Origin of the sequence: Pseudomonas sp. NMS19W, from assembly GCF_051554255.1 — a bacterium.
GTDB lineage: Bacteria > Pseudomonadota > Gammaproteobacteria > Pseudomonadales > Pseudomonadaceae > Aquipseudomonas > Aquipseudomonas kribbensis.
The window spans coordinates 2127088-2242430 of sequence record NZ_CP136718.1 but is presented as its reverse complement, the minus strand read 5'-3'; the positions used below and the strand labels follow the sequence as shown (position 1 = coordinate 2242430).

The following is a 115343-nucleotide window of genomic DNA, read 5'->3' as shown; positions in this document are numbered from 1 at the left end:
GTCGCGTATGGCCGAACGGCAAGGGTATTTTGGGCCTATGGCTGAGACGGTTACAGATGCAGATTCAACAGGAAAAAGCGGATCAGATGGATTCGGTCCGCGCATGTGTCGATATTCAGACCGGTACAGAAGGTTTCCATCGCGCCGCTTTGATCTAAAGTCATGGTCGCCGCGCCAAGAACAACAAAAATACAGGAGTGAAACCATGTCCGAACTGAACCTGCACCCCAAGGCCGCCGAATCCCTTAACCGCTGGCACGATATGATCCGCACCGGCAACCTGAAGGCCCTGCCCGACCTGCTCGATCCGCAAGCCGTGTTCCGCTCGCCGATGGCCCACACGCCTTACCCCGGCGCACCGGTGGTCTCGATGATCCTCAACACCGTGTTCAACGTATTCGAAGACTTCAAATACCACCGTGAACTGGCGACAGCAGATGGCTTGAACGTGGTGCTGGAATTCAGCGCAAAGGTCGGGGCGAAAGAGCTGAAAGGCATCGACATGATCCGCTTCGATGAACAGGGGAAGATTGTTGAATTCGAGGTGATGGTGCGGCCGTTGAGCGGGTTGCAGGCGTTGGGCGAAGAGATGGGGCGGCGGTTGGGGGCGTACCTGGCCAACGCCAAAGCCTGAAATCCGAGTACAAAAAAGCCCACTGACCGTCACCGGTTCAGTGGGCTTTATGTGTCAGGCGTCTGAATTACAGAGCCATGTCACGTGCAGCGCTTTCTTTCGGAGCCTGTGGCTTTTCAGCCGAAGCAGGTGCCGCCGCAGGTGCAGCCTGGCCAATCGCCGGAGGCGTTGGCAGTTGCAGGATCTTGGCGGTGTAGGCCCACTCTTCGGCCACTTTGGCCGGATCGTTGTTCAGCTGGGTGCCGTAGCTTGGAACGATCTGGTGCAGCTTGGCTTGCCACTCAGGGGTAGCGACCTTGTCCTTGAAGACTTTCTGCAGCACGCTCAGCATGATCGGTGCAGCGGTCGATGCGCCTGGGGATGCGCCCAACAGACCGGCGATGGAGCCGTCTTTCGAAGCCACGATTTCGGTGCCCAGTTTCAGCACGCCACCAGCGGCTTCATCACGCTTGATGATCTGCACGCGCTGGCCGGCTTGCCACAGGCGCCAGTCTTCGGCTTTCGCGTTCGGGAAGTACTCCTTCAGCGCGTTCATGCGGTCTTCATCCGACAGCATCAGTTGACCAGCCAGGTACTCGACCAGCGGGTATTCCTTGATGCCGACCTTGGTCATAGGCCAGATGTTGTGGGTGGTGGTGCTGGTCAGCAGGTCCAGGTACGAGCCTTCTTTCAGGAACTTGGTGCTGAAGGTTGCGAACGGGCCAAACAGGATGACGCGCTTGCCGTCCAGGACACGGGTGTCCAGGTGTGGAACGGACATCGGAGGCGCGCCAACCGACGCTTTACCGTAGGCCTTGGCCAGGTGCTGCTCGGCGATGGCCGGGTTATCGGTCACCAGGAACGAGCCGCCTACCGGGAAGCCGGCGTATTCCTTGGCTTCTTCGATACCGGACTTCTGCAGCAGGTGCAGGGCACCGCCGCCGGCGCCGATGAACACGAACTTGGCGTCGGTTTCAGTCTTGGTGCCGTCTTTCAGGTTCTTGTAGCTGACGCGCCAGGTGCCGTCGGCGTTCTTGGTGATGTCCTGTACTTCGCTCGACAGTTTCAGATCGAAGTTAGGCTTGGTCTGCAGGTAACCGGCGAACTGACGGGTGATTTCGCCGAAGTTCATGTCGGTACCCAGCGGGCTCCAGGTGGCCGCGATTTTCTGGTTCGGGTCACGCCCTTCCATCATCAGCGGGACCCACTTCTTGATCACAGCCGGGTCTTCGGAGTACTGCATGCCGGCGAACAGCGGGCTCGCCTGCAGGGCTTCGTAGCGCTTTTTCAGGAACTTGATGTTGTCATCGCCCCACACGAAGCTCATGTGCGGAGTGGTGTTGATGAACGAGCGAGGGTTCTTCAGAACGCCTTGCTGAACCTGCCAGGCCCAGAACTGACGGGAAACCTGGAACGCTTCGTTGATCTCGACGGCTTTCGGGATCGTTACGTTGCCTTTGTCATCTTCCGGGGTGTAGTTCAGCTCGGCCAGGGCGGAGTGACCGGTACCGGCGTTGTTCCAGCCGTTGGAGCTTTCCAGGGCGACGCCGTCGAGGCGCTCGACCATTTCCATCGACCAGCTCGGTTCCAGCTCATTGATCCACACACCCAGGGTGGTGCTCATGATGCCGCCGCCGATCAGCAGGACGTCGACTTTCTTTGCTTCTGCGGCATTGGCGGACGACATCCCCATCGCCAAAGCCAGCCCCAGCAAGGCTGTGTTCACTTTTTTAAACATCTGTTGCACCTATGATAAAACGCCTTCCGCCCGCCGCTGTTGTGCGTATGCGTTCCCCTTTTTTCGCGACACTCAGGCCAGCGTCGCGGGTTCCGGCACACTTCAATTTTGACGGGTGGGCACACAAGGCCGACAGGCTGCATCGACCTCAGTTATATGTCCCTTCTGAACTGACTTTTTATCATTATTGGCTTCAGCTACTTGAGCGACAGGGGTTCGGTCGGCTCGCCAAAAAGCGCGCCAGACTGAATTAGGTCAAACCAAGTGGCGCGAAGAATATCACGTCAGGGCAAACCCGCGCGTCTGTTCGCGACTTGATGGTCTTTATCCGCCTGATAACTTATCGGCGGCCAATCGCCGAACATGACCCCCTCAGCGCCTCTGGCTGAAGCCTTTCAGCGATTTGACAGTCCTTTCCCCGCTCGCCTGCGGCCTTGCAGTTGTTACAAATGAGGTTGACGGCACCCGGCTCACAGCCTGAATCGATCCACCGACTGCGCCAGCCGCCCCGCCAGATTCGACAACTCGTCCGTCGTATTCGCCGTCTCGCCGATCACCTTGCTGTTGCCTTCCGACATGCCGGCGATCATTTCCACCTGGTGGGCGATTTCGTTACTGGCCTGGCTCTGTTCGCCAATAGTGCGGGTGATGTCGTTGACCAGTTGCGTGGTGTTCAACGTGGCGTCGAGGATTTCGCGAATGGCGCGTTCGACATCGGCGGTGACGGCCATGCCTTTATCGACCTGGGCCACGCCCGCCTCCATGCTGCTGACCGCCTCGCGGGTGCTGTTCTGGATGCGCGCGACCATCGCGGCGATTTCCTGGGTCGAGGCGCTGGTGCGGGCAGCCAGGCTGCGTACTTCATCAGCGACTACGGCAAACCCTCTGCCCTGCTCACCGGCCCGGGCCGCTTCGATGGCCGCATTGAGCGCCAGCAGATTGGTCTGGTCGGCGATGCTCTTGATCACCTGGATGATATTGAAGATGCCTTCGGACTCATGGTCCAGGGTGCGGATCACCTGTGCCGACTGCTGGGCGGAGCGGGCGATGTCGTCCATGTCGCTGACCACTTGATGAATCACCTGCCCGCCGTTTTTCGCCAGTGACTCGGCCTGACTGGCCATGTTCAGCGCCCGTTCGGCGTGGCGGGTGATTTCCTCGATGCTGGCGGTCATCTGGCTCGCGGCAGCGGCCATGGTGCCGGCAGCGGTGCTTTGTTGCTGGCTGCTGTCGGCCACCCGATGGCAACCATGGCTCAGTTGTTCGCTCATGCCGCTGACACCATGTGCATTGCGTCGCACCACGTCGATCATGTCCCGCAGGTCTCGCTGCATGGTTGCCAGTGTGCGGATCAGCGTGCTGGCTTCGTCCTTGCCGGAAGGCTCGGCGATCGGTTCGCTGAGGTTGCCATGAGCGATGCTTTCAGCGATGCGGCTGGCGGTTTTCAGCGGGCCGGTGATGCTTAGGATTACCCAGCGTCCCTGCACCAACAGCAGCAACAGACTGGCGATCAGCACGATGCCGAGGGCGATGTTGGCGTTGCGGATCGCCGTTTCGGTGCCCTGGCTGGTCTGTCGGGTGTTGGTTTCGATCAGCTCGCTCAGAGACGCCATCTGCTCTTCGAGCTGGCTGAACGCTGCGCTGAAGGTGCCGAGCTCCTGTTGCGCCGTGTCGGGATTGTCCAGCGCCAGCCCGACAATCCGCTCGCCCGCGTTGATGTAAGTGTCGAGGCTTGGTTTGATCTGCTCCAGCACAGCCCGGATCGTGGCGTCGAGAGGCAGTTTCAGGTTCTCGCCCAGCACCTCGCGAAAATGCCCGGCGTGCTCTTCAACCGAACTACGCACTTCAGCTGCCGTGCCGGTGCTTTTGCCCAGCCCCACCAGCATCGCCGAATAGACATCGGCGCGCAGGGCGTCGTGCATCATGTCGGCTTCCATGTGATTGCGCAGCGCGCTCATGCTGACGGCGTTGGCACTGACTGCCGAAGCCATGCGCTGATTACCGACATAACTGACCAGGCTCACGATCAGCGCCGTCAGCAGGCTGGTCGCAATCAGCAGCACCAAACGCAGTTTGATCGACACGGTAATTTCCTCCCTGGTCGCGCCGCACAGCGCTTTCAACGCTTCAGTTAAGCCTATTTCCGCGAACCCGCCGGGTTAGAGCGTCTCAAGGTATGTCGTCACATCCGGTAAAAAAGAATTCTGTGCGGCAGTTATCGGTTTGCAGCCCCGAGAACTTGTTCCGGCGCATGGAACTCCCGAGCCACGCCGCACCTCTCACATTATGTGGTACTTCCTTTTCGCTTTACGCTGCTGGAGGAACACCGTCATGCGTCGTTTATTACTCGTTTCGTCTCTTGTGCTCTGCCTGCCTTTTGGCTCGGCCTTCGCCCGCGTGGATGCGGGGGATGTCGCCACTTCGGCCGGTGTTTCCGCATCGCTGTATTCCACCTTCAAGGATCACAAAATGGTGATTCCGGCCCGTGACGACCTGTCCGCATTCGTCGCCAGCGGCGGAGCCATCCGTGGCGCGTATCTGGAATCGGCGCTGCAACAGGTTCGTCAGGAAAACCCGGGCTTGAACGCCAGCGATGAAGAGCTGGCCAATGCGATCCTGGTCCACTACGAAGGCCTGTCGCAATAACAGCCGCACGCTCGACGACGGTGGCTGACGGATTTGCCACCTCTGCGTTCTGCCGATGGACGGCAGCCGGGCGACCATGGGCAAAACCGTCGAACGGCCTCTATGATGGAGGCCATGACGATTGCCGCCCCGCTTCGCTCCCCCTGCCCGCCCGGCGCCTGCATCTGCGGGCGCGATCCGTTGCTGGAAATGCCCGGTGCGGATTTGCGCATTCTCTTGCTCACGCGGCAGGAGGAAAAGCGCCTGCTCGAACGCCTGGAAAACCTGCAAAGCCTGGCTGACCTCGAACGCCTGCAACAGCGGATGTTCGAGCAGTTGGGGATTCGCATGGCCATCGCCCCGGGCTTCAACGAAGTGCGGACCATGCGCGGCATCGCCATCGAAATCGACGAACTGCCGGGGATGTGTCGCAAGACTCGTCAGGCGATCCCGGCCGCCATTCGCCGCGGGCTGGAAAAACACCCCGAGATCGCCTTCGAACTGCTCAACGCCCACGACTTGCTGCGCGACGCCTGATCACCTTTTCAATCCGACCCGTTTGCGCATTTCGGCGGTAATGCTCTGGCGGGTTTTCTTCATGTCCGCCCAGGGTTCATCGCCGACATCCGCCAATCGTTCGTGGACGTTATGAATATTCCACTGATTGCCGCCCTTGATCGCCTTCACTTCATCGGCAAACAGCGGCACCGACACCGGCAGCCCGTCGCGGGTCCGCGCGGCGTAGGCACAAATGGTCGTGGCGCCCAGGCCGTTGCGCAGGTAATCGATGAAGATCCGCCCCACGCGGTTCTTCGGTCCGGACACTGCGGAAAACCGCTCCGGCAACTGTTTGGCCATGTGACTGACGATCGCATGGCTGAAATCCTTGACCTCATCCCAACCGTGCTTGCGAATCAGCGGCACCACCAGATGAATGCCCTTGCCGCCGCTGGTCTTGAGGAATGCCCGCAAACCCAGTTCATCCAGCACGCTCAGGGTCAGGGCGGTGGCTTCGACCATGCTTTTCCAGGGCAGCGCCGGATCCGGGTCGAGGTCGAGAACGAAGCGGTCGGGTTTTTCCAGATCCACCGTGGTGGCGTTCCAGGTGTGCAGCTCGACGGTGCTCATCTGCACCGCGCCGATCAGAGACTCGGCGTTGTTGATCAGCATCATCGGTTGGCCGGTCAGTTCCTTGTCCAGCGTGCGGATGCCGGGGATCGCCAGGTGTTCGGCGTTTTTTTGAAAGAACAGTTCGCCAGCGATGCCGTCCGGTGCCCGCACCAGCGCCACGGGGCGATCCTTGAGCTGCGGCAGGATCCATTCGGCGACGCTGGCGTAATACTCGGCCAGTTGCATCTTGGTGGTGCCGCTACTGGCGTCGATGACCCGGTCGGGATGAGTGATGCGCACCTTGCCGTCGGCCAGGCCGGCTTGGGACGGCGCGGTAGCTTGAGCCTTTGAGGTCTTCATGGGTTTGGCGCGCTCCTCGGTGATGTCCTTGGCCGGTTTGTCCTCGCGCAAACCATGGAATACGGCATGGCGAACCGAACCCTCGCGAGTCATTTCGGCGAACGCCACCTCGGCCAGCAAACTCGGTTTAAGCCAGTGCACACCCTTGGCCTCGAAACCACTGGGCGGGTTGGCCAACGCAGACTTTTTCGCCCGCAACGGTTTGAGCCGGGCAAGCACTGTTTTCAGGGTGGCCTCGTTGAAGCCCGTTCCGACCTTGCCGGCATAACGCAATTCACCGCTGTCGCGATCGTGCAGACCCAGCAACAAAGCACCGAAGGCACTGCGTGATCCCTTCGGATCGGTGTAACCAACGATCACGAATTCCTGGCGATGTTTGCACTTGAGCTTGATCCAGTCGCTGCTGCGCCGCGACACATAGGGCGAGCCAAGACGTTTGCCGATCAAGCCTTCCATCTGCATCTGGCAGGCGCTGTTGAGCAAGGCCTCTGGGGTTTCGTCGAACGCTTCGGAGAAGCGCAGCAACGGACTCTTGTGTGCCTTCAATATCGTGGCCAGCGCCGCGCGCCGCTCTTCCACCGGGACTTCGCGCAGGTCGACACCGTTGAGGTAAGGCAGATCGAACAGGTAATAAAGAATGTCGCTGCTGCGGCTGTCGTCGAAGGCGTTCTGCAGCGCCTGAAAGTCCGGAATGCCGTTTTCGTTGGCGACCACCATTTCACCGTCAAGCCACGCCGACTCCAGCCCCAGCGCTGCGAGTGCCTGGGCCTGCTCGGGCAGTTTGTGGGTCCAGTCATGGCCGTTACGGGTGAACAACTGCACGTCGTCATGATCGATGCGCGCCATGATCCGGTAGCCATCGAATTTGATTTCGTAGCTCCAGTCACCGGTCGGAGCACTGTCCACCAACGTGGCCAATTGCGGTTTCAACTGTGCGGGGATTCGCGCCTTGTGCGCACCGACAAGCTTGCCCGAGGCGGGTTTGCGCGCTGGCTGTTTCAGCGGTTTGACTTGCCGGGCGTCGAGCTTCGGTTTGTCGACGAGGGTGCGTTCGCTGAGCACGCTGTCCGGCTCGGCGACCAGCACGTCATAATCGCTTTGCGGCCGGGCGGCGCTGTCCTGGTGCTTGATCAGAAACCATTGTTCCTGCTTGCCCGGCATGTGGGTGCGCACCAGATTCCACACACCGCCGAGCTTCTCGCCCTGCAGCTCGAACTTGAGCTTGCCTTTGGCGTAGGCCTTCTGCGGATCCTCCAGCGGAATCCACACACCGCGATCCCAAACGATCACGTCTCCGGCACCGTAATGCCCCTCGGGGATGCGGCCTTCGAAGGTGGCGTAATTCAGCGGGTGGTCTTCGACATGCACCGCCAGGCGCTTGACCTTGGGATCCAGCGACGGCCCCTTGGGCACCGCCCAGCTCTTGAGCGCGCCGTCCAGTTCCAGGCGAAAGTCATAATGCAGGTGCGAGGCGTCATGCTTCTGAATGCAGAACTGCAGCGCGTGATCGGTGCCAGCCTTTTTGCCCCGGCGCTTGACCGCTGCCGGTTCCGAGGTCGCCGAGAAGTCGCGCATGCGGTTGTAGTCGTCGAGGTTCCTGTTCATGGCGGCTCCGGCTGCAGTCTGGTGCTGTTATGCAGAAGAGCGACGCCTGCCCGGAAAAATTCAATCGACGTAAAAAAGCCCCGGACGGATGGAAACGTCCGGGGCCCGGGTGTTGAGGTGTTTCAGGCGGTGCCTTTGGCCTGCTGCTCCAGATGCACCTGCAACTCGGGATCGATCTGCAAGGCCGCCGCCAGTTCATCCAGGTAATTGCGCTCGGCGTCCTGCTGGTCATCCACCAGCATCACGCTGGCGATATACATTTCGGCGGCCACCGCCGGATCGTTGTTCGCCGCTTGCGCGACTTCGCGGGCATCGAGGGGTTTGGCGACTTCGGCGTCCAGCCATTGCTGCAGGTTGGGGTCATCAGTGTGGCGGCCGATTTCGCTGCCGATCAGCTGTTTCTCCGACTCGTCGATCCGCCCGTCGGCCTTGGCCGCCGCGATCAGTGCGCGCAATACCGCGTGGCTGTGCTCCTCGACTTGCGGGCCGGCCAGCAGGTCCGCGGTCTGCGGTGTCTGCTGCGGTGCGGCCGACGCCTGACTGCGTTGCCAGGCCTGATAGGCCTGATAGGCCATCATGCCCAGCGAGGCGAGGGCCGCGTAGTTGGTGCCGCCGGAACGACTTTGCGTCCCACCGCCCAGCGCTCCGCCACCCAAACCGCCGCCACCGAGCAATCCGCCAAGCAGCCCGCCCAGGCCACCGAGTCCGCCGGCAGGCGCACCGCCACCGCTGGTGCCACCGCCACCGAGCAGGCCACCCAGCAAACCGCCGAGCCCGCCCAGGCCATCGCCGGCCGAGGCGCCACTTTGTTGTTGTCCCGCCGAGGCCTGGCCTCGCAGCAGTTGTTCGAGCAGATCACTGGTGTTCATGACGTCATCCTCAGGCAAAAGCGTAACGGCGTCAGGCAACGATAGACCTGCGCACGGGTTGCGCCAGCACCGTTTGGCTGACGCTGCTGCGGTGAAGCGATATCGGCGTCGAAAAATTTTCCCGGCCAGCTAAGATTCATGAAGGATGAACCTTATCCCGGCCCGACCGGTCGATAGCTGCAAACCCGACCCGGTTGGCCGCCACCCTTGTTGCTCAAGTGTGATTCCCGGCTTGCTTCACTTTCTGGAGAACGCCCCTGTGATATCGACCGTCCACATTGCCAGGCTCAAGGCCTGGGGCGCCCATGGTTTCACCGCGACCGGCGTGGTCACCGCCTTCCTCGCCACCCTCGCCCTGCTGGAAAACCAGCCGACCCATTGCCTGATGTGGCTGGGCGTCGCGCTGATCGTCGACGGCCTCGACGGAGCGCTGGCGCGCAAGGTCAACGTGCAGTCAGTGCTGCCGAGTTTCGACGGATCGATCCTCGATCTGGTGATCGATTACCTGACCTACGTGTTCATTCCGGCGCTGTTCATCTATCGCTACATTCCCCTGCCCGACTACACCCTGTTGCTGACGGTGTCGCTGATTCTGGTGTCGTCGCTGTTCTGCTTCTGCAACGTCAACATGAAGAGCAAGGACAACTACTTCGTCGGTTTCCCCGCCGCGTGGAACGTGGTCGCGCTGTGCCTGTACATCATCGCTCCGGGGCCGTGGATCACCTTCCTGACCGTGATCGGTCTGGCGCTGCTGACCATCACCCGGATGAAATTCCTGCACCCGTTCCGCGTGCGCCGGTTCATGCCGATCAATATTGCGGTGACGGCGATCTGGCTGTTGTGCAGCCTGTCGCTGGTGCTCAACCACCCGGTCATCAACCCGCTGGTGATGGGTTTGTGGTTGCTGGCATCGGCGTATTTCCTCGGCATCTGCATCTGGCGCACGGCGCTGGAGTGGTTTGATGCTTCGCACTTGAAATAGAAATCCCGTGGGAGCGAGCTGGCTCGCTCCCACATGGGTTTGCGCTCAACGCTTGGTTATGACCACCTCCAGATACTCACTCGGCACCACCATCGATTCCGGCCCCGCACGATTCAGCCCGTCGATCAGTTGCGTCAGATCCCCTTCCAGTGCCTGCCCGCTCTCTGGCGGCAGCGCCGCGAACGCCTTGTGCACCGGCCCGTACCAGTGGCGGAAGATGTCGATGAAGTGTGCCGCCGAGCGATAACGGAAATTGAAGTGGCGGCGAGTCACTTGCATCAGGAACTGGCGCTCATCGAAGTGTGAATGCAGCCAGGCTTCCGCCCCCCAGTTCGACGGCGGTTGCGCGCCGGCCGGCGGTGGCAGGTGACGGCCAAGGGTCTTGAACATCTGGCCAACGAAGCCTTCCGGTGTCCAGTTGGCCAGGCCGATCCGGCCGCCACGGCGACAGACCCGGGCCAGTTCCTGCGCAGCCTTGGCCTGATCCGGGGCGAACATCACCCCGAAGGTCGACAGCACCGCATCAAAACTGGCGTCGGCAAACGGCAGCGCTTCGGCATCGGCCACCTGAAAGGTCACATCCAGATGTTCGGCCCGCGCCCGGTCCTGGCCGCGCTCCAGCAGCGCCGCGACATAATCGGTGGACAACACCCGACAACCCCGACGCGCCGCCGCCAGCGTGGCATTGCCATTGCCGGCGGCGACGTCCAGCACTTCTTCATCGCAGCGCAAATCACAGGCTTCGGCGAGATTCTCACCGACGATCTGCAAGGTGGTGCCGATCACGGCATAGTCGCCACTGGCCCATGCGACTTTCTGGCGTTCCTTGAGGGCATTGAGATCGATGGGGGTGCTCATCAACAGGTGCTCCAAGACAGGCTGGATCGGGCTTTACTCGGCGGTGGTCGGGTCGATGACACTCATCACCCGAGACACGCTGTTGGCCGGGAATCCACCCAGCCGCGCATGCTCGCGCACCAGCTCCTCATCAGGGGCGATGTACACGCAGTAGATCTTGTCGGCGGTGACGTAACTCTGCAGCCACTGCACCTGTGGCCCGAGTTCACGCAACACCTGACAGGACGTTTGCGATACCGCCTTGAGTTCTTGCTCCGACAGGTTTCCGGCCCCTGGAATCTCGCGTTCAATCACGAATTTCGGCATGGCAACCTCACTTTCTTTTTATCAGTGACAGGGCGGATACAGCCCTGCTCTTTCACTATCGTCCCGAGACTGTGCGCCGTCCTTGCCAATCGTCTGGAGAGCCCCGTAAACCGGGACTTCGCCGATGAGTGGCGGGATTTTGTAAAGCGCTCGAAACAGATTCCGGGCAAACGAAAACGGCCCGGAGCATTCACCGCCGGGCCGTCGTCGATCAGGCTTATGCAGAAGGCGTCTTGGCCTCCTTGAGCAGTTGCTGAATCATCTGCTCCTGTGCCTCATAACGACCCTCGCCAAAGTGGGTGTAACGCACCTGCCCCTTGGCATCGATCAGGTAGTGCGCCGGCCAGTACTGGTTGTCGAAGTTGCGCCAGATCGCGTAGTTGTTGTCGATAGCCACCGGGTAGGTGATGCCGAGTTTCTTCACCTGATCCTTGACGTTGTCGATGATCCGCTCGTAACCGTATTCCGGGGTGTGCACGCCGATCACCACCAGGCCGTCCTTGCCGTACTTCTTCTCCCAATCCTTCACATACGGCAGGGTGTGCTGACAGTTGATGCAGTCGTAGGTCCAGAAGTCCACCAGCACCACTTTGCCGCGCAGGGATTCGGCGTTCAGCTCGGGTGAGTTCAGCCATTGCACCGCGCCGGCCAGCGATGGCATCGCACCTTTGCCCTGCTCGTCCGAAGTCGAATCCGCCCGCACTTTGCTGATGAAGTAGTCGATCACTTTCGGCGCGTTTTCCAACACGTTTTTCTCGACACTGGCGACGCCCTCGGACGATGTACCGGCCAGCAGGGTTCGATCGGCACCGGTGGAAATCACCACCGCCGCCGCCAGCACGGCGACACCTGCGCCACGACGGAACCAGCCCGTGAACGGGATCGACGGTTTCAATCGGTTGACCAGGCCACGACCGGCGAAAATCAGCGTCCCCAGCGACAGCGCACTGCCCGCGCCGTAGGCCAGCAGCAACAAGCTGGTCTGAGCGCTGGCGCCTTGCAGCATGGCACCGGTGAGGATCACACCGAGAATCGGGCCGGCGCACGGCGCCCACAACAGACCGGTGGCCACGCCGATCATCACCGACCCCATGGGGCCAGCCTTCTTGCGAGTGTCCGGATCCAGACGATTGCCGAGCAACACGAACGGCCGCGCCAGCCAGTCACCGATGCGTGCGGAAATCAGCGACAGCGCAAACAGCACCATCACGATCAGCGCGATGTGTCGGCCGGTGTTGTTGGCCTGGATCACCCACTCGCTGCTGACCACTGCGAGACTGGAGATCAGGGCGAAGGTCAGGGCCATGCCGCCGAGGGTCAGCAGGATCGACGAGCGCGTGCGGTCGGCGCCGGCAAACAGAAACGGCACCACCGGCAGGATGCAGGGGCTGAGGACAGTCAACAGACCGCCCAGGAACGCGATAAGGAACATGAGGTTCACCTCTTGAAGGATGGGCGGTCTGCCGATAAAAGAGGTGTCTGCCGCTCACCGGCAGACACACACGGGGACTCAGGCGTTCTGGCTGTCCAGCCATTGGCTCTGCGGGGTCCGGCTGGCACCGTTTTCGGCAACCATCTGCCCCTGCGGCGTATGGCTGGAGCCGTCTGCCGCGACCATCTGCCCTTGCGGCGTGTGGCTGGCGCCGTCGGCGGCGATCAAGGCATCGCTGCCCTGTTTCGCGACCGGGCTCAGTTGGAAGCAGGTGCTGCCGGCGCAGCTGCTCTGCTCGACGGCGCTGTTGGCGTGAGCCGCGACACCGGCAAAAGAGAAGGCAATGGCGGTCAGGAAACGCGATACGTTGTTCATGGCAATCTTCCTTTCAGTCAGTGGGTGGCGGATCAGTTCTGGTTGTCGCAGCCGTCGGCGAATTTGCTGTAGTCGAGCACGCGGGTCTGACCGGCCGAATCGAGGTAGGTCATGCGGGCGTCGACGATGCCGCAGGTCATCGATTTGTCTTCTTTCATCGAGATCACTTTCTGGATATCCAGATGGGTGCCGTAGGTGTAGGTTTGCGGGGCAACGGCTTCGGCGCGGGCCGACAGGGTGCAGATGTTCAGGGCAGCAAACAGGCAAGCGGCGATTACGGATTTGTTGGTCATGGCGTTTTCCTCAGGGCTTCAATGGGTAGATCGGTTGATTGAGCCGAGGCGCTGTGGTGTGCCTCGATGGAGCTCATTTAAAGCTCGCGAGGTATCCCGTCTGTGTCGGAAAACGGCCGGTATAAATCGCTACGTATCTCGCCCGCCGGGGGATACACAGCGATACAAAACCCTGAAAAAATCCTGATTTTGCGTCCACATGTATCCGTCGTTGCGGCAGATACACTGCAATACAAAGGCAGGCAGGCGAGCCCGCGCGGGCTCTATAGACTGCGAGACATTCCCCCACTTGATAGAGGTTTGGCTCCATGGATCATGTCGATCACATTCTCATCGTCGATGACGACCGCGAGATTCGCGAACTGGTTGGCAATTACCTGAAAAAGAACGGCCTGCGCACCACCGTGGTCGCCGATGGCCGGCAGATGCGCAGTTTTCTGGAAGCCAACACCGTCGACCTGATCGTGCTCGACATCATGATGCCCGGCGATGACGGCCTGCTGCTGTGCCGCGAATTGCGCGCCGGCAAACACAAGGCCACGCCGGTCTTGATGCTCACCGCGCGCAACGATGAGACCGACCGCATCATCGGCCTGGAAATGGGCGCCGACGACTACCTGACCAAACCCTTTGCCGCCCGTGAACTGCTGGCGCGAATCAATGCCGTGCTGCGCCGTACGCGCATGCTGCCGCCCAATCTGGTGGTCACCGAAAGCGGTCGCTTGCTGGCCTTCGGTCGCTGGCAACTCGACACCTCGGCCCGGCATCTGCTGGACACCGACGGTACCATGGTTGCCTTGAGCGGCGCCGAGTACCGTTTGCTGCGGGTGTTCCTCGATCATCCGCAACGGGTGCTGAGCCGCGATCAACTGCTCAACCTGACCCAGGGTCGCGACGCCGATCTGTTCGACCGCTCCATCGACCTGCTGGTCAGTCGTCTGCGTCAGCGTCTGCTCGACGACGCCCGCGAACCGGCCTACATCAAGACCGTGCGCAGCGAGGGTTATGTATTCTCGCTGCCGGTGGAAATCCTCGGAGCCCCGGCATGAAGGTTGCGCTGCACTGGCCGCGCACCCTCGCCTCGCGGTTGTCGCTGATTTTTCTGATCGGCCTGATCCTCGCCCAAGCCCTGTCGTTCGGCGCGCAGTATTACGAGCGCTACGAAAGCGCGAAGAACACCATGCTCGGTAACCTGGAAACCGACGTCTCGACCTCGATCGCGATCCTCGACCGCCTGCCGGCCGACGAGCGTCCGATGTGGCTCGAACGCCTGGCCCGGCCCAACTACGGTTACCTGCTCAGTGAGGGCGAACCGGGTACACCGATCGGCGCCGGCGAAGTGCCAATCGCGGTCACCTCGATCACCGACGCCATCGGCGAAGCCTATCCGCTGACCTTCACCGACATTCCGGGGCCGAAAAAGCACTTTCAGGGCCACTTGCGCCTGAGCGACGGCAGCCCGGTGACCATCGACGTGCGCCCGTCGATGGTGCCGCTGTCACCATGGCTGCCGGTGGTGCTGCTCGGGCAACTGGCGTTGATGATTGCCTGCACCTGGCTGGCGGTGCGCATCGCCATCCGTCCGCTCACCCGTCTGGCCAATGCGGTGGAAACCCTTGATCCCAACGCCCATCCGATCAATCTGGATGAACAGGGCCCGAACGAAGTGGCGTACGCCGCCCGTGCGTTCAACACCATGCAGGCGCGGATCGCCGCGTACCTCAAAGAGCGCATGCAGTTGCTGGCAGCGATTTCCCACGATCTGCAAACCCCGATCACCCGGATGAAACTGCGCGCGGAGTTCATGGACGACTCGGTGGAAAAGGACAAACTGTGGAACGACCTCGGCGAGATGGAGCACCTGGTGCGTGAAGGCGTGGCCTATGCCCGAAGCATCCACGGTTCGACCGAAGAAAGCCGGCGCACCAACCTCGATTCGTTCCTCGACAGCCTGGTGTTCGACTACCAGGACATGGGCAAAGAAGTGCAGTTGAGCGGCAGGAGTGAAGCGGTCATCGACACCCGCCCCCATGCCCTGCGCCGAGTGCTGGTCAACCTGACCGACAACGCGCTGAAGTTTGCCGGCGCTGCCGAGCTGTTGATCCAACGGGACAAGACCGGCCTGTCGATCAAGGTGATGGATCGCGGGCCGGGCATCGCCGAAGAAGAACTGGCCCAGGTGATGGAGCCGTTCTACCGCGTGGAAAACTCGCGCAACCGCAGCACCGGCGGCACCGGCCTCGGTCTGGCGATTGCCCAGCAACTGGCGATGGCGCTGGGTGGTTCGCTGAATCTGAGCAACCGTGAAGGTGGTGGATTGTGTGCTGAACTCAAGTTGCCGCTTCAGGCCTGAGACAAACAAAAAGACCCGGGGAGCCATCGTGCTCCCCGGGTCTTTTTGTTGGTGGGATCAGTTGATTCCGATCACACCGTCTTCATGCATCTGTTGCAACAACGCCAGCCCGCTGTCCATGAACGATGCAGTTCCTGGCAAACCTGCCTCCATCGCCAGACCCTCCAGTTGCTCACGACCGCTCAGCAACGGGAACTCGCCAACCCGCTGCAACAACCGCCACGCCAACGGACTCAGCTCGGAAAACTTCACACTGAAATCCGCCGCGCGCCGCACCAGCAACAACGTTGGCTGGGCCGGTGGCGTGGACAGCTGATATTCAGGGCTGAGGATCTGCACCGGCCACGCATACGCCAATGGCCAGGCCAGCGCCGAAACCAGCAATGGCCGTTCCAGCAACAGCGCGGGATCACTTGCCGGCAGCGGATCGGCATCGGACTGCTGCAACACCATCTCCACCCACTCGTAATGCGCCAGTTCCACTAGAAACGCCGGCCACTCGCCCGCACTCAACACGGCGGGCTCCGAGGCGAGGTAACCGACGAACTCCTCGGCGATCTCACCGAATTTCGGCGTCTGTGCCCGGTAGTCCCGCAGGAAGCCGCGAATCAGCAGGCGCCAACGCTCCTGGCCGATGATCCGGATCAGCACCGGAAAGGTCCCGCCCAACAGTTGCGAGACATTGTTGAACACCAGATCGCGATAGACGTTAACCCGTACCGCGTCCATCTCGGTCGGCGGCTTCTGGTTCTCGGGATCGCGCAGGTAGCGCGTCAGGGCCCGTTGTTGCTGCTCAAGATTATCCACGCTGACCTCCTTGATTCTGCAAGCGGCGAATGGTCTGCAACTCCGCTACCAGTTCGGCGAAGGCCGGGAAGTTGAAGTCGCGTTCGAGCAAGGTCGGCTGTGCGCCAAAGCGTGCGTAGGCCTCTGCCAGCAGCGACCAGACCACGGGTTTCACCGAAGCGCCGTGGGTGTCGATCTTCAGCGTGTCGGACTCGTCGAAATGCCCGGCGACATGCATCCCGACCACCCGGCCCGGCTCAATCCCGGCCAGAAACGTCTGCGGGTCGAAACCGTGGTTGATCGAGTTGACGTAGACGTTGTTGACGTCCAGCAGCAGATCGCAATCGGCCTCGCGCAGTACGGCGTTGGTGAAGCTCACCTCGTCCATGTCCTGCCGGGGAGCGGCGTAATAGGAAACGTTTTCCACTGCCAGGCGCCGGCCGAGGATGTCCTGGGCCTGACGGATCCGCGCGGCGACGTGGTGCACGGCCTCTTCGGTGAATGGCAGCGGCAGCAGGTCATAAAGGTGACCGTCATCGCTGCAATAGCTCAAGTGTTCGCTATACAGCGGCACGTTGTAATGATCGAGAAACACCCGGACTTCCCGAAGGAAGTCGACGTCCAGCGGCGCCGACCCGCCGAGCGACAACGACAAGCCATGGCAAGACAACGGATAACGCTCGGCCAGTTCGCGCAGCGCGGCACCGTGGGCACCGCCGACACCGATCCAGTTTTCCGGGGCGACTTCGAGAAAGTCGAAATCGCCGGTGCGGGCGGCTTGAAGATCTTTCATCAGGCCGCGACGCAGGCCGAGCCCGACGCTGGCCTGCAAGGTGGGGTGGGGAATCTGCATGGGCAAGACCTCTGCAATAGTGCCGCCGACAGTGGCGGCCGAGAGGCCCAGTTAAACCGGCGGGTGTATCGCTGCTGTGTGGGCGATGCGCGGGAAATGGCGGTTTTTGTATCGGCGGTGAGCCCGTACACAATGGGATACAGAGCCGCTGCCCTCTTCCTGAACGGCATGCCGACTACCAAACAGGCGACGTTCGAAGCCCGCCCCGGTTCCTGACAGGCCGAAGAGCTCAGAGCTTCCGGATGACACCTACACATGCCGACGAAAGAGCCTACCTCCGCAAGAGAATCAGCTGATTGAATTATTATTTTTGACAGATTAAAGAAACCAAAAAAAACCCGTACCAGCCGAAACTGACACGGGCTTTTCCCCACATTAACGACCGCTACTTCAGGTCGTCAAAGTGATCTCGCAGGAACTCGTAAAAGCGAAACGCTTTCAACAATCTCCATACGAGGCTCAACGTACGCAACAAAAGCTTCATACGTTTTGGCCTCCAAGGTTGGGGGCCAAACCTCCAGCGCACTTACCGGATCACGCGTGCCTTCGGAAGAACACGCCAGTACTTCCGGTGAGGCGGCCGGTTGAAATCCTCCGAACCATCATTCCGGCACGGATGCAAAACCGTGTCAGAGGGCGTAAAACCGTTAGGCCACCAGCCGAACCCTACCGCTGCACCAGGGTGTGAGCGCGAGCATGTTAACCTGTAATCGCAGGTCGTAAGTTTCGGCCCAGTGATTCTCGAATGAAAAAAGCGCATCTTTTGTAAAGCGTTATTTCTGTCAGCATTGCTCTCCGACATCAGGTACTGAAATCACTGCCGAGTGATCTCTAATACACCTACTCATGGCGGGTAAAAATTACATTGCAAGGATAGGAAAAGCTCAATAACATGCCCCCACGCCAGTGCTTCCGGTGAGACGCACTAAGCCTCAGCCGCAATCTGAGGCTTGCTAAAAAACCGCCCGCAAGGCGGTTTTTTTTCGCCCGTCGTTTGCTCCTGGCGGGCATGGGCCGGTGCTCTGACCTGGCTCAAAAAGCGAAATCGTCCTGAGTCGCATCGTCTCGCACAGGACAGGAACCGTCGGCGGAAAATTCGGGAGCCCACGCTAACGTGGGAGAACGCACCACCGCGATACAAGGCTCGAAAATCACGCAGCCCACTCCCGCCAGCACCAACTCCGGCTAGACTCAAACATTACCCAGTCGAGGGGGACGCAGGACAGCAGTGTCGCCCTGCCCGTTTCCACGACCACCGCCCGGTGGTGAATGCCTCGACCCCCATCACCACCGGACTGTGATCCTTGACAGGAGCACATGACATGGACGAGGCCAGACTCAACGAGTTCATGGGCAAACTGGTCAACGACATGGGCGGCGCGGCGATGCTGGCCAATGTCATCGTCGGCGAAGAACTTGGCTTGTATAAGGCCATGGCCGACAGCCAGCCGATCGCCCCGGAAACCCTCGCCGAAAAAACCGCCTGCAACACCCGACTGGTGCGCGAATGGCTCAGCGCCCATGCGGCGTCCGGCTACATGGAACATCTGGACGGCAAATTCCGCCTGCCGGAAGAACAGGCCATGGCCCTGGCCAAGGAAGATTCGCCGGTCTATGTCGCCGGTGGCCTCGGCGTGGTGGCGTCGTTTTTCCACGACAAGGACAAACTGGTCAAAGCCATGCGCGGCAACGGCGCCCTGCCCTGGGGCGATCACCATCCGTGCATGTTCACCGGCACCGAGCGGTTCTTCCGTCCTGGCTACAAAGGGCACCTGATCGCCGAATGGCTGCCGGCGCTGGAGGGCGTGGTGGCCAAACTCGAAGACGGCGCCAAGGTCGCCGATGTCGGCTGCGGTCATGGCGCCTCCACGGTGATCATGGCTCAGGCTTATCCCAACTCGCGTTTCGTCGGATTCGACTATCACGCGCCTTCGGTGAGTGTCGCCACCCAGCGGGCCGAAGAAGGTGGTGTCAGCAGCCGTGCGAAGTTTTTCCAGGGCACGGCGAAAAGCTTTCCCGGCGATGACTACGACCTGATCTGCTACTTCGACTGCCTGCACGACATGGGCGATCCGGTCGGCGCGGCGCGGCATGCCTACGATTGCCTGAAGGACGACGGCACGGTGCTGTTGGTCGAACCCTTTGCCAACGACACGCTGGACGACAACATCAACCCGGTCGGGCGGCTGTTCTATGCCGCGTCGACGTTCATCTGCACGCCGAACTCGCTGTCTCAGGAAGTGGGCCTGGGGCTTGGCGCGCAAGCCGGCGAGATGCGCTTGCGCAAAGTGTTCAGCGAAGCCGGGTTCAAGCGGTTCCGGCGGGCGACGCAGACGCCGTTCAACCTGATACTGGAGGCACGCAAGTAAAGGTCGATACCGGGCGCCTCCATAAGAGGCGCCCGGCAGTGCTAACCTGCAAGGCACTCACAGCCTGCGGAGCGCTGACCATGCTCGACCGCCCCCTCCACGAACATCTCGATTATCTGCAACAGGCCATGGCTGACGGCCATTTCGTGGTGCTGACCGGCGCCGGCATCAGCACGCCGTCGGGCATTCCGGACTACCGCGACACCAACGGAGTTCGCCGGGGCCGGCAGCCGATGATGTATCAGGAATTTCTGTCGGCGCCCGAGTCGCGCCGTCGCTACTGGGCCCGGGCGATGCTCGGTTGGCCACGCGTACGTCAGGCGCAACCGAATGCAGCTCACGAGGCACTGGCCAGCCTGCAAAGCCACGGCCGGATCGGCGGCCTGATCACCCAGAATGTCGATACCTTGCACGATCAGGCCGGCAGTCACGATGTCATCGAACTGCACGGCAGCCTGCATCGGGTGCTGTGTCTGGATTGCGGTTTGCGCAGCGAGCGGGATTCGATTCAGCAATTGATGGAAACGCAGAACCCGTATCTGGCAGGTGTCGATGCGGTGCAGGCGCCGGACGGCGATACCCTGCTCGACCCGGCTTTCGAGGCGCGTTTTCAGGTGCCGCATTGTCCGCATTGCGAAGGCGAGCGGATGAAACCGGACGTGGTGTTTTTTGGCGAGAACGTGGCGCAACCGACGGCGGCGCGAGCCATGGCGCTGGCAGAAAATGCTGCCGGGATGCTGGTGGTCGGGTCGTCGTTGATGGCGTATTCGGCGTTTCGCCTGTGCCGAGTGATGGCGGATCGGGGCAAGCCGCTGATTGCGATCAATCTGGGGAAGACCCGGGCGGATGAGTTGCTGGATTTGAAGATCGAGGCGTCTTGCGAACAGTTGTTGCCGCTGCTGACACAACGCCTCAATGCTCAGCCTTAAGGATGTCGAACAACGCCTGCGCCGCCGCCGACAACTCATTCCCGGAGTCAGTCAACACGCCAATCGCCCGCTCCACCACCGGCTCATGCAACGTCAGACACCGCGCCCCCAGTTCGCGCATCTGCTCGGCGCACAACGCCGGCACCGCGCTGACGCCCAGCCCGCTGGCAACCATCCGCCCCACCGTCGCCAGTTGATGGCTTTCGAATTCCACCGGCAGTTTCATGCCCCGGGCCTGCAGGTGTTCTTCCAGCATCACCCGCACCGTGGACGGGCGTTGCAGGGTGATGAACGGTTCCTGCAGCAAAGTCTGCCAGTCGATGTCGGTGCGCCGGGCCAGCGGCGAATCCTGTGGCACCACCGCGACGAAGCGGTCCTTATAAAGAGGTGTGAAGGTCAGCGACGTGTTCTGCAACGGCTCGAACGCCACGCCGAGTTCGACCTGACGATCGCGGACCATTTCCAGCACTTGCTCGTTGATCACGTCGTTGACCGTCACGTTGACGTTCGGATAACGCGCGCGGAAGGTCTTGAGGATCGGCGGCAGCAGGTTGCCGGCAAACGACGGCATTGCCGCCAGTGTCACCCGTCCTCGTTGCAGGCTGAAGCGCTGGCGCATTTCGTCTTCGGCGTTGTCCCAGTCGGCGATCAGGCGCCGGGCCAGTGGCAACAGCGATTCCCCTTCCGGGGTCAGCGCCACGTTGCGCGTGTTGCGGCTGAACAGGCGCCCGCCCAGTCCCTCTTCCAGCGCCTTGATGGTCAGGCTCAGCGCAGACTGCGACAGGTGCAGGCGCTCGCAGGCCACGGCGAAACTCAGGCTCTGGGCGACAGCGAGAAAGGCGCGGATCTGCTTGATGGTCATGGTCGCGTTGCTCCAGTTGCCAGCTTCAAGCGTTAAGCTGCAAGACAAAGGATGGGTATTTGATGAGCTTTATCAATCAATCAACCTCAAAAATCAACTTAACAAATATATCCCCCAGCGAGACACTCCAGTCATTCGGCTAGCCAGCCGCCCGACAAACAATAAAAGAGGTGCATATGGCAGGTTTCGACAAGCGCGTGTATTCCTACGAGGAAGCCATGGCGGGCCTTGAAAACGGCATGACCGTGATCGCCGGTGGCTTTGGCCTGTGCGGCATTCCGGAAAACCTGATCGCCGAGATCAAACGCAAAGGCACCCGCGACCTCACCGTCGTCTCCAACAACTGCGGCGTGGATGGCTTCGGCCTCGGCGTGCTGCTGACCGACCGCCAGATCCGCAAGGTGGTCGCCTCCTACGTCGGCGAAAACAAACTGTTCGAAGAGCAACTGCTCAAAGGCGACATCGAAGTCGTCCTGACCCCGCAAGGCACACTCGCCGAAAAAATGCGCGCAGGCGGCGCCGGCATCCCGGCCTTCTTCACCGCCACCGGCGTCGGCACTCCGGTTGCCGAAGGCAAGGAAGTGCGTGAATTCCACGGTCGCAAGTACCTGATGGAAGAATCCATCACCGGCGACTTCGCCATCGTCAAAGGCTGGAAAGCCGACCACTTCGGCAACGTCATCTACCGTCACACCGCGCAGAACTTCAACCCGCTGGCCGCCACCGCCGGCAAGATCACCGTGGTCGAAGTCGAAGAAATCGTCGAACCCGGCGAGCTGGATCCGTCGCAGATCCACACCCCCGGCATCTACGTCGACCGGGTCATTTGCGGCACGTTCGAAAAACGCATCGAACAACGCACCATCCGCAAATAATCCAGGCTGACGGAGAACAAGAACATGGCACTTACCCGCGAACAAATGGCTCAACGCGTCGCCCGCGAAATGCAGGACGGCTTCTACGTGAACCTCGGCATCGGCATCCCGACCCTGGTCGCCAACTACATCCCCGACGGCATGGAAGTCATGCTGCAATCGGAAAACGGCCTGCTCGGCATGGGCCCTTTCCCGACTGAAGACACCATCGACGCCGACATGATCAACGCCGGCAAACAGACCGTGACGGCGCGCATCGGCGCTTCGATCTTCAACTCTGCCGAGTCCTTCGCGATGATCCGTGGCGGTCACGTCGATTTGACCGTGCTCGGGGCCTTCGAAGTGGACGTGCAAGGCAACATCGCCTCGTGGATGATCCCCGGCAAACTGGTCAAGGGCATGGGCGGCGCGATGGACCTGGTGGCTGGCGCCGACAACATCATCGTCATCATGACCCACGCGTCCAAGGACGGTGAGTCCAAACTGCTGAGCCAGTGCAGCCTGCCGCTGACCGGCGCCGGTTGCATCAAGCGCGTGCTGACGGACCTGGCGTATCTGGAAATCGAAAATGGCGCTTTTGTCCTCAAGGAACGCGCACCTGGCGTCAGCGTCGAGGAAATCGTCGCCAAAACCGCTGGTAAACTGATCGTCCCGGATCACGTGCCGGAAATGCAGTTCGCTGCCGAGTGAGGAATTCGAAAATGCAAGACGTCGTCATTGTTGCCGCCACGCGTACCGCGATCGGCAGTTTCCAGGGATCGCTGGCCACCGTTTCCGCCGTGGATCTGGGCGCAGCGGTCATCCGCCAGTTGCTTGAGCAGACCGGTCTCGACGGTGCCCAGGTCGATGAAGTGATCATGGGCCAGGTGCTGACCGCCGGCGCCGGCCAGAACCCGGCGCGCCAGTCGGCGATCAAGGCCGGCCTGCCCCACGCCGTACCCGCCATGACCCTGAACAAGGTCTGCGGCTCGGGCCTCAAGGCCCTGCACCTTGGCGCCCAGGCGATCCGTTGCGGCGACGCTGACGTGATCATCGCCGGCGGCCAGGAAAACATGAGCCTGGCCAACTACGTCATGCCGGGCGCGCGCACCGGTCTGCGCATGGGTCACGCGCAAATCGTCGACACCATGATCAGCGATGGCCTGTGGGACGCGTTCAACGATTACCACATGGGTATCACCGCCGAGAATCTGGTCGAGAAGTACGAGATCAGCCGCGAGCAGCAGGACGCCTTCGCTGCCGCGTCGCAACAGAAAGCAGCCGCTGCCATCGAGGCCGGGCGTTTTGTCGATGAAATCACCCCGATCCTGATCCCGCAGCGCAAAGGCGATCCGGTAGCGTTCAAGGTCGACGAACAGCCACGGGGCGACACCACCGCCGAATCCCTGGCCAAACTACGTCCGGCCTTCAAGAAGGACGGCAGCGTCACCGCCGGCAACGCTTCGTCGCTGAACGACGGCGCCGCCGCGGTGATTCTGATGAGCGCCGAAAAAGCCAAGGCCCTGGGCCTGCCGGTACTGGCGAAAATCGCCGCTTACGCTAACGCGGGCGTCGACCCGGCGATCATGGGCATCGGCCCGGTGTCGGCCACCCGCCGCTGCCTCGACAAGGCTGGCTGGAACATCGGCCAACTGGATCTGATCGAAGCCAACGAAGCCTTCGCCGCGCAATCCCTGGCAGTGGCCAAGGATCTGCAATGGGATCTGGACAAGGTCAACGTCAACGGCGGCGCCATCGCCCTCGGTCACCCGATCGGTGCATCGGGCTGCCGTGTACTGGTGACCCTGCTGCACGAAATGATCAAGCGTGATGCGAAAAAGGGTCTGGCGACCCTGTGCATCGGCGGCGGTCAAGGCGTGGCCCTGGCACTGGAACGCGCGTAAGCGCAAAACAGGCACAACAGCGGGCGGCGGATCCACGACATCCGCCACCCGTTGGCAACAAGCCCGGTACGACTCACGTCGCACCGGGTATTTTTTTGCCTGAGCGTCAGTCGAACTTCACCAGATTCAGCACCGGCAACGGCCCGCCCGGGAACTGCACCAGTCGCGCACCCACGCTCAACTCGCCCAGGTCGATCCCGAAGAAGCCGAGCTGATCGATCAGCGCGCCGACTTCTGCCTTGGCCTGCGCATCATCCCCGGACAGGAACAACACGCGCTTGCCGCCCTCCGACGCTGGGTCCGCTTCCAGCAAACGCGCCAGCAAATGGTTGAACGCCTTGACCATCCGCGCACCCGGCACCCATTCAGCGAACACTTCGCTGGACGGCCGCCCCTGCAAATCCACCGGTTTGAACGAAGGCGCTTCAATCGAGTTGTTGGCGTCGATGACGATCCGCCCGCCGAAGTCCGGCAGCCCGGCCAGTGCGGTCGGCAGTTTCGACCAGTTCACCGCGACCAGCACGATGTCCTGGGCAGCGGCTTCTTCACGAGTAACGGCGCGGGCGGTCGGGCCGAGTTCTGCGACCAGATCAGCCAAGGTCTCCGGCCCGCGACTGTTGGCGATGACCAACGGGATGCCCTGACGCGACAAGGCTTTGGCAAACGCTGAACCGATGGCGCCAGCGCCGATGATTCCGATAGTGCTCATGGTGTTCTCCAGAAGGTTTGGTAAGACTCGAAACGAATCTTGCGCTTGCCATTCCCACTTGATTAGCCGGTAATGCCTTGAATGATCTTCAAGCATCGCTATCAGGTCGAAACCATGGAAACCCTCGCCAATCTCGAATCCTTCGTCCGCAGTGCCGAAACCGGCAGCTTCTCCGCCGCCGCACGGTTGCTGGCGCTGACCCCGGCAGCGGTCAGCCGCAACGTGGCGATTCTTGAGCGCAACCTCGACGTGCGGCTGTTTCAGCGCTCGACCCGCAAGCTGTCGCTGACCGAGGCCGGGGAAGGTTTTCTGGCGAGCATCGGAGGCAATCTCGATGCCTTGCAGGCCGCGATTGCAGCGGTGGCAACCGAGCGCGGCGAGCCGGCAGGTGTGCTCAAGATCAGCCTGCCGCCGACATTCGGTATCGATCACATGCTGCCGCTGCTGCCGGAGTTTCTGGCGCGCTATCCGCTGATTCGCCCGGAATGGCACTTCGAAAATCGTCAGGTGGATTTGATCGCCGAGGGTTACGACGTGGCGATTGGCGGCGGGTTCGAGCTGACGCCGGGCGTGGTTTCCCGGCGACTGGCATCCGCTGAAATACTGGCAGTGGCCTCACCGGCCTATCTGGCCGGACGCACCCTGCCCCGGCATCCGACAGACCTCGCCGACCACCAGGGCATCGTTATGCGCGGCCTGCGCACCGGGCGTATCCGCCAATGGCAGATGCACAACGACGCTGGCGAACAGGCCAGCGCCCTGCTGAATCCTAATATTGTGCTGAACGATCCGATGGCCATGCGCAAGGCGGCGCTGCTGGGCCTCGGCGTGACGATGCTGGTGTTGCCCGATGTCAGCGTGCAGATCGAGCACGGTGAATTGGTGCGGCTGTTGCCGGACTGGCACTGCGATGCCGGGGCGATATCGCTGTACTACCCGAGCCGCACCTTGATGCCGGCCAAGACCCGGGTGTTCATTGATTTTGTGGTGGAGGCCTTCGGCCGTTAGGCGGCCAGCTGCAGAATCAGCCAGGCATTGGCGCCGCTGATCACCACAAACAGTCCCCAAGCCAGAATCCGGGTCGGCAACCGGTTCACAAACGGCCCCATCAGCTGTTTGTCGTTGGTCATGCGAATCAGCGGATACAGCGCAAACGGCAATTGCAGGCTCAACACCACCTGACTCAGCACCAGCAACTTGCCCACCGCGCCGTCGCCCATCAGCCACACGCCGATGAACGCCGGGATCAGCGCCAGCCCTCGGGTGATCAGGCGCCGCTGCCAGCAGGGAATCCGCAGGTTCAGATAACCTTCCATGATCACTTGTCCGGCGATGGTGCCGGTGAACGTCGAGCTCTGCCCCGACGCCAGCAGCGCCACGCCGAACAGCACACTGGCCAGCGCGCCGCCCACCAGCGGATCGAGCAAGTGGTAGGCGTCCTGGATGTCCACCACGTCGGAGTGTCCGGTCTGATGGAACGCTGCCGCCGCGAGAATCAGAATCGCCGCATTGACCAGCAATGCCAGCGCCAGCGAGCCGATGGTGTCGATGCGTGCCAGGTTCACCGCGTCCTGCTTGCTCGCGAGATCCTGGCCGATCAGCCGCGTTTGTACGATCGAGGTGTGCAGGTACAAGTTGTGTGGCATCACCGTGGCGCCGAGGATGCCGATGGCCAGGTACAGCGGCGCCGCATCGCTGATGGCCGACAGTGACGGTTTGAAGCCTTGGGCGACGTCCGGCCAGTACGGTTTGATCAGCAATAACTCGACGAAGAAGCACACGCCGATGGTGCCCACCAGTACCAGCATGATCGCTTCCAGTCGGCGGAAACCACGGTTTTGCAGGGCCAGCACCAGCAACGTATCAAATGCGGTCAGGGCGATGCCGAAAGTCAGCGAACACCCCAGCAACAGGTGAAACGCCAGTGCGCAACCGAGCACTTCCGCAAGGTCGGTGGCGATGATCGAAATTTCCGCCAGCACCCATTGCAGCCGTGCCGTCGGGGTGCTGTAGCGTTCGCGGGACAGCTGCGCCAGATCACGCCCGGTGGCGATACCCAACCGCGAACACAGGCATTGCACAACCATGCCCGCCAGACTCGCCAGCAGCACCACGAACAACAGGCTGTAGCCGAAGCGCGAACCGGCCTCGATGGCGGTGGCCCAGTTGCCCGGGTCCATGTAGCCGATCGACACCAGCAAACCGGGGCCGGCAAAACGCAGCACGCGTTTGAAGAACGAGGCATTCGGATCAACCGGGACGCTGCCGGCCACTTCCGGTGGGCAGAACGGCGCGGTGGCGATTTTGGGCAAACTGAATTTCACGCACACATCCAGAAACAAGTCGAAAGACGCAGCTTAGACGTTTCAGTCCACGCGCCCAAGCGCCGATGTGCTGCGTTCAGGGTTTGGCAGTGCCGAGCAATTGCTGGCGCAGTTCGGGATTGCGCGTGCGCGGATCCAGCCAGATGTTGAAAAATGCCCGGGCGAACAACGGGTCGTCGATTTCGTGCTGCAACTGCTGGCCGACAAAGAACCGCGCGCCCTGCCCCGGCAGATACACCCCGGTAATCCGCGTGCCGGCCTGCACATCGACAAACGATTGCTGCATCTGCGTTTGCCACACCGCCAATTGCGCCGGACTGATGGAAGAACCAGCCAGGCGTTTGATCTCGTCGACACTGGCCTTCACCAAATCATCGCGGGACACATTGCGCCGGTAGATCAATTCCAGGGCGAAGGGCTGACCATCGGCCAGCGGACGCGCGGCACTCCATAGCCGGGCGTTATAAATGTCGAAGCCGAACACACTGAAATCCCCGGTGCCGATGATCTGCGCACCGGGCACCGAATCCTGCCAACTGGCCCAGGTCGGCGTCAGCAGCAGCGCCCACAAGCCGATTCCGCAGCATCCACGCAACACCTTCGGTGTTCTGCTCATCGCGGCATCGACTCCGGTAAACCCTGATAGTCAGAGCATAGTCGGCGATCAGTCCTGACACTTTGTATACATTTATTGCATGCATCTGCAGCAATCCGCCAGCGACAGTGCTAACGTGGCCCTCATTGACCCGATGGAGACACTTGCGTGCTGATCCTCAAACTGCTGCTGATTCCCGGTTTCCTGCTGCTGATTTCCCTGGCCGGCAAGCGTTGGGGGCCCAGCGTGGCCGGGTGGCTGTCGGGGTTGCCGGTGGTGGTCGGGCCGATTCTGTTCTTCCTCGCCATCGAACAAGGCCCGGCATTTGCCGCGCAGTCGGCGGTGGCGGCACTGTCGGCCATGTTTGCGATGATCGCGTTTTGCGTCACTTATGCGCAGGTGGCGCAGCGGGCGAACTGGCCGTTGGCGCTGATTGTGTCTTTGTCGGTCTGGGCGGTGCTGGCGTTGATCCTGTCGCTGATTCCGGCGTCGTTGCCCTTCTCGGTCGGCGCCGCGGCGACCGCCCTACTCGCCGCGCCGTATCTGTTTCCCAAGGTGCAACCGGTGGTCGGCGGCCCCGCGCCGAAGTCGGACAAACTGGTCTGGCGGATGATCGCCGGCGCGGCGTTGACGCTGGTGGTGACGATGCTGGCCAGCACCGTCGGCGAGCGCTGGAGCGGATTGCTCGCGGTGTTCCCGGTGCTGGGCAGCGTGATGGCGGTGTTTTCCCAGCAGACGCGGGGGCCGGCGTTTACCGCCGCGTTGTTGCGGGCGACGGCGACGGGGATGTATTCGTTTTCGGCGTTTTGTCTGGTCCTGGCACTGACCGTTCCAAACCTGGGCTTCGGCGGCTTCGCCGTGGCTGTGGCCGTTTCGGTGGCGATGCTGGGCGTCACCCGGCAGTTGCTGGCCAAACCGGCGCCTGCGCCGTCGACGAACTGAACCCGCCCGGACAAACCGCTCTGGAGTGCCGGGTATGCTCCGTGGGATGATCGCCGCCCAAGCGCGACCATCCCTCGGAGATTCGAATGTCATTGCTTAGCAAGAAAGCCGTCGTCCTGTTGTTGGCGGCGGTGGCCGGTTTCGGCGCCGTCAGTGCCCAGGCGGCCAAGGCCAAAGAGAAGGCTGTCGCCGAGAAAGTCTCGATGCTCGACGGCAAGTTCAGCTTTGTCCTGCCCAAAGGTTTTGTCGCCGATCCGTTGCCTGCCGGCCCGACCGGTGCCAAAGGCACGATGTACACCAACGACGCCACCAAGACGGTGGTCATCACCGCCGAAAACCAGATTCCCGAAGGCAACAACGTCAAGGACAACGACAGTGCGTTCCTCGATGGCACCGTCTCCGATTTCATCGACGCACAGCGCAAGGCGCTTCCGGACTTCAACAAGCTCAGCGAAAAAAGCCTGACCCGCAAAGGCAACGGCCTGGGCCTGCGTCAAGTGGACAGCACCGCGACCCAGGGCGGCGGCCAGACCCTCAACACCACGTTGATGGCCGGCTCCGGCACACGCATGGCACTCGTCCAGGTGATTTCCCGGGCCAGCGACAAGAGTGGTCACGATGCGCTGGTGAAAAACATCCTCAGCGAAAAGTGATCCTCAAGGATTGAGTCGCTGCAACCAGTCGTTCAGATCCCGAAGCTCGGCCGCGCTGATGCTGTGGCCGACGCCGGGATAGGCATGGAACGCCGGTTTGTAATCCAGCTTCTCGAGCAGATCTTTGGCCGCGGTGGCGCCACTGTAAGGCACGCGGTCATCCGCCGTGCCATGGCCGATGAAGATCTCCAGCGGCGGGTGCTGTTGCTCTGACTTCAGCTCACCCTTGAGCACCGGCAACACTCGCCCGCTCAATGCGGCAATGCCCCCGACCGCCGCCGGCTGCCGCAGCCCCACTTCATACGTCATCATCGCGCCCTGGCTGAAACCGATCAGGTACACCTTGTCCGGTCGGGCGTGATATTTCTGCGCCGCTGCAGCGATAAAGGCTCGCAGCTTCTGGCTGGCATCCTTCAGATCATCGGTCTCGCCGTTGTAGGCACCGTCACCTTTCTTGCGAAACCACTGGAAACGCCCTTCCCCCAACGCCATCGGCGCCTGCACCGACAGGTAGTTGTACTGCTTGGGCAGCTGAAATTTCATACCGATCAGATCGGCCTCGTTACTGCCATAGCCATGCAGGAAAACCACCAACGGACGCTGTTCGGCGTCCGGATGAACCTGGGCCAGGTAGTTGAGTGGCAGATCGGATTGCAGCGAGGTTTGAGCATGGACGGCGCTGGACGCCAGCAGAGTCAACAGAGCAAACACCTTCAACATAAGCCTTCCTTCACACAGTGCAGGGTTCGGGGCAGAGCCTAACACTGTGATCCGGAAGATGGGGTCATCAGTCGTTGATCAACTTGCCCGCCCGAATCGGCTCGCGCCCCGCCACTTTCGCCTGCCAGATGCCCGGCTGGGTGTAACGTCCACGGTCGATGGCGAACAGCACGCCACTGGTGCCGGCGCGCACGGTGGTCACGCGGTCCTGCAACGGATCGACCACTTCGAACAGCGCATCACCGCGCTCAACCCATTCACCGGCATTGCGCAGGAAACTCACCACGCCATGGTGTGGGGCAAACAGATATTCGGTGCCTTCGAACGGCATGCCTTCGCAGCACTCGTTCGGCGCTGTCGGCCATTCGCCGCTGATGAAGCCCTGTTCGGCGAGGAAACCCAGAATCGCTTCGCAATTGGCCTGGGCCTGATCGACGCGGGTGTCGCCCATGCTGCCCAGCTCCAGGGTGGTGGCGAGGTTGGCCGGCGGGATCGCCGCCTCCGGGAACAGCCGCGCCAGACGCAACCACGGCGTGGAGCAGGATTCATCGAACGAACTGCCGCCGGAGTCTTCACACAACAGCGCCACACCGGCCTTCAGGCGCGCGGCCAGGGATTGCCACTGCGGCCAGTGTTGCGGCAATGCGTAGATGTGAATCGCCGCATCGAAATCGCAGTGCAGGTCCAGCGTGATATCGGCCTCACAGGCATGGCGCAGCAACAGGCGATGCAGCGCTTCCAGTTGCGAAGCCGGGGCCGGCAGTTCGTCGAGTATCAGGCCCATAGTCTGACGGATCAACGCGATGTTGGCCTCGGCATCGTTACCCAACTGATCGCCGATGCGCGCGGCCACCGGGGCGCTGAGTTCGACGAAGGAACGGTTGAAATTCTTGCCGCTCGCCAGTTCGAAACGACCCATGTGACTGCCTTGCAGGTGTTGATCGAGACCGATCGGGTTGGCCACCGGCACCAGTTCAATCACGCCTTGTAACTGACCGTTGTTTTCCAGCTCGGCCAGGCGTTTTTTCAGTTCCCACGCGGTACGCATGCCCGGCAGCTCATCGGCGTGCAGGCTGGCATGGATGTAGACCTTGCGCGGGCCGGCGCCGTAACGGAAGACGCTGAGGGAACGTTCGCTGCCCAAGTGGCTCCAGGGCAGAACATGATCGATGCGTTGCATGGGGAACTCCGGAAACTCTGTCGTCGCTGCCGCAAGCAGTGACCGTGTTGGAAATGTGCTGACAGGATAAATCACAGGCGAAAAAAAGTGGCCACCGCATTAACGGGGCCACTTTTTTCTACGGCGTATTAATGGCCGTACACGTCAAAGTCGAAGTACTTGTCCTGCACTTGCTTGTACTTGCCGTTGGCGCGGATTTCGTTGATGGCAGTGTTGAATTTCTCTGCCAGCTCGGTATCGCCTTTACGCACGGCAATGCCGGCGCCACCGCCGAAGTACTTGGCGTCTTCGTAGGTCGGGCCGACGAATTCGAAGCCTTTGCCGGCGTCGGTTTTCAGGAAGCCGTCGCTCAGGTTGACCGAGTCGGCCAGCATCGCGTCGATCCGACCGGACACCATGTCCAGGTTGGCCTCCTGCTGCGAACCGTAACGCACCAGTTCGATCCCGGCCGGCACCAGCACTTCGGTGGCGTAGCGGTCGTGAGTACTGGCGCGCAGCACGCCGACTTTCTTGCCTTTGAGCTCGACCAGCGGGTCTTTCACGCCGGAGCCTGCCTTCATCACGAAGCGCGCCGGGGTGTGGTAGTACTTGATGGTGAAATCGACGTTTTTCTTGCGGTCGTCAGTGATGGTCATCGAGGACAGGATCGCGTCGATCTTCTTCACTTTCAGCGCCGGGATCAGGCCGTCGAACTCTTGCTCGACCCAGGTGCATTTGACTTTCATCTGCTCACACAGCGCATCGCCGATGTCCACATCGAAACCGGCCAGTTTGCCGTCAGGGGTTTTCATCGAGAATGGCGGGTAACCGGCTTCGATACCGATACGGATCGGCTTGGCGTCTTCGGCCACAGCGGTCAGGGACAACATCGACAGTGCCAGGGCACCGAACATAACCAGCTTTTTCATTTATTACTCCCGTGTGCGGAGGCTTTTATTGGCAGCTTTCGATTGTCAGGTTCGGCCTTGGGCTATGGAGCGCAAAGAAACCGAAGTGGCCGGCAGTCTATGGCGGCGCGCACGGGGCAAATTGTGTTTAAGCGACAAATACTTACAGAAAATCGGCGAGTGCCATCTCGTAGGAAAAGTGTGCGCCAGAGCGGTGCAAGGGTTGTAGGACAAAGCCATTAAAAGTTGCCGCCGAGGGCGGCAACGCACTGAATATCAGCAATCGCAGGCAATCGCGTGGGTCGCGGCTTGCGGTGCCGCGACACTCAACTCGAAGCCCTCATCGAGCCAGCCGGTCACCCCGCCGATCATCTCCTTGACCGGATAACCCAGCGCTGCCAGCTTCACGGCGGCCTTGTTGGCACCGTTGCAGTGCGGCCCGGCGCAGTAGACCACGAACAGCGTGGAGCTCGGGTAGTCCGCCAGCGCTTGGGCCGTTATCAGGCGCCCCGGAATATTGATCGCCCCCGGCACATGGCCGCGCTCGAAGGCCAGCGGCCCGCGCACATCCACCAGCACGAAATCGACCTCGCCGGCCTCCTGGCTGTTGAAGACGTCGGAACAATCGGTTTCGAAAGTCAGACGGTTGCTGAAGTGCATCAGGGCAATGGCCGAAGGGGCAGCAGGAATTTCGCGAACCAGGCTGGGCATGTTGTGTTGCTCCTACGTCTGTGAAGGGATGAACAGACTTTATCGAGCCGCCGCTTGCCGCTACAGTGGCGCACAAGACACTCACCGGGAAGTTTCCGCCAAATGCCTGATTCACCTGGACTGGTCGCGATTCTGGCCTACGACGGCCTCTGCACATTCGAGTTCGGCATCGCCGTGGAGATCTTCGGCCTCGCCCGGCCGGAGTTCGAATTCCCGTGGTACGCGCACTGCATCGCCGCTGTCGATCAAGGCCCGATGCGCGCCATGGGCGGGATTCAGGTGCTGGCCGATGGCGGTCTGGAGCTGTTGGCGCAGGCGCGCACCATCATCATTCCCGGCTGGCGCGACCGCAGCGCGCCGGTGCCGGAGTCATTGCTCGCAGCATTGCGTGATGCGCACTCGCGCGGCGCCCGGTTGCTGTCGATCTGCTCGGGGGTCTTTGTTTTGGCCGCCAGTGGGCTGCTCGACGGGCATGGCGCCACCACCCACTGGCGCTACACATCAGAACTGGCCGAGCGCTTCCCGGCCATTGATGTCGATCCGGACGTGCTTTACGTCGATTCCGGCCAGTTGATCACTTCGGCCGGCAGTGCAGCGGGGATCGACGCCTGCCTGCATCTGGTGGCGCGGGACTTCGGTACTCAGGTGGCCAACACGGTGGCGCGGCGGCTGGTGATGTCGCCGCAACGAACCGGCGGTCAGGCGCAATTCATTCCGACACCGGTCAGCCCGACCCCGCGCAGTGACTTGTCGCGCGTGATGCAGTGGGCCCGCGAACGCCTGCACGAACCGCTGGAGGTACGCGACCTGGCCAGCGAAGCGGCGATGAGCGAACGCACCTTCCTGCGCAAATTCACCGAGGCCAGCGGCCAGTCACCCAAGGCCTGGCTGCAACACGAGCGTCTGGCCCGGGCCCGGGAGTTGCTGGAAAGCACACCGCAGAACACCGAGCAGATCGCCCAGCGCTGCGGTTATCGCTCGGTGGAAAGCTTTCGCGTGGCGTTTCGCAGCGTGGTCGGGGTGCCACCATCGGTGTATCGCGAGCGCTTTGGTCGTGAGATCAAGGCTTGCGCAACAGATAAGTGTCCATGATCCAGCCATGCTCGGCGCGCGCCGTCTTGCGCACCCGCTCGATCTCATCGGCGACATCCTTGAGCTTGCCGCTGATGAGGATTTCATCCGGCGTGCCGAGGTAGGCCCCCCAGTAAATCTCTGTCTCCTGATCCGCCACCCGATGGTAGGAATCTTCGGCGTCGAGCATCACCACCAGACTGTCGGTATCACTCACCTGCCCCGCTGCCAGGCGTCGGCCGGTGGTGATTTCAATCGAGCGGCCGATGGTGTTCAGCGGCACTTTGTGCTGCGCCGCCAGGGCCTGAACACTGGTGATGCCGGGGATCACGTCGAATTCGAACGCGCATCGCCCCGAAGCCAGGATTGCCTGGAGGATGCGAATGGTGCTGTCGTACAACCCCGGATCGCCCCACACCAGAAAACCGCCGCACTGCCCGTCAGCCAATTCGTCATTGATCAGGCGTTCGAAGGTTTGCTGCTTGGCGCGGTTCAGATCATCGACACTGGTGCTGTAGTCCACATCGCCGCGCTCGCGCTCCGGGCTGTGGGCTTCGGCGAAACGATACGTACGATCGGTGATATAGCGTTCGCAGATTTCGCGACGCAGGTCGATCAGTTTGTCCTTGCTCTGGCCCTTGTCCATCAGGAAGAACACATCCACCTGATTCAGCGCCTTCACCGCCTGCATCGTGATGTAGTCGGGGTTGCCGGCGCCAATGCCGATGACCAGCAATCGCTTCATGTGCGGATTCCTTCAAGATCGATTCCGGGCAAGCGTAGCCGCCAGCGCCCGAAGAAACTCAACTCGACCACCGCCAACGGCTCGACATCGATGCTGTGGAAGGCCTGGCCCTGCATGACCTGCATCAGCGCCGCACGAATAATGAACGGATGAGTGACGGCCACCACATGACCCGACGTGGTTTGCAGGGCCGCCAGCCATGCGGCCATTCGCTCGCCGAGTTGCGCCACTGATTCACCGCCATGGGGCGCCACACCGGGATTTTCGAGCCAGGCTTGCAACGCGTCAGGCTCATCCCGCTGCAGGTCCTTGATCGACTGCCCCTGCCAACGCCCCCAGTCGCAATCGCGCAAGGCCTCATCAACCTGCACATCATCACCGAACCATCGAGCAGTCTGACGCGCACGCAATTCCGGGCCGCAGATCAAACGATGCGGTAACCCGAACCGAGCAGCCAGCGAGTCAGACACTACAGCGTTTTCTTCAACAGGTTCGTTCGTAGGAAAACGCGCCAGTTTTTGTGAGACGGTTCTTGCGTGACAAATCAAGGTCAAACGGGTGGCTTGCACGATGAGTCACTCGGTCAGAAGGTAAACAACCACCGGCGAAATGCCGACAGGACGGCAATTGTGCCGTAAACCGTGTGGTTCCGGGCAAGCCCGTTAAAACGCTCCGTCAAAGGAAAACGGTAATGTCTGACATCACAATGGGCAATGGACTACAAACCACAGGGAAATCCATGTAGCCCTTGCTACACGGGCATCTCGCCCCATTTTGGGGCTTCACGGACGCTGCGGAAAATTCACTAGACATGTAACGTCAGTTACATAAATACTGTTTTAAAGGATTGTGAAACGAATTCAACACACCCATCCAGCAGGAGCCCGGATGCCCCCTCTCAGAGACCTGATTACTGATCCCGGCCTGGATCTTACGCCGTCAGAGCGCAAAGTCGTCCGGGCCTTGCTTGATCAGTACCCGCGCAACGGTCTCGGCCCGATGGCGCGGCTGGCCGAGCACGCCGGCGTCAGCGATCCGACCATCGTGCGACTGGTAAAAAAACTCGGTTTTGGCTGTTACGCCGAATTCCAGGACGCCCTGCTCAGCGACATGGACCATCGCCTGCGCTCGCCACGCACGCTGTTGCAACCCCGCTCGAACCTGAACCAGGACGATGCCTGGAGCCATTATCTGGCCCACAGCCACAACCTGCTGGCGGAAACCCAGGCCCTGACCCAACCCGAAGACGTGCGGATTCTCGCGCAATGGCTGCTCGATACGCGCCACCAGGTCTACTGCTTCGGCGGGCGTTTCAGCAGCCTGATGGCCACCTACCTGCTCAATCATTTGCGTCTGCTGCGCCCCGGTTGTTTTGCGCTGGAGGACAACGCGCAACTGCCGGATCGTCTGTTCGACCTGCAACGTCAGGACGTGGTGCTGGTGTTCGACTATCGCCGCTACCAGACCCAGGCCCTGCGCGTGGCCACTGCGGCCAAGAACAACAATGCTCGCGTCGTGCTGTTCACCGACATCTACGCCTCGCCGCTGCGCGAACTGGCCGACATGATCATCAGCTCCCCGGTGGAATCGGCTTCGCCGTTCGACACCATGGTCCCGGCGCTGGCCCAGGTTGAAGCGCTGATCGCTTGCCTGACCCTGCGCAGCCCGGACCTGGCCGATCGCCTGGAAGGCATCGATGCCCTGCGCAACGACTTCGACACCCACTTGCTGGAGGATAAATAAGGATGTTCAGCCTTCCCCACCGCTCGCCGCGGGACCTGCCGTTTGTCACCGACCACACCGCGCTGTTGCTGGTGGACATGCAGCGTGCCTGGCTAGAGCCGCAGTTCGACCCGCACCTCGAAGGCCCGGACGCCGCCTACTTCCTCAATCGCACGCGCTCGCAGGTGGTGCCCAATCAGGTGCGTCTGCTCAACGCCTTCCGCGACGCACGGCAGAACGTGCTGCACACCCTGATCGAAAGCCTGACCGCCGACGGCCGCGACCGCTCGCTGGACCACAAACTGTCGGACATGCACCTGCCCAAGGGCAGCCCGCAGGCACAGGTCATCGCCGAACTGACCCCGGCTGAAAACGAAATCGTGCTGCCCAAGACCTCCTCCGGGGTCTTCAACTCGACCAACATCGACTACGTGTTGCGCAACCTTGAAACCCGTCACCTGATCATCGCCGGCATCGTCACCGACCAATGCGTGGACATGGCCGTGCGCGACGCCGCCGACCGGGGTTATCTGGTGACACTGGTGGCGGACGCCTGCGCGACCTACACCGAAGCACGCCACGATGCCTGCCTGAACGCGATCAAGGGCTACTGCTGGATCACCGATACCGACACCGTCCTCGGTCGTCTGCAGGAGATGCAGCCATGAGCGAGCGCCTGTCGCCGTTGCCGATGACCACCATCGTCACCACCGACCTGATCGGTATCACCCGTGGCCGCTCGTTTCCCAGCGATGAACTGGAACACTATCAAGCGGCCGGCTGCGGCTGGGTGCCCGCCAACAGTGCGCTGACGCCGCAGGACATCATCGCCTCGACCAACCCGTGGGGCGCTTATGGCGATCTGCGGCTGATTCCCGATCTGGCCAGCCGCGTCACGGTCGGCAACGGCCCGGACGCCGCCGCTCCGGCGCTGGACTTCATCCACGGCGACATCCGCGAAACCGACGGCCGCCCGTGGGGCGCCTGCCCGCGCACACTGCTGAGCGATGAAATCGAGCGTTATCGCGATCAGCTCGGGTTGCAGGTCAACGCCGCGTTCGAACACGAATTCAATCTGCACGCCGGGTTTGCCGAACACCTTGCCTTCTCCCTCGAGTCCCAGCGCCAGGGCGCGGAATTCGGTGGCTGGCTGCTCAGCGCGTTACGCGCCGGTGGCGTTGAGCCGGAAATGTTCCTGCCCGAATACGGCAAGCATCAATACGAAATCACTTGCCGCCCGACCCTCGGCGTGGCGGCGGCGGATCGCGCGGTAAACGTACGCGAGATTACCCGCGAAATCGCCCGGCAGATGGGCCTGGACTTGAGCTTTGCGCCGAAAACCGCCGCTGAAGCAGTGTGCAACGGTGTGCATCTGCACGTCAGCCTGCTGGATCTGGCCGGTCAGCCGATGTTGTACGACGCCGGCACCAGCAATGGCTTGTCCACGCTTGGCCAGCACTGGGCGGCGGGAGTGCTGCATTACCTGCCGGCGCTGTGTGCGTTCACCGCGCCGACGCCGGTGTCGTACGAGCGTTTGCAGCCACATCACTGGAGCGCGTCCTATGCCTGCCTGGGTCAGCAGAACCGCGAAGCGGCGCTGCGCATCTGCCCGACCGTGAGCCTGGGCAACAAACCCGTCGCGAAGCAGTACAACCTGGAGTTCCGCGCCATGGACGCCACCGCCTCGCCGCACCTGGCGATGGCTGCGCTGCTGATCGCCGGACGCCTGGGCATCGAACAGCGTCTGGCGCTGAACGCGATCACCGATGAAATCCCCGATGCACTCAACGACGAACAACGCGAGGCGCGGGGCATCGTTGCCCTGCCCGCCTCTCTGGCTCAGGCACTGGATTGCCTGCGTCGCAGCGAAGCGCTGATGGCAGCGCTGCCGGCACCGTTGCTCGACACGTATTTCGCCCTTAAAACCGAGGAACTGGCGCTGACGGAACAGCTCTCGCCCGCTGACCTGTGTGAGCACTATGCACGCCTGTACTGAATCCGCCGAGCTTGGGTTGTACACCCGACCGGTCTACAACCTGACCCGTGAAGATTCGACGCACCCGCTGATTCTGGTGTGCGAACACGCCAGCCGCTACATCCCCGATGCCCTGAACAACCTGGGCCTGGATGACACGGCTGCGCGTGAACACATTGCCTGGGACATCGGTGCGCTGGAACTGGCCGAGCAACTGTCGGAAAAGATCGGCGCCACACTGCTGAGCGCCAACTATTCGCGACTGCTGATCGACCTCAACCGGCCCCGCCACGCCCCGGACAGCATCCCGGCGCAAAGCGAGATCTACCAGGTGCCGGGCAACCGCGAGCTTGATGAAGCCACCCGCGAATACCGTCGCCAGTGTCTGTTCAAGCCGTTTCACACCCGGCTGCAACAACTGATCGACGAACGTCTGGCCGAAAGCCGGCCGGTGCGGGTGGTGGGGATTCACAGTTTCACCCCGGTTTATTACGGCCAGCCGCGTGAGCTGGAAGCCGGCGTGCTGTTCGGTCAGGCCAAGGCATACGCCCAGCGCCTGCTCGACGGTCTCGGACAGCATCCGCTGAAAGTCGCCGGCAACCAGCCGTACAGGATTGACCCGCTGGGCGACATGACCGTGCCGGTGCACGGCGATGCCCGAGGCCTGGAGTCGGTTTTGATTGAAGTGCGCAACGACCTGCTGCGTAACCCGGAAGCGGTTTCCCGCTGGGCAAATTATCTGGCTCCACTGCTTTGAACATTGCTGTAAACACTGCTGACGCTGTAAACGACGGACCGACATAACAACTAAAACGATCGATTGGCTGACAAGGAGTTGCGCTTCATGGAAATAGAAGAGTTCGGCTACAAACAGGAGTTGAAACGTAGCCTGACACTGACCGACCTGGTGGTGTACGGGATGATCTTCATGATCCCCATCGCCCCGTTCGGCGTGTATGGCTACGTCAACGCCGAGGCACCGGGGATGGTGCCTCTGGCGTACATCATCGGCATGGTGGCGATGGTTTTCACCGCGCTGAGCTACGGCAGCATGGCCCGGGCCTTTCCGATTGCCGGCTCGGTTTATTCCTACGCGCAACGGGGCCTGAATCAACACGTCGGCTTTCTCGCCGGCTGGCTGATGCTGCTGGACTACCTGCTGATTCCGCCGCTGCTTTACGTCTATGCGGCAATGGCGCTCAACCATTTGTACCCGGACATCCCGAAAGTCGGCTTCATTCTGGCATTCCTGGTCAGCGCCACCTTCGTCAACCTGCGCGGCATTACTTTCACCGCCCGCATGAACATCCTGTTCCTGCTGGCGCAGCTCGTTGTGTTGGGGATTTTCCTGTTCTACGCCTGGAATGCCCTGCACAACGGTGGCGGCAACGGCCAGTTGACCCTCGCGCCGCTGTACCACCCGGAAACCTTCAACTTCGCCCTGCTGATGCAGGCTGTGTCGATTGCGGTGCTGTCGTTCCTCGGTTTCGATGCGATCTCCACGCTTGCCGAAGAGATCAAGGGCGATCCGGGCCGCAGCGTCGGCAAAGCGGCGCTGATCACCCTGGTGGTGATGGGTGCGATTTTCGTCGTACAGACCTGGATCGCCACCGATCTGGCCGCCGGCATGGGCTTCAAGTCCGCCGACACCGCGTTCTATGAAATCGCCGAAATCGCCGCCGGCAGCTGGCTGGCGACTTTGACCGGCGTCGCCACGGCCCTGGCCTGGGGCGTGGCGGTGGCGATCACTTCACAAGCCGCGGTCTCGCGCCTGCTGTTCGGCATGGCCCGCGACGGCAAGCTGCCGAAGGTGCTGGCCAAGGTTCACCCGAAACACAACACGCCGTACCTGAGCATTTATCTGGTAGCCGTGCTGTCGCTGGTGATCTGCTACCTGTTCATCAACTCGGTGGACACCCTGACCTCGCTGGTCAACTTCGGCGCCCTGAGCGGCTTCATGCTGCTGCACCTGACCGTGATTAATTACTACTGGCGTCGGCAGAAGTCCGGCCAGGTCATCCGTCACCTGATCTGCCCGGTGATCGGCTTCGGCATCGTCGCGGCCATCATGTACAACATGGGCGTCGATGCACAAAAACTCGGCCTGATCTGGATCGCCCTGGGTCTGGTGTACCTGTTCTTCCTGAACAAGCTCGGCGCCAGTACCGCGCTGCCTGACCCGAGCAATGGCTGACAAGAAAAAGGGCGGCGTCTGACAACAAATCAGGCGACCGCCGCTTTAACGCGTGGAAACCGACAGTGATAGTCAGGTTCGGCGAATGTGCCGAACCTTTTGATACAGGAGTGCATCCATGCTGGTCTTACGTCCAGTCGAGCCAACCGACCTGCCTCAATTGCAACAACTGGCTCGCGACAGCCTGGTGGGCGTTACCTCCCTGCCGGATGACAGCGAACACCTGGGCGGGAAAATCACCGCGTCCTGCGCCTCGTTCGACAGTAATGCCTCGGCCCAAGGCCCGGAGAATTACTTCTTCGTACTGGAAGACCTGGACAGCCGTCGTCTGGTCGGCTGCTCGGAAATTCTCGCCACTGCCGGATTCAACGAACCGTTCTACAGCCTGCGTAATCGCCATTTCACCAGCGCTTCGCGGGAACTGAACATCGAACATGGCGTGCCGGCGCTGTCGCTGTGCCACGACCTCAGTGGTCACACGCTGCTGCGCGGATTTCACATCGACGCAGCGCTGGTGCGCACACCGTTTTCCGAATTGCTATCGCGGGCCCGCCTGCTGTTCATCGCCGCCCATGCCTCACGTTTTGCCGAAGCGGTGATTACCGAAATCGTCGGCTACAGCGATGAACAGGGGCACTCACCTTTCTGGGATGCACTGGGCAAACATTTCTTCGACCTGCCCTACGTCGAGGCCGAGCGCTTGTGTGGCTTACAGAGCCGCACGTTTCTCGCCGAACTGATGCCGCAGTACCCGATCTACGTGCCGATGTTGCCGCAAGCGGCGCAGGACTGCATCGGCCGAGTCCACCCCGACGGCCAGGAAGCCTTCGATATCCTGGAACGCGAAGGCTTTGAAACCAACAGCTACATCGATCTGTTCGACGCCGGCCCGACCCTGTACGCACGCACCGCCAACATTCGTTCGATCACCAGCAGTCGGATCGCCACGGTCCGGGAGGAACCACTGATTGACGCACGCGGTCGCTATCTGGTGAGTAACGATGCACTGCTGGGCTACCGGGCGGTGGTCGCCGAACTGGATTACCAGCCCGGCCAGCCCCTGGTGCTGACCCCGTCGCTGTGTGCGGCACTGAACGTCAGCCATGGCGGCACGGTCCGGGTAATAGCCCTGTGAACCGCGCCCTCACCCAACGACAGTGCCCGAGCAGGCGCGCAAAAGGAGTTGCAGCATGATTGTCCGTCCGGTCCAAGTCAGCGACCTGCCCGCGTTGATGACCCTGGTGCAACAGGCCGGGCCGGGGTTCACCACCCTGCCCGCCAACGAAGATCGCCTGGCCCACCGGGTACGCTGGGCGCAACGGGCGTTTGCCGAGCAGGTCGAGCGGGCCGATGCCGACTATCTGTTTGTGCTCGAGGACGATGAGCAGCGGGTGGTCGGGGTCAGTGCCCTGGCCGGCGCCGTCGGCCTGCGCGAACCCTGGTACAACTATCGGGTCGGGCTGACTGTCAGTTCGGCACCGGATCTGGGCATCCAGCGGCAGATTCCGACCCTGTTCCTCAACAATGAGCTGACCGGCCAGTCGGAACTGTGCTCGCTGTTCCTGCGCCACGATCAACGCCACGGCAGCAATGGGCGTCTGCTGTCGCTGGGACGCTTGCTGTTCGTCGCCGAATTCCCGCACCTGTTCGGCGAGAAGATGATCGCCGAGCTGCGCGGCAGTGCCGACGAGCAAGGCTGTTCGCCGTTCTGGGACAGCCTGGGCCGGCACTTCTTCCAGATGGACTTCAGCCACGCCGATCACTTGTCCGGGCTGGGCAACAAGGCATTCATCGCCGAACTGATGCCGCGCCAGCCGCTGTACACCTGCCTGCTCACCGAACAGGCCCAGGCCGTGATCGGCCAGGCTCACCCCAACACCGAACCGGCGCTGAAAATCCTTCAGTCCGAGGGTTTCGCCCACAAAGGCTACATCGACATCTTTGACGGTGGCCCGGTGATCGAAGCACCGATCCGCAGTATCCGTACCGTTCGCGACAGCCTGGAACTGACCCTGAGCATCGGCACGCCGGACGAACAGGCGCCGTTGTGGCTGATCCATAACCGCCGTCTGGAAAACTGCCGCATCACCGTCGCTGCGGGCCGCCGGGTCGGCAGCAGCCTGGTGATCGACCGCCTCACCGCCAAGCGCCTGCAATTGCAGCCGGGCAACTCGGTGCGGGCCGTGCCGTTGCCCAATCAACAGCAGCAGGCAGTGGCGGCCTGAGCGGCTATCGTTCCAACCAGGGGCTGCTCCCACAATCGCACTAGCAGCCCGTGGCCTCCTTTTTCGTCATCGCAGCGTAAACCTGGTCGTACTTACGAAACGGTTAAAGCCAATGGCTTGTACCGAGCGCAAAGCTGTGGGCGAACAGTCAAACAGCCCGCAAATAACCATCTCATTCGCCTTATCATCGTCCAAGTCAATTATATATAAAACACAACTACTCACACCTCAAAGTTTGCACCGCAACAACCAACTGGATAGAGTCATTCCAACTCAACACCAAACTAAAACAATATGATCACCCAACTTTTAAACAACAACCTCTCGCCACCAGAGCTATTGCAAAAAATCAGAACCTGCAACATGCGACTGGAAATCGAGAAACTCGCACAAACAATCAATAACAAAAATAATACTTCGGAAAATAATCACTACAAGACACACATACTCAACATCACCAACTTACATAACAACAACCTGACACTGCATTACAACGAAACCGGCAACATCAGCATTAAAGTCCCCGGGAGCAATACACAGTCACCTTATATATATTCTATTCCAGGCAAGACTTTTTTATTCTCCATTGACGGTAACCCGTTCAGTGTTCAGCACTTACTGATCGACGACAACGGCCTCAAGCGTATTGGCAGCACTACCATAACCGAGGACACCCCGCTGTACATCGACGGGACCAAGGAACTGTACGAGTGTGCCCCGGACATTGCCTTCGGTGCCATGACCCTGGTGGACAGACGTGCAGACATCAGCGTCTACGATCGACAGACGCTGCAAAAAGTTGCCTGGTTGCCGAATGATGAAAGCGCAGCACGCTTCCTGGTCGCTCTGGAATTGCTGGAGGTTGTTCGGGACCCGCAACGTCGAAAGGTTGCCGAAGAACTCGTTTATCACACCCACGCGGCCGTGGCCTGGAATGCCTTCAATGCTATCGCCGAGCAAGACAGACAAGCCGCACTGGCTTACGCGCCAGTGATGAGGCTGTTGCAAAACGACAAGTTGAACAGTTTCCTCGATGAACAACTGGAGTACGCACAATGAATATCGATACGTTCATTCAGCGCATGAACACTTACGACACCGAGTGCGACCACAACAAAATAGTCGAGGACCTGAAAAGCCTGGCCACGCATAGAACCTTATTAAGCGAATACTTATACCAAGGTATTCAGCAGCATGGATTCAGCGTTAAGCACATGCTCTATAACGCTTATGCCTTCGTGTTGCACTCAAACGAAAAATACACCGTCCGTTTGGGATTCTGGTCACCCGTCAACTCGAAAGAAGAAGGCGATACATTCATTTACGGCCTGAACCACACTCACGATTTTGAGATGTATTGCGTCGGTTATGCCGGAGATGGCTACACGACAATCAAGCGAGAAATTCTCGACCGCACTCCCATCGGCTGCGGAGTACGACCACAACTGGGAGAGGAAAAAGAATTAAAACTGGCGCCCGGCGAAGTGCTTCACATGAAACCACTTTATGAGATTCACCGCCAACTGCCGCCACAACAGATGTCCGCCTCGCTGAGCTTGTTAATACATGCTCCGCGGGTAGAAAACAGCGAAGAAGCCTGGTGCTTCGACGAGAACTACGTGCCGATTTACCCCGGCATTGCCATGCAGGAAATCGCATTTTACGAAAAGACGATGTCCCTGTTTAACCATGGTTAGCCATACGCCGACCACACAAGAAAGAAAGGAAAATCATATGAACATGACTCATAACAACTTCAACGACGTCCCGCTTCTGCGTGCAGACAGCAACGTCATCAACACCAACCTCAAAACGGATGATCCCTCTGTTCTCTGCTCGCAGTTGGTCATTCCGCGCTTCAACGTCGGTAACATCCACGAAATTAAAAAAATCTGGGGCGAGATCCAGAAGGCTTGATTTTTTGCCTTCACGCCACTGAGTAAACCTGGCCGCAGACGGTAAACGTCTGTGGCCTTTTGGTTTTTTCGCTGGCAAAAATCGTCATGATCCTTGACCCATTGGCGTGATAGCCTTTTCACCTTCGGCGTTGACACCTTTGCTCAAGCCTTTCCATTCCTTTGTATTGGTGGAACTCGTATGACCAGGCTTTCTCATCAAGATTTGCGCCGTAACTTCCGTCAGTTGCTGGCTTCGGACACCTGCTATCACACCGCCTCGGTGTTCGATCCGATGTCCGCCCGCATTGCCGCTGACCTGGGTTTTGAAGTAGGGATTCTCGGCGGTTCGGTCGCCTCGTTGCAGGTGCTGGGCGCCCCGGACTTTGCCCTGATCACCCTCAGCGAATTCGCCGAGCAGGCCACCCGCATCGGCCGCGTCGCCCAGTTGCCGGTAATCGCCGACGCCGACCACGGCTACGGCAACGCGCTCAACGTGATGCGCACCATCGTCGAACTGGAACGCGCCGGCGTCGCCGCGCTGACCATCGAAGACACCCTGCTGCCAGCCCAATTCGGCCGTAAATCCACCGACCTGATCACCGTTGCCGAAGGCGTCGGCAAGATCCGCGCGGCACTGGAAGCCCGGGTCGACTCGGAAATGGCGATCATCGCCCGGACCAACGCCGGCATCCTGCCGAACCAGGAAATCATCAGCCGCACCAAGCATTACCAGGCCGCAGGTGCCGACGGCATCTGCATGGTCGGCATCCAGGACTTCGATCAGCTCGAGCAGATCGCCGAACACCTGACCGTGCCGCTGATGCTGGTCACCTACGGCAACCCGGCGCTGCGCGACGACAAACGTCTGGCCGAACTGGGTGTGCGCGTGACCATCGACGGCCACGGTGCTTACTTCGCGGCGATCAAGGCCACTTACGACAGCCTGCGCGAACAGCGGCAGATCTTCACCCAGGCCTCGGACCTGAGCGCCACTGAGCTGACCCACACCTACACCCAGCCTGAGGAATACATCCTCTGGGCCAAGGAATACATGAGCGTCAAAGAGTAACTCCGCACCAAGCTACAAAGAGGCAGCGCGGCCCGACGCCATTACGAGTCCCCTCGCATGGCGCCCGCCGCGAAACCGCTAGAACCGCAGTCTTGAAGCCCGCCTCCCGCTGTAATGCCCGCGTCTGAATCACGTTCAGAATGGCGCAGCCCTCTCGCATCAGCAGATGCACTGCGCTGGTAATGCGCGTCAGATCACAATCGGAAATACCCTTGAGGTCGAGACTGGAAAACGTGTCCGCCAGATCGCGCACGACCACAAAACGGTGCATCGCACACGCGGCCATGTCGCTGAGTTCTTTTTGGGTATTGATGAAGAGCACCGGGGATTCGGCGTCGTAGGTGTCGATGGGGAGGTAACGGGGGATTACTTGTTCTGACATTGGCGTAACTCCTGTAATTAGAGCTATCACCATTCGCGGCCAAACGAAGAGGGTGGCAGCCGTACGCGGGTTGGCCGACCGGATACAGGAACCGGCACACCCGAAGGTGTCCCACGCACAGCCGCCAAAACACAACAACTCAGGCAAACATCGCTGAATATGTTGGACAACTGTACGTTCCTGTATCGACCGGCCAAGGTCGTTCGCGAAGTTTTCCGCGAGCCCGAACTATAGGTGTCGATACCGAAACGCGGCAACAGGGTACGTTGTAGGAAAGGTCTTGGAAAGTTGTGCGCCGCTCACGCTTTCCTCACTTCCTACAAAAGCCCCCTCACCCTAGCCCTCCCGAAACGTCGGACCGCCCGGAGGGAGAGGGGACCGATTGGGGGATATTGGTGAGATACACCGACGTGAAAGATTTGCGCTGAATCCATAATCGACTCGGTATTTCAGGTCGATGTATGACGCAATACGACTCGGTCGGCTCCCTCTCCCTCCGGGAGAGGGCTGGGGTGAGGGAGCGACCTATCTGACTCACCGCTCCTTCGCCAACTCCATAATCATCCGCGACAACAGATAAATCCGCGGCGCCACACTCTCCACTTCCGCGTATTCCTCCGGCGTATGAATATTGCCGCCAACAATCCCGAACCCGTCCAGCGTCGGCGTTCCCACCCCGGCCGACAAACTCGCATCCGCCGCCCCGCCGCTGCCTTCTTCGGTCAACTTGCGGCCAATCTCGCCGTAAATCCCCTGGGCCATCGCCATCAAACGATCCGACTCCGCCGTCTGCGGCATCGGCGGCAAGCCGCGTTGCAGCGAGGTCTTCACTTCGGTATCGGGGATCAGTTTGTCCTGGGACAACCGCGCCAGATCCTTCTCGATCCGGTCGAATTCTTCCGGCACCGCCGCCCGCACATCAGCCTTGGCCGTGGCCTGATCCGGAATGACGTTGGTGCGGTCGCCCGCCTTGAGCACGGTGAAGTTGATGGTGGTTTTCTTCGCTTCGTCGCCGAGCTTGCCCAGTTGCAGGATCTGGTGCGCCGCCTCCATCGCCGCGTTGCGCCCCAGTTCCGGCGCGACACCGGCGTGAGCAGCCTTGCCCTTGACCTCGACCAGCGCAGTGGCGCTGCCCTTGCGCCACACCACCAGGCCATCCGCCGGACGACCCGGTTCGAGGTTGAGCGTCACGTCGTGAAGCTTGGCGGTTTTCTTGATCAGGTCGGTGGCGACCTCCGAGCCGGTTTCTTCGCTGGCGTCGAGCAGGAAGGTGATTTGCGCGTAGTCCTTGAAGTCGAGGTTCTTCAGAATTTTCAGCGCATAGATGCCGGCAACGATCCCGCCCTTGTCGTCCATCACCCCCGGCCCATAGGCGCGGCCGTCCTTGATGTGGAACGGACGCTCGGCGGCGGAACCTTCCTTGAACACCGTGTCCATGTGCGCCATCAGCAGGATTTTGGCCTTGCCGGTGCCTTTGAGCGTGGCGAGCACGTGGTTGGTTTTTTCAGGAGTGTTGGGTACCAACTCAATAGTCGCGCCAAGCTTTTTCAGCTCGTCGATGGCGATTTCGCTGACTTGCTTGAGGCCTTTTTCATCGCCGGAACCGGAGTCGATATTGACCAGCCGCTCCAGCAGTTTCAGGGCTTCGGGCTTGTATTGTTCGGCGTCGGCCAGCACCTGTTTGTGCGGTTCGGCGAAGGCGTCAGCGGCTGCGAAAGAGAGGGTCAGGCCGAGACCGGCGGCCAGCAGGGAACGAGGGAATTTGAACGTCATGAATCAATCCTTGTTTCGTGTCGGGTACTGAACCGTACCTGACATCGCCGCAAGGCTCTATCCCGGATGCGACACCCCATCCGTTCAAACCGAACCCAACACCTCGCGCCGCGGCGGATCATCATTGCAACAGATCACCCGGTTGCGCCCGGTCGCCTTGGCTTCATACAGCGCCTGATCGGCGTCATTGAGCCAGCGTGTCGCATCGCCATGAGCCGGATCAAGTGCGGCCAGGCCGATGCTCAGACTGACTTTAAGCGCCGGATTCTGCTCGTAGACCAGAAAGGAAAAACGCTCGCGCAAGGCTTCCATCACCTGCGCCGCATTGAACAGCGGCAAGTCCGGCAGGATCACACAGAACTCGTCGCCGCCGTAGCGTCCGGCCACGTCCGCCATCCGCAGGTTCTGCTTGAGCATCTTGCTCAACTGGCGCAGGACGATATCGCCGGCCACATGGCCGTAGGTGTCGTTGATCGCCTTGAAGTGGTCGATGTCGATCAGCGCAATCGCCGCGCCTTTTTGCTGGCCTTTGCAGCGCAGGAATTCGATTTCCAGTTGATCCTTCCAGGCGCCGTGGTTGAGCAGACCGGTGAGACTGTCAGTACGGCTCAGGGCCAGCAATTCACGTTTCTGCACCCCCAGGGTGTAGGCCTGACGAAAGCAGATCCAGCCCAGCGCCAACGGGTACAGCATCAATAATGGCAGGCAGGCATACATCTGCGCCGGTGTGGTCGCCGGGATGAAGGCCGGGGCAAATACCACCAGCCCGACACCGACGCCCAGCAACTGCGCCGCCGACCCTGCCAGCAGAAAGCGCAGACCGCCGATGGCAACGTTATTCATCGCCATCATCGAAATGGTCGTGGCACTGGGCAGCGAATTGAATTGCATGGCCGCGACCCAGAGGCCGCCGAGGAAGGCATCGATCAGCAAGTTGCGGTGTTCGGCGTGGTAAGGGACTTTCGAGCGTCGTGCCCACTGATACGCCAGGTGTGGCCAGACCAGGCCGTTGAACACCATCAGCGCCCAGACCCAGGCCGGGGGATCGAGCGGATACATCGCGACGCTCACGCACAAAAGCCCCAGGACCAGCCCCAGGGTTCGCGATGTGTAAAGCCTCCTGGCCAGTGAAAGTCCCTTTCCTCCCGTTCTTCCCATAAGGGCCTCGAGTACACCGCAAAAGGATGTGCTCGGAGTCTAACAGGGCAACGTTAAATAGCCATCACCGGCCAGCGGCCGGCAGTCTCCGACCCCGCAGCCCGCCATTTCCGGCACACGGCAGGCAAATGATTGGCTATACATGAAGTAGGAAAATGGAAAAAAGACTCTAAGAAGGAGGCCCATGCAGACCTATCAAGTGTTGATCATCGGCAGCGGGTTTGGCGGCCAGTGCGCGGCGGTCAACTTGCTCAAGGCCGGCATCGACGATTTTCGCTTGCTGGAGCGGCGGGACTTTTTCGGCGGCACCTGGTGCCAGAACACCTACCCCGGCGCGGCGGTGGACGTGCCGTCGCCCCTGTATTCGCTGTCGTTCGCGCCCTACCCGTGGACGCAGATGTTCGCCGGACAGGCCGAACTGCATCGCTATACCGAACACGTCATCGAGCGTTTCGGCCTGCGCGAGCGGGTGGAACTGCAAGCCGATGTCGAGCACATCGAGTGGGATGAAAACGAAAAACGCTGGGCCGTACACACCGGCGCCAAGGGCACCTATTACGCGCAGTTCGTGATCAATGCCACCGGACCGCTGAGTCAACCGGTCGTCCCACACTTCCCCGGTCAGGATCGCTTTCAAGGCAAGACCTTTCATACAAACAATTGGGATCACAGCTACGACTATCGCGGTAAACGCGTAGCGATCGTCGGCAGCGGCGCCAGTGCCGTGCAGGTGATCCCGACGATTGCGCCGGATGTTGCGCACTTGCACGTCTTTCAGCGCACACCCCATTGGGTGCTGCCGCGCCCCGACCGAAAGTTCGGACGTTTCCAGCGCTGGCTGCTGGGGCTGAAGCCGGCCTGGAAGCTGCTGCGCTGGTTGATCTACTGGCAGTTCGAAACCCGGATCATCGCCTTCAAATATTCGAAACCGGCGATTCACATGGTGCAGAACCAGGCGCTGAAATTTCTCCAACGCCAGGTGACTGACCCCGAGTTGCGGAAAAAACTGACACCTGACTTCACCATCGGCTGCAAACGGGTATTGCTCTCCAACACCTATTATCCGGCGCTGACCCGGCCCAATGTCACCTTGCACAGCCGCGAACAAGGTATCGCCGCCCTCGACGAAACCGCCATCCTCACCACGGATGGCCAGCACATCGACGTTGATCTGATTGTCTGGTCGACCGGCTACGACGCCACCGATGGCGTGATTTCCTACCCGGTCAGCGGAAAAAACGGCGTAAAACTGCGCGATGTCTGGGCGCAATACCCACGTGCCTACCTCGGCACCAGCCTGCCGGACTTTCCCAACCTGTTTATCGTCACCGGGCCGAACACCGGCATCGGCCATACCTCGGCGCTGTTCATCATCGAATCGCAGATGAACTACATCCTCGACTGCATCCGCACCGTACAGGCCAAAGGTCTGCGCAGCATCGAAGTTCGCCCCGAAGCAGAACGTACCTACACTCAGATGATTCACCGGGAGATGGAGCGCACGGTCTGGAAAACCGGCGGCTGCCACAGTTGGTATCAAAGCAGGAGCGGTCATGTGATCGCGATGTTTCCCGGCTTCAGTTTCAGCTATCACCGCTTGACCCGGGCGCTGAAACCGGCCGACCACATTCTGTCTTGAACAAGGAAGAACCACGATGCTTTTGCTGTTTGTCGCCCTCGCAGTTTTCGTGGCCTGGAGCTGGTTGAGCTACCCGGCGGTCGGTCACTGGCTCTACGACCTGAGCGCAGCTTTGGAGGCCAGGCTGTACCGGCTGCACAAGATTGAAGTGCCGATTGCCGAAATGACGGTGTCGACCTGGCAAGGCGGGCCTTACGAAGCGTCGAGCAGCATTCTGATGCTGCACGGCTACAGCGCCGAAAAGAACCTGTGGTTGCGCTTCGCCCGGCACTTTGTCGGGCAGTACCGGGTGATCATCCCGGACCTGGCCGGCCACGGCGAAACCGGCTTCAAGGCCGGTGGCGGCTACGACATTCCGGTTCAGGCCAAACGCATGATCCAGCTGCTCGACGTCTGCGGCGTCGAGAAAGTCCACGTGATCGGCAACTCCATGGGCGGTTACATCGCCGCGTGGCTGGCGGCGACCTACCCGGATCGCATCGCTTCGGTGGCGCTGATCGACCCGGCCGGCGTCACGGCGCCCGAGGCCAGCGACATGGAGCGTCACCTGGCCCGTGGGCACAATCCGTTCCTGATCAATTCCCGGGAAGAATTCCGACACTTCTATGCGATGACCATGGCCTCGCCACCGTGGGTGCCCGGCCTGGTGCTCGATGCCATTGCCCAGCGTTACGAGCAGCAACGGGACGAACTGGAAGAGATCTTCCGGGACTTTCGCGCGAGTCCGCCGATGGAACCGAAACTTGCAGACATTAAATGCCCGGCGCTGCTGCTCTGGGGCCGCAAGGACCGGTTGATCGATGTCAGCAGTGTGCCGGTGTGGAGCAAGGGCATCACCAACCTGCGGGTGGATGTGTGGGATGGCGTCGGGCACATGCCGATGGTCGAGCAGCCGTCGAACACGGCGCGGTTGTATCGGGAGTTCCTGGGGGGAAAACTCACGCGCAGACAGGTAAACGGTCAGTCGTTGGCAGAATGAAGTTCGTAGGATTCTTCGTTTGCCCGCGTCGGCGAAGGCTGCGATCTTTTCCGACATCCTTTACGTGACCGTGCCAGGAATTTTTTTCATGACCGTGCAGCCGTTCGTCAGCCCCGACCTGATCCGCCAACGCTTCTCCAAAGCGATGTCCGACATGTACCGCGAAGAAGTGCCGCTGTACGGCGCACTGATGGAACTGGTGGAGCAGACCAACCGCGACGTGCTGGCCCGCGAGCCGCAGATCGCCAACCAGTTGCACAGCACCGGCGAAATCGAACGGCTGGACATGGAGCGCCATGGCGCAATCCGCGTCGGCACCGCCGCCGAACTGGCCACCCTCGCCCGCCTGTTTGCGGTGATGGGCATGCAACCGGTGGGTTATTACGACCTGACGCCCGCCGGGGTGCCGGTGCATTCCACGGCGTTTCGAGCAGTGCATGAAGATGCGCTGCAGGTCAGCCCGTTCCGGGTGTTCACTTCGCTGCTGCGACTGGAATTGATTGAAGATCCCGAGTTGCGGGCCTTCGCGCAATCAGTGCTGGATCAGCGTTCGATCTTTACGTCAGAGGCATTGCGCCTGATTGAACAGGCCGAAGCCGTTGGTGGGCTGACTGAGTCCGAAGCCGGGGAATTTGTCCTGCAAGCACTGGAGACTTTTCGCTGGCACCACAGCGCCACCGTCACCGCCGCGCAATACCAGACCCTTAGCGCCCAACATCGTCTGATCGCCGATGTGGTTGCGTTCAAAGGCCCGCACATCAACCACCTGACACCGCGCACCCTGGACATCGACATTGTTCAGGCACAGATGCCGCTGCATGGCATCACGCCCAAAGCGGTGATCGAGGGGCCACCGCGCCGGCAGCATCCGATCCTCCTGCGCCAGACCAGTTTCAAGGCACTGGACGAGCCGATCGCCTTCACCGACCAGACGCAAACCCGCGGCAGCCACAGCGCACGGTTTGGCGAGATCGAGCAACGCGGCGCAGCGCTGACACCCAAGGGCCGGGCGTTGTACGACCGTCTGCTGAATGCGGCGCGAGATGAGTTGGGTGACTTCCCCAACGAAGCCAACGCCTCACGCTACAACGCGCTGATGACCCACCACTTCAGCGAATTCCCTGACAGCCTCGAAGGCATGCGCGAGCAGGAATTGGCGTATTTCCGTTATTTCCTGACAGACAAAGGGCTTGTGGCGGGTCGTCCCGCTGAGGTTTCGCTGCAAGCTTTGTTGCGCGACGGCTATGTGAAAGCCGAACCGCTGGTGTACGAAGATTTCCTGCCGGTGAGTGCGGCGGGGATTTTTCAGTCGAACCTGGGGGACGCCGCGCAGACGCATTATGGCGAGCACTCCAACCGGCAGTCGTTCGAACTGTCTCTGGGCCGCCCGACCATCGATGAACTGGGCTTGTATGCAGAGACTCAACGGCGTTCGATCGAGGAATGTTTGAAGGCGCTTGCCCGATAACGCGACGAAGCGGCGCTTGGCCATACTGCGCAAGAAGTTGCGCAGTTCCCCGTAATAAAAACCCCATCACAATCGCTGCAGCCCTTGCACATCAAGGGCTGCAGCCAAGTGCGCAAGAAGTTGCGCAGTACTGCGCAACTTCTTGCGCACTTTTTGCCTGAAATACCGCTTTTTTTAACCGAAACCGCTGACGCTTCCCGGCTACCCCTTGGTTTCCGGGGCTTCTGAAAAGTTGGCACGCTCCTTGATATAGCTTTGGCACCCACCGGGCGATTTCGCCTCCCGGGCACCCTAACTTTATCCGCAAGGAGCACCTCCCATGGCAACACCAGCGTACATGTCGGTTACCGGCGAAAAACAAGGCCTGATCACTGCCGGCGCCTTCACCGCCGACTCCGTTGGCAACACCTACCAGGAAGGCCACGAAGACCAGGTTATGGTTCAGGCTTTCACCCACGACGTGATCATCCCGCGTGACCCGCAATCCGGTCAGCCAACCGGTCAGCGCGTGCACAAGCCAGTCGTGATCACCAAGGTCTACGACAAGGCTTCGCCTCTGCTGCAAGCGGCTCTGACCTCCGGCGAGCGCATGAGCGAAATCGTTATCCAGTGGTACCGCACTTCGGCTCAAGGTACCCAAGAGCACTACTACACCACCAAACTGGAAGACGCGATCATCGTCGCCATCAACAACAAAATGCACAACTGCCAGGATCCAGGCAACGCGCACTTCACCCACCTGGAAGAAGTGCAGTTCACCTACCGCAAAATCACCTGGACCCACGAAGTATCCGGTACTTCGGGTTCCGATGACTGGCGTGCTCCAGTCGTTTAATTACGGCTGATCGTTTCAAGCATCGGCCAGCTCTGCTGGTCGATGTTGTTTACGCCCCTCCAGAATTTCGCGCGCGTTGACTGCTCTTGCGGTCGACGGGCGCCGCTGTACAGCACGAGGAACAAGGGATGTTCGCGCCGGCCAATGAAACCCACTTTGCCCTGACCATCGAAGGGCTTTCCGCCGATTTCCAGGTGTTTACCCTCACCGGTCGGGAAGCCATCAGCCAGCCGTTTGCCTTCGAGGTGGAGCTGGTCAGTGAGCAGCCGTCGCTGGACCTCGAAACCCTGCTGCACAAACCGGCCTTCCTGCAGCTGTCGCCCGACGGCAGCGGCATCCACGGCCTGATCGACCGCGCCGCGCAAGGCGATTCCGGCAAGCGCCTGACGCGCTACTCCGTGACCCTGCGCCCGCAACTGGCGTATCTGGCGCACCGGATCAACCAGCGGATCTTCCAGAACCTCAGCGTGCCGAAAATCATCGGCAAGGTTCTCGAAGAACACGGCATCCAGGGCAACGCCTACGAATTCCAGACCGGATCGATCTACCCCGAGCGCGTCTACTGCGTGCAGTACGACGAATCGGACCTGCATTTCATCCAGCGCCTGTGCGAAGAAGAAGGCATTCACTACCACTTCCAGCACAGCGCCACGGCGCACAAGCTGGTGTTCGGCGATGACCAGACGGTGTTTAAAAAACTGGCGCCGGTGGCCTACCAGCAGGACTCCGGCATGGTCGCCAGCGACCCGGTAATCAAGCGCTTCGACCTGCGCCTGGAAACCCGCACCAGCCGCACCACCCGCCGCGACTACGACTTCGAAAAACCAAGGATCACCCTCGAAAGCGAAAACCGCGGCGACGCCCTGCCCGACCTCGAGGACTACGACTACCCGGGCCGTTTCGTCGACCGCGAGCGCGGCAAACACTTGGCCAAACGCGCCCTCGAACGTCACCGCAGCGACTTCCAGCTCGCCGAAGGCAAGAGCGACCAGCCGTTGCTGGTCAGCGGCCATTTCCTCGCGCTGAAAGAACACCCGAAAGCCAAGTGGAACGACCTCTGGCTGCTCACCGAAGTCCATCACGAAGGCAAGCAGCCGCAAGTGCTGGAAGAGTCTGTCACCAGCGACACCACCGCGCTGAAAGACGATTTCCACCAGGGCTACCGCAACCGCTTCCAGGCCACCCCGTGGGACGTGCCGAACCGCCCGCCCCTGCGCCACCCGAAACCACGCATTCTCGGCAGCCAGAGCGCCGTGGTCACCGGTCCCAAAGGCCAGGAAATCCACTGCGACGAATACGGCCGGGTGAAAGTCCAGTTCCACTGGGATCGCGACGGCCTGGCCGACGACAAGACCAGTTGCTGGCTGCGCGTGTCGTCAGCCTGGGCCGGCGCCCAGTACGGCGGCATCGCCATCCCGCGCATCGGCATGGAAGTGCTGGTCACCTTCCTCGAAGGCGACCCCGACCAGCCGCTGATCAGCGGCTGCCTGTACCACAAGGAAAACACCGTCCCCTACGCCCTGCCGGCGAACAAGACCCGCACCACCTTCAAGACCCTGAGCTCGATGGGTGGCGGTGGCTTCAACGAACTGCGCATCGAAGACAAGAAAGGCCAGGAACAGATCTTCCTCCACGCCCAGCGCGACTGGGACGAGAACATCGAACACGACCAGAAAATCCGCGTCGGCAACGAACGCCACGACATCGTGGAAAAGAACAGCTACACGGAACTCAAGGCCGAAGAACACCACACCGTTTACGCAGACCGCAAAGTCGAAGCCCGCGCCAACGACCACCTGACCGTGGGCGTGAACCAGCACATCAAGATCGGCACCGGGCAATTCATCGACGCCGGACAGGAAATTCACCTCAGCAGCGGCATGAAGGTGGTGCTGGAGGCTGGGGCTGAACTGACGCTGGTCGGTGGCGGCAGCTTCATCAAGATCGATGGCGGCGGCGTGACCATGAGCGGGCCGGCGATCAACATCAACTCGGGGGTGGGCCGGGAAGCGGCACGGGGGCGGCGCCATTGATGCCGGGCGTGCTGAAGCAGGCGGATGCCGACAAGGCGGGGGCTGTGCTGACGCCGGCGCAGATCAATACCCTCAAGCGTAATGCGCCGTTTTGTGAAGAGTGTGAGAAGTGTAAGGCAGGTGCCTGTGCCATCTAATCGACTGACACCCAAGGATTGGCTGGCACAACAGCCGTTGCAAAAAGACGAACGCCTGTATCTGGTCATCAGCGCCGCCAGCGATGCCGACGCGCTCAAGACCCTGTATCAGAGCGAACCGTCCGTCCAGGCCATTCCCGTCTGGGGCGGAACGCCCTACTCCACCTGGCAACCGGTGATGCCTTACGTCGCCGAACTCAAGGCCTACTCGGCTTTCCTGCCCTGGATCACCGAAACCGACGCCCTCGACTGGGGCTGGCTGGCGGTCTCCCGCTCCGAACCCAACGAAGTCTTCGAACACCTGCGCAGCCTGACCCAGGTGAAGATGCCGGACGGGACCGAGGTGTTTTTCCGGTTCTGGGATGGGCGGCATATCTATCCGATTCTTGAAGGGCTGGGTGAGACAGCCGGGGAGGTGCTGCCGGTGTTTGAGCGGTATCTGATCAATGGGCGGAGCCTGGAAGTCGGACCGAGGGTGGTGCCGAAGGTGAGGGATTGGCCGTGGTGGGAGGTGCCGAAGAAGTTGCTGGATCAGTTGGCGAAAGAAGATCAGACGACGCTGGTCGGAAACTTGATGCAATGGCTCGAAGAAGCGCGCCCGGACCTCTATACCGCGTGGCCTGAGAGCAATCTGAAATTGAAGATCACCCGTTTCGTGCGTCGGCCGGACACATCTGAAAACCGCAAAGAAAAACTGCTGGATCACCTGATTATGGAGCAAGGCTGATGATCGCGAAGGAACGCATTGCTTTCATTGACAAGCAACTTGACACCTTCAAGGACAGCTTGACGCTGTACCAGGAACAAACCAAAACCTGGTATGCGAGAGCTGCCGACAAGGCCAGTCGGGTCGCCGACCTGCCTTCCCTGCTGGGCATGGAGCGAGTGATCAAGGTCGGCAACACCAGCAAATCGGTGAGCATGACAGACGGCGACTTCACGTCGAACGTGGCCCGGTGCCCTTTGAAGGGACCGCTGCTGATCGAGAGCAAGTTTGAATCGGTTTATGACATTCCACTTGGCAATATCGAAGTTGAAATCGTTGCTGTGGAAGGTGGCGCAGTCAGCAAGGTCAAACTTGACGCCCAAGGCAAGGCAAGTTGGACAGGTGGCATTCCCGGCAAATTTTACAAAATCCGTGTTCACAACGAAGTGACGCCCGGCCAGATCGACACCCTTTTCAATTCCTACAAAGGCATCACGGCGGACCTTGAAGGCTTCCTGCGCAAAGAATGGGCCGGTTTCAAACCGCAATGGTCGAATCTGTCTGCATCCGGCATGGCGATGGCTGTTGGCAGCGGCATCCTTGAGGGCGGCTGGGAGGCTATCAAAGGGGTGTGGGATGGCATCAGTCTGGTTCTCGACATCCTTCAGGATCCGGGAAAATTTGCCAACGATTTGGGAGCGGGTACCCAGAAGCTGATTGATCTGGCTAAACAATCCCCGGACGTCATGAAAAAAGCGATGTTGCTGGCCAGCGACGAAGCTGCACTGTTCCTGATGGTACGCAGTGCCGTGATCTGGTTGGCAGGTTTGCCACCAACGAAACTGGCAGGTGAATCAGCAAAGATGACAACTGCGGCAGTCGTCGGCATCGCCATCGACATCGTGATTGGTATCGTGCTGACAATTGCTGCGGAAGGTACGGGCGTAATCTATCTCGCCGCACGCCTGAAAAAGTACGGCCAGATCATCATCAAGGCTGTCACTGGTTTTGTGGAGTCAGTATTCAAGATCATCAAGGGCTTCATGGAATACGTCGCCAAGTACACTGCCGTTGCGGCGCGTGGGGTTACGGCGAAGGTGAGAAATGGTGTTTCTGAACTGAGGTTTGATGGAAAGAGAAACGCGACCCTGGGTAGAGGAAAAGCGGGAGACGATGTATCCAGGCAGGCAAAGTCGCCCGCAGAAAAAAGTGCCGAGCCGGCCTCGGGAACGTGCACCAACGGATGCCCGGTTTCGATGGTCACCGGCGAAGAGCTGCTGACGCTGACAGATGGCCAACTTGACGGCTTGCTGCCGTTTGAATGGACGCGCCTGTACAGAACCAGCGCCGTCGAAATCGACTGTGGCCTGGGATACGGTTGGAGTCACGCCCTTGCCCACCGCATCGAAATCGTGGGCGATGAGGTCATCTGGACCGACCACGAAAACCGCTCCACACCGTTCCCGCTTCCAAGCGAGCAACGCCCGGCGATCACTAACAGCCTCTCGCGTGCAGCCATTTTCCTCGGCGATGACCCGTCCGAATTGGTACTGGCCCAAGCAGGCAAACGCCCATCGTTCTACCACTTCCGCTTCAACAGCAATGGCGCAACCCTGATCGCCATCAGCGACAGCTATGGCAATCGCCTGCACGTCACACGGGACATCCACGGGCGCATCAAACGCCTCGACAACGGCGCAGGTCGTGCCCTGCTTTTACGCTACGACCGCAAACATATTGTGGCTGTGGACTATCAGCAGTTTCTACCGGCGGACAATCTTGAGGATGCCTGGAACACCGTCCAGACGCTGGTCACCTACACCTATGACGCGCAACACCGGTTGATTGAAGCAAAGAACGCCGCCGGGGAAGCCGAGCGTTATAGCTACAACGATCAACACGTGATTCTGGAGCGGCAACTGGCCGGCGGCGCGAGCTTCTTCTGGGAGTGGGAGAACGAAGGCAAACTGGCTCGATGCATCCACCACTGGGCAAACTTCTCGCAGATGGACGCGCGCTACGCCTGGGATGATAAAGGCAGCGTGACCGTTACCAACGCCGATGGCAGCGAAGAGGTTTACACCCACGACGATCAGGCGCGATTGATCAGCAAGATCGATCCGGATGGTGCCGAGCACCTCAAGGCCTATAACGACAAAGGCCAATTGGTCGCGGAAAAAGGATCCTCTCGGTGCCGTGACCGAATATCGGTACGACGATGATGGATTGATGACCGCCGTCATCCCTCCTGAAGATGAAGCCACCACGTACGAATACAGCAACGGATTCGTCAGCGATGTTCACCGTGGCAAAGCCAGCTGGAAGTATCAACGCAACAGACAGGGTGATGTCACTCAGCAAATCGACCCGGATGGAAATTCGACGTTCTACAGTTACGACCATCAAGGACGTCTGCTGGAGATCCGTCACCCGGATGGCAGCCGCCACCAACTGGGCTGGAACAACCTCGGTCAATTGCTTGAGGAACGCCTGCCCGATGGTGGTCAACGCAAATATCGCTACGATGCGTTGGGCCGGCAAATAACTCGGCAAGAAGAATCAGGTGCCATCACCCAATATCAGTGGGATACCGCCAACCGCCTCGCACAAATTATCTTGCCGGGCGGCGCAACGCGCGCGTTCACCTATAACGCCTACGGCAATGTCACTGCCGAACGCGACGAACTCGGCCGCGTCACCCGTTACGAATACGCCGATAAACTGCACCTTGTCAGCCGTCGCATCAACCCGGATGGCAGCCAGCTGCGTTACCGCTACGACAACTCGCGCCTGTTGCTGACCGAGATCGAAAACGAGCGCGGCGAGCATTACCACCTCGACTACTTCCCGAATGGCCTGATCCAACAGGAAACCGGCTTCGACGGTCGTCGCACCGCATACGAATACGACCTCAACGGCCAATTGCTGAAGAAAACCGAATTCGGCGATGACGGCAGCGAGTTGGTGACTGAATATCAACGCGATGCTGCTGGCAGGCTTCTGGTGAAGACGCTTCCCGACGGCGAAGAAATCCATTACAGCTACGACGCCCTTGGCCGCCTGGTCAACGTCGACGACGGACACTGGCCACTCGCCTACGAATACGACCTGCAAGACCGCCTCGTCACCGAACACCAGGGCTGGGGCACCTTGCGTTACGAGTACGACAGCGTTGGCCAGCTCAAGCACTGTCGCTTGCCCGATGGCAGCAAACTCGACTACCGCCACCAACCCGGCGGTATGCTCAGCGGCATCGACCTCAACGGCTCGCGCCTGACGTCTCACCAGTTCAGCGGTGGTCGCGAACAGCAACGCCAACAAGGCTTGCTGCTCAGCCAGTATCAATATGACGAACAGGGCCGCTTGCAGGCCCACAGCGTCAGCCAACGCGACAAAAACCTCTTCCAACGTCGCTACAACTACGACGCAAACGGTAACCTCGCCGGCATCGACGACAGCCGCAAAGGCAACCGCAGCTACCACTACGACCCGCTTGATCGCTTGATCAGCGTGCGTGGCGCGACACCGGAAAGCTTCGCCCACGACCCGGCCGGCAACCTGCTCGGCCAGAACAACGAAGGCACAGCAAACCTCGCCAACGTCAAAGGCAACCGCCTGTTGATGCAGGGCGACCGCCACTACGACTACGACGCCTATGGCAACCTGATCCGCGAACGCCGTGGCACCGGACAGAAGCTCGTCACCGAATACCGCTACGACTGCCAGCATCGACTGATCGGCGCTAGCCTGCCGGGTGGCAGCACCGCGTCCTACAAATACGACGCCTTCGGTCGCCGCATCGAGAAAACCGTCGATGGCCAAACCACCGAGTTTCTGTGGCAAGGCGAACGCCTGATCGCCGAAAGCGCGGACAATCGTTACCGAAGCTATATCTATGAACCGGGCACATTCCGTCCTCTTGCCATGCTCGATGGCGAAGGGCCTCTCAAGGCGACCCCGTTCTATTACCAGCTCGATCATCTTGGTACGCCGCAGGAGCTCACTGACTACAGTGGCGAGATCATGTGGTCCGCGAAGTACCGCGCCTACGGCAACCTTGCCGCGTTGGACGTCAGCGAAATCGACAATCCGTTGCGGTTCCAGGGTCAGTATTTCGATGCGGAGACGGGCCTACACTACAACCGTCATCGCTACTACAATCCGGGGACTGGACGGTTTCTGACTCCGGATCCGATCAAGCTTGCGGGCGGGTTGAATAGCTACCAGTACGTGCCTAACCCTACGGGGTGGGTGGATCCTTTAGGTCTGACCACAACACAAGCCCAGTGCCCAGGAAAAAAGAAAGTACCCGTAAACCATAAGCCAAGCGGAGATTTGGACTGGAATGGTGTAGATAAAAAAGGGCTCAGTCGAGCAGACCATGTGAGGAGGCATGGTGCTGATGACCCTACTCGACAAGTTCCTCATGGGGTATTCAACGAGGAACCAATATCAGCGACAGAAAATGCGTGGGCGATTGCAAAACGTGACGGCATAACCCCTTACGTAGAACAACCAGGGAATGGTAATTGGATCTACGATGTCCCTTATCCAAATGCGGGATTCAAAGGTGGCATGCCAGGAGCCGCAGATGGCCACCCGGTTCTGAACTCAATTAGAATCGTGGTTAAGGCTAATACAAACAATGTAGTCACCGCGTTTCCCATGTGAGGCTTGTATGGAAAAAATTTTTTACGCCGCAGATGCATATGTAAGTACATACGCACAAGGTGCCGACCTTCTCATTATAAAATCAGCAAACGGCACCTTATATGGCGCCTCCTTTGAATTTGACATATGTACAAAGGACATCGAAAAAGTTGCCATAAAAAAGGGTGAAATCTTTAATGAAGCCGACAAAAAATTTGTAGAAGCAGAATGGATGGAGTTCACCGACGACATTGGAACCACTCCAGCCAGCTGGTTGGACATCATGGATTCAGGCCTATCCAACTTCATCTCCGGCTATCAACTTGAAAGCGAAATGACAATTCACAAATTCAAAACCTAGAAAAAACAAGCCAACCAAAGGGGGCAGATTTATTTTTCGTTTGTCTAGTCCTGAAATAGGTTTACACCGGCAAAAATGTCAAAAATGCAAAAATGGGACAGATTTATTTTTCGCTAAAGACAATAAAAAATAAATCTGTCTCCTTTTCTCCTTGTAGCTGACGCCAACTCCGTTATTCGAAACGGACGTTTACACCTGAGTTAAACGCTTACGTCGCAATCCCTGGAGGGATTGGAAGTGCAAAAGGTTTGCTCGTTGGTGTCGATAGGGCTACTGGAGAAATTACTACAATGCACCTCAAACCCATTTCATTCTTTGAAAATAAAGCTCCGAGTTTAGGTGGAAAGCACAACCGAAGTCGGTAAAAACAGACACGATCGGTGCTGACCCTCAGGTCGGATGGAAGTCTCCTTACGGATTAAAGACAGAGCAATAGACATGTTAATAAAGGACATCAGTTGGATATCCAAAGACTCGGCTGAGGCGGAAGTTGAGATCAGTGACGGAAACTTTACCTGCATTGCCTTTTTCTCAGCCATGCAGTGCGAACATTGGAGAAACCATAAATGAGCCACTGCATGTTTTCTCGTTAAAAGATGCAATGATCTGTGAAATCGAGTCGGCAGTAGGGATCTGGAACACAGAGAAACCTGGGCTATCTCGAAAAGTAATTGCCAGAGTAATAAATGCATCAGAGCATCTGGTGGCCGTGGGTGGAATAAAACTATTAATCGATGACTACTTACCCGGCGGCATAAATACTGGCGACCTAATCGAGTTCAAATGCGGCCGAATTGATCTCTGGTAAAAAATCCAAAGGGGAACCAGTCCAGTCAAAGGGGACCAGTCAAAAGGACAGACTTATTTTTCGGATCTATTTTTCGTTGAAAAAATAAACCTTGGACCTGTCCCCTTTCACCTCTTTTCATCCTGAAAAGAAAATCCGTTTTATCTCACACAAAACCAACCTCTCAATCTGATTTACAACCCACACAAAGGACTGTCTCTTGCCACACCTAACACGCTCACTAACTCTCATCCTCGCCTTGACTCTGTCCCTGAACGCAACCGCCCTGTCACTGCACTCAGAAAAACGTCCCGACGGCACCGTTGCGTTGTTGCTGACAAATGATCCCGCAGCGCCCACTCCCCGACACTGAATCAGGATCCGGCAATTCGAACTTCGCTGGTTGCTTTTTTTGGCTATGCGACCGGTAGCTACACAAACGACAACACCATGATCGTGCAGCAGGTGCTTGAATCCCTGAACCAAAGGGGACAACCAAAGGGGACAGATTTATTTTTCGTTAAAAAAATAAATCTGTCCCCTTTGACCTTTTTGGTTTCGGCCACCTCAACGCCAACCAAGCTGGCAAGCATGTGAAAGCACTAGAAGGAAAATTTGAGGGCCAAGAGGCTTTCCTTTCTCTTGAGAAAACTCGAATCGTGCCAGGAAACAAAACCGCTAATATTGAAGAAATAAAATCACCAGAAGAATTTTTCCAACGTTCAGGAACTCGATCAGGTCTTGATCCGAAAGCTGGCCAAGAGTACAAGCCATCTGGGTCTATTACATTGGAAAAAGATGGAACAATCACTTTACTTCCACCAGGGACAACCCCATGAAATTCACATCAGAAGGTGAGGTAATCAATCCATGCTCTGTCGGATATCGAAGTCTAGGATTTGGCGAATCGACAAACTTACAAACAAAAAATTACGAGTTAACAGCTGAGTTCAACGAATTACCTGACAGCTTTATAAAATGCGCCGACTCATTTATTGAACAGTGTAAAATTGACGACGCAGAACAAGGCTTCCCAGAAATACCTAAACTTGAAGAGCTGCAATACCCAGACTTTTTAGAACTAGTTAAAAAAAGTCCAAAACAAGCCACTGAACTAATCAAAAACTACCTGTACTTCGACCTATTATTTTCATTATTCCCAAACACCAACAATCTAAAGCTAGTAATAAACAATATAAACAGCATCAGCACAACCACAACAGGAATAGCAATAACCGGAGAAACCTTCCCTTTCAAGTCATAAACCAAACAAAGGGATAAAATTGAAAGGGACAGATCCATTTCTCGTTTAGGAAAATAAATCTGTCCCCTCTTGTCAACGTTGGCAAAGGAACCAGAGACGGAAAGCCCGAAGCATCTTACTTACCAGATATTGCAAATAACGTTAGTGGATTTGAAAAACAAGCTGCGTATGCGGCAGTACGCGATGGGAACGTATTCGATCACGGAGGATCAAGATATATGTTCTATCGATCAGAAACCCCAGTGGGCTACAACAACGGCGAACTCACCAACTGGGTAAGAATCGAACTAACAAAAGCAGGAGAGCCTGTAATACACAGTTTCCCAGCCTCTCCAGAGCAAGTTCAAAAATATATGGGGAAAACCAAATAACATGAAAACCAAGCTTGAATACGAACTCCAACCCCTACGAGTACCTAGTGGATGGACAATCACAATCAACAACCTTTTCGAGGTTGACCTCACACCTGAAACTGCAGAGTGGTTTAGCAGTTCAGTATTACTAGGTGGAGTTCGACGAGCTACGGGACACTGCTTTGACTCCAGAGTTGAACCGGAAGGAGATCCATCAGGGGAATTTGTAGTTGATTTCCTAACAATCAAGTATGACAACAAAGGAAAACCTCTAAAAAACTCTGAAATATTCCTAGGGGAATTCAGAACAAAAAACAAGACGGAATACATTAAGAAAATCGAAGACTTTATGCTTGAAGCATAAATTAAAGGATACAGGTTTATTTTTCGCTGAAGAAAATAAAAATAAGCCTACCCCCTATTTAGCCCCACATGCCGCCTCCTATTAAAATTAAGTCACATTCATGAATAGTAAGGCCTTCGATGAATACAACTACTGGCTGGGACAAAGCGAAGATTCTAACTGGAATGAATACATTACAGAACAGATAGCCAAAGGAGTTCTAGGAAAGTTCAGGCCTGATGACTGGATCCGGCTTAATGACACGATCCTATCGAGGGAAGAGTATTGGCAGGAGCGAAGTGCTGCGGCACTTGGAGAGCATCGATCCACTCAGGCAATTGAGATTCTAAAGAAACTTTTGGACTCTCCATTTACCGAGGTACTAATAGCCTCTGCCTCAGAACTGGATTGGAGTGAAGCCCCAATCGAAAATAAATACGCCAAAAAGATACAAGCTGTTATTGACACCCTAAACCATGAAGAACTCGAATCCTATCCCGAACTTGAAAACCTTTTAAAAAAAGCCAGTAGTGCGCAATTTTAAATATAACTCAAACCAAAAACAAAGAGGACAGATTTATCTTTCGCCAAAGACAACAAGAAAATAAATCTGTCCATTTTCTGTCAAAAAAATGAAAATACACTATATTACGCATAGTCAAAACTCTCACCAAGAGTATATATATTGAATTTTCAAGCCCCCCTATGGAAAAGGCTTTTCAAACCTCATGGTTCCGGAGACAAATGAAAATCAGCCCTATGACATATAAACTAAAGAGGACAGATTTATTTTTCGCTAAAGACAATAAAAAATAAATCTGTCCCCTTTCCTTGATTTACAACCCACACAAAGGACTGTCTCTTGCCACACCTAACACGCTCACTAACTCTCATCCTCGCCTTGACTCTGTCCCTGAACGCAACCGCCCTGTCACTGCACTCAGAAAAACGTCCCGACGGCACCGTTGCGTTGTTGCTGACAAATGATCCCGCAGCGCCCACTCCTCCAACACTGAATCAGGATCCGGCAATTCGAACTTCGCTGGTTGCTTTTTTTGGCTATGCGACCGGTAGCTACACAAACGACAACACCATGATCGTGCAGCAGGTGCTTGAATCCCTCGATTCAGAAGTTTCGACTTTTGAAGAAGGGGTACCCGCCGGGAAAAAGATGATTACAGCCATGAATGACCGTAATAACGGTATCGAACGGGCTGCCTTGTTGCTGGATGAAAAGGGCCAATTGGTAGCCGTCGGGTTGGTAAACGGACACTGCACAGTAAAGTCCCGAGAAGAGTCGTTGAGCTGTAATGACCTAACGGACACTGTGCTGACTATCTTCCAGCCGAAAGGCGCGAACAAAGATGATGCTGCGTCTCTTGTTACCTGGAGTAAACAACTGCCGCCCATGCAAGCCATCCTTGCCGAGAGCGACAATCCTGAAACACGCGCTAATGTGCAGAAGATTGCGACTGTCGAATACGTTTCCACAGATCCGAAAAAAAGCGGCGTGGAGCGCTTCACAGCTTCCTTCCGACTTTCCCAAATTCATGCTTCCGCTGCTTCCCGAGCAAGCTTATTTGATCGGTGCTGGAGCACACGGAGAATTCACAACGCCCGGCATGGTCGGCGCCCCTATGGATGGCGACTGGGATGAAATGGCCGGCCGGCCGCGACATGAGTTCGAGGTCATTCTGCGGACCTACACCGAGTACGCAAGCGTGCTGGAATTTTACAAACAACATGCCAAAGATGCCGAGATCAGCGGCACCGAGAGAAAAGCACTTGTTGAGGGGTATATCGGTGGCGGGACCTACAAAATCGAGATCAACAATCGAAAAGAAGAGGGAACCGTGATCACCCTTTCCGCCTGGAAACAGGAAGTCTGATGAACAACAAGGGGCGACTTCAATCGCCCCTTTTTGCTAGCCAACAAATAAAGAAACCAGATTAATTTTCGTAAAAAATAAACCTTGAACCGGTCCTCCCCCACCTTTTTTATTATTAGGGCAAGCAACAATGTTAACCGACCTACAGGCCCGAGCGTCACTGAAGGGGTTGATCGAAAAACACCTCAGCAAAAACCACCCTAATTTCGAGCACCTGATCGATCTTATTCAAGATCATTCCCGGCAAATCCCGATCAGAGGTGTGCTTGAGGATATTCGAAGTTCGAATAACGCTCAGTTCACACAACAAGAACTAGAACTTATCGTGGACCTTTTATATATGTATGGATAAGCCGATTAAATATCGATAATCAAGCCATATGACCTCAACAACGATTATCCCTGTTGACCCTGAATCATCCCTTCCCCCACCTCATACTTAACCACCACCCGATTCCCATACAACCTCTCCCTCTCCACCAACGCCCCCACCTGCCCCTTCTCCCTCACCTCCCGCCAAATCTCATTCTCCCGAAACACCCTTCCCCCTCCCGCACAAACCGATGCCCCAATTCAAACACGTGATACCGAAACTCCCGCTCCCGATCACTCAACAACTCCCCTTCCAGTTGCGTCTCCCCCACCTTCAACTTCAGCTGAAAGCTGCGATCCGTCGGGTTGTGCAGTACCAGGTCGATGTAGTTGTAGAAGATCGCCGCGCCGGAGCCGAACGGCAGGACGCGGCCGTCGTCCGGGAAGGGGTCGAAGCTGTGGTTGGCGCGTTCGATGACGACCAGGGGTGAGTGAATGGCCATCCAGTGGATGAGGTTGCTGAGTTGGCAGATGCCGCCGCCGATGCCGGTGCGGGCCTGGCCGAAGGACAGTTCCATGCCTTCGACGTAGCCGCGTTTTCGGGTCGGGCGGCCGACGAGGCGGCAGAAGGAGAAATACTCGCCGGGGGCGATGGTGACGCCGTCGATGGCGGCGACGGCGAGTTTGAGGTTGATGACTTTGTTGTGTTGCAGCGCCAGGTCGGAGTCGCCAAGTTTGCGGATCAGTTTGGAGGTGTGTTTGAGGTAGCGATACGACAAGCGCTCAGGCGTCGCGGCAGGCCGTGCGTAGCGTTTGCTCGAGCAGTGCCAGGCGATGTGGCGGAACAGTCTTTTTTGCCACACGCGCAGCCAGTAGAGGGCCGGGTGGTAGAGGGAAAGTGGTTTCATCCGTGGCGAACGGCGCGGGCCGTTGTCTTCCTTGATCTGAAAAGGGCGGCGCATCTTACCGTGGAATATCGCCGTGTGCGCTGCTCGCGCAGGCGTCGCAAGCCGTTACAAGTCGACCGACGCCGAGCGTTTCGAAATTAAGCTTCAACTAAGGTTGCGTCCCTACCATCCGGGCCACAAAGCAGCGGGTGCGTGCGTTTTTCGCCGCACACAAAGCCATTCATTTCGATGTGAGCCCAGTCCATGAGAGAGTTTGATTTCCCCTCGGCACAACAGCCCGCGTTCAGTCTTGTGTTGGTCAATTACAAAACCCCGGAAATAACCCGGATGTGCCTGGAGTTTCTCCAGGAATACGTCAAGGAACAGCAGATTCCGGTGTGGGTGGTGGACAACGATTCTGCCGACGAAAGCCTGGCTTACTTGCGCTCTCTGGACTGGATCAACTTGATCGAGCGCCCTTCCCCTTGCAAAGAAGCCGGGCATATTGCCCACGGCAAGGCACTCGATCTGGCACTTGAAAAGGTTGAAACCGATTACCTGTTTTTACTGCACACCGATACTTTCGTTTTCGACAGCACTGTCTTTTCAATGATGATGAAAGAGTGCATGCAATCTTTGGATACAGCAGCAGTCGGTTGTGTCGAACAGCTTGACCGGGGTGTTTTAAGAGACACCTGGCGCTTGTCTTCGCGTTATTTCAAACACTATTTTCGGCGGGCGAAACTGCAGTTGGGCCTGCGCTCCCGGGAGCCAAAACCCTACCGGGAAACCCACCTGAAAAGCTTCTGCACCCTGTGGAATGCTCGGTTGATCAAGGCCCATGGCCTGCATTTTTCGATGGATGACCGGGTCCCGGGATACACGCTGCAGGATCGATTAAGCAGCCTTGGCTACGGCATCAGATTTCTTTCACCGCGGACGATCTTCCGCTACCTGGATCACATCCAGGCCGGCACCGTAGCCGCCGCTGGTGGCTATGCCAAGAACCACCGCCGCACCACCATGTACCAGCAAACACTCAAGCGTATTCAGATGCAGCAAGGCATGCGGCATGCCAAATCCTGAGAACAATAAAAAAGGGCGACTTCACAGTCGCCCTTTTTTTATCCGAATTCTTTAGTCCTCTCTCCGGAGGAGGTGTCCGCCCAGTGTAATGGCCTGGCAATCCATGCACCGGTAAAGAGCCCTGACACTGGGCGAACGGGAAGGATTTTAATGGAAGTTGGCGGATATGTCGTGCTAATTGAGGATGAATTTTATGTACTAAAACGTTAACGGATATTGATCACCGATATTTCCCGAGAAACTTTCAGAATTATCGGATCCGATCATTTTATATGACTGTTCTCATACAACTACTTGTACAAGAACAGTCACGCTGTAGAGTTAATACTCAGCTTTCATGTTCACTGGTCACTTTTAATACATCGGTGTAAGTGACCACGACACTCTGTCCGATTTTCAGATCTTTGAGTTTGGCTTGGATTTCAGGCTTTTCGACATTGAGGGTTTTCGACTGGCCCGAAGGGTTTTCCAGGGTGACCTGGTTTTTCTTCAAATCAATTTTGGTGATTTTCAGTTGTACCTGAATCTGGCGGAATGCCTCGCCGCCAGGGTTGCTGCTGCCCACGGCGTTGCGCAGCTCGCCGGTACGCTCGGTGGAGCCAGGCAGACCTTTATCCACGTCAGTGTCCAGGAAAGCTGCCACGGAACGGGTGACTTGAATGTCGACCTTGTCTCCAACCTTCAGGTTGGCGAGGTTTTTAGCCTTGTCGCTGAGCTGAACATGCACCTGGCGACCTTCTTCGCCTTCAAGGACGACCTGATGATTGGCCGGATCAACCGCCAGCACTTTGGTGGTGACCTGATCCTTCTCGACAGTCGCTGACAAAGGAATATCGGCCGCGAACGCCGTGGAGGCGGACAGGACAGTGGCGAGTGCAATGGCGTGCGACAGTGTTTGAAGCTTCATAAGCGGTACGTTCCCTGTGATGGATGGCAGCACACGGCGCATTCGGCGCCGTGCGTGCCAAGGAGCATAGACGCTGATCCGCCGTCGCTCTTGGCACAGGGTGAATCAATACCCGGTCATCTCCAGATAACCGCGCCCGCCCTGACTGCCGCTCAACCGCACAGGCCCTTCCCAATAAGGAATGCGCAACCCCATCCAGGCGTCGGGATTGATTGCATCGAGGGTCATCTGCAGGTTCTTTTCCGGAATCCCGATCGACCAGCGCACCGGCATCGAACGACCCGCGACCTTCGCGGTGTCCTGCGGCGTCAGTTTGATCTGCTCGGCGTGCAGCGTTTCAGTCTGACCATCAGCACCTATCCAGGTGCCCGTCAGATAAGGCGCGCCCTCCTTCTGGCGCATGCGGTAGAGCATGACGTGCGCGCCGTCGTCCAGATGCAGGGAGAACCAGTCCCAACCGGTCTGGTTGGCAGTCAGCGGCTGGCTGCTCCACTCGCGGTCGAGCCAGGCCGGGCCGTTGACGGTGTAGGTGTTGCCGTCGATTTGCAGGGTGCCGCTGGCCTGGAAAAACGGTTGGCTGTAGTAGTACGAGGCCTGGCCCTGTTCGGATTTCTGACTGAAGCCGTGATCACCTTGCAGCACCAGCGGACGACTGGAAGTCAGGCGCAGTTGGTAGCTGAAGTTTTTGTCCTTCGCGCTGAGCTGCATGTCGCCCAGCGGATCACTCGCCTGACTGACGAAGTGCCAGTCATCGATCCACGCCTCGAACGGCACCGCACGCACCCCCGCCTGCCCGACGCCGCCACGGGCATACCGCTCGGCGGCGTGATGAACGCTGGCCGAGGTCACCGCCGCATGCCCGAGCCAGATCGTTTGATTGGCCCAGCCCGATTGCTCCGGCGATGCGTTAAGGGCGCTGCGAAACAACGTCCACTGCACGCCGAAATCATTGCCTTGGGCATCCTTGAGATTGGCCGTGACGTACCACCACTCGATGCGAAAACCGTCATGAGCGCCATGATCCGCCGGAAAGCTGAACACCCGCCCCGGCACCACCGGCGTGAAGGCCTGCGCCTGAGCGCCCATCCCGGCGAAGCCTTTCTGTTCCGGCACCGGGTTGTCGCAGCCACTGAGCAACAGCGTCAGGCACACCACGACGAAGCTAATCCTCATGGGCAAACGTCCTCAGCAAGTCCGCCGGTTGCGTGCGGTACAGCGAATACAGCGGCCACGCCGAGGCCAGTAGTGTCGCCAGCAGCGCCAGCCCGGTCAGTTGCAGCAACTGCAACGGAAACACCCGCAACGGCAGACGCCAGCCAAAGGCTTGCACGTTGATCACCGCATCCAGACACCACGCCAGCCCGATGCCCAACGGCAATGCCAGCACCAGGGTCAGCACCGCCAGCAGCCAGGTCTGGCCAAGGTTGAGCAGCATCAATTGCCGCCGCGTCACACCCAAGGCCCACAACGGCGCCAATTGGCCGAGGCGACTCTGGCTCTGGGTCAGCAGACTGATGAACAACGCCACACCGGCAACCGCCAGCGTCAGGCTGTTCAGCGCAGCCGTGGCGGCAAAGGTTCGCTCAAAAACCTGCACCGACCAGCCCTTGAGCCGCGCCTGATCGACGATGCGGCTGTCGTCGAGCTGGAAGCGTGCCTGCAAGGCGCTGAGCAATGCCGGAATCTTTGCCGGCTCGATCCGCAGGTTGAAGCGATTCGGCGTCAACTGCGGCCAACTGCGCAGCAGATGATTGCTGTTGACCAGCACATGCCCCTTGGGATTGCCGTAGTCGGCATAGATCCCGACGATGCGCGGTGACCACGACAGGCCCGGCGTCGGAATCGTCAGATGATCCCCCGGCCGCACCTTGAGCCGGCGCGCGAGTTGTTCGCTGAGCATCACCGCGTCGTCCTTGGCCAGCAACGCCCACGGGTCGTAGCCCCGGGCTTCGAGCAGCGGCCAGTGCTGACGATAGTGCGGATGGTCGATGATGCCGAACACCTCCGTCGGCCAGCCTTGCAGCGTCACCGAAACCTGCCAGTTGGGCAGGATCGCCGTGACACTCGGCTGTTGCTTGAGCCAGCTGTACAGCTCGCGGGCCTGGGCCGGATTGCTCGGATTCAGATAGAGCTCGGCAGTGAGCCGTTGTTCGAGCCAGTCGTTGAAGGTCTGGCGGAAACCGGCGGTCATGCTGCCGGCGCCGATGTTGGCTGCCATCGCCAGCAGCAGCGCCATCAATGCCAGACTCAGTGCCGGCAATTGCTGTCGGCAGTCAGCGAGAAACCACTGCCCCAGCACCGAACGACGGCGCCCGAGCAAACCGTTCAACAGCGCACTGAGTACCACCGGCAGCGCCAGCGCGGCGCCGAGCAGCAACCCGGCCATCAACACAAATCCGCTGGCGAGACTGTCACCCAACACCAGCGCAATCAACGCAATCGCCGCAAACACCCCGGCCACCCAGCCCTGCCGGCGCAACCAGCGTGCATGCTGTTCATGCCAGGCTTGCGGATCAGCCACCGCCAGCAACGGCAGCCGCGCCGCCCGCAGCAGGCTGTTTGCCCCGGCCAGCAACGCGCCGAGCAGGCTCAAGCCGATGCCGCTGAACCACCACCAGGGACTCAGGCGCAACTGCCCCGCCACTTCCGCGCCATACAACCCGCGCAGGCTGGCGGCGACATCCGGCAACAGCACGCTCGCCAGCCAGTAGCCGCTGACGACACCGAACAGTCCGCCGATCAACGCCAGCGCACCGAGTTCGACGATCAGGCCGGCGATCAGCATTCGCGCACTGACACCGCAGGCGCGCAACGTGCGCAGCAATCCGCGACACTGTTCCAGTGCGAGGCCGATGGCGGCATGCACGATGAACAGGCCGACGACAAACGAGAGAAAACCAAGTGCATCGAGGTTGAGGTGAAAACTCTCGGTCAGCCGCGCCAGATTGTTTTCTTCGCCGCTGCTCTTGAGCTGCAACTGGCCTTTGAACGCCGCCGGCACGTCGGCGTGAAAATCCTTGGGCAACAGCAGCCGCGACAGTTGATCAGGTTGTTCGAGCACACGTTGAGCGACACCGATGTCCACCAGCAGCACGCCGGGCGCCATGTCCTTTTGCGTCAGCAGCGGAGGCAACGTCTGACCGGTTTCGGTTTGTGGTGTCGCGCCCTCGGTCAGATTCAACACTTGCAAGGTGTCGGGGGAAATCCAGGTGCTGCCCGGCGGGGTGAAAAAATCGACGATGCGCTCGATCGGCATCGCCTGTCCCGCCACCGCGCTGTCGGCCGGCAGCGACACCGGCTCGATGCCCATCAATTGCAGGCGCTGGGATTCATGGCCCTTAAGGATCAAACGCCCTTGCAACACTGGCGAAACCGGCCAGCCTTGCCGGCGCAGATCGACAAACCATTGCTGGGAAAACGTCGCGCCATTCGGCGTGCTCAGGCTGGCCTGGGGTTCGCCGCCGATCATCTGGCTGGCGCGGGCGTAACTGTCCCGCGCCTGACTGTTGAGCGCTTCGACACCGGTCAACAGGCTGGTGGCCAGCCATAACCCGGTGAGCACGCTGAAGAACTGCACCGGGTGTCGCCGCCAGTGACTGAGCAAGGCAATCAGCGTTTGCCGGAAAACCCTCACGTCAGTCGACCGCTGGACAACACCACCCGCTCCGCCAGTCGCGCGGCCACGCGCTGACTGTGGGTGACCATCAACAAGGTGGTCGGCGTGTCGTCGAGCAACTCCAGCAACAGCCGCAGCACCTCGTCGCTTGTCGCCTCGTCGAGGCTTCCGGTGGGTTCGTCAGCCAGCAACAATTTGGGCCGCGACGCCAGCGCCCGGCCGAGCGCGACCCGCTGCTGCTGGCCGCCGGAAAGTTGTTCGGGATAACGCTTGAGCAGATCGCTCAGGCCAAGACGCTGCACCAGATGGTTCTGCCAGCGCGGATCATGGCGCCCGGCGAGTCGCGCCTGAAACGCCAGGTTGTCTTCGATGCGCAGGCTGCCGATCAGGTTGTACTGCTGGAACACCAGACCGATTTCCGTGCGCCGCCAGTTGGCCAGTTGCGCTTCGCTCATTGTGTCGAGTCGATGTTCGCCGCTGTGGATGCTGCCGCTGTCGACTTTATCCAGGCCGGCGATCAGGTGCAGCAGCGTGCTTTTGCCGCTGCCCGACTCGCCCATCAGCGCCAGACTGCTGCCGGGCTTGAGCGTCAGGTCGATGCCTTGCAACACGGGCAACGGGCCTTGGGGGGTGAGGTAGCTTTTGAAGACGTTTTGAACCTGCAGCATGCCGCCATCCGATCGTTGCGTGTGGGGCAAGGATAGCGGATCGCGACGGGTTACTGCCCTGCTGCAACACTCGTCGGCGCCTCACCCGGCGTGACGATGCTGTTCAGGTCGATGTGCTTCCACTCGGGCTTGGCCCCCAACCGCGCATTGAAGCGGTAGTTGAAGGTGAAGTCGTCCGTCGTCGGCACGCTCAGCGGTTTGCCGTAGACCGATTCAATCCCTGCCAGCTCATAGCCCATCAACTGCAGCAGGGTCGGGAAGATGTTGTAGTGACTGGAGCGATCCTTGTTCGCCGCCAGTTGTGCCGACCAGTCGAGTGTGTGCAGCTGATCGCCCTGAATCACCACCAGCGGCACCAGTCCCTCCTCTTCCACCGGGTCGCCACCGCAATGGGTGTTGAGCCCCGGGTTGCCACGTTCGTGCAGGTCCTGGCCGTGGTCCGAGGTGTAGATCAGCAGCGCGTTGTTCAGATTGGCCTGAGCAAACACCCGCGAGAAGAACTCGCCGACATTCCACAGCACGGTGTTCTTGTAGGCGTTGCGGTACAGCACCCAGTCATCCGGCTGGCCGTTGAAGCCGTCGCGCTTGCCGGTGTCGGCGATTTCGGTGAACTGGCCGCGCGGCAAGGTTGGGCGGTAGGCCATGAAGGCGTCCGGATATTTGTCGTGCACCGGGAAATGCGCGCCGACCTTGTTGATCACCACCAGCTCCGGTTTGTCGTCGTTGAGCAGTTCGATCAGCTTGGCAGCGGCGGCCATGTCGCGGTCGCGGACGCTGGTCTGGTCGAACTGCACGAACTCGTCGATGTCCTTTTTCTCGGTGTCGGTCATCAGGTTCTGCAGGTTGCCGCCGGTGCGCTGGGCGTCGATGTACACGGTGCGCAGGCCGGCCTTTTTCGCGTATTGCCAGATCGACGGCAGCGTACTGTTGATGCGCATGTAATCGGCGCGGGTGCCGCCGTAACGCAGGGTGACGTTGGTGTCGGCGCTGCAATTGGCGATGGACGCCGCATAGCCGTAATTGAAAATGTCGACGCCGGGATGCGCCTGCTTGAGGTTGCTGTGCACACCGAACGGCGCGTTGATGTCCAGGTAATTGCCGGAAATGCTTTCGTCGATGATCAGCACGATGTCGTGGCCCACTGCCGGGCCGTTGCGCGCCAGGGTCACCGGCTCACGGGGGCCGACAGTGTTGTGCAGCGCCTCGTAGCCAAACAGATTGAGGTAGGCCAGCGGCGTGTACATGATCGGCAAACCCCGTGCGCCCTCTCCGGCCCGCATGAACAGCACCGCGCTGAGCAGCAACACCCCCAGCACCGGCGCCGCGACTCGCAGCGCATTGGGAACCGGGATCGAATGACGCGGCCGCAGGCCGATGCCGATCAACAGCAAAAGTCCGTTGAGTAGCCCGTGGACGATCGCATCCCGGTATTGGTAAGCCGCTTCCTGAATGAAGCCACCCGAATACACCAGCGAGACAAAACTGCTGTACGTCAGGTAATCGGCAGTGACCCGGGTATAGACATCGAAGAACACCGCCGACACAAACATCGCTAATGCGAACAAGTGCCGAATGAAAGTCTGCCTTATATAGGCCGTTAGTAGTAATGCGAAAGTCAGCGCCAAAAACATCGCGCCAAAAAGAAGTACTGCCGGACCGATACCCATGGCGTTTAAACGATCAAGGTAATAATCGGAATAAAGCAGTAGATAAATAACTAAAAGCAGTTCTTTCAAATATCGAAACATGGCGGTTCCGGGGCGCTGCCGACGGGGCATGGTCAATGAATTGTCGGTCAATTTCTGACACTAGCACCGCGCTATCAAAGCGCAAGAATTGTCGGACTTTTGCCAAAAGCGTCAAAAAAACATTGACTCATTACTGACACACCCAAGTCTCTACAGCCCTTGAATTTTGTGGCCTACGACCGTTTATCGTTTTCTTTGAATTGTGAAAAACATGTCAAGGACGGGACAAATCCAGATGCAGCAAGTACTTGATGGCTATTAGCCCCCAAAAACGGGGGTGTTATACACATGCAACATGTCATTTTGCTGACACGCTTTTCCCACCCTGCGCTATACCCCTTTTGACAGTTCCAATTCGATCTTCCTCCACCGTCTTACGAGGCACGCCAATATGGACGTGAGCGTATTTGGTACGGGCTATGTTGGCCTGATACAAGCTGCGGCACTTGCCGATGTCGGACATCGAGTACTGTGTGTCGATATAGACCCGAACAAGATTAAACAACTGCAACAGGCAGTTCCGCCTATCAGTGAACCGGGTCTGTCGGCAACTTTGGAAGAAAACATCAAGGCCGGGCGCTTGCTGTTCACCACCCAGGCCAGCGATGCCGTTGAACACGCCGAACTGATCTTCATCGCCGTGGGTACTCCGGCTGACGAAGACGGTTCCGCCGACCTCAGCCACGTGCTCAACGTGGCACGGCAGATCGCAAGCTTCATGGAGGCCGATCGCACCCTGATCATCAAATCCACGGTGCCGGTCGGCACGGCGGATCAGGTACTCGACACCGCCAACAACGAACTGCGCCGGCGCGGCAAAAGCGGCCTGAACGTGCGGATCGTGTCCAACCCGGAATTCCTCAAGGAGGGCAGCGCCCTCGCCGACTGCATGCGCCCGGACCGGATCATCGTCGGCACCCTGGACCCCGAGGCCCGGGAACAGTTGAGCGAGCTCTACGCGCCGTTCTGCCGCAACCACGAAAAACTGATGTTCATGGATAACCGCAGCGCCGAGCTGACCAAGTACGCGGCCAACGCGATGCTCGCCACCCGCATCAGCTTCATGAACGAACTGGCCAACCTCACCGAGCTGCTGGGCGCCGACATCGAAGCCGTACGCAAGGGCATCGGCTCTGACCCGCGCATCGGCTATCACTTCATCTACCCTGGCTGCGGCTTCGGTGGCTCATGCTTTCCCAAGGATCTGCGCGCCCTGCTGCACACCGCCGAACACAACGGCATGCCGTTGAAACTGCTGCGCAGTGTCACCGACGTCAACGATACGCAGCGGCACATCCTGTTCAGCAAACTCAAAGCGCAGTTCCCCCAAGGCCTGGCCGGCAAGTCCATTGCCGTCTGGGGCCTGGCGTTCAAACCCAACACCGATGACATGCGCGAAGCCCCCAGCCGTTATCTGATGGATGCCCTGTGGGCCGAAGGCGCCAGCGTGCAGGCCTACGATCCCGAAGCCATGTCCGAGTGCCGGCGTATCTACGGCTACCGCGATGACCTGCACCTGTGCGCCACCCGTGACGACACCCTGGAAGACGCCGATGCGCTGGTGATCTGCACCGAGTGGAAGAACTTTCGCGTGGTGGATTTCGAACTGCTGGCCGACAAGCTGCGCTCGAAGGTGATCATCGACGGGCGCAATCTCTACAACCCGGAACAAGTGGCGGCCGCCGGCCTGCACTACAGCGGCATCGGCCTGCGGCATATCGCGCCTGACGGGTTGCGGTCATGAAAATCCTCGTCACCGGTGCGGCCGGGTTCATTGGCGCTCATTGCGTGTTGCGATTGATGCGCGACGGGCATCAGGTCATCGGCCTGGACAATTTCAACGCCTATTACGACCCGCAGCTCAAGCATGATCGTGTGCGCTGGGTACGCGGCCAGGTCGGCGATTTCCAGATTGCCAGAGTCGATCTGGCCGACGCCGCCACGGTCGATGCGCTGTTTGTCCGCGAGTGCCCGCAAGTGGTGATCCACCTGGCGGCGCAGGCCGGGGTGCGTTATTCGCTGGAAAATCCACAGGCCTATCTGAACAGCAATCTCAGTGGTTTCCTGAACATTCTGGAGAGCTGCCGGCACCACCCGGTCGAGCATCTGATCTATGCCTCGTCGAGCTCGGTATACGGCGCCAACCAGCACACGCCGTACACGGTGCATGACGACGTCAACCACCCGTTGTCGTTGTACGCCGCGACCAAAAAAGCCAATGAGCTGATGGCCCACAGCTACAGCTACCTGTTCGGCATTCCCTGCACCGGGCTGCGCTTTTTCACGGTGTACGGGCCCTGGGGCCGGCCGGACATGTCGCCGATCCAGTTCGCCCGGGCCATCACCGAAGGCCTGCCGTTGAAGCTGTTCAATTACGGCATGCATCAACGCGATTTCACCTACATCGACGACATCGTCGAAAGCATCGCCCGCCTCACGGTCCATCCGCCGCATACCCATCCGGAATGGGACCGCGAGCACCCCGACGCGGGCAGCAGCATGGCGCCGTGGTGCCTGTTCAACATCGGCGGCCACCATCCGGTGGAGCTGAAAACCTACCTGGCCCTGATGGAAAAACACCTCGGCCAGAAAGCCATTGTCGAGCTGCTGCCCCTGCAACCGGGCGACGTGCTCAACACCTGTGCCGACACCGACGATCTGGCCCAGGCCACCGGGTTCCAGCCCCGGATAGAGCTGGATGAAGGCCTCGGGCGTTTCATCGCCTGGTATCGCGATTACTACCCGACTGCCTGTCGCCCACGCGCCGTTCGCGGCTGAACACCAGCGGAGGACTCCATGACTGGACATGAGAAAGGTGTACCGATCCAACATCTGGTTCGTGACAAACGCATGGATCCGGAACACCGAATGCGCCTCGACGCAGCCATCCACCGTCAGGGGCAAGGCTGGGTGACCGGGCGCGAGGGTGGCCGGCCCTGGCAGCTGTCGCGCACCAACCGGGTACTGGCCTGCTTCGGCGCGCTGGTGATTCTGGTGATGATTTCGCCGCTGCTGATCGGTCTGGCGCTCGCCATCAAGTTCACCAGCAAAGGCCCGGTGATGTTCGTGCAGAAACGCACCGGTTATCGCGGCCGCAAGTTCGGCATGTACAAATTTCGCACCATGGTCGCCAACGCCGAAGAGCTGAAAGAGTCGCTGCGCCACCTCAACAAACACGGTGCCGATGCGATCGATTTCAAGATCGACGAGGATCCGCGCATCACCCGGATCGGCGGTTTCCTGCGGCGCACCAGCCTCGACGAACTGCCCAACCTGATCAATGTGGTGACCGGCGACATGCGCCTGGTCGGCCCTCGTCCGACCTCGTTCAACGCCTACCGCTACAAGGACAAGCACCTCGCCCGTCTGGCGATCTACCCCGGCATGACCGGCCTGTGGCAGATCTCCGGGCGCAGCAATATCGACTTCGACCAGCGCGTTGAGTTGGACCTCAGCTACATCGCCGAGCAGAGCCTGTTGCTTGATTTGAAGATCCTGTTGAAAACCCCTTTCAAAGTATTCAGCGGCCACGGAGCAAGCTAATGGACGGTTCAACCAACAAAAGCCTGAGCATTGCCAGCCCCAGCGAGTCGAACCTGACGTCGACCGTGCTGGACCTGGATCTGCGGATCCTGTTCCTGACCGCCGCCAACCCCGGCGCCGGCACCACCACCAGCGCCCTGGCCATGGCCAGTCAACTGGCACAGATGAGCAGCGGACTGGTGCTGTACGTCGATGCCAGCCAGTCGGCGAACAACCTCACCCAGCAACTGAACCTGGGCAAGGAGCGCGGTCTGCGCGATTTGCTGTTCAACCCGGACAACCCGCCGCTGTTGCAGGACTGCGTGGTGCAGGTGTCCAGCCTGCCCTTCCACGTACTGCCCAACGGCCGGCCGATCCGCACCATGGACATGCTCACCGCCGAACGCCTCAGCCCGTTGCTCGATCAGTTGGGCAGCCAGTACCGCTTCGTGGTGATTGACGGCGATGCCGTGTACTCCGCCGCCGACACCCTGGTGCTCAGCACCCAGGCCGACGGCGTGGTGTTCGTGGTCCGGGCCGAGGACACCCGCTGGGAAGTCGCCCAGGCCGCGGTGCAACGGCTGACCCAGGCCGGGGCGAAAGTGGTCGGCAGCGTGTTCAACCGGCGCAAGTACTACATGCCCAAATGGCTGTACAAAAACCTGTAAGCAACGCGAGGGATGACGCAATGAACGCCAAGATACTGGTTCTGCTGATGCTGCCGCTTGCAGGTTGCTCCAGCAACTCCGAAACCCAGACCATGCCGGTGAATATCCTCACCGCCACCCCGGCCAACGCCCAGGCCACCGACATGCCAAAGATCGAGCAGACCCTGCGCCCGCAGGATGTGCTGGACGTGATCTTCCACATCAGCACCAGCGGCTCGGACGCCTACCGCGTGCAGTCGGGTGACCAGATCGGCCTGAACTTCACCGCGGCCAGCCAGCTCAACGGCAACCAACTGGTGCTGCCGGACGGCACCATCAATCTGCCGGGTGCCAACACTTCGGTGAAAATCGCCGGGCTGACCAGCGATGAGGCCCGGGATGAAATCCAGCGTGCCTATCAGCGCAAACAGTTGTTCCAGCCCAATCGCAATCAGCTGACCGTGCAGATCATCAGTCCGCTGACCAACGAGCAGAACCTGAAAAGCGCCCTCAACCACCCCGCCACCGGCATGAGCCGGGAGATCACCGTTGGCACTGACGGCTACGCGAGCTTTCCGGAAATCGGTGCCGTGCCGCTGCAAGGCATGACCGTCAATCAACTGGAAACCTTCCTCAACAAACGCTATGCGCAACTGCCGGGAAGGATGACCGTGGACGTGCTGCTCAAGTCCACCGCCGGCAACGAGATCTATGTGCTGGGTGAAGTCGGTCAGCCAGGTTCCTATCCGATCCGCCGGCCGGTTTCTGTGCTCGAAGCACTGACGCTGGCCCGAGGCACCAACGTCAAGGCGCGTCTGGACTCGGTGATGATCATGCGGCGCAACGGCAATCAAGTGCAGGCCGTGCGCTACGACGTCGAGAAAGCGCTGGCCGGCGACGCCTCGCAGATTGCCTACCTGCAACCGGACGACATGCTCTACGTGCCGAAGACCAAACTGGCGAGTGCCGGTGATCTGGCACGGCAACTGGCCGACGTGGTGCTGTTCCAGGGCGTGGGGTTCAGCTTCGGCTACCGCGTCGACAACAAGGGCAGCAACAACAACTGACTCTCGGGTGACCTGACATGAATCCAAAGGAAAACTACCTGCATGAGTTCTTCAGGATCTTCTTCGCCAACAAACGGCTGGTGAAGCGTGTCTTCCTGATCTTTGCAGTGATCGCGCTGGTGCTGCCGATGGTGCTCAAACAGAGCTTCGATATCACCGCCCAGGTGATCGTGCAGTCGAAAAAACTCTCCCAGGGCGACGCTACCACGTCGCTGACTGTGGACAACGCCACCTTCATCCCGCCATCACTGGCGGACATGGAAACCGAGAGCAACATCCTGCGTTCGCCGGCGTTGATCCGCCAGACCATCAGCGAACTGCGGGACAAGGGTGAATACACCCCGCCGCCCGGGATGTTCGCCAAACTGATCGGCGATCCGTTCCGGCGCTACATCACCTCACCGCTGCGCCAGTACCTGATCAACCCGCTGCGCAACCTGCTGGGGCTGGAGACCGATCCGGTGCGTGACACCGTGCTCGACGGGCTGACGCAACAGGCCATCGACAGCCTGAAGATCGAGACCCTGCCAGGCTCCAACGTGATCTCGATCGTCTACAGCTTCCCGGATCCGCATCAAGGCACAACCTTCGTCGCCGCCCTGCTGCAGAACTATCTGGTCAGCCGTCAGGCCCTGCAATCGATCGACCTGCCGCAGTCCTTCTACGAGACCAAGAAGCACCTGTATCAAGTACGCCTCGATGGTCTGGAAGCCAATCGCCAGGCCTTGCTGGAACGTGTCGGCGCGGCGGATCCGAAGGAAGAAATCACCTTCCGCCTGAACGCGATCAACACCGAAGAACAGGCGCTGAACCTGTATCAGGATCGCCTGCTGCAAAGCCAGCGCTGGCTGGAATACCTGAAAACCAGCCTGGCTGCCGCCAGCAACAACAAGCTCAATGACTACACCTTCCCCTACACCTTCACCACCACCGTCGACAACGTGGCGTTCGAAGACCGGGAGATCAAACAGCTGGGCGAGCAACTGACCACCCAGGTCAGCCGTTACATGAACGATCTGGCAGTGTTCCAGCCCGGCAGCGAGCCGATGCTGCTGACCCGCGAACAGATCGCCCGCACCCGCCAGCAGTTCCTCAAAGTGGTGAGCAACCGCATTCAGGAACGCACCAACGATCTGGCGGTGGTGCAACAGGTGATCGATCAGAAGACGGCGCGCATCGCCGAGTTCAAGGCGCGCATCCATGACCTGCAGCAGACCCAAAGCAAACTGCGGCAGATGGACACCGAAATCGACGCCCTGCACGCCGCGTTCTCGACCTACGCCCAGCGCTTCGCCGAAAGCAGCACCACCCGCGCACTGAACGACGACCTGTCGAACGCCCGGGTCCTGAGCCCGCCATTCGAGCCCACCGAAGCGGCGTTCCCCAAACCGTTGCTGATCATTCCGTTCGGTCTGTTCACCGGTCTGCTGCTGGCGATTGCCCTGGTCTACGTGCGTGAGTTCTTCGATCACCGCTTCAAACACCCGGCGCAAATCAGCCACGAGCTGGGCGTACCGGTGCTGCTGGTGATCAACGATCAGAGCACCCAGCCTGGCAATCCGCACAAGAACTGGACCGTGCCAAGCTTCGTGCACTGGGTGCGCAATTGAACACGCCGTCCACCCCGAACGCCGCGCTGCCGATCATTCATTTGCTCAGCAGCGGCGGCTTCTATGGGGCCGAGCGGATGTTGCTGGATCATTGCCTGGCGACACCGGGGCAGCATCAGGTGCTGTTTCTCGATGCGCCAGCGCAGCTGATCGAGCGCTTTCGCGAAGCCGGCGTCGATGCGCAAGGGTGCGCCGGGCTCGGCGCTCTGCTCGGGCATCTGCGCCAGCGCCGGGCGGAGCGTCCGTTGATCAATACCCATAACTTCAAGGGCCTGTTGTTCGGCTGGGTGGGCGCTTCGCTGTTGCGTCTGCCGCTGGTGATCACGCAACACGGTTTCACCCCGCGCAGCCGCAAGCAGAAGTTCTACACCTGGCTCAGCCTGCAACTGTGCCGCACCGCCTCGGTGGACCGGGTGGTGTGCGTGGCCGAAAGCATCGCGGTGCTGCACCGCCAGGCCAGCGTGCGGGCGGAGAAGCTGCAAGTGATCCCCAACGGCCTGCCGGCAGCGGTCGCCCCGCAAACGCTGCAAGCCGAAAGTCCGCGCTGGCTCGCCGGTTATGTCGGCCGGCTGAGCAGCGAGAAAGGCCCGGATCTGTTCCTCGACGCGCTGATTCCGCTGTGTCATCAGCACCCGCAGCTCGACGCAGTGATGCTCGGTGACGGCCCGGAACGTGAGGCGTTGCAGGCGCGGATCGACGCCGCCGGGTTGCAGCAGCGCATTCGTCTGCCGGGGTATCAGAACGACATGCGCCACTGGTGGCAGCGACTCGACGCGCTGGTGATCAGCTCGCGCACCGAAGGCACACCGATGATTTTGCTGGAGGCCATGCAGACCGGGGTGCCGGTGGTGGCCTTTGCGGTCGGCGGGATTCCCGATGTGCTGGAACACCGGCACAACGGCCTGCTCGCCGCGCCGACCGACAGTACCGCCCTGGGCCGTCAGCTCGACACGCTGCTGAGCGACAGCGGGCTGGCGCGCAGGCTGCGGGACAACGCAAAACGCACGCAACAGGACCGCTACGACCTCAAGGCCCTGGCCGAACGCTGGTCGCAGCTGTACATCCGCACGGCACGGGAGGCACGCGCATGATTTTCCCGCTCTCGATCGTCAGCTTGCTGGGTCTGGTCTGCATCGCCTTGCTGACCAGCCCCTGGCCCTATCTTGCGCCGGGCGCGGTGCTCGGTCTGGTGGGGTTCGCCGTGCTCTACCGCAAGCCGACCTGGGGCCTGCTCGGCATTGCCGCGCTGGTGCCGTTCGAGGGTTTCTTCAAGGACAGCTCGCTGTCGGGCAGCAAGCTGATCGGTGCGTCGCTGGCAGTGATCCTGATGCTGCAACTGGCGATGCATCAGATCCCGGCGGAACGTCTGCGCAGCAATATCTGGCGTTACCTGATCTGGTTCATGGTTCTATACTTTCTGAGCCTGCTCAACACCGATGACATGGGCATGTCCCTCGGTCATCTGCGTGAACTCAGCGTCGGTCTGATTCTGTTCGTCATCACCTTGCTGATCGGTCGCGAGTTGAACCTCGACCTGTTCGCCCGCCTGGTGACGCTGGCCGTCAGCGCCACCTGTGCGATGGCGATGTTCTCGACCAAATTCCAGGATCAGGGCCGCGCCGCCGGTCTGCTCGAAGACCCGAACGCCTTCGCCATGCTGATCGCCTTCGCCGTACCGCTGGGCCTGCTGCTGATCATTCGCAGCCCGAACCTGTTGCACCGTCTGTTCTGGGGCGGTTGCTGCCTGCTGCTGCTCGGCGGCATGACCAAGACCGAATCCCGCTCCGGGCTGGTGGTGCTGGCGTTGAGTCTGGTGATCGGTTGCTGGCACTACCGCGCGCAACTGACACGCATCCGTCCACGGCACCTGGGCTTCGCCATGCTTGGCCTGGCGATCGTGATTCCGCTGGCGATTTATGCGATGCCCGCCGGCTATCTGGCGCGTATCCAGTCGCTGAGCGTGCTCAGTGCCGGCGCCCGGGGCCACGATGACGAATCCCTGGGCCGCCGCGCTTCGTACATCGTGGTCGGCAGCCAGATGATCCGCGAGAACCCGTTGCTCGGCTCCGGCCCCGGCACCTTTCCCCTGCATTACGCCACCACCGGTTACGCCAAGGCGTTTTCCGCCAACCGCAAGATCGGTGACCTGTACCGCCGGGCGCACAACACCTACCTGGAAATCTTCAGCGAACTGGGGATTCCCGCCGGGCTGCTGTTCGTCGGCATGCTCGCGCTGGGCCTGTACAACCTGATTCGCGCGCGCCGCGCCTGGATGCAGCGCCGCGACTGGGAACAGGCCGACATGATGACCCACCTGGGGGTGGGTTTCCTGTCGCTGACCCTGTTTCTGATGTTCCTCAGTGCACCGAACCAGAAGTACGTGTGGATCATGCTCGCGCTCACCAGCGTCCTGCGCCTGAAGGCCGAGCAAGCACCGTTGGTGGAGACCAGGACATGAGCCGGATCAGTGTCGTCATCCCGATGTACAACGAGGGCCGCCACATCGGCCGCACCCTGCTGGCGGCGCAGAAAGCCGCCCATGCGGCCAATGTCGAGTGCGAACTGATCGTGGTCGATAACGGTTCCAGCGATGAGGGCCCGCAGATCGCCCGCCAGTTCGGCGCGCAAGTGCTCGTTGTCCCGGGCGTGCTGATCGGCGCTCTGCGCAATCGCGGCACCGCCGTCGCCACCGGTGACTGGCTGGCGTTCATCGATGCCGACATCGAAATGCCCGAAGACTGGCTCACCGGGCTGTTCGCCCTCGAAGCCGAGGGCCACGCCGATGTGTTCGGACTAGACCTGCACACCCCCGCCTCTGCACCGTGGTACGCCGTGGCCTGGCAACGCCGCACCCTGCGCCCGACCAGCCACGCCGCCCATGCCGTGGACTGGTTGCCCAGCTCCAATCTGCTGATGCATCGGCGCTGGTTCGACAAGGTCGGCGGGTTCAACGAATCCCTGCGCACCGGCGAAGACAAGGAATTCACCCTGCGCCAGAGCGAACAGGGCGCGCGGCTGTTGTCCGTCAACGAATCCGTGGCCCTGCACTGGGGCTACGAAATGAACTGGCGCGAATGGATGGGCAAGGAAATGTGGCGCCAGGGCAGTCATCTGCAACTGCTGCGCACCCACGGTTTCAGTTTGCGCCTGCTGCGTTTTCCACTGTTGTCGCTGGCGGCGTGGCTGCTGGATCTGCTGGCAATCTCCGCGCTGCTCAACGGTTTTCCCCATCACGCCGCGGTCATGGTGATCATGACCACGATCCCGGCGCTGGTCCTCAGCATTCGTCAGAGTCGCCGCCAGCACGATATCGGCCTGACCCTGCAACTGTGGGGCCTGCATTGGGTGCGCCTGCACCTGGCCGGCGCGGCGTTCATTCTCAGTCTGTGTCATTGGAATGCCAGGAGGCCTGCCCGTGGCTGAGTTCATTTTCTGGATGTGCCTGTTGCTGCCGGTGTACGCCTACGTCGGCTACCCGTTGCTGCTGACGCTGCTGGCGCCGCTGTTTCCGGCGTGGCGCCACAGCCCGACACCACCGCTGAACATCAGCATCGTGATCGCCGCACACAACGAGGCGCGGCATATCGAACACAAGCTGCGCTCGCTGCTGTCCCAGGATTATCAGCCGGCCACCCTGCAAATCATTCTGGCCAGCGACGGTTCCAGCGACGACACCGTGGCTTGCGCGCATAAAGTCATCGACCCACGGATCACCGTGCTCGACCTGCCGCGCCAGGGCAAGGCGGCGACTCTCAATGCCGGTGTGGCCCTGGCCACGGGTGACATTCTGGTGTTCACCGATGCCGACAACCAATGGTCGCGGGAAACCCTTGGCTATCTGCTCGCGCCCCTCAGCGATCCGCAGGTCGGTGCCTGTGCCGGGCACATGGTGATCCCGGTCACCGGTGGCGGTTTGAGTGTCGGCGACAGCCTCTATCGGCATTACGAAGGCTGGCTGCGCCGGGTCGAGAACCGCACCGGCTGCATGGTGTCCGCCGACGGCGCCCTGCTTGCCCTGCGCCGGGAACTGTTCGAAGACGTGCCGGCGGAAGTCAACGACGACTTCTTCATCAGCACCTGCGCCCCGGTGAAATTCAAACGCATCGTTTACGTGCCTGAAGCGCAAGTGATCGACCACGGTGTCGATGAAGCCGACAAACAATTCCGCCGCCGTCAGCGGGTCACCGTCGGCGGTCTGCAAAGCCTGGCCCAGCGCAGTGAGCTGCTCAATCCGCTCAAGCACGGGCTGTATTCGATTGCACTGATCAGCCACAAATTGATCCGGCGGCTGGCGCCGATCCTGTTGCTGCCGCTGCTGCTGAGCAATTTCTGGCTGTGGGACGACCACGGTTTCTATCGCATGAGCCTGATCGCGCAATTGATCGGCTACGCCATCGCGATTGCCGGTCTGCTGGATTCGCAACACCGCTTACCCAAACCGTTCCGCCTTGCGGCATTCCTGCTGGTGACATTGGCGGGCATGAGCATCGGCCTGTGGCAGTTCCTGCGCGGCCAGCGTTACGCCCAGTGGAACCCTGACCAAAACCGTTGAGAGGGCTCAAGCCATGGCGATCAAACAACTGATAAAACGCACCAGTGGCTGGCTCTATCTCAACTCGCCCGTGGGACGAAACCAGTTGCACGGCGCCGGGGTGATCCTGATGTTGCACCGGGTGCTGTCCAACGACCGCGCCGCCGACCTGCCGCATCGCAACGAACTGTGCGTCGGCCCGAAAGCCTTCGAGCATTTACTGGTGTGGCTGCGCAGGCATTTCGATTGCGTACCGCTCATGGAAATCCTCCAGCCCAACGCCTTGCGCCGCGAGCGCCCGCAAGTGGCGCTGACCTTCGATGACGGCTGGCGCGACAACGCGGCCAACGCCTTTCCGCTGCTGCAGAAGCATCAGGTGCCGGCGAGCATTTTCCTCTCCACGGACTTCATCGGCAGCCGTCAGCGCTTCTGGTGGGAAAGCATCGGTGAAACCCTGTGGGGCAGCCACGGCGAAAAACCGCGCATGCACCTGATCGACTGCCTGCAGGCGCTGCACCACCCATTGCCGGTGCTGATGGACGACATCGATGTGGATCGCCGCAGCCTGACGTTGCTGCACTATCTGCAAGGCTTGAAGGGCACCGACCCTTCGATCCTCGAACGCCTGACCAACGAATGCCCGCCGGAGTCACTGCCCCAGGCGCTGGACTGGCATCAGGTGCGGGCGATGGAGGCTTCGGGGCTGGTGCGTTTCGGTCCTCACGGTGCCAGCCACGCGATCCTCACCGGTCTCGACGATGTGCGCCTGAGCGAAGAAATCAGCCGCAGCCGCGACGCCCTGAACAACGGCTGCAACCGGCCATTACCGGTGTACTGCTACCCCAACGGCGACAACGACGCGCGAGTCCGCGAACAGATTGCCAACCACGATTATCCGTTTGCCCTCGGCACCGGCACCGGGATCTATCGCGGCGCCGGCGATCCGCTGAACCTGCCGCGCTTCGGCGTCAGTCAACGGACGGCGCGCAACCCCGAGCTGTTGTCGTGGCGGATCTTTCGCGGGGCGCGACCATGAGTCGAAGCAGTTACCTCAAGCACCTGGCGCTGAGCATGGGCACCAAACTGGCGATGATCGCCCTGCGCCTGCTGAGGAACGTGTTGCTGGCGCGGATTCTCGGCCCCAGCGAGCGCGGCTTGTTTGCCCTGCTCAGCACCCTGCCCGACCTGATCAGCGCGGCCACCAGCGGTGGCTTGAATTCCGCCGTCGGTTACCAGGCTGCCAAACAACGGCCGATGGGTTTGCTGCTGGCTCAGGTGCTGGTCTTCGGTTGCTTGCTGGCGGGTTTGTTGACCTTGCTGGTGGTGGCGCTGGTGCGCGAGTTCGGCAGTGAACTGGACGTGACCGTGCAACTCGGCCTGCTGGCGTGGCTGTTGCTGCTGGCGGTGCCGTTGACTGTGCTCAAGAGCGGCCTGCTGACGTTGCACAATGCATCCGGCGGCGTGGTCGCCTTCAATGCCTTGCGTCTGGTGGAATCCCTGGCGCCGCTGCTGCTGTTTCTCGCGCTGTTCTGGATGTGGAAAGAAGCGGCACTGGAAGCGGCGCTGATCAGTTGGCTGGCGGGAATCAGCCTGGTGGTGCTGGCCGGTTGGGTCTGGCTCAAGCGCGCGCAGCCGTTGCAGCTGCAATGGGATCGCGCCAGCCAGAACGAACTGCTGCGCTACAGCGCCCGCAGCCATCCGGATCTGCTGTTCCAGCAAGTCATCCTGCGCTCCGATTACCTGTTCATCGGCGCCCTGCTCGGCAGTACCGCGCTGGGTCATTACGCCATGGCCAGCGCTGCCGCCGAACTGTTGCTGATCGTCCCGGAAGCCGTGACCACGCCGCTGATGAAACGCCTGCTGCAACAGGACGAAGGCATGGACAAGGTCACCCCGCTGGCCCTGCGCCTGACCGCCACGGTGATGCTCGGCGCCTGCCTGACCATGGCGGTGATCGGCGAATGGCTGATCGTCACCCTGTTTGGCGTCGCCTATCAACCGGCGTATCCGGCGCTGCTGGCGTTGCTTCCGGGCCTCTTGGGCCTGTGCTACGCGAGCATTCTGCGGCTGGACCTGCTGGGCAAGAATCGCCCCGGCACCGTATCGCTGCTGATGGGCCTTGGCGCCTTGCTCAACCTGGCACTGAACGTGGTGCTGATTCCGGCTTACGGGATTGTCGGCGCAGCGGCGGCATCGTCGATTGCCTATCTGGCGGTGACCGTGGCAATGCTGGTGCTGTATTGCCGGTTGAGCGGCGTGCCGTTCTGGCAAACCCTGATCATCCTGCCCGCCGACATCGCGCCGATGTGGCTGATGTTGCAGCGTCGGAAGGCAGCATGAAAAGTCTGGCCCTGCTGCTCGGTCTCGGCCTGTCGCTGGACGCCTTTGCGGCGTCGATGCGCTGGGGCGACATCCGTGACGGCAGCCTGTACCTGCAAGCGGATCGCCCCGACACCGTGACCGTGCGCTGGGCGCCGGCGTGGCAGGCGGACGCCAACGAAGAACACCTTTACCTGCTCGACGGTCAAGGCAAATTGCAGGGCGATCGCTTCATCAAGGCCAGCGAAACCCGTGGCAGCCAGAGCTGGCCGTTGGCGCCGGGCGCGGCGAGTTATCAGCTGGAAGTCCCCGGCTACAGCTTCCGTAATTACCGGGTCGAGCACGACGAAAACACCGTGGCGCTGTTCGCCCCGGCCAAGGTGCATTTCAGCGCGGAAACCCGTGACGGCGATGAGTTGTATTTCAGGATTGCACCGGGTGAACACGCGGTGCTCGCAGGCAAGTTCCACGGTGGCGTCAGCGCCCTGCAAGCGCAGCGGGTCGGCGACGGTCAACAGCTGTCACTGGCGCTGAAGCCTTATCGCGCCTATTGGCAATTCGATCAGGTCGCGCTGCCGGTCAGCGATCGCGAACAGATCTGGCGCCTACGCCTGCAAGGCGGCGGCAAAGCGGCATTCTGGCTCGACGGCACGGCCAATCTGTTCGCGCAGAATCCGCAACAGCTCAAACCGCTGCGCGAAGACGACGGCCAGACCCGCCTGACCCTGCACGACAAAATCCTCGGTCGCACACCGGATCTGGGCATCGCCCTGCCCTACGTGATGCCGCCGCCCGCCAGCCATGCCGCCCTCGATGCGCTGAAACCGACGGCCGCCAGTTACTACAGCTTCGTCGATGTGACGGCGAAAAAACCGCAGTTCGAAGATGCGTTTCGCCAGGTCTATCAGGACCGTTTCGGCATTCGTCAGGACATCACTTTGCTCGCCGGCAGCCAGCGTCAGGCTGACTTGCGCGCCGACGTGCAAAGCAACGGCGGCCTCGACGCCTGGCTCACGAGCACTCGACTGCTTGGCGGCAAAGGCACGCACTACATCGGCTTTGCCGACGAGCCCAATCTCAATTATTCGAGCTACGAGCAATACCGCTCGATCTTCACCAGCATGGCCCGCCAGGTGCGCAGCGACCCGGCCAATGCCCGGGCCGGCGTGCGCATCGCGATGCCGGCCAGTTCGCGACTGGTCAACGGCCCGTTCGCCGACAACGCCGCGAACAAACGCGGCATCGACTGGGCCCGGCGCCTGCTGGGTGAGTCCGCCGATCAGGTCGATGCGCTGGCCTGGCATGAATGGATGATCCGCGACCTGCTCGCCACTCGCGTCTACCGCGACAGCGTGCGTCGCGCCGCCGATCTGGTGGGCCTCGATGCCAAGGGCCAACCGCGCAAGGCCTTGCTGCTGGATCAGACCAATCTCTCCAGCGGCTCAAGCCTGAGCCCCTATGATCAGGAAACCCATTACACCTCGCTGTGGTGGGCCTCGGTGGTGATCAACGCCTCTCAGGACGGCTTGCTGACCATGCTCAACTGGTTCCAGGCCGCCGATGAGCCGGAATATCCCAAAGGCATGTTGCGCGTCTCGGCGGATGAACAACACTTCGAACTCAAACCCGTGGGCCTGGCCCAGCAGTTCATCCAGCAACACTGGCTGCACAAGGTGCTGTGGCTGGAAAACGATGCCTTCGAAGTCGATGTGCTGGCGATGGCCGGCGACGATCAGCGCGGCTTGCTGGGTGTGAACAAGGGCACGCGGTTGCAGCGTGTCGATCTGGCGGGCGCCAAGTGCCCGTTGAACAACGGCGCCCTGCGCTACTTCGGCGCCGACAACCGCAGCCGCGACGCGCCGTTCCGTTGCCAGGACGGGCGCGTGCGCTTCGAGCTGCCGGGGCAGACCCTGTTTTCCCTGAGCTGGCGCACTTGATGAACCGCCCGTTGATGTCCTGCCGCGCAGGCCACCTGCCGCGCGATGCCACGTCATCAGGAGTACCGACCATGAACGTTGTGACAAAAATCAGCGAACACATCAAACAAAAAGGCCTGCGTGCGACGCTGGCCAAGGTGTGGAAACACTACGTCTTTTCCCATCAGGAACTGCTGTGGATGGAGCGCGACCTCGTCAGCCCGGTGCCGCCCCACAGCCTCAAACCGTATCCGCCGCTGCGGGTGGTGAAGATCACCCCGGACAACGCCAGCGCCTTCGCCCGCTACTTCGGTGACCGCGTCGGCACCATGGCGGAGCTGGCCAACGAAGGTCACACCGGGCACATGCACCTCGACGATCACGGCGATGCGGTGGCCTTCATCTGGGGCAGCGCCCGGGACTATTTCGACCGCCACTACTACGGCTGCATGTTCCCGGTGAAACCCGGCGAGTTCTTCGAATTCGGCGGTGAGCTGACCCGTTCCTATTGGGGCACCGAACTGTCGGTGGACCTGCAACTGGAGCTGTGGAAAGCCATGGCCGCCCAAGGCTGCGACAAGGTCGTGGACGTCTGCGAATTCCACAACATCCCGGCGCTCAAGCTGCACCTGCGCATGGGCTACATCGAACAGGGCCGGATCATGAACGTGTACACCCTGTTCGCTCGCTGGCGCTTCTACCGCGAAACCCGCTACAGCGGTTCGCGGCTGGATGCGTTGCGCAAACCTTCCCGTCCCTCCGTCACAGCAACGGCGACCTGAGCCTATGGCGCGATTCGAATGGCGCACCTCGCTGTGCGCCCTGACTTCCCGGCAGCGGCTTATGAAGCGCTGCGCCTGCGGGTGACGGATCACACGCCGTTCAACAGCCTCGGCTGGTTGATCGCGGCAGAGCAGACACTCGACGCGAACGAGCATCTGCACATTCTGCTGGGCTGGGAAGCGGACGAATTGCGCCTGTGCCTGCCGCTGGTGGCCGGCCGTGAACGCTTTGGCGGGCTACGGTTTGCCGTGGTGCATCACCTGGGTTATCCGCTGGCGGATCGTCTGGCGTTGCTGTCAGTGCTGACGGCTGACGAGATGCGCCAGGCGCTGCTGCTGATCCGCCAGCGCGTGCCCCACGCCTTGCTGCAACTCAACGAACTGTCGGAGCCGGCGGGCGAGGAAAGCGTCCTCACGCAATGGATGGCCCGCAGCTCCAACGCCGAACGACGCCTGAGCTGTCGGGTGCCGGTGCACCTGATCAGCGATGCCGATCATCAGGAAGTCTCCGGCGACCCGCGCTACAAGCTGCGCCGCGCGCGCAAACGGATTGCCGCCTGTGGCGCGGTGGTGCGACGAATCACGCCCGATGCCCTGACCATGGGCCCGCTGTTGCAAGCCATCCGCGAAGTCGAAGCGGTGAGCTGGAAAGGCGACGAAGGCGTCGGCATCTTCGCCACCGAGCGCAGCCGCCGCTGCATCGAAAACGCTTTCACCGCCCTCGCCGCCCAAGGGCTGGTGCGCGTCGTCACGCTGGAGCTGGACGGCCGCTGCATCAGCTACCGGCTCGGCCTGCTCGAACAGGGCCGGCTCTACGATTACAACCTCGCCTTCCTGCCGCAATACGCCGATCTGGGCAGCGGCCGGGTGTTGCTGGAGGAATGGATTCGCTGGGGGCTGGATGACCATTGGCGCTGGATCGATGCCTCGCGGGTCAGCCTGGAAAACTCCAGCCATCAACTGCACGAACGCATGACCGGACAACTGGAGCACTGGCGCTGGAGTTTCTATTCCTGGCGGCCGAGCGGTGTTTTGCTGGGGCTGGGATTACGGCTCTGGCAGCGACTCAAGCCGAAGCTGCAACAGTGGCGGGCCAGACAGGCAACGACCAAACCCGCAGCTCTTGTGAAACCGGCAACCCACCCCACCACGGAGGGCGAACATGCCTCGCCAAGTCATAGTCAACGCTGACGATTTCGGCCTGAGCCCGAACGAAAACGCGGTGATCTTCAGCGCGTTCCAGGCCGGGGTCATCAGCTCCGCCACGGCCATGGCCAACATGCCGGCCTTCGAAGCGGCCTGCGCGATGGCCCGCCATCACTTGCTGGAAGGTCGGGTCGGCCTGCACTTCAACCTGACATATGGCCGGCCACTGAGCCAGGGAATTCTCGCCCGCCCCACCTTCTGCGACAGCCACGGGGTGTTCGATCTGAGCCTTGCCCGACACAGCCTGTGGCTGGGTCGCGAAGATCGTGAAGCGGTGCAGGAGGAATTGCAGGCGCAGTGGCAACGTTGTGTCGATCATGGCGTACGCCCGAGCCACATCGATTCACATCAGCACGTGCACAACATCTGGCCGATCGGCGAGATCGTTGCGCGCTTCGCCGCCCACCAAGGCGTACCGGTGAGGCTGGCGCGCAATCTGGGGCAAAACCTCAGCCTGCCCAAACGTCTGTTCAAGGGTTTGCTCAACCGTCGCATGCAAGGGCTGGCCGGTGCGACGGCGGACTATGTCTGCACCCCGGTGGACCTGCGCAACGAGCCTGCGCCGACCGACGGTGTGCTGGAAATCGTCGCCCACCCGAATCAGCTCGGGGCCGATTTCGGTGATGCCTATCTACAACCCGGAGAGTCCCTGAGTCGCGTGCTAGAGCGCCGGCTGCCGGGGGTTCCACGGGTTTCCTACGCCGATTTGAACAAGGATTTTCTACGCGGTGCCGCGGCACTCGACTGAGTTACACAACTGGCAACACTTTCGAAGATGGCACTTTGAAATGTACTTGCCAGCTTGATCTATACCCACAAAAGCCAACTACAAAAACACCCGGGCTTCGGCCACGGAGGGCATCATGAGCGTCATCGAAAAGCTGCGCGAACGCATCAAGCAAAAAGGCCTGGGCCGCACGTTTTCCACCTTGTGGAAACGCTACGTGTTCTTCCATTGGGAACTGCTGTGGATGGAGCGCGACCTGATCAGCCCGGTGCCGCCGCACAAGCTGCGCCCTTACGAAGGCCTGCGCAAAGTCGACATCACGCCACAGAATGCCGGCGCGTTCGGCAAGCATTTCGGTGACCGCGTGCAGATCATGGCCGAACTCGCCAGCGAAGGCCACACCGGGCACATGTACCTGGACGCCGACGGCCACGCCGTGGCCTTCATCTGGGGCAGCATCCGGGACTATTACGACCGTCACTATTACGGCTGCAACTTCCCGGTCCAGCCTGGCGAGTTCTTCGAATTCGGCGGCGAAATGACCCGCGCCTACTTTGGCAGCAGCCTGTCGGTGGACGTACAAGTCACCCTCTGGCAAGCCATGGCCGCCCAGGGTTGCCACAAGGTGGTGGACGTCTGCGAAACCCACAACATCCCGGCGCTGAAGCTGCACATCCGTATGGGCTATCACGAACAGGGCCGCGTCACCCACGTCTATGGGTTGTTTGGAAAGTGGCGGTTCTTCCGCGAAACGCGTTATGAGGGTTCGAGACTGGAACCGCTGCGCAAACCGGGGCGGCCGGTGGTGACGGCGGCTGCGCAGGCTTGAAATGACGAAGGCGGCCATTTGGCCGCCTTCGTGACGCTCAATTCGGACTTCAGTTTTTCACGCCCACCCACGTAAAACACATCGGCATCTGCGCCTCGCGGTTCAGGTACTGGTCATACGCCTCTTCGCGGTTCGAATGCGGGTACTCCTTGAAGTGCACGATTCCGAGGCCGGCGTCGAGGGCGGCGGTGAAGATGGCGCCGAGGTTGTGCACGAACCAGTACGACGGCGCCACCTGTTGCTCGACCTTGCCGACGTAGACGATCGGTTCCTGCTGCACGAACGGCTCTTGGCGAAAGTACGAGGTCGCCAGGCGAAACGGATCTTCGGCGTCGGGATCGACCATTTCCAGGAACGGGTGGGTCTCGTAGATCACCAGTTGCCCGCCCGTTTTCAGGGTCGAGGCGACGTGGCGGAAGAATTCGCCGATGTCGGGCATCCAGTTGAGGACGCCGATGGTGATCAGCGCCACGTCGAAGCGATTGCGCAGTGATTCGGGCAAGTGATGAACATCGGCTTCGATGAATTCGGCCGTGTGCGGCGAACGGCTGTTCAGCACACGGGCCTGTTCAAGAAATGCCGCCGACTGATCGACCCCGACGACACTTCGCGCCCCCATCGCGAACAGCGAGAGGCTCTCGCGGCCGTTGTTGCAGCACAGTTGCACGACGTCTTTTCCATCGACGCCGACCTGTTCCAGCAACCCGCTCAGGGTTTCGTCGAGGCAGGAAAAACCGGTCTGGGTGACCTCGCTCAGCAAGGCCTGCCACTCGGGCGATTCTTGATGGTGACGGGCCGAATCGTTCCACGCCTGACGATTGCTTTCGATGGCGTTCTTGTTGTTTGGCACTTCCATGGCGCACTCCGCACGATGCTCTTGATTGAGCGGCCCGAGTCTAGTTGAGCGCGATGATCCAGGTTGTTGCGAACTTGTAAGCCAACGGGCGGCTATAGTTAATAGCCTTGGGGAAAACCGCTTCCACAGGTGCCGCCATGCAAACGCTCAACCGGCTGCTGTTATCCGCCTGTCTGCTCGCTGCCACACAGGCGCAAGCCCTCGACAGCAACTTCAATTACTACGGGGCCGACCAGCCCTTCGCCCACCCTGCTCCGCCTTCGCTGTATGCGCAACCGCCACGAGCGTTCGATGACACGCCGCCGCAGAATTTCATCGTCATCCCGGATCGCCACGTGTTCCATGATTCACAGCTGCCGACCGTGGCCGATGCGACGGTGCGGGTGTTTATCCGCACCTACGATGCCGAGCGCGGCATCTACGTCAATGACGAGGTGCTGGACCCGACGTGCCTGCTGGAGTGCCTGAGCCCGCCAAACCCACGAACCAACGCGGTTTACCACTGACGCTTGTCCGGTCGCGCCAGGCCAAGCTTCTCGATGCGATAGCGCAGCATGTCGCGGCTCAGGCCCAGCAAGCGGGCGGACTTGGTGACATTCCAGTCGGTCTTGTCGAGCATCTTGCGCACCATGTCGCGCTCGACTTCCGGCAGGTTCATCGACTCGGTGTTGCTCGCCGGGCGCGGTTCGAAGTGCGGCACCTCGTGATGTTGATGCAGCGACGGTTCGTCCACCAGGCTCATGCACACGTTCAACTGGTGCGCGGCGATGGTGTCGTTCGGCGCCAGCAGCACGGTCTGCTCGAGCATGTTGCGCAGTTCGCGCACGTTGCCCGGCCAGGTGTAATTGAGCAGCAACTCTTCGGCCTGCTGGCTGAAATGCAGGTTGGGTTTGCCGTAGCGTTTGCCGTGGCTGGCGAGAAAATGCCGGGCCAGCAGCAGCGCGTCGTCGCCCCGGGCATACAGGCGCGGCACCTTGATCGAGATGATCCGCAGGCGGAAGAACAGGTCACGGCGAAACTTGCCCTGCTGGACCATTTGTTCGAGGTTGCAGTTGGTGGCGCTGATCACCCGCAGATTGACCTTGCGCTCCTTCACCGAGCCGACCCGGCGAATGGTGCGATCCTCCAGCAGCTTGAGCAGTTTGGCCTGCAGCACCAGGTCCATCTCGCCGATTTCATCGAGGAACAGCGTGCCGCCGTCAGCCGCTTCCACCAGCCCGACGCGGCGGTCCTTGGCATCGGTGAACGCACCTTTCTCATGGCCGAACAGCTCCGATTCCACCAGGTTGGCGGGGATCGACGCGCAGTTGAATTCAATGAACGGGCCTTTGCTGCGTACGCCATCGAAATGCAGCGCACGGGCCACCAGTTCCTTGCCGGTGCCGGTCTCGCCTTCCACCAGCACCGGCGGCAGGTCGCCACCGGTCATGCGCCGCTCGGCTTCGAGCAACTGGCCGATGGTGTTCTTCAGATGCAGCATCGGCTCTGATTCGCCGATCAGCGCCTGCACCCCGGATTTCTGCGCCTCGCGTTCCTGATAGAACGACAGCGTGCGCTCCATCCGCTCGGTGGCCAGGGCCTTGTCCAGCAGCAGTTTGAGTTCCGGCAGCGCGACCGGTTTGGTGACGTAATGAAAGGCGCCCTCCTTCATCGCGACCACCGCATCTTCGACGTTGCCGTAACCGGTCATCATGATCACTTTCAGATCCGGCGCGCTGATGCGCAGCTTCTGGATCAGGTCGTGACCGCTCATGCCCGGCAGCGAGTTGTCGGTCAGCACGATGTCCGGCATGAAGCTTTCCAGTTGCCCCAGCGCGTCTTCAGCCGAATGGCAAACCGTCACCTCGAAGTCTTTGCGTTCCAGGTAGGTCTGAATATTGTCGGCCAACAGTTCGTCATCCTCGACCAGCAGAATGCTGTGTTCCATATTCCCCTCCCGATGCCACTTTAAAGTTGAGACTGACGCGGGTTCCTTCCTGCTCGCGGCTGGTCAGCACGACCGAACCCTGAAAACGCTCCATGATTCTTTTGACCAGTGCCAGGCCAACCCCGAGGCCGCCCTGCTTGGTGGTGAAAAACGGTTTGAACACCAATTGTTGCTGCTGCGCGTTCATGCCTTTGCCGGTGTCACCCACCGTCATGCAGACCTGGCCCGCGTGGGGTGCATCAATCTCGACGCTCAGCACGCCGCCCTTGGGCATGGCCTCCAGGGCGTTGGCAAACAGGCTATTGAGAATCTGCGTCAGCAGCACCTTGTGGCTGACCACCGGCGGGCAGTCCTGCAGGTTGAGTCGCACCTCGACACCGTTGCGCCGGATCAGAGCCTCGAACGCGCCGAGGGAATCTTCCACGGCGGCGCGCAGTTCCAGCGCCTCGCCGTCGTCACTCATCGGCCGCAGCGAAACCAGCAACTCCCGGACCCAGCGCGACATGCGGTCCACCTGACTGATGATGTCGCCGATGTTGCGCTGGGCGCTCTGGCTGGCCACTTCCTGAGCCAGTTCGGCACTGGAGCGAATGGTTGCCAGCGGATTGCGCAGGCTGTGGGCCACCGCCGAGGACATCTCCCCCAGCGCAACGAAGGTTTCGTTGCTGATCAGTTGCTGTTGCTGACTGTGCAGCAGGGTCGAGGCACGCCGCACGATCCAGAACAGGCCCAGGTAAATCGCTGCCCCGCCGAGAATCGTCGCCGCCCAGATCGAGGCAAACCCGCGGTCGATGCGATCCACCAGATCCTCCGGTTCCTTGTAGATCTCGACCATGGCGATGACTTTGCTTTTGTCGGCGTTGAACATCGGGATGTAGTTCTCGATGAACAGGTATTTGGGTTCGCGGGAGAGTTTCTGCTCGGGTTTCTCGTCGTCGATCTTGTGATAGCTGGAGGACACCGGCACTTTCATTTCGAACGACTCGTCCAGCTCGTCATCGTCCTCGAACTTGACGCCAATGAGTTCCGGGTTGGTCGACCAGATCACCGTACGATCCAGGGCGTAGACCGTCGCCAGCAGCACATCCGGCAAGTGTTCGACGTGATCGAGAAACTCGGCCCGCGCCGCGCCATGGGCCAGCGGATCGACGTCGGGAAAGTTTTCGTCCTGACGCGGGTCGAGCATTTCACCCATGGTGCGCAGCGGCGTGATGCCGGCATGGCGCATTTCCGCATCGCCGATGGCCTGGACGAATTGCGCCGTGAGCAGCGCATCGCGCTCGACGCTTTCAGTGACCACGAAACGCGTGGAGATATAACCCAACCCCAGCGCTACGGCAGCAATGATGAAAAAACTCGCCAGCGAGAACCAGCGCAACAGATTGAACTGCGCGCCCCAACCCTTGATGGCGGCCGCCGCAACGTTCGGCGCCGGTGTTTGTTGTTCTTCCAGTCGTTGCATGGGGGTGCCCTGGCGTTTTTTTTGTATCGAACCGGTTACAGCCACCTCACGAGTGAGTGTAGGTGGCTATCACCGCAATACAGGACTCAAAGTCGCTATTTGGTCGCTAGCGCATGCGGCTCACCGTTTCGCTGCTCGTGGCCGCACTCGTTGGCGTCAACGCCCCGTCAGCCAAGGGCTGCGTGGTGGGATGCTGGCGCTCGGTTTCATCGCGCAGAAAGTCGATGATCGACTGCGCCGACTGCTCGTCGAGGCGCAGATTGGGCATCGGAATCCGCTCGTATCGTTCGAACAGTTGCAGCGCGATCGGGTCCTTTTCCGCCAGTACCCGATCCGGTTCACGAATCCAGCGATTGAGCCAGGCCGGGTCACGCTGGCGGGTCACGCCGATCAGGTCCGGGCCGATGTTGCGCATGCCGATGCCTTCGCCGTCCTGCGGGCCGAGGCTGTGGCAGGAGGCGCAACGGGTGCGGAACAGCTCTTCGCCATTGCTCGGCGGGCGGATTTCCGGCGCATTGGCGTAGCTTTGCTCGATGCTCGGCTGCTTCCAGTTCTGCAGGGTGTTGGCGAGTTGATCGGCGAGGATCCACGGGTTCTCGAACGGCGAGGCCTTCATCCAGCGCCCGGTGCTCTGGTTGCCGACGATCAGGCTCAGGTTGTGATCCTTGGTGCGGCCGTTGTCGACGCCTTCGATGAACAACCCGAGTTTCTTGCGCAGGTCGGTGACGTCTTCGAATTCGCCGGTGAGGAATTTCCAGCCGGGGCCGACCTTGAAGCGTTGCGCATAGGCCTTGAGCACTTCGGGGGTGTCACTGAGCGGGTCGATGCTGATCGAGTAGAAAAAGATGTCCTGGCCGACCCGATCCCCCAGCAGTTTCTGCACCTGGCGCAGGCGTGCGGTTTCCAGTGGGCAGGAGTCACTGCAGGAAGTGAAGATGAAGTTGATCACCACCACCTTGTCTTTGATCAGGTCATCGAAAAAACGCACCTGCCGGCCGTCCTGATCGGTCAGCAGGGTGTTGGGGAAATAGTCGCCACCCCACGGGGTGGCGGATTCGTTGGCGCCTTCGGGCAGCGCTTGATGGGCGATGAGCACCTGATTGCCGAGCAGGCAGGTGACCAGCACCAGGATCAAGTGCATGCCCAGGGCGCGGGAGCGTGGCTTTGGTCGGGTCATGTCGGCTCCCTCCCTGCTCATTTCTTCACGGTCACTTGCGGGCCGAAGCCATCGCCAGTGCGGAAGGTCGGCAGCGCGGCGGAGTTGACGTAGCGCACGCCATCCCAGCTCGGCAGCGGTGTCGGCATCAACTGCAGTTGCCCGGGTTTCTCGAGGTCCCAACGCAGCAGCATCGAGTTGTCCTCATGCTGGGTGTTGTGACAGTGCTCCATGTAGGTCCCGGCAAACTCGCGGAAGTTGATCGCCATTTCCACGCTGTCCAGCCCGTCGGCTTCGGAGCCGATGCGATAGACGTCCTTGCGTGCCCATTTTTCCCACTCGGGCGGAGCCTTGCCGCCACGGCTGAGGATGATCCCTTCCTCAAAGTGCACGTGCACCGGATGGCTCCAGCCCTTGCCGCCGAGCTTGATATTCCACACTTCCAGGGTGCCAAACCCGGCGGTGCCGGCATCGGTCGGGCCGCTGGCCAATTTGGTCGAGGCGTTCAACCGGCGTGGGTCCATGTGGAAGCCGAAGCCGCCATCGGTCTTGACCGTCCACGGTGCTTCATCGGTGCCGTCGCTGCGGCCGAAGGTGAAGGTCCGGTGACGGGCGTTGGCCAGCAGCGCCTTGTCGGCGGCGTTGTCGCGGTGGATCTTCAGCGGGATCATCACCATGCCTTCAGCCTTGCCCGGTTTGGCCGGTTCGTAGGCCGCCGGGTCCATGGCCAGGTCCTGGCCGGTAAAAGGCTTGACGTTGAGCTGCAAGACCTTGCCCACCGCCGGATCGCCCTTGTCCCATTGCGGGCCTTTGCTGGTCTGCTTGATCACCGCCAGGTACTTCTCGGAGAGCACGTCGGACAGCGAGATCGTCTCTTTCGGGCCTTTGCCGTCGTCCTGGGCCTGGAGGTTGACGAAGAACAGTTTGTCACCGGGTTTGATGCCGTTTTTCGAGAAGTTGACGATGATGTCGAACCGCTCGGCGATGCCCTGGGTCGGCAGGATCGCGTTGTGGTTCTGTTTGTCGCCGTCGGCATCCAGATCCATCGAGCCGTCGAACGGCACACTGTGCTCCATGATGTTGCCGTCGTTGGCAATCATGTGGAACGGCACACGGCTGTAGGAAACACCGGAGTTCTTCGGCCCCTGGAATTCACCGCCGGTGCCTTTGATTTCCCGCACCAGAGCGAGCTTGAAGTAGCGCGACACCGAACCGTTGAGGATGCGGAACCGATAACTGCGGGCGCGCACGTCGAGGGTCGGTTTCCATTGCCAGTTGACCAGCACCTGATCGCCGATGAAGCCATCGGTGTTGAACGGGTTGAACCACAACTGGCCTTCCTGATCCCAGGCTTTGTCGGCGAACACCAGGTTGACGTCGTAGTCACGGTTGCCCCACGGCAAGGCGCTGCCGCTGGGGAAACGCAGGTTGACCCCGTCGTTCACCGATTCGTTGCCGCGATCCAGGGCGCTGTAGTAGTTCATCATCGCCGCATTGCCCTTGTAGACGTTCTGCGCGGTGAAATCGAGCATGTGGTCGTGGAACCAGTGGGTGCTCATGGTTTCACGCCAGTCGCCACGGATCTTGATGGTGCCGTGGTCGCAGGTCTTCTTCGCAGGCTGCAGGTCATTGACCCACAGGGTTTCCCCCGGTGCACACGGGAACGCCGCGCGCGGATCTTCGGCCTTGGTGTTGATGCTGTCGTAACCGGCGAGCTGGATCGGCCAGCGATAGTCGTAGTACTGGCCGGGGAAGAAAAACGCGTTGGCATAGCCGTCGCTTTCCGCCGGCGCGTGGCCGTTGTGTTCGTGGGTGGTGATGGTGTGCAGGCCGAAACCACGGTTGGCCGAAGGATCGATCGGCAGGCCGTTGTAGTGACGCATCATCACTGGCTGGCCGTAGCGCACCATCAGCAGTTTCGGCGGCAGCGTGCCGTCGAAGGTCCACACCGAGTTGTGGTTCTGCACGGGCATCGCCGGGTGGAAACGTGCATCGACACCTTTGGCCGTGCCATCCGTCGCCGGCACGCCGGCAACGTTGTGGTACAGCCCGCCGGGGCCGAACTCGCCGACGGCATAACCGTGCATCTGCCGATTGTCACGCAGGCCGCCGTTCACACGGGCACCGGTCTGCACGGTCTTGTAGGCGACTTGCGGGTAGAACTCGTTCCAGCGCTGGTGGGCCCAGCCTTTTCCCGGTGGCCGCCCTTCGGCGGACGAGCCGATGTGGCGGTTGAGAAACAGCTCGATCTGCGACTGCCACGGATTGCGGTCGACGACGTTGGAGAACTGGCTCGGGAACGGTGTCAGGCCCGGTTGGCGCAGGAACGCGTCCAGCGCGGTGCCCGGTGGCGCACTGCGGGCGACGCTGCTCGGGTCCTGGGCCGGCGCCGGGCCGATGGCCGCTGGCGGAAAACCCAACGGCGCGGCCGGAGTGGTCGGGTCGAGTTTTTCCGGGCCGAACTCTTCGAACAGGACGATTTGCTGAGTGAACGGCTGAGCGCCAAACAGCGGGCTCGGCTTGCCGTTGGTGGGGTAGTTGAAACTGGTCTGTACGGTCGGCGGCAGGATGTTTTCCGAACGCGTGGTGTTGCGCGTGCCTTTCACCCCGTCGGGCAGATCGAAGGAGTCTTCGTTGGCCTCGGGCATGGTCAGGATGGCGTTGAGGGCCGCCGGTTCATCGGCCGGCTCGTCGTAATACGCTGACGGGTCGGAGGCTTCCGGCTGGTTTTCGTCGTCGATCGGGCTCGCTCGGACTCCGGCCATATTGCCCAGAGCCAACATCAGAAAGACGCTCAACGGCGTCAGCAGAAACAGCTTTTTGGGGTCACGCGTTGTTCTGTCCATCACCAGCCGCCTCATCTAAGGAAGGGGTGATGGTGTTTTGCAATTAGCTCGCCAAAGTATTAATCCAAGTTAAAACAAGCCGTTACAGACGCTACTGGATTCCCCACTCCCCGGTGACCGGGGCCTGACACCCGCTCCTGGGGGAAAGTTCACCCCATTTACTGGATGAGCTGAAATGCCAGACGAACGGTGGTGCCCTCGCCTTCGCGGCTGTCCAGGGTCACGCCGCCACCGAAGCGCTCCATGATCCGCTTGACCAGCACCAGCCCTACGCCGAGGCCGCCCTGCTTGGTGGTGAAGAACGGCCGGAACGCCATGCTGCGCTGTTCTTCGTTCATGCCTTTGCCAGTGTCACTGAGCATGACGCTGACGCCGCCGTTGTTTGTGGGTTCGAGGGTAATGGTCAACGTGCCGCCCTTGTCCATGGCCTCCAGTGCGTTGGCCAGCAGGCTGTTGAGGATTTGCGTCAGTTGCACTGGTTGGCTCAGCACCATCGGCGTCTCCTGTGGATGAAACACCACGTGCACCGCGTTTTTGGCGATCTGTTGTTCGAACGCCACCAGACTTTCATGCAGCGCCGCCACCAGGTTCACTGGCTCCGGTTCGTCGTTGAGCGGTCGCAGTGACTGCAGCAGTTCGCGCACCCACTTCGACATGCGATCGACCTGACCGATGATGTCCTTGATGTTCTTCTGCGCCGGTCCCGCGTCGAATTCCAGGGCCAGCTCGGCGCTGGAGCGGATGGTCGCCAGCGGGTTGCGCAGGCTGTGCGCCACCGCCGAGGACATCTCGCCCAGCGCGACAAAGGTTTCGTTGGCGATCAGTTGTTTCTGTTGCACCGCCAGCAGGATCGCCGCCCGCCTCACGATCCAGTACAGCCCCAGATAAATCAGCCCGCCGCCCAGCGCGGTGGCCAGCCAGATCAGCGTCAGACCGCGCTCCATGCGGGCGATCAGGTCCTTGGGTTCCTTGTAGATCTCGACCATCGCGGTGACGTTCTTGCCGTCGGCGTCGAACAGCGGAATGTAATTCTCGATGAAGATGTAATCCGGCGGCACCACGAACTTCTGCTCTTCGCGGCCCTTGTCGACGTTGTGATAACTGGCCGACACCGGAATCTTCTCGCTGAATGCACGATCGAGGTCTTCATCGGCGTGGATGCGGGTGTTGACCAGTGCAGGATTGGTCGACCAGATCACCAGGCGATCCGGTGCGTAAACGTTGGCGAGGATCACGTCCGGCAGATGCTCGATGTGATCGAGAAACTCGCCCCGGGCGCTGGCTCGGGCCGCCGGATCGACGTCGGGAAAGTCCCGGTCCTGGCGCGGGTCCAGCAAGTCGCCCATGGTGCGGATATTGGGAATCGAAACGTGGCGCACCTCAGCCGAAGCGATGGCTTGAATGAACTGCGCGGTCAGCAAGGCATCGCGCTGCACGCTTTCCTCGATCACGAAACGCGTCGACACCGTGCCGAGCGCCACCGCCACCGTGCCGATCACCGCCATGCTGATCAACGAAAACCAGCGCAGCAGATTGAAGGGCTGCTTGTGCGAGCCCAGCCGCAGACTGCTCTCCTCGACCGGTAGCGATTTTGACTGCATGTTCATGGCGGCGACTTCCCGATACGTCCCTATAGGGTTATAGCCCACGGTTGGGTGATTGCCCGGATGCGGGGGGTGAACGGCCCCACGATCACCGATCTGCAAATCCGCGTTGCCGGTTGATCCCCACAATCCCCAATCCTGGGGACTGTCGCCCGCTGCCCGCGCTGCAAAAAATCCCCACTCTCATTCGCCAACCCTTGCACCACGGGCCTCTCCCGCCCGTTGCCCGGCCGTTGGTATGGAAGTTGTAAAGCCCCTCTGCAACTGACCCACCCCCAAGGGGCAGGCACTTCGATAGAGGGATTAACTCATGCACCCTTTACTGTCCAAAACCGCGACCGTCCTGGTCGTGAGCGCCCTGGCCCAGGGCATTGCCCAGGCCGCTCTGTTCGCCGTCGATCCCGGGCCCTATGCCCCGGCGACCGGCGGATTTGCCAGTTGGTATCAGGACACCCACGGACGCACCCTGGACCTGTGCCTGTCCAAAGCACTCAGTTCCCGCGTACCGAGTACACCCGGCGCCCCTTCGTACATGTGCTCGCTGATTCCCGCGCCCGGCGTGTTCGACGACACCCAGCCGATCGTCTTTCCGGGCAATTTTCCCGACGAAGCGTTCTGGTTCACCGCCGACGGCACCGTGGTCGATGCGGCCCGGGGCATCAACCTGTCCTACGGCTCGGCCGTGGAAGCGGCGTTCAGTGGTGGCGATCCCGTGGAAGGCGACCAGATCAGCTTCGCGCGCATCCGCATCCGGGTCGATGTGCCCACCGCCGGCACCTACGTGATCACTCACCCGTACGGCGTCGAAGTGTTCAACGTGGACACCCCCGGTCGTCGCGCGATCAACATGACCCGCGACATCGGCATCGGCAGCCCGAAAACCTACGACGGCGCGCTCAAGGGTGACGTCGGGCCGTTCCTGCGCAGCGTCAACGGACCCTACACCGAAACCAATCCGGTGAGCGGCGGCGCCGAACAGTTCGTCGGCGACCCCAACCTCGAAGAAGCCGTGACCGGCAGCCCGTTCAACACCAACTTCCTGCGCATCGAAGGCCCCGGCGGGATCGATCTGCGCACCACGGTGTTTGCGGTCTCCGGCAAGTTGTCGACGGTGGTTCGGCCGACGCCGCTGATTCCGCAGCGCAGCACCTATTCGCGCAAGCCTGGCACCAGCGCGCCTGTGGCCCAGCAAGACGTGTTCGTGCTGGCGCCGCCCGCCCCGGCCACCGTGGCGGTCACCAGCAGCACGCCGGTGCTCAACCTCACGGAGGCCGACAGCACCGGCAGCTGGTACGCGCAATCACCAATCAACCCGACCTTGCCGACCACCCTGCAAGTGACCGCCGACAACCACCTGGCCATCGCCAGCAGCACCCCGACCACCCTGCCCATGCCCCTGACCGATCTGGTGGTGATCCAGCGCGCCGAGTACAGCCTGAGTTCCGGGCAACTGACCGTGGTGGCCTCGACCAGTGACGAAACCTCGCCACCGGTGCTCACCGCTACCTCCGGCACCGGCGCCGCCATCGGTGCGCTTGGCGGTGACGGCGCAGTGAAAACCCTGGCCACCGGGATCTCGCCGATTCCGCCGGCCAGGGTCCGGGTGACGTCGTCCAACGGCGGCAGCGATACCGAAGAAGTGGTCATCGTGCAATGAACGCTCACATGCCCAGATCCGCATCAGGAGGCATCATGAACAAGTGGCCACGCTTCGCGCTCAACGCGCTCGGGCTGACAATCTCGCTGACCGGCAGTGCGTTCGCGCAACTGGCCGCCGTCGATCCCGGCCCTTATACCTACGCCACCGGGAAATTCCCGATCTGGTATCAGGACAACAACCTGCTGTCGATGGAGCTGTGCCAGTCGCGGGCCACCAGCTCCCGCGTCGCGGCAGCCACACCGCCGGCGTACATGTGCACCCTGCTGCCGGAGCCGGGGATTTTCGACGATACGTTGCCGATGGTCTTCCCCGACAACTGGCCACCGGAAGCCTTCTGGTTCCTGGCGGAAACCAACATCCCCAACAACGGCGCCGGTTTCGGTATGGACGCTTACGTCGCCGGGATCGAGGCGGCCTTCGCCTCGGGAAACCCGGTGGACGGTGATCAGCAGAGCTTTGCGCGGATCCGAATCCGGGTGAACGTACCCGTTGCCGGGACCTACACCATCACCCACCCGTACGGTGTCGAAACGGTCACCGTCACCACACCAGGCCGGCGGGCAATCAACATCACCAAGGACGTCGGCATCGGCGCACCGGGCAATTTCAGCGGTGCGCTCAACGGCGCCATCGGGCCGTTCCTGCGCAGCATCAACGGGCCCTACACCGAGGTGAACCCGGACACCGGCAACATCGAAACCTTCGTCGGCGACCCGAACCTCACCGAAGCCGTGACCGGCAGCCCGTTCAATACCAACTTCGTGCGGATCGACGGTCCCTCGGGCGCAGGCTCGATTCAGACCACCCTGTTCACCGTCGCCGGCAAGGTCCTCGACAACCGTCAGCAGACCCACGTGGAAATCGACCGTGCCACCTACCGCCGCACGTCGGCCGGTGTGCGTGCCGAAGTGTTCGCCAAGGCCGACAACAGCTCGACGCTGTGCTTTCGTGAAAGCCTGGCGCTGCTGCCCGGCCCACCGCCGACGCCTTGCCAGACCAGCCTGCTGAGCGACAACAACGGCTTGTTTTTCGGCCAGCGCCTGGGCAACGGAACCCTGCCATCCGTGGTGGTCGTGACCGCCACCAACCCCGCCGGTACGACGCGTCCGACCGCCGTGTCGAGCAAGCTCACCGACGTGGTGAAAATCCAGACTGCCCGCTACAGCTGGGCCAATCACAGCCTGTTGATCGAAGCCACCTCGACCGATGAGGTCGCCGTGCCGGACATGGTCGCCCAGGGCTACGGTCGCCTGTCGAAGACCGGCACCCTGCAAAAAATCACCGTCGCCGACCTGACCCAGCCACCGGCTACCGTCACGGTCAAATCCGCCGCTGGCGGGAGCGACACCGAGCCGGTCGTGGTGGTTGGCAACGCGCCGGATACCGGTGAGAACCAGGCGCCGCTGTCTGTCGCCGACACCGGCAGCACCAGCTTCGGCGTGCCGATCACCCTCAACGTCCTGACCAACGACAACGACCCGGACGGCAACATACCGCTGACCATCACCGCGCTGACCCAACCGCCGGCCGGCCAGGGCACCGTCGCCCTGAACGGCACCACGTCGGTGGTCTACACCCCGCCAGCCGTGGTCAACGCACCGCTGACCACGACCTTCACCTACAAGGCCCAGGACAGCAAAGGTCTGGCCTCGGTGAACCCGGCCACGGTGACCATCAGCGTCGCGCCGAACCGGCCACCGACCGCCGTCGCCGACAGTGTCGCAACCCTTGGCGTAGCAATCCCGATCAACGTCCTGGCCAACGACACCGATCCGGAAGGCAACGTGCCGCTGGGCGTCGCCAGCCTGACTCAACCGCCGGCAGGACGCGGCACGGTCAGCACCGACGGCACGGTGATCACCTACACCCCACCGGCCACCGTGACCACGGCTTTCACCACGACCTTCACCTACATCGCCCGGGACAGCTTCGGCGCCCTGTCGACGCCGGCCACGGTCACCGTGCAAGTGTCGCCACGGCCAGCGGCGGAAACCTTCACGATCACCACCTCGACCGTGCAGGCCCGCTCCGGCAACCGCTTCAACTGGGACTTCGCCGGCACCTCCTCGGTGACCACCGGCAACACCATCACCGTGCAGGTCACCACCCCGACCGGGCTGGTCACCCTCGGCACGACGACGGTACCGGTCACCGGACGCTGGCGGCTGACGCTAAACAACACCAACGTGGTGCCTTCGGCCAACCCGACCGCCACCATCCGCTCGTCCCAGGGCACCGTGCGCACCATCTCGGTGACCACGCTCTGAGCCAACGCCCCACCAGCTTTCGGGCAGGTGGGGCAACGTTCAACGGTTAATGCCCGACAGGATTTTCGCCATGAACACGCTGACCGCCGCCCTGCTTTGCCTGCTCGCCCTGTGCGGCAGTGCGGGCGTGCGAGCCGACGACCTGATGGACAACGACGACCTGGCGCCCTCCGCCGACCTTGGTGAACTGCCGCCTCCGGTGGGCCAGCAAGCCCTGATCGACCAGAACGGCCAGGCCAACCTCGCACTGCTCTCGCAGAACGGTCAGTCGCTGCTCGGGCGAATCGTGCAGTCGGGCAGCAATCAGGAGGCGTACATCCTGCAACAAGGCAGCGACCTGATGGCGTTGATCACGCAAAACGGTTCCGGCAACGCCGCATCGATCACCCAGAACGGCAGCCACAACCGCGCGCAGATTTCGCAAAACGGCAACAACAACGACGCCAGCATCGAGCAGGCCGGCACGGGGCTGCAAAGCGCCGTGACCCAGTCGGGCAACGGCATGAGCGTTTCGGTCAAGCAATATCGCTAAGCACTGCAATCATCGGAGAGTTCATCATGTTCAAACTGACGCCCCTCACCGCCGCCATCCTGGTCATGATCAGTGCCCAGGCCATGGCCGACGACAGCCTGTCCACCCAGAGCCAGGTCGGCACTGCCAACATCGCCGATGTGAAGCAGACCCAGGCTCCGTTCAGCAGCGCCACCCAGACCCAACTGGGCCAGGGCAACGACGCCGCCGCCGTGCAAGACCATGCCAGCAGCGTCATCACCCAGGACGCGGTCGGCGACTACAACGCCGCCTATGCCGAACAACTTTACGAAGACAACGGCACCATCACCCAGCAACAGACCGGCGCCTTCAACACCACCCACGCCAGCCAGTCGCTGGGCTTCGGCTCACCCAACACCGTCCTGCAACAGCAGCAAGGCACCGGTAACTTCTCGTTCGTCTACCAGGACTCGCAGAATGGCAGCGAAGGCAAGACCTTCCAGTTCGGCGACAGCAACGAAGCCAACATCGAGCAACTGTACGAAGGCAGCGGCAACAGCTCGGTGATCACCCAATACGGCACCGCCAACTACGGCACCGCCGAACAGGTCACCCACAACGGCGGGCAGATCGGCATCAACCAGGCCGGCGAAAACAACTACGCCTACGGCGACCAGCGCAACGGCACCGGCGGCAACATCACCATCAACCAGTTCGGCAACCTCAACGGCAGTGAAATCTGGCAAGACTCGCAACTGGCGAGCCAGGCCACCGTCAATCAGTACGGCGACAGCAACGAAACCGTGGTCGACCAGAGCTACGGCGAAAACAACACCGCCGCCGTCACCCAGGTCGGCAACACCAACGCCATCTATGCCGACCAGTTCGAATCGGTCAATTCAACCCTGGCGCTGTATCAAGTCGGCAACGGCAACGTGCACTACACCTACCAGAGCGGCGACGGCCACACGCTCAACGCCACCTCCGTGGGCAACGACAACAAGGTCTACGCCAGCAACTGGAAAGGCCCGCAACACGGCGGCCAGTTCGGCAGCAACCAGCATGCGACGGTCAATCAAGCGGGTAACGGCAACATCGCCAGCTTCACCCAGGACGGCGTCGGCCACATCATGACCACCCACCAGACCGGGACCGGCAACAAGACCACGGTCAGTCAGGCTGATTCCTACAACGAGCTGTACTTCGACCAGAACGGCAGCGACAACATCCTGATCTCCGACCAACGCGGCACCACCAACCTGGCCCAGGGCACCTCGAACGGCTCGGGCAACAGCACCGAGTTCGACCAGTCCGGCACCGGCAACCAGGCCTACACCGCGCAGTTGTATGGCAGTGACAACATGATCACGGTCAAGCAGGCTGACACCATGAACGTGGCGTACGTGACCCAGGGCGGAATCGGGAACATTGCGAACGTGGATCAGAGCGGGATGACGCAGACCGCGAATATTCAGCAGTTCGGGTCGGCTAACCAGGCGACGGTGTTGCAGCAGTAAGGGTTGGGTGTTGGAAAACCGCGACCTGTTGAGGGTCGCGGTTTTTTTTGCGCTGCGGCTCGAGTGGCGTCCTACGGAAAACGTACCGTTTTCAGAAAATCGGGGACTTTTCTGACGAATTCTGGCGGTTGGCCGTCGGAAGTGCAGGCTCTAGGATTTGCCGGGACAACTTGATCCCCACGGAGCTTGGCCTACATGCAACTCATCCAGACAGCGACGACAGCGATACCATTACCGAATAGACTTCCAGGCACCAAACCCGGAGGTTCCATGATCGACCCGTCTTTGATCGACCCACTGTGCCCGGTTGTTTCGGATCTTGGTCCTGAGGAACAGGCTGCGAGTTATGACCGTTGGTTGATCGCCAAAATACAAGCTTCCATGAATGACCCACGTCCGAGCATTCCTAATGATCAGGTGATGGCCGAAATGCATGCCCTGATGGAAGCAAAGCGTAAAAAATACGATGCAGGTTGAGTGGCAGCCCGAAGCTCGGGCTGAACTCCTGCACATTCTTGACTACATCAGTGACCGTAATTTCAAAGCGGCTAACAAGCTCTCAAACGCTATCGAAGCCGCCACGGTTACCCTTACCAAACATCCACACCTCTATCGAGTGGGGCGAACTCCCGGCACTCGTGAGATGGTCGTACATCCCAACTACCTGCTCATTTACCAAGCGGTGGGCCGGATAAATATTCTGGGCGTTGTGCACACACGTCTGGAATATCCGTGATGTGGCGCTCGGTCACAGAATGAATGACCCCACTAAAGCAATAAATGCGCTCCCTTTTGGGGGCGTTTTTTCGCTGGTGCTTGAGTCGTTGATCGTTCCCACGTCGAACCGACTCGGGAAATGCCTCAAGGGACGCACCGCGTTCCAGCTCGCGAATTTGACGCGGAGCGTCCGGGGCTGCATTCCCACGCAGAGCGTGGGAATGATCAAACCATGAACATGGCGTATGTGGCCCGGGGCGGGATGACGCAAACTGCGAACATTCATCAGTGCGGGTCGGCTAACCAGGCGACCGTTTCAGCAGCAGTAAGTCTGGGGCATAAAAAACCGCGATCCTCTGGTGAGAGGGCGCGCGGTTTTTATGCCCCTGTGTAACGTCGGTCAATCTGGCATAGAACGAATAATGTCGGCCAGATCATCCTTGGTTATTTCATTGGCCTTAATAGCAGCGGCAATGTCATTTTTTGAAAGCGGGAAACGCTTGAAAATTTCTTTCAAGGTGTCCGCATCAACGTTGGCCAGCCAGAGAGGATCGATAAATGAACCGCCATATTCAGGCTTCATGGGTACTTCTTCGTGGGCAATGGCGCCTTTATGGTTGAGATACACCACATAACGATCATGCCCTTCAGGAAAGCTTTTATCGTGATATAGCGTAGTCCCCAGAGGCAGGACATAGTAATTCTCGTCGCCATTTGGACCTTCGATCAGCAACGGTTCTTTAGTTTTGATCATTTTCATATCGTGCCCCTTCGCAATATCGTCAAAAATCAGAAACGCCAAAAAAATTGCATTTACGGATAAAACAGCCACCAGCCACAGGCCCAATCGCCTATTTGTAAACATTTTTCTTATCATAGGGGGTCTCTGTATTCGCTTCGAGCATGGCTTGTAAATCCGCTGGCATGAAAATCCCATCCTTCGGACTACTCTGCGTACGTGCGGCTTGTCTTTCGATAAAAGAAAGACCTCGCATCTCATTATATTTCGCCGGATTCTGCACAATTGACTTACCCGAAACCTTTGCCCCTGCGATTGTCACAGTTGTGCAGTTATTTGTCGTCGGATGATAGTTGGATGGCAAGACATACCTTGCTGATGACGCAGTCTTTTTTCTCTGCTCTTTTTGCTGAGCAACAATAGCGTCGAAATGAGCGATCACAGCCTCAGCCTTTGTATTATCCAAAAAATAAACAAAGCCTGTTGTTGTACGCCCCAGACTGTTCTCACCAGAGATATACGCTCTGAAGGAAGTCCAAACGTTCAACACACCTTCACCCTCGCTATCGAATGTACCCCACGTCTTTCCATAGCGACCAAAGTCATAGGTAATGTCTTTACTACCGACTACGACATGTAAAGCTGCGTGTCCGAAAGGATGCTCTTCTTTATCGCGAGTATAGGGACCACCCACCAGTATTTCCATATAGGCTCCGGACACGACTACCTGGTTGGTCTTCGTAGTTTTCCCTGATGTGCCTGCATTTTTTGCCGTCTGGGTTGTGCTGGTAGTTTTAGTAGGCTGAACCATTAAAGATGTTCCGTATCTTCAAGTTTCGGAAATTTTATGCTGCAACTTCCTCTGGGAATATTTTCCACACGCATGAAACCATTATCGTCAAGGGTGCCTGTCATTAAGGTTCCATCGGGAAGTGTCAGTTCATACGCCTCGTTGGCGATAGGCTCATCTCTTTCGTTAAGCAGATGAAACTCGACAAAAGTTTTTTCTTTCAAAAACTGCGACAGAAAGCTGGTGGGAGCACCGCCACCAGACTCACCAACGAAGGTATCCGGTGAGCCAGCCGTGATCGTCGCTCCACATGCTGTTTGCGAGCCAACATGTGCAACATCCTTCCCCAATCCGAAAACATGGGGCGCGCCTGTCGTAATGGGGTTACTGCCGTGAACAGGGCAAGCATAGGTATCACCTACCAAGGCCACTGGCATTGAGTTAACAAAAATGGGGCTTGATCCAGTGATGATATTTCCGCCGTGACTACCTGGATCTCCGAGCCTTGCGACTGGCTTTCCTGCCATCAATTCTCTCCTTTGAATATCACGATCTACGGATCTTACCTCAACTTTGATGCATCCTGAACGAACGATATTTGAATTGAATTCTTGCTCGCTGCCTCAAGATTTTCGTATTTGCGTTCCATTTCCTCCATCAATAACCGAATCTCGGCCTTTACCTGCTCATGAGAAATGTTTGGACGCGGGTCATCGATTGACGCTTGGACTTCGGCACGGAACCACCGGTCGTAGCTGGCGGCCTGCTCTTCGCTTTCGAAGTCTGAAACGATTGTGGATATTAGGGGATCCATGGTGGCTCCGGATTGAAAGTGAAGAACGCGACCTTGTTCTTGGGTCGCGTTCTTTTTTGTTTCTGATGGTTCTCAAGTTATTGGGGACTATCTAACGGTTTCTCCAGACAGATCAGAGAATCGGCCCAATCCAGCACTGTTTGATGGTCAACCACCCGATCAGCATCCACATCGTCCATCGCCTCCAAGGTAAGTCGACTATGTTCTGATTCGAAGGGAATTGGCTTCTGTATCGAGCTACTCATCGTTCAGTTCGACGTGATCCAAGGCCTGATTTACGGCCAGTTCACCCAGCATGAGGATCTGCGCGATACCCAGGGCGGTCTTGCGGTGGGCGGGGTCGAGGGTGGCGGCGAAGTTGTTGAGCATCTCGCTGGCGGAGCCCAGGGACTCGCAGGCGTTGGCGAGCAGGGATTCGGTGTTGTAGGCCGGGTTGGCGAGGTACATCGGGGCGGGTTCGTTGACGCTGCCCATGATGTGGGCGCCGGGGCAGAGGTAATGGTCCAGGGCGCGTTCGGCGGCTTCGTGGAGTTTTTTGGAGTTGGTGGAGGTGTATGGGGAGGTTGGGTCGGTTTCGAGGTTGGCTGGGTTTTCGGGTGGGTTGGGTGTTGGTTTTTTCATGGTCATTTCGTCCTCATTGATGATTGCAGCCGGCCCAATCGACTTCCAGGAAGAATGGGTGGCAGCTGTACGCGGGCTGGAAATCCGGGGAGAACGCGACCCGGCAGACATAAATGTCTCCCGCGCACAGCCGCCATAACAGCGTGCACACAATGAAGGTGCGCAAGCATACGTTATGAAAAGCAATTTCGCTTTCTCACACATCCGGGTTTCCAGACCCGATCGCTGAATTGGCAGCGACCAAAACAGGCTAGAGCCCGCGCTTCCGACGGACAACCTGAAAACCTTGTGGGAAGGTTCGGTGTATTCAGACACGTTTTTAAACAGACTTTAGGACGCCGGCCCTCACCCCAACCCTCTCCCGGAGGGAGAGGGAGCCGACCGAGTAGTTCATTCGAGTTACATCGACCTGAGCCATCGAGCTGAACTCGAGCTTTCAAAACAAAAAAATCAAAACCAAACCCATCTACACATTCTTGCGCCCTCACCAAACCAAACAATGAGCGTTAGCTCGAGTAAAGCTTTTGACGTGCCGGCCCCATCGGAAGGCTGAGTGGAGGGATTTATCCGGAGGTGGGCGCGCAGCGCCGTTCGACGAAGTCGAACACATCGAGAGGAGGTGCAGCGAAGTAAACCGGAGGCGATGCCCCCGGATGAATCCCGGAGCGAAGGAACCCCGAGCCCCAGCGAGGGGCCGAACGCCGGGGCCCAGCGTTTTGGTTCCTTTTGGGCGTTTGCAAAAGGGACTCGCCGTAAGGGCGAAACCGCCAGCCGCAACACCCGAAGAAACGGATATTCACCCAAACCACCCAGAGAACCTGGTCGGCCCAAAGGCCGCCAAGTTCACTCCGCCTCAGGATCAACTTTGTTCTGGGTGAGATACCGATTCAAAGTCTCATCCCCCGCAGGCGAAGAATTATCCCCAGCCACCTGCCACAACCGCCGCTCAATCCCCTGCGCCAGCAAATGCCCCACCGCCGCCTCGATCGCCGACAACACACAAAGCTGAGCCGGCTCATTGGTCGTATACCCAGCCTCCGC

The 115343-nt window shown here is 60.1% G+C and carries 102 protein-coding genes and 7 pseudogenes (1 of these 109 running past the window's edge); 66 read left to right on the top strand and 43 right to left on the bottom strand.

The window, feature by feature from the left end; translation table 11 throughout:
• Positions 1-205 precede the first annotated feature (205 nt).
• Positions 206-634, top strand: coding sequence for a nuclear transport factor 2 family protein (locus tag R1A29_RS10160; protein WP_438301347.1), 429 nt, complete (start codon positions 206-208; stop codon positions 632-634).
• Positions 635-701: 67 nt separating this feature from the next.
• Here R1A29_RS10160 and mqo read toward each other — a convergent pair whose 3' ends face one another.
• The 3 genes and pseudogenes from mqo to R1A29_RS10145 form a co-directional block, all read right to left on the bottom strand.
• On the bottom strand, positions 702-2351 hold the full coding sequence (mqo, locus tag R1A29_RS10155; RefSeq protein ID WP_085708677.1) for a malate dehydrogenase (quinone): 1650 nt from the start codon (positions 2349-2351) through the stop codon (positions 702-704).
• Positions 2352-2821: 470 nt separating this feature from the next.
• On the bottom strand, positions 2822-3547 hold the full coding sequence (locus R1A29_RS10150) for a methyl-accepting chemotaxis protein (protein WP_438302027.1): 726 nt from the start codon (positions 3545-3547) through the stop codon (positions 2822-2824).
• Between the two features lie 129 nt (positions 3548-3676).
• Positions 3677-4435 (bottom strand): annotated as a pseudogene (locus tag R1A29_RS10145) (MCP four helix bundle domain-containing protein); the annotation flags it as partial.
• Between the two features lie 247 nt (positions 4436-4682).
• On the opposite strand from R1A29_RS10145, the gene R1A29_RS10140 reads away from it, so the two are divergent.
• Both R1A29_RS10140 and R1A29_RS10135 read left to right on the top strand, forming a co-directional pair.
• A complete protein-coding gene (locus R1A29_RS10140; RefSeq protein WP_114882220.1) occupies positions 4683-4997 on the top strand; it encodes a DUF2388 domain-containing protein in 315 nt (104 codons plus the stop codon).
• A gap of 114 nt (positions 4998-5111) precedes the next feature.
• On the top strand, positions 5112-5513 hold the full coding sequence (locus tag R1A29_RS10135) for a hypothetical protein (RefSeq protein WP_248738921.1): 402 nt from the start codon (positions 5112-5114) through the stop codon (positions 5511-5513).
• Here R1A29_RS10135 and ligD read toward each other — a convergent pair whose 3' ends face one another.
• Entirely contained in the window at positions 5514-8051 is a 2538-nt protein-coding gene (ligD, locus tag R1A29_RS10130; protein ID WP_438301346.1) for a DNA ligase D, read from the bottom strand.
• A gap of 122 nt (positions 8052-8173) precedes the next feature.
• On the bottom strand, positions 8174-8920 hold the full coding sequence (locus R1A29_RS10125) for a tellurite resistance TerB family protein (protein ID WP_438301345.1): 747 nt from the start codon (positions 8918-8920) through the stop codon (positions 8174-8176).
• 259 nt (positions 8921-9179) lie between these two features.
• On the opposite strand from R1A29_RS10125, the gene pcsA reads away from it, so the two are divergent.
• Positions 9180-9902, top strand: a complete 723-nt coding sequence (gene pcsA / locus R1A29_RS10120) for a phosphatidylcholine synthase (protein WP_085733149.1) — start codon at positions 9180-9182, stop codon at positions 9900-9902.
• Positions 9903-9947: 45 nt separating this feature from the next.
• Here the strand turns inward: pcsA and R1A29_RS10115 are convergent, their stop codons facing one another.
• The 5 genes from R1A29_RS10115 to R1A29_RS10095 all read right to left on the bottom strand — a co-directional run bounded on the left by R1A29_RS10115 (position 9948) and on the right by R1A29_RS10095 (position 13166).
• Complete coding sequence (locus R1A29_RS10115) at positions 9948-10760, bottom strand: class I SAM-dependent methyltransferase (protein ID WP_114882216.1); 813 nt, start codon at positions 10758-10760, stop codon at positions 9948-9950.
• Between the two features lie 33 nt (positions 10761-10793).
• A complete protein-coding gene (locus tag R1A29_RS10110; protein WP_085708685.1) occupies positions 10794-11066 on the bottom strand; it encodes a DUF4242 domain-containing protein in 273 nt (90 codons plus the stop codon).
• 217 nt (positions 11067-11283) lie between these two features.
• Positions 11284-12498: a cytochrome c biogenesis protein DipZ gene (locus R1A29_RS10105; protein WP_438301344.1), complete on the bottom strand. Its 1215-nt coding sequence runs from the start codon at positions 12496-12498 to the stop codon at positions 11284-11286.
• A 78-nt stretch (positions 12499-12576) separates the two neighbouring features.
• The gene (locus R1A29_RS10100) at positions 12577-12873 is read right to left on the bottom strand and encodes a hypothetical protein (RefSeq protein WP_085708688.1); all 297 of its coding nucleotides are present in this window, start codon (positions 12871-12873) and stop codon (positions 12577-12579) included.
• A gap of 32 nt (positions 12874-12905) precedes the next feature.
• Complete coding sequence (locus R1A29_RS10095) at positions 12906-13166, bottom strand: DUF2790 domain-containing protein (RefSeq protein WP_085708689.1); 261 nt, start codon at positions 13164-13166, stop codon at positions 12906-12908.
• Positions 13167-13474: 308 nt separating this feature from the next.
• Here R1A29_RS10095 and R1A29_RS10090 point away from each other — a divergent pair, with 308 nt between their 5' ends.
• Both R1A29_RS10090 and R1A29_RS10085 read left to right on the top strand, forming a co-directional pair.
• Positions 13475-14215, top strand: coding sequence for a response regulator (locus R1A29_RS10090; RefSeq protein WP_085708690.1), 741 nt, complete (start codon positions 13475-13477; stop codon positions 14213-14215).
• Positions 14212-15519 (top strand): ATP-binding protein, encoded by a 1308-nt coding sequence (locus R1A29_RS10085; protein WP_438301343.1) that lies wholly within the window; start codon positions 14212-14214, stop codon positions 15517-15519. Before R1A29_RS10090 ends, R1A29_RS10085 begins: the two co-directional genes overlap by 4 nt.
• A 57-nt stretch (positions 15520-15576) precedes the next feature.
• On the opposite strand, the gene R1A29_RS10080 is transcribed toward R1A29_RS10085, so the two are convergent.
• Together R1A29_RS10080 and R1A29_RS10075 are read right to left on the bottom strand one after the other, a co-directional pair.
• Positions 15577-16326: an HvfC family RiPP maturation protein gene (locus R1A29_RS10080; RefSeq protein WP_438301342.1), complete on the bottom strand. Its 750-nt coding sequence runs from the start codon at positions 16324-16326 to the stop codon at positions 15577-15579.
• Positions 16319-17158, bottom strand: coding sequence for an HvfB family MNIO-type RiPP peptide maturase (locus R1A29_RS10075; protein WP_438301341.1), 840 nt, complete (start codon positions 17156-17158; stop codon positions 16319-16321). Before R1A29_RS10075 ends, R1A29_RS10080 begins: the two co-directional genes overlap by 8 nt.
• 1322 nt (positions 17159-18480) lie before the next feature.
• On the opposite strand from R1A29_RS10075, the gene R1A29_RS10070 reads away from it, so the two are divergent.
• Both R1A29_RS10070 and R1A29_RS10065 read left to right on the top strand, forming a co-directional pair.
• Positions 18481-19527, top strand: coding sequence for a class I SAM-dependent methyltransferase (locus R1A29_RS10070; protein ID WP_438301340.1), 1047 nt, complete (start codon positions 18481-18483; stop codon positions 19525-19527).
• Positions 19528-19607: 80 nt separating this feature from the next.
• On the top strand, positions 19608-20456 hold the full coding sequence (locus R1A29_RS10065) for an NAD-dependent protein deacetylase (protein ID WP_438301339.1): 849 nt from the start codon (positions 19608-19610) through the stop codon (positions 20454-20456).
• On the opposite strand, the gene R1A29_RS10060 is transcribed toward R1A29_RS10065, so the two are convergent.
• Positions 20440-21318, bottom strand: a complete 879-nt coding sequence (locus tag R1A29_RS10060) for a LysR family transcriptional regulator (protein WP_085708697.1) — start codon at positions 21316-21318, stop codon at positions 20440-20442. The genes R1A29_RS10065 and R1A29_RS10060 overlap by 17 nt on opposite strands.
• A gap of 176 nt (positions 21319-21494) precedes the next feature.
• Between R1A29_RS10060 and R1A29_RS10055 the strand changes: the two genes are divergently transcribed.
• Genes R1A29_RS10055 through R1A29_RS10045 form a run of 3 tightly spaced genes read left to right on the top strand, consistent with a single transcriptional unit; the run spans position 21495 to position 24076 of the window.
• Entirely contained in the window at positions 21495-22193 is a 699-nt protein-coding gene (locus tag R1A29_RS10055; RefSeq protein ID WP_085708698.1) for a CoA transferase subunit A, read from the top strand.
• 24 nt (positions 22194-22217) lie between these two features.
• Positions 22218-22883 (top strand): CoA transferase subunit B, encoded by a 666-nt coding sequence (locus tag R1A29_RS10050; RefSeq protein ID WP_438301338.1) that lies wholly within the window; start codon positions 22218-22220, stop codon positions 22881-22883.
• 11 nt (positions 22884-22894) lie between these two features.
• Positions 22895-24076 (top strand): acetyl-CoA C-acetyltransferase, encoded by a 1182-nt coding sequence (locus R1A29_RS10045; RefSeq protein ID WP_085733159.1) that lies wholly within the window; start codon positions 22895-22897, stop codon positions 24074-24076.
• Positions 24077-24182: 106 nt separating this feature from the next.
• Here the strand turns inward: R1A29_RS10045 and R1A29_RS10040 are convergent, their stop codons facing one another.
• Positions 24183-24785, bottom strand: coding sequence for an NADPH-dependent F420 reductase (locus R1A29_RS10040; protein ID WP_438301337.1), 603 nt, complete (start codon positions 24783-24785; stop codon positions 24183-24185).
• Positions 24786-24899: 114 nt separating this feature from the next.
• Between R1A29_RS10040 and R1A29_RS10035 the strand changes: the two genes are divergently transcribed.
• Positions 24900-25793, top strand: coding sequence for a LysR family transcriptional regulator (locus tag R1A29_RS10035; RefSeq protein ID WP_438302026.1), 894 nt, complete (start codon positions 24900-24902; stop codon positions 25791-25793).
• Here the strand turns inward: R1A29_RS10035 and R1A29_RS10030 are convergent.
• A complete protein-coding gene (locus R1A29_RS10030) occupies positions 25790-27109 on the bottom strand; it encodes an Nramp family divalent metal transporter (protein ID WP_438301336.1) in 1320 nt (439 codons plus the stop codon). The two genes, R1A29_RS10035 and R1A29_RS10030, sit on opposite strands and share 4 nt — an antisense overlap.
• A 76-nt stretch (positions 27110-27185) precedes the next feature.
• On the bottom strand, positions 27186-27725 hold the full coding sequence (locus R1A29_RS10025; RefSeq protein ID WP_438301335.1) for a chalcone isomerase family protein: 540 nt from the start codon (positions 27723-27725) through the stop codon (positions 27186-27188).
• 147 nt (positions 27726-27872) lie between these two features.
• On the opposite strand from R1A29_RS10025, the gene R1A29_RS10020 reads away from it, so the two are divergent.
• A complete protein-coding gene (locus R1A29_RS10020; protein WP_438301334.1) occupies positions 27873-28646 on the top strand; it encodes a hypothetical protein in 774 nt (257 codons plus the stop codon).
• Positions 28647-28732: 86 nt separating this feature from the next.
• Positions 28733-29299, top strand: a complete 567-nt coding sequence (locus R1A29_RS10015) for a hypothetical protein (protein ID WP_438301333.1) — start codon at positions 28733-28735, stop codon at positions 29297-29299.
• Positions 29300-29302: 3 nt separating this feature from the next.
• Here the strand turns inward: R1A29_RS10015 and R1A29_RS10010 are convergent, their stop codons facing one another.
• The 4 genes from R1A29_RS10010 to R1A29_RS09995 form a co-directional block, all read right to left on the bottom strand.
• Positions 29303-30019: an alpha/beta hydrolase gene (locus tag R1A29_RS10010; protein WP_438301332.1), complete on the bottom strand. Its 717-nt coding sequence runs from the start codon at positions 30017-30019 to the stop codon at positions 29303-29305.
• 67 nt (positions 30020-30086) lie between these two features.
• Positions 30087-31199 carry a succinylglutamate desuccinylase/aspartoacylase family protein gene (locus R1A29_RS10005; RefSeq protein WP_438301331.1) on the bottom strand — a complete coding sequence of 371 codons (1113 nt, stop codon included), beginning with the start codon at positions 31197-31199 and terminating at the stop codon, positions 30087-30089.
• A gap of 128 nt (positions 31200-31327) precedes the next feature.
• Positions 31328-32107, bottom strand: a complete 780-nt coding sequence (locus R1A29_RS10000; protein ID WP_007956251.1) for an ABC transporter substrate-binding protein — start codon at positions 32105-32107, stop codon at positions 31328-31330.
• Between the two features lie 255 nt (positions 32108-32362).
• Positions 32363-32797, bottom strand: coding sequence for a rhodanese-like domain-containing protein (locus R1A29_RS09995; protein WP_438301330.1), 435 nt, complete (start codon positions 32795-32797; stop codon positions 32363-32365).
• A gap of 102 nt (positions 32798-32899) precedes the next feature.
• On the opposite strand from R1A29_RS09995, the gene ftrA reads away from it, so the two are divergent.
• Positions 32900-33889 carry a transcriptional regulator FtrA gene (ftrA, locus tag R1A29_RS09990; protein ID WP_438301329.1) on the top strand — a complete coding sequence of 330 codons (990 nt, stop codon included), beginning with the start codon at positions 32900-32902 and terminating at the stop codon, positions 33887-33889.
• Here the strand turns inward: ftrA and cobF are convergent.
• Positions 33858-34613: a precorrin-6A synthase (deacetylating) gene (gene cobF, locus R1A29_RS09985; RefSeq protein WP_438301328.1), complete on the bottom strand. Its 756-nt coding sequence runs from the start codon at positions 34611-34613 to the stop codon at positions 33858-33860. The genes ftrA and cobF overlap by 32 nt on opposite strands.
• Positions 34610-35182 carry a histidine phosphatase family protein gene (locus tag R1A29_RS09980; RefSeq protein ID WP_438301327.1) on the bottom strand — a complete coding sequence of 191 codons (573 nt, stop codon included), beginning with the start codon at positions 35180-35182 and terminating at the stop codon, positions 34610-34612. The genes cobF and R1A29_RS09980 overlap by 4 nt, the downstream gene beginning before the upstream one ends.
• Positions 35183-35501: 319 nt before the next feature.
• Between R1A29_RS09980 and R1A29_RS09975 the strand changes: the two genes are divergently transcribed.
• The 11 genes from R1A29_RS09975 to R1A29_RS09925 all read left to right on the top strand — a co-directional run bounded on the left by R1A29_RS09975 (position 35502) and on the right by R1A29_RS09925 (position 45696).
• Positions 35502-36356, top strand: coding sequence for a MurR/RpiR family transcriptional regulator (locus R1A29_RS09975; protein WP_438301326.1), 855 nt, complete (start codon positions 35502-35504; stop codon positions 36354-36356).
• A 2-nt stretch (positions 36357-36358) separates the two neighbouring features.
• Positions 36359-37003: an isochorismatase family cysteine hydrolase gene (locus R1A29_RS09970; RefSeq protein WP_007956245.1), complete on the top strand. Its 645-nt coding sequence runs from the start codon at positions 36359-36361 to the stop codon at positions 37001-37003.
• On the top strand, positions 37000-38331 hold the full coding sequence (locus R1A29_RS09965; protein WP_438301324.1) for a glutamine synthetase: 1332 nt from the start codon (positions 37000-37002) through the stop codon (positions 38329-38331). Before R1A29_RS09970 ends, R1A29_RS09965 begins: the two co-directional genes overlap by 4 nt.
• The gene (locus R1A29_RS09960) at positions 38315-39067 is read left to right on the top strand and encodes an N-formylglutamate amidohydrolase (RefSeq protein WP_438301323.1); all 753 of its coding nucleotides are present in this window, start codon (positions 38315-38317) and stop codon (positions 39065-39067) included. The genes R1A29_RS09965 and R1A29_RS09960 overlap by 17 nt, the downstream gene beginning before the upstream one ends.
• An 87-nt stretch (positions 39068-39154) precedes the next feature.
• A complete protein-coding gene (locus R1A29_RS09955) occupies positions 39155-40504 on the top strand; it encodes an APC family permease (RefSeq protein WP_085708716.1) in 1350 nt (449 codons plus the stop codon).
• 118 nt (positions 40505-40622) lie between these two features.
• On the top strand, positions 40623-41639 hold the full coding sequence (locus R1A29_RS09950; protein ID WP_438301322.1) for an arginine N-succinyltransferase: 1017 nt from the start codon (positions 40623-40625) through the stop codon (positions 41637-41639).
• 55 nt (positions 41640-41694) lie between these two features.
• Positions 41695-42729, top strand: coding sequence for an arginine N-succinyltransferase (gene astA, locus R1A29_RS09945; protein WP_085708718.1), 1035 nt, complete (start codon positions 41695-41697; stop codon positions 42727-42729).
• A 294-nt stretch (positions 42730-43023) separates the two neighbouring features.
• The gene (locus R1A29_RS09940) at positions 43024-43788 is read left to right on the top strand and encodes a hypothetical protein (RefSeq protein ID WP_438301321.1); all 765 of its coding nucleotides are present in this window, start codon (positions 43024-43026) and stop codon (positions 43786-43788) included.
• Positions 43785-44426 (top strand): transposase, encoded by a 642-nt coding sequence (locus R1A29_RS09935; protein WP_438301320.1) that lies wholly within the window; start codon positions 43785-43787, stop codon positions 44424-44426. Before R1A29_RS09940 ends, R1A29_RS09935 begins: the two co-directional genes overlap by 4 nt.
• A 37-nt stretch (positions 44427-44463) precedes the next feature.
• Positions 44464-44646 (top strand): hypothetical protein, encoded by a 183-nt coding sequence (locus R1A29_RS09930; RefSeq protein WP_438301319.1) that lies wholly within the window; start codon positions 44464-44466, stop codon positions 44644-44646.
• 180 nt (positions 44647-44826) lie between these two features.
• Positions 44827-45696 carry an isocitrate lyase/PEP mutase family protein gene (locus R1A29_RS09925; RefSeq protein WP_085708719.1) on the top strand — a complete coding sequence of 290 codons (870 nt, stop codon included), beginning with the start codon at positions 44827-44829 and terminating at the stop codon, positions 45694-45696.
• Between the two features lie 82 nt (positions 45697-45778).
• Here the strand turns inward: R1A29_RS09925 and R1A29_RS09920 are convergent.
• The 3 genes and pseudogenes from R1A29_RS09920 to R1A29_RS09910 all read right to left on the bottom strand — a co-directional run.
• A pseudogene (locus tag R1A29_RS09920) lies at positions 45779-46078 on the bottom strand (hypothetical protein); the annotation flags it as partial.
• A gap of 534 nt (positions 46079-46612) precedes the next feature.
• A complete protein-coding gene (locus R1A29_RS09915) occupies positions 46613-47851 on the bottom strand; it encodes a M20/M25/M40 family metallo-hydrolase (RefSeq protein ID WP_438301318.1) in 1239 nt (412 codons plus the stop codon).
• Between the two features lie 84 nt (positions 47852-47935).
• A complete protein-coding gene (locus R1A29_RS09910) occupies positions 47936-49009 on the bottom strand; it encodes a diguanylate cyclase (protein WP_438301317.1) in 1074 nt (357 codons plus the stop codon).
• 184 nt (positions 49010-49193) lie between these two features.
• Here R1A29_RS09910 and R1A29_RS09905 point away from each other — a divergent pair, with 184 nt between their 5' ends.
• The 15 genes and pseudogenes from R1A29_RS09905 to R1A29_RS09835 all read left to right on the top strand — a co-directional run bounded on the left by R1A29_RS09905 (position 49194) and on the right by R1A29_RS09835 (position 66453).
• A complete protein-coding gene (locus tag R1A29_RS09905; RefSeq protein ID WP_438301316.1) occupies positions 49194-50648 on the top strand; it encodes a flavin-containing monooxygenase in 1455 nt (484 codons plus the stop codon).
• A gap of 16 nt (positions 50649-50664) precedes the next feature.
• Complete coding sequence (locus tag R1A29_RS09900; RefSeq protein WP_438301315.1) at positions 50665-51627, top strand: alpha/beta fold hydrolase; 963 nt, start codon at positions 50665-50667, stop codon at positions 51625-51627.
• Between the two features lie 88 nt (positions 51628-51715).
• The gene (gene hglS / locus R1A29_RS09895; RefSeq protein WP_438301314.1) at positions 51716-53095 is read left to right on the top strand and encodes a 2-oxoadipate dioxygenase/decarboxylase HglS; all 1380 of its coding nucleotides are present in this window, start codon (positions 51716-51718) and stop codon (positions 53093-53095) included.
• A gap of 319 nt (positions 53096-53414) precedes the next feature.
• On the top strand, positions 53415-53930 hold the full coding sequence (locus tag R1A29_RS09890; RefSeq protein ID WP_007949952.1) for an Hcp family type VI secretion system effector: 516 nt from the start codon (positions 53415-53417) through the stop codon (positions 53928-53930).
• 128 nt (positions 53931-54058) lie between these two features.
• A pseudogene (gene tssI, locus R1A29_RS09885) lies at positions 54059-56100 on the top strand (type VI secretion system tip protein TssI/VgrG).
• Entirely contained in the window at positions 56090-56827 is a 738-nt protein-coding gene (locus R1A29_RS09880; protein WP_438301313.1) for a DUF4123 domain-containing protein, read from the top strand. Before tssI ends, R1A29_RS09880 begins: the two are co-directional and overlap by 11 nt.
• A pseudogene (locus R1A29_RS09875) lies at positions 56827-61477 on the top strand (RHS repeat-associated core domain-containing protein). The gene R1A29_RS09880 and the pseudogene R1A29_RS09875 overlap by 1 nt, the downstream one beginning before the upstream one ends.
• 7 nt (positions 61478-61484) lie before the next feature.
• The gene (locus R1A29_RS09870; RefSeq protein ID WP_438301312.1) at positions 61485-61817 is read left to right on the top strand and encodes a hypothetical protein; all 333 of its coding nucleotides are present in this window, start codon (positions 61485-61487) and stop codon (positions 61815-61817) included.
• 1237 nt (positions 61818-63054) lie between these two features.
• Positions 63055-63201, top strand: a complete 147-nt coding sequence (locus R1A29_RS09865; protein ID WP_438301311.1) for a hypothetical protein — start codon at positions 63055-63057, stop codon at positions 63199-63201.
• On the top strand, positions 63198-63443 hold the full coding sequence (locus R1A29_RS09860) for a hypothetical protein (protein ID WP_438301310.1): 246 nt from the start codon (positions 63198-63200) through the stop codon (positions 63441-63443). The genes R1A29_RS09865 and R1A29_RS09860 overlap by 4 nt, the downstream gene beginning before the upstream one ends.
• Positions 63440-63868, top strand: a complete 429-nt coding sequence (locus R1A29_RS09855) for a hypothetical protein (protein WP_438301309.1) — start codon at positions 63440-63442, stop codon at positions 63866-63868. The genes R1A29_RS09860 and R1A29_RS09855 overlap by 4 nt, the downstream gene beginning before the upstream one ends.
• A 372-nt stretch (positions 63869-64240) precedes the next feature.
• Positions 64241-64585, top strand: coding sequence for a hypothetical protein (locus R1A29_RS09850; RefSeq protein ID WP_139831743.1), 345 nt, complete (start codon positions 64241-64243; stop codon positions 64583-64585).
• A gap of 100 nt (positions 64586-64685) precedes the next feature.
• A complete protein-coding gene (locus tag R1A29_RS09845) occupies positions 64686-65108 on the top strand; it encodes a HEAT repeat domain-containing protein (RefSeq protein ID WP_438301308.1) in 423 nt (140 codons plus the stop codon).
• Between the two features lie 318 nt (positions 65109-65426).
• The gene (locus R1A29_RS09840) at positions 65427-66221 is read left to right on the top strand and encodes a hypothetical protein (protein WP_438301307.1); all 795 of its coding nucleotides are present in this window, start codon (positions 65427-65429) and stop codon (positions 66219-66221) included.
• On the top strand, positions 66202-66453 hold the full coding sequence (locus R1A29_RS09835) for a hypothetical protein (protein WP_438301306.1): 252 nt from the start codon (positions 66202-66204) through the stop codon (positions 66451-66453). The genes R1A29_RS09840 and R1A29_RS09835 overlap by 20 nt, the downstream gene beginning before the upstream one ends.
• Before the next feature lie 396 nt (positions 66454-66849).
• Here R1A29_RS09835 and R1A29_RS09830 read toward each other — a convergent pair.
• A pseudogene (locus R1A29_RS09830) lies at positions 66850-67673 on the bottom strand (VanW family protein).
• A 243-nt stretch (positions 67674-67916) separates the two neighbouring features.
• On the opposite strand from R1A29_RS09830, the gene R1A29_RS09825 reads away from it, so the two are divergent.
• Entirely contained in the window at positions 67917-68738 is an 822-nt protein-coding gene (locus R1A29_RS09825; protein ID WP_438301305.1) for a glycosyltransferase family 2 protein, read from the top strand.
• 328 nt (positions 68739-69066) lie between these two features.
• On the opposite strand, the gene R1A29_RS09820 is transcribed toward R1A29_RS09825, so the two are convergent.
• The 5 genes from R1A29_RS09820 to R1A29_RS09800 form a co-directional block, all read right to left on the bottom strand.
• A complete protein-coding gene (locus R1A29_RS09820; RefSeq protein WP_438302025.1) occupies positions 69067-69645 on the bottom strand; it encodes a hypothetical protein in 579 nt (192 codons plus the stop codon).
• A 105-nt stretch (positions 69646-69750) separates the two neighbouring features.
• Positions 69751-70818 carry a lipocalin-like domain-containing protein gene (locus tag R1A29_RS09815; protein WP_438301304.1) on the bottom strand — a complete coding sequence of 356 codons (1068 nt, stop codon included), beginning with the start codon at positions 70816-70818 and terminating at the stop codon, positions 69751-69753.
• The gene (locus R1A29_RS09810) at positions 70808-73279 is read right to left on the bottom strand and encodes an FtsX-like permease family protein (RefSeq protein WP_438301303.1); all 2472 of its coding nucleotides are present in this window, start codon (positions 73277-73279) and stop codon (positions 70808-70810) included. The genes R1A29_RS09815 and R1A29_RS09810 overlap by 11 nt, the downstream gene beginning before the upstream one ends.
• Positions 73276-73929: an ABC transporter ATP-binding protein gene (locus R1A29_RS09805; protein ID WP_438301302.1), complete on the bottom strand. Its 654-nt coding sequence runs from the start codon at positions 73927-73929 to the stop codon at positions 73276-73278. Before R1A29_RS09805 ends, R1A29_RS09810 begins: the two co-directional genes overlap by 4 nt.
• 50 nt (positions 73930-73979) lie before the next feature.
• Complete coding sequence (locus tag R1A29_RS09800; RefSeq protein ID WP_438301301.1) at positions 73980-75677, bottom strand: sulfatase-like hydrolase/transferase; 1698 nt, start codon at positions 75675-75677, stop codon at positions 73980-73982.
• A gap of 391 nt (positions 75678-76068) precedes the next feature.
• Between R1A29_RS09800 and R1A29_RS09795 the strand changes: the two genes are divergently transcribed.
• The 17 genes and pseudogenes from R1A29_RS09795 (at position 76069) to R1A29_RS09715 (ending at position 94833) form a co-directional block, all read left to right on the top strand.
• Positions 76069-77421, top strand: coding sequence for a UDP-glucose dehydrogenase family protein (locus tag R1A29_RS09795; protein ID WP_085712113.1), 1353 nt, complete (start codon positions 76069-76071; stop codon positions 77419-77421).
• Positions 77418-78455: an NAD-dependent epimerase gene (locus R1A29_RS09790; protein ID WP_438301300.1), complete on the top strand. Its 1038-nt coding sequence runs from the start codon at positions 77418-77420 to the stop codon at positions 78453-78455. The genes R1A29_RS09795 and R1A29_RS09790 overlap by 4 nt, the downstream gene beginning before the upstream one ends.
• 18 nt (positions 78456-78473) lie before the next feature.
• Entirely contained in the window at positions 78474-79220 is a 747-nt protein-coding gene (locus R1A29_RS09785; RefSeq protein ID WP_438301299.1) for a sugar transferase, read from the top strand.
• A complete protein-coding gene (locus R1A29_RS09780; protein ID WP_085712110.1) occupies positions 79220-79867 on the top strand; it encodes a CpsD/CapB family tyrosine-protein kinase in 648 nt (215 codons plus the stop codon). Before R1A29_RS09785 ends, R1A29_RS09780 begins: the two co-directional genes overlap by 1 nt.
• A 20-nt stretch (positions 79868-79887) precedes the next feature.
• The gene (locus R1A29_RS09775) at positions 79888-80913 is read left to right on the top strand and encodes a polysaccharide biosynthesis/export family protein (RefSeq protein ID WP_438301298.1); all 1026 of its coding nucleotides are present in this window, start codon (positions 79888-79890) and stop codon (positions 80911-80913) included.
• 17 nt (positions 80914-80930) lie between these two features.
• On the top strand, positions 80931-82523 hold the full coding sequence (locus R1A29_RS09770) for a GumC family protein (RefSeq protein ID WP_248744502.1): 1593 nt from the start codon (positions 80931-80933) through the stop codon (positions 82521-82523).
• Positions 82508-83614: a glycosyltransferase family 4 protein gene (locus tag R1A29_RS09765; RefSeq protein ID WP_438302024.1), complete on the top strand. Its 1107-nt coding sequence runs from the start codon at positions 82508-82510 to the stop codon at positions 83612-83614. Before R1A29_RS09770 ends, R1A29_RS09765 begins: the two co-directional genes overlap by 16 nt.
• Positions 83611-84981: an O-antigen ligase family protein gene (locus R1A29_RS09760; RefSeq protein ID WP_438301297.1), complete on the top strand. Its 1371-nt coding sequence runs from the start codon at positions 83611-83613 to the stop codon at positions 84979-84981. Before R1A29_RS09765 ends, R1A29_RS09760 begins: the two co-directional genes overlap by 4 nt.
• On the top strand, positions 84978-85946 hold the full coding sequence (locus tag R1A29_RS09755; protein ID WP_438301296.1) for a glycosyltransferase: 969 nt from the start codon (positions 84978-84980) through the stop codon (positions 85944-85946). The genes R1A29_RS09760 and R1A29_RS09755 overlap by 4 nt, the downstream gene beginning before the upstream one ends.
• Positions 85939-87075: a glycosyltransferase gene (locus tag R1A29_RS09750; RefSeq protein ID WP_438301295.1), complete on the top strand. Its 1137-nt coding sequence runs from the start codon at positions 85939-85941 to the stop codon at positions 87073-87075. The genes R1A29_RS09755 and R1A29_RS09750 overlap by 8 nt, the downstream gene beginning before the upstream one ends.
• Before the next feature lie 13 nt (positions 87076-87088).
• A complete protein-coding gene (locus R1A29_RS09745; RefSeq protein ID WP_438301294.1) occupies positions 87089-88090 on the top strand; it encodes a polysaccharide deacetylase family protein in 1002 nt (333 codons plus the stop codon).
• Positions 88087-89394: a lipopolysaccharide biosynthesis protein gene (locus R1A29_RS09740; RefSeq protein ID WP_114882159.1), complete on the top strand. Its 1308-nt coding sequence runs from the start codon at positions 88087-88089 to the stop codon at positions 89392-89394. The genes R1A29_RS09745 and R1A29_RS09740 overlap by 4 nt, the downstream gene beginning before the upstream one ends.
• Positions 89391-91310, top strand: coding sequence for a hypothetical protein (locus R1A29_RS09735; RefSeq protein ID WP_438301293.1), 1920 nt, complete (start codon positions 89391-89393; stop codon positions 91308-91310). Before R1A29_RS09740 ends, R1A29_RS09735 begins: the two co-directional genes overlap by 4 nt.
• A 71-nt stretch (positions 91311-91381) precedes the next feature.
• Positions 91382-92071: an N-acetyltransferase gene (locus tag R1A29_RS09730; RefSeq protein WP_438301292.1), complete on the top strand. Its 690-nt coding sequence runs from the start codon at positions 91382-91384 to the stop codon at positions 92069-92071.
• A 4-nt stretch (positions 92072-92075) separates the two neighbouring features.
• Positions 92076-93262: pseudogene (locus tag R1A29_RS09725) on the top strand (GNAT family N-acetyltransferase).
• Positions 93234-94025 carry a ChbG/HpnK family deacetylase gene (locus R1A29_RS09720; RefSeq protein WP_438301291.1) on the top strand — a complete coding sequence of 264 codons (792 nt, stop codon included), beginning with the start codon at positions 93234-93236 and terminating at the stop codon, positions 94023-94025. Before R1A29_RS09725 ends, R1A29_RS09720 begins: the two are co-directional and overlap by 29 nt.
• 115 nt (positions 94026-94140) lie before the next feature.
• Positions 94141-94833 carry an N-acetyltransferase family protein gene (locus R1A29_RS09715; protein ID WP_438301290.1) on the top strand — a complete coding sequence of 231 codons (693 nt, stop codon included), beginning with the start codon at positions 94141-94143 and terminating at the stop codon, positions 94831-94833.
• A 49-nt stretch (positions 94834-94882) separates the two neighbouring features.
• On the opposite strand, the gene R1A29_RS09710 is transcribed toward R1A29_RS09715, so the two are convergent.
• Positions 94883-95689, bottom strand: a complete 807-nt coding sequence (locus R1A29_RS09710; protein WP_438301289.1) for a class I SAM-dependent methyltransferase — start codon at positions 95687-95689, stop codon at positions 94883-94885.
• Positions 95690-95826: 137 nt separating this feature from the next.
• Here R1A29_RS09710 and R1A29_RS09705 point away from each other — a divergent pair, with 137 nt between their 5' ends.
• A complete protein-coding gene (locus R1A29_RS09705) occupies positions 95827-96195 on the top strand; it encodes a hypothetical protein (RefSeq protein ID WP_438301288.1) in 369 nt (122 codons plus the stop codon).
• On the opposite strand, the gene R1A29_RS09700 is transcribed toward R1A29_RS09705, so the two are convergent.
• The 5 genes from R1A29_RS09700 to R1A29_RS09680 all read right to left on the bottom strand — a co-directional run bounded on the left by R1A29_RS09700 (position 96186) and on the right by R1A29_RS09680 (position 104687).
• The gene (locus tag R1A29_RS09700) at positions 96186-97616 is read right to left on the bottom strand and encodes a sigma-54-dependent transcriptional regulator (protein ID WP_134826202.1); all 1431 of its coding nucleotides are present in this window, start codon (positions 97614-97616) and stop codon (positions 96186-96188) included. The genes R1A29_RS09705 and R1A29_RS09700 overlap by 10 nt on opposite strands.
• Positions 97585-99078, bottom strand: a complete 1494-nt coding sequence (locus R1A29_RS09695) for a sensor histidine kinase (RefSeq protein WP_438301286.1) — start codon at positions 99076-99078, stop codon at positions 97585-97587. The genes R1A29_RS09700 and R1A29_RS09695 overlap by 32 nt, the downstream gene beginning before the upstream one ends.
• A 106-nt stretch (positions 99079-99184) precedes the next feature.
• Positions 99185-100255: an SCO family protein gene (locus R1A29_RS09690; RefSeq protein ID WP_438301285.1), complete on the bottom strand. Its 1071-nt coding sequence runs from the start codon at positions 100253-100255 to the stop codon at positions 99185-99187.
• Positions 100256-100272: 17 nt separating this feature from the next.
• Positions 100273-103080 (bottom strand): multicopper oxidase domain-containing protein, encoded by a 2808-nt coding sequence (locus tag R1A29_RS09685; protein WP_438301284.1) that lies wholly within the window; start codon positions 103078-103080, stop codon positions 100273-100275.
• A gap of 158 nt (positions 103081-103238) precedes the next feature.
• Positions 103239-104687 carry a sensor histidine kinase gene (locus R1A29_RS09680; protein WP_438301283.1) on the bottom strand — a complete coding sequence of 483 codons (1449 nt, stop codon included), beginning with the start codon at positions 104685-104687 and terminating at the stop codon, positions 103239-103241.
• A 307-nt stretch (positions 104688-104994) separates the two neighbouring features.
• Between R1A29_RS09680 and R1A29_RS09675 the strand changes: the two genes are divergently transcribed.
• From R1A29_RS09675 to R1A29_RS09650, 6 genes are all read left to right on the top strand, one after another.
• Positions 104995-106341 (top strand): hypothetical protein, encoded by a 1347-nt coding sequence (locus R1A29_RS09675; protein WP_438301282.1) that lies wholly within the window; start codon positions 104995-104997, stop codon positions 106339-106341.
• 35 nt (positions 106342-106376) lie between these two features.
• Positions 106377-108611 carry an Ig-like domain-containing protein gene (locus R1A29_RS09670; protein WP_438301281.1) on the top strand — a complete coding sequence of 745 codons (2235 nt, stop codon included), beginning with the start codon at positions 106377-106379 and terminating at the stop codon, positions 108609-108611.
• Between the two features lie 70 nt (positions 108612-108681).
• Positions 108682-109143, top strand: a complete 462-nt coding sequence (locus tag R1A29_RS09665; RefSeq protein ID WP_438301280.1) for a curlin — start codon at positions 108682-108684, stop codon at positions 109141-109143.
• Positions 109144-109169: 26 nt separating this feature from the next.
• Positions 109170-110621 (top strand): curlin, encoded by a 1452-nt coding sequence (locus R1A29_RS09660; RefSeq protein ID WP_438301279.1) that lies wholly within the window; start codon positions 109170-109172, stop codon positions 110619-110621.
• 270 nt (positions 110622-110891) lie between these two features.
• Complete coding sequence (gene relB / locus R1A29_RS09655; protein WP_085613439.1) at positions 110892-111098, top strand: type II toxin-antitoxin system RelB family antitoxin; 207 nt, start codon at positions 110892-110894, stop codon at positions 111096-111098.
• Positions 111088-111357, top strand: coding sequence for a type II toxin-antitoxin system RelE/ParE family toxin (locus tag R1A29_RS09650; RefSeq protein WP_438301278.1), 270 nt, complete (start codon positions 111088-111090; stop codon positions 111355-111357). The genes relB (R1A29_RS09655) and R1A29_RS09650 overlap by 11 nt, the downstream gene beginning before the upstream one ends.
• Positions 111358-111738: 381 nt before the next feature.
• Here the strand turns inward: R1A29_RS09650 and R1A29_RS09645 are convergent, their stop codons facing one another.
• From R1A29_RS09645 to R1A29_RS09620, 6 genes and pseudogenes are all read right to left on the bottom strand, one after another.
• A complete protein-coding gene (locus R1A29_RS09645; protein ID WP_438301277.1) occupies positions 111739-112185 on the bottom strand; it encodes a hypothetical protein in 447 nt (148 codons plus the stop codon).
• A 4-nt stretch (positions 112186-112189) separates the two neighbouring features.
• On the bottom strand, positions 112190-112888 hold the full coding sequence (locus R1A29_RS09640; protein WP_438301276.1) for a hypothetical protein: 699 nt from the start codon (positions 112886-112888) through the stop codon (positions 112190-112192).
• Complete coding sequence (locus R1A29_RS09635; RefSeq protein ID WP_085613436.1) at positions 112888-113394, bottom strand: PAAR domain-containing protein; 507 nt, start codon at positions 113392-113394, stop codon at positions 112888-112890. The genes R1A29_RS09640 and R1A29_RS09635 overlap by 1 nt, the downstream gene beginning before the upstream one ends.
• 110 nt (positions 113395-113504) lie before the next feature.
• A pseudogene (gene relB, locus R1A29_RS09630) lies at positions 113505-113681 on the bottom strand (type II toxin-antitoxin system RelB family antitoxin); the annotation flags it as partial.
• Positions 113682-113918: 237 nt separating this feature from the next.
• A complete protein-coding gene (locus R1A29_RS09625) occupies positions 113919-114302 on the bottom strand; it encodes a DUF6124 family protein (protein WP_438301275.1) in 384 nt (127 codons plus the stop codon).
• Positions 114303-115145: 843 nt separating this feature from the next.
• Positions 115146-115343 carry the end of a CsgG/HfaB family protein gene (locus tag R1A29_RS09620; protein WP_192553222.1) on the bottom strand. The gene runs 663 nt beyond the window's last position, so the window shows 198 of its 861 coding nt (coding positions 664-861); its start codon lies beyond the right edge, outside the window; its stop codon occupies positions 115146-115148.

What these genes read in the sequence shown, in the direction of transcription:
- R1A29_RS10160 (WP_438301347.1), top strand. Translation starts at nt 206, where the DNA reads ATGTCCGAACTGAACCTGCACCCCAAGGCCGCCGAATCCCTTAACCGC.
- mqo (WP_085708677.1), bottom strand. Translation starts at nt 2,351, where the DNA reads ATGTTTAAAAAAGTGAACACAGCCTTGCTGGGGCTGGCTTTGGCGATG.
- R1A29_RS10150 (WP_438302027.1), bottom strand. Translation starts at nt 3,547, where the DNA reads ATGGCCGCTGCCGCGAGCCAGATGACCGCCAGCATCGAGGAAATCACC.
- R1A29_RS10140 (WP_114882220.1), top strand. Translation starts at nt 4,683, where the DNA reads ATGCGTCGTTTATTACTCGTTTCGTCTCTTGTGCTCTGCCTGCCTTTT.
- R1A29_RS10135 (WP_248738921.1), top strand. Translation starts at nt 5,112, where the DNA reads ATGACGATTGCCGCCCCGCTTCGCTCCCCCTGCCCGCCCGGCGCCTGC.
- ligD (WP_438301346.1), bottom strand. Translation starts at nt 8,051, where the DNA reads ATGAACAGGAACCTCGACGACTACAACCGCATGCGCGACTTCTCGGCG.
- R1A29_RS10125 (WP_438301345.1), bottom strand. Translation starts at nt 8,920, where the DNA reads ATGAACACCAGTGATCTGCTCGAACAACTGCTGCGAGGCCAGGCCTCG.
- R1A29_RS10115 (WP_114882216.1), bottom strand. Translation starts at nt 10,760, where the DNA reads ATGAGCACCCCCATCGATCTCAATGCCCTCAAGGAACGCCAGAAAGTC.
- R1A29_RS10110 (WP_085708685.1), bottom strand. Translation starts at nt 11,066, where the DNA reads ATGCCGAAATTCGTGATTGAACGCGAGATTCCAGGGGCCGGAAACCTG.
- R1A29_RS10105 (WP_438301344.1), bottom strand. Translation starts at nt 12,498, where the DNA reads ATGTTCCTTATCGCGTTCCTGGGCGGTCTGTTGACTGTCCTCAGCCCC.
- R1A29_RS10100 (WP_085708688.1), bottom strand. Translation starts at nt 12,873, where the DNA reads ATGAACAACGTATCGCGTTTCCTGACCGCCATTGCCTTCTCTTTTGCC.
- R1A29_RS10095 (WP_085708689.1), bottom strand. Translation starts at nt 13,166, where the DNA reads ATGACCAACAAATCCGTAATCGCCGCTTGCCTGTTTGCTGCCCTGAAC.
- R1A29_RS10090 (WP_085708690.1), top strand. Translation starts at nt 13,475, where the DNA reads ATGGATCATGTCGATCACATTCTCATCGTCGATGACGACCGCGAGATT.
- R1A29_RS10085 (WP_438301343.1), top strand. Translation starts at nt 14,212, where the DNA reads ATGAAGGTTGCGCTGCACTGGCCGCGCACCCTCGCCTCGCGGTTGTCG.
- R1A29_RS10075 (WP_438301341.1), bottom strand. Translation starts at nt 17,158, where the DNA reads ATGCAGATTCCCCACCCCACCTTGCAGGCCAGCGTCGGGCTCGGCCTG.
- R1A29_RS10070 (WP_438301340.1), top strand. Translation starts at nt 18,481, where the DNA reads ATGGACGAGGCCAGACTCAACGAGTTCATGGGCAAACTGGTCAACGAC.
- R1A29_RS10065 (WP_438301339.1), top strand. Translation starts at nt 19,608, where the DNA reads ATGCTCGACCGCCCCCTCCACGAACATCTCGATTATCTGCAACAGGCC.
- R1A29_RS10060 (WP_085708697.1), bottom strand. Translation starts at nt 21,318, where the DNA reads ATGACCATCAAGCAGATCCGCGCCTTTCTCGCTGTCGCCCAGAGCCTG.
- R1A29_RS10055 (WP_085708698.1), top strand. Translation starts at nt 21,495, where the DNA reads ATGGCAGGTTTCGACAAGCGCGTGTATTCCTACGAGGAAGCCATGGCG.
- R1A29_RS10050 (WP_438301338.1), top strand. Translation starts at nt 22,218, where the DNA reads ATGGCACTTACCCGCGAACAAATGGCTCAACGCGTCGCCCGCGAAATG.
- R1A29_RS10045 (WP_085733159.1), top strand. Translation starts at nt 22,895, where the DNA reads ATGCAAGACGTCGTCATTGTTGCCGCCACGCGTACCGCGATCGGCAGT.
- R1A29_RS10040 (WP_438301337.1), bottom strand. Translation starts at nt 24,785, where the DNA reads ATGAGCACTATCGGAATCATCGGCGCTGGCGCCATCGGTTCAGCGTTT.
- R1A29_RS10035 (WP_438302026.1), top strand. Translation starts at nt 24,900, where the DNA reads ATGGAAACCCTCGCCAATCTCGAATCCTTCGTCCGCAGTGCCGAAACC.
- R1A29_RS10025 (WP_438301335.1), bottom strand. Translation starts at nt 27,725, where the DNA reads ATGAGCAGAACACCGAAGGTGTTGCGTGGATGCTGCGGAATCGGCTTG.
- R1A29_RS10015 (WP_438301333.1), top strand. Translation starts at nt 28,733, where the DNA reads ATGTCATTGCTTAGCAAGAAAGCCGTCGTCCTGTTGTTGGCGGCGGTG.
- R1A29_RS10010 (WP_438301332.1), bottom strand. Translation starts at nt 30,019, where the DNA reads ATGTTGAAGGTGTTTGCTCTGTTGACTCTGCTGGCGTCCAGCGCCGTC.
- R1A29_RS10005 (WP_438301331.1), bottom strand. Translation starts at nt 31,199, where the DNA reads ATGCAACGCATCGATCATGTTCTGCCCTGGAGCCACTTGGGCAGCGAA.
- R1A29_RS10000 (WP_007956251.1), bottom strand. Translation starts at nt 32,107, where the DNA reads ATGAAAAAGCTGGTTATGTTCGGTGCCCTGGCACTGTCGATGTTGTCC.
- R1A29_RS09995 (WP_438301330.1), bottom strand. Translation starts at nt 32,797, where the DNA reads ATGCCCAGCCTGGTTCGCGAAATTCCTGCTGCCCCTTCGGCCATTGCC.
- ftrA (WP_438301329.1), top strand. Translation starts at nt 32,900, where the DNA reads ATGCCTGATTCACCTGGACTGGTCGCGATTCTGGCCTACGACGGCCTC.
- cobF (WP_438301328.1), bottom strand. Translation starts at nt 34,613, where the DNA reads ATGAAGCGATTGCTGGTCATCGGCATTGGCGCCGGCAACCCCGACTAC.
- R1A29_RS09975 (WP_438301326.1), top strand. Translation starts at nt 35,502, where the DNA reads ATGCCCCCTCTCAGAGACCTGATTACTGATCCCGGCCTGGATCTTACG.
- R1A29_RS09970 (WP_007956245.1), top strand. Translation starts at nt 36,359, where the DNA reads ATGTTCAGCCTTCCCCACCGCTCGCCGCGGGACCTGCCGTTTGTCACC.
- R1A29_RS09965 (WP_438301324.1), top strand. Translation starts at nt 37,000, where the DNA reads ATGAGCGAGCGCCTGTCGCCGTTGCCGATGACCACCATCGTCACCACC.
- R1A29_RS09960 (WP_438301323.1), top strand. Translation starts at nt 38,315, where the DNA reads ATGCACGCCTGTACTGAATCCGCCGAGCTTGGGTTGTACACCCGACCG.
- R1A29_RS09955 (WP_085708716.1), top strand. Translation starts at nt 39,155, where the DNA reads ATGGAAATAGAAGAGTTCGGCTACAAACAGGAGTTGAAACGTAGCCTG.
- R1A29_RS09950 (WP_438301322.1), top strand. Translation starts at nt 40,623, where the DNA reads ATGCTGGTCTTACGTCCAGTCGAGCCAACCGACCTGCCTCAATTGCAA.
- astA (WP_085708718.1), top strand. Translation starts at nt 41,695, where the DNA reads ATGATTGTCCGTCCGGTCCAAGTCAGCGACCTGCCCGCGTTGATGACC.
- R1A29_RS09940 (WP_438301321.1), top strand. Translation starts at nt 43,024, where the DNA reads ATGATCACCCAACTTTTAAACAACAACCTCTCGCCACCAGAGCTATTG.
- R1A29_RS09935 (WP_438301320.1), top strand. Translation starts at nt 43,785, where the DNA reads ATGAATATCGATACGTTCATTCAGCGCATGAACACTTACGACACCGAG.
- R1A29_RS09930 (WP_438301319.1), top strand. Translation starts at nt 44,464, where the DNA reads ATGAACATGACTCATAACAACTTCAACGACGTCCCGCTTCTGCGTGCA.
- R1A29_RS09925 (WP_085708719.1), top strand. Translation starts at nt 44,827, where the DNA reads ATGACCAGGCTTTCTCATCAAGATTTGCGCCGTAACTTCCGTCAGTTG.
- R1A29_RS09915 (WP_438301318.1), bottom strand. Translation starts at nt 47,851, where the DNA reads ATGACGTTCAAATTCCCTCGTTCCCTGCTGGCCGCCGGTCTCGGCCTG.
- R1A29_RS09910 (WP_438301317.1), bottom strand. Translation starts at nt 49,009, where the DNA reads ATGGGAAGAACGGGAGGAAAGGGACTTTCACTGGCCAGGAGGCTTTAC.
- R1A29_RS09905 (WP_438301316.1), top strand. Translation starts at nt 49,194, where the DNA reads ATGCAGACCTATCAAGTGTTGATCATCGGCAGCGGGTTTGGCGGCCAG.
- R1A29_RS09900 (WP_438301315.1), top strand. Translation starts at nt 50,665, where the DNA reads ATGCTTTTGCTGTTTGTCGCCCTCGCAGTTTTCGTGGCCTGGAGCTGG.
- hglS (WP_438301314.1), top strand. Translation starts at nt 51,716, where the DNA reads ATGACCGTGCAGCCGTTCGTCAGCCCCGACCTGATCCGCCAACGCTTC.
- R1A29_RS09890 (WP_007949952.1), top strand. Translation starts at nt 53,415, where the DNA reads ATGGCAACACCAGCGTACATGTCGGTTACCGGCGAAAAACAAGGCCTG.
- R1A29_RS09870 (WP_438301312.1), top strand. Translation starts at nt 61,485, where the DNA reads ATGGAAAAAATTTTTTACGCCGCAGATGCATATGTAAGTACATACGCA.
- R1A29_RS09865 (WP_438301311.1), top strand. Translation starts at nt 63,055, where the DNA reads ATGATCGTGCAGCAGGTGCTTGAATCCCTGAACCAAAGGGGACAACCA.
- R1A29_RS09855 (WP_438301309.1), top strand. Translation starts at nt 63,440, where the DNA reads ATGAAATTCACATCAGAAGGTGAGGTAATCAATCCATGCTCTGTCGGA.
- R1A29_RS09850 (WP_139831743.1), top strand. Translation starts at nt 64,241, where the DNA reads ATGAAAACCAAGCTTGAATACGAACTCCAACCCCTACGAGTACCTAGT.
- R1A29_RS09845 (WP_438301308.1), top strand. Translation starts at nt 64,686, where the DNA reads ATGAATAGTAAGGCCTTCGATGAATACAACTACTGGCTGGGACAAAGC.
- R1A29_RS09835 (WP_438301306.1), top strand. Translation starts at nt 66,202, where the DNA reads ATGGATGGCGACTGGGATGAAATGGCCGGCCGGCCGCGACATGAGTTC.
- R1A29_RS09825 (WP_438301305.1), top strand. Translation starts at nt 67,917, where the DNA reads ATGAGAGAGTTTGATTTCCCCTCGGCACAACAGCCCGCGTTCAGTCTT.
- R1A29_RS09820 (WP_438302025.1), bottom strand. Translation starts at nt 69,645, where the DNA reads ATGAAGCTTCAAACACTGTCGCACGCCATTGCACTCGCCACTGTCCTG.
- R1A29_RS09815 (WP_438301304.1), bottom strand. Translation starts at nt 70,818, where the DNA reads ATGAGGATTAGCTTCGTCGTGGTGTGCCTGACGCTGTTGCTCAGTGGC.
- R1A29_RS09805 (WP_438301302.1), bottom strand. Translation starts at nt 73,929, where the DNA reads ATGCTGCAGGTTCAAAACGTCTTCAAAAGCTACCTCACCCCCCAAGGC.
- R1A29_RS09800 (WP_438301301.1), bottom strand. Translation starts at nt 75,677, where the DNA reads ATGTTTCGATATTTGAAAGAACTGCTTTTAGTTATTTATCTACTGCTT.
- R1A29_RS09795 (WP_085712113.1), top strand. Translation starts at nt 76,069, where the DNA reads ATGGACGTGAGCGTATTTGGTACGGGCTATGTTGGCCTGATACAAGCT.
- R1A29_RS09790 (WP_438301300.1), top strand. Translation starts at nt 77,418, where the DNA reads ATGAAAATCCTCGTCACCGGTGCGGCCGGGTTCATTGGCGCTCATTGC.
- R1A29_RS09785 (WP_438301299.1), top strand. Translation starts at nt 78,474, where the DNA reads ATGACTGGACATGAGAAAGGTGTACCGATCCAACATCTGGTTCGTGAC.
- R1A29_RS09780 (WP_085712110.1), top strand. Translation starts at nt 79,220, where the DNA reads ATGGACGGTTCAACCAACAAAAGCCTGAGCATTGCCAGCCCCAGCGAG.
- R1A29_RS09775 (WP_438301298.1), top strand. Translation starts at nt 79,888, where the DNA reads ATGAACGCCAAGATACTGGTTCTGCTGATGCTGCCGCTTGCAGGTTGC.
- R1A29_RS09770 (WP_248744502.1), top strand. Translation starts at nt 80,931, where the DNA reads ATGAATCCAAAGGAAAACTACCTGCATGAGTTCTTCAGGATCTTCTTC.
- R1A29_RS09760 (WP_438301297.1), top strand. Translation starts at nt 83,611, where the DNA reads ATGATTTTCCCGCTCTCGATCGTCAGCTTGCTGGGTCTGGTCTGCATC.
- R1A29_RS09755 (WP_438301296.1), top strand. Translation starts at nt 84,978, where the DNA reads ATGAGCCGGATCAGTGTCGTCATCCCGATGTACAACGAGGGCCGCCAC.
- R1A29_RS09745 (WP_438301294.1), top strand. Translation starts at nt 87,089, where the DNA reads ATGGCGATCAAACAACTGATAAAACGCACCAGTGGCTGGCTCTATCTC.
- R1A29_RS09740 (WP_114882159.1), top strand. Translation starts at nt 88,087, where the DNA reads ATGAGTCGAAGCAGTTACCTCAAGCACCTGGCGCTGAGCATGGGCACC.
- R1A29_RS09735 (WP_438301293.1), top strand. Translation starts at nt 89,391, where the DNA reads ATGAAAAGTCTGGCCCTGCTGCTCGGTCTCGGCCTGTCGCTGGACGCC.
- R1A29_RS09730 (WP_438301292.1), top strand. Translation starts at nt 91,382, where the DNA reads ATGAACGTTGTGACAAAAATCAGCGAACACATCAAACAAAAAGGCCTG.
- R1A29_RS09720 (WP_438301291.1), top strand. Translation starts at nt 93,234, where the DNA reads ATGCCTCGCCAAGTCATAGTCAACGCTGACGATTTCGGCCTGAGCCCG.
- R1A29_RS09715 (WP_438301290.1), top strand. Translation starts at nt 94,141, where the DNA reads ATGAGCGTCATCGAAAAGCTGCGCGAACGCATCAAGCAAAAAGGCCTG.
- R1A29_RS09710 (WP_438301289.1), bottom strand. Translation starts at nt 95,689, where the DNA reads ATGGAAGTGCCAAACAACAAGAACGCCATCGAAAGCAATCGTCAGGCG.
- R1A29_RS09705 (WP_438301288.1), top strand. Translation starts at nt 95,827, where the DNA reads ATGCAAACGCTCAACCGGCTGCTGTTATCCGCCTGTCTGCTCGCTGCC.
- R1A29_RS09700 (WP_134826202.1), bottom strand. Translation starts at nt 97,616, where the DNA reads ATGGAACACAGCATTCTGCTGGTCGAGGATGACGAACTGTTGGCCGAC.
- R1A29_RS09695 (WP_438301286.1), bottom strand. Translation starts at nt 99,078, where the DNA reads ATGCAACGACTGGAAGAACAACAAACACCGGCGCCGAACGTTGCGGCG.
- R1A29_RS09690 (WP_438301285.1), bottom strand. Translation starts at nt 100,255, where the DNA reads ATGACCCGACCAAAGCCACGCTCCCGCGCCCTGGGCATGCACTTGATC.
- R1A29_RS09685 (WP_438301284.1), bottom strand. Translation starts at nt 103,080, where the DNA reads ATGGACAGAACAACGCGTGACCCCAAAAAGCTGTTTCTGCTGACGCCG.
- R1A29_RS09680 (WP_438301283.1), bottom strand. Translation starts at nt 104,687, where the DNA reads ATGAACATGCAGTCAAAATCGCTACCGGTCGAGGAGAGCAGTCTGCGG.
- R1A29_RS09675 (WP_438301282.1), top strand. Translation starts at nt 104,995, where the DNA reads ATGCACCCTTTACTGTCCAAAACCGCGACCGTCCTGGTCGTGAGCGCC.
- R1A29_RS09670 (WP_438301281.1), top strand. Translation starts at nt 106,377, where the DNA reads ATGAACAAGTGGCCACGCTTCGCGCTCAACGCGCTCGGGCTGACAATC.
- R1A29_RS09665 (WP_438301280.1), top strand. Translation starts at nt 108,682, where the DNA reads ATGAACACGCTGACCGCCGCCCTGCTTTGCCTGCTCGCCCTGTGCGGC.
- R1A29_RS09660 (WP_438301279.1), top strand. Translation starts at nt 109,170, where the DNA reads ATGTTCAAACTGACGCCCCTCACCGCCGCCATCCTGGTCATGATCAGT.
- relB (WP_085613439.1), top strand. Translation starts at nt 110,892, where the DNA reads ATGATCGACCCGTCTTTGATCGACCCACTGTGCCCGGTTGTTTCGGAT.
- R1A29_RS09650 (WP_438301278.1), top strand. Translation starts at nt 111,088, where the DNA reads ATGCAGGTTGAGTGGCAGCCCGAAGCTCGGGCTGAACTCCTGCACATT.
- R1A29_RS09640 (WP_438301276.1), bottom strand. Translation starts at nt 112,888, where the DNA reads ATGGTTCAGCCTACTAAAACTACCAGCACAACCCAGACGGCAAAAAAT.
- R1A29_RS09635 (WP_085613436.1), bottom strand. Translation starts at nt 113,394, where the DNA reads ATGGCAGGAAAGCCAGTCGCAAGGCTCGGAGATCCAGGTAGTCACGGC.
- R1A29_RS09625 (WP_438301275.1), bottom strand. Translation starts at nt 114,302, where the DNA reads ATGAAAAAACCAACACCCAACCCACCCGAAAACCCAGCCAACCTCGAA.